This window comes from Allobosea sp. GW821-FHT03A12 (assembly GCF_058986765.1).
Window position 1 is genome coordinate 276322 of sequence record NZ_JBYSVZ010000005.1, and the last position, 111106, is coordinate 387427.

At 67.5% G+C, this 111106-nt stretch carries 108 protein-coding genes, 2 tRNA genes and 1 pseudogene (2 of these 111 running past the window's edge); 56 read left to right on the plus strand and 55 right to left on the minus strand.

Going from position 1 to position 111106, the window contains the following annotated elements:
* Together AC3WLC_RS19950 and AC3WLC_RS19955 are read right to left on the minus strand one after the other, a co-directional pair.
* Positions 1-780: the 5' portion of a Gfo/Idh/MocA family protein gene (locus tag AC3WLC_RS19950; RefSeq protein WP_493685651.1), read on the minus strand. It extends 243 nt beyond the left edge of the window; 780 of the gene's 1023 nt are visible here — the first part of the coding sequence; the start codon lies at positions 778-780; its stop codon lies off the left edge, out of view.
* A 1-nt stretch (position 781) separates the two neighbouring features.
* Complete coding sequence (locus AC3WLC_RS19955; RefSeq protein ID WP_493685652.1) at positions 782-1963, minus strand: ABC transporter substrate-binding protein; 1182 nt, start codon at positions 1961-1963, stop codon at positions 782-784.
* 280 nt (positions 1964-2243) lie between these two features.
* Between AC3WLC_RS19955 and AC3WLC_RS19960 the strand changes: the two genes are divergently transcribed.
* Positions 2244-5270 carry an autotransporter outer membrane beta-barrel domain-containing protein gene (locus tag AC3WLC_RS19960; protein ID WP_493685653.1) on the plus strand — a complete coding sequence of 1009 codons (3027 nt, stop codon included), beginning with the start codon at positions 2244-2246 and terminating at the stop codon, positions 5268-5270.
* A 9-nt stretch (positions 5271-5279) separates the two neighbouring features.
* On the opposite strand, the gene AC3WLC_RS19965 is transcribed toward AC3WLC_RS19960, so the two are convergent.
* Positions 5280-5735, minus strand: a complete 456-nt coding sequence (locus AC3WLC_RS19965; protein ID WP_493685654.1) for a Crp/Fnr family transcriptional regulator — start codon at positions 5733-5735, stop codon at positions 5280-5282.
* A 172-nt stretch (positions 5736-5907) separates the two neighbouring features.
* Between AC3WLC_RS19965 and AC3WLC_RS19970 the strand changes: the two genes are divergently transcribed.
* From AC3WLC_RS19970 to AC3WLC_RS19990, 5 genes are all read left to right on the plus strand, one after another.
* On the plus strand, positions 5908-6546 hold the full coding sequence (locus AC3WLC_RS19970; protein ID WP_493685655.1) for a lysophospholipid acyltransferase family protein: 639 nt from the start codon (positions 5908-5910) through the stop codon (positions 6544-6546).
* Positions 6543-7493, plus strand: coding sequence for a phosphatidate cytidylyltransferase (locus AC3WLC_RS19975; protein WP_493685656.1), 951 nt, complete (start codon positions 6543-6545; stop codon positions 7491-7493). Before AC3WLC_RS19970 ends, AC3WLC_RS19975 begins: the two co-directional genes overlap by 4 nt.
* Before the next feature lie 20 nt (positions 7494-7513).
* The gene (locus AC3WLC_RS19980; protein ID WP_493686096.1) at positions 7514-7897 is read left to right on the plus strand and encodes a hypothetical protein; all 384 of its coding nucleotides are present in this window, start codon (positions 7514-7516) and stop codon (positions 7895-7897) included.
* Complete coding sequence (locus tag AC3WLC_RS19985) at positions 7884-8525, plus strand: CDP-alcohol phosphatidyltransferase family protein (RefSeq protein WP_493685657.1); 642 nt, start codon at positions 7884-7886, stop codon at positions 8523-8525. The genes AC3WLC_RS19980 and AC3WLC_RS19985 overlap by 14 nt, the downstream gene beginning before the upstream one ends.
* 113 nt (positions 8526-8638) lie before the next feature.
* A complete protein-coding gene (locus AC3WLC_RS19990; RefSeq protein ID WP_493685658.1) occupies positions 8639-9586 on the plus strand; it encodes a tetratricopeptide repeat protein in 948 nt (315 codons plus the stop codon).
* Here the strand turns inward: AC3WLC_RS19990 and moaA are convergent.
* Complete coding sequence (gene moaA / locus AC3WLC_RS19995) at positions 9583-10584, minus strand: GTP 3',8-cyclase MoaA (RefSeq protein ID WP_493686097.1); 1002 nt, start codon at positions 10582-10584, stop codon at positions 9583-9585. The genes AC3WLC_RS19990 and moaA overlap by 4 nt on opposite strands.
* A gap of 168 nt (positions 10585-10752) precedes the next feature.
* Between moaA and AC3WLC_RS20000 the strand changes: the two genes are divergently transcribed.
* On the plus strand, positions 10753-11121 hold the full coding sequence (locus AC3WLC_RS20000; RefSeq protein WP_493685659.1) for a gamma-butyrobetaine hydroxylase family protein: 369 nt from the start codon (positions 10753-10755) through the stop codon (positions 11119-11121).
* A gap of 92 nt (positions 11122-11213) precedes the next feature.
* Positions 11214-11771, plus strand: coding sequence for a lipocalin family protein (locus AC3WLC_RS20005; RefSeq protein ID WP_493685660.1), 558 nt, complete (start codon positions 11214-11216; stop codon positions 11769-11771).
* Between the two features lie 110 nt (positions 11772-11881).
* Here the strand turns inward: AC3WLC_RS20005 and AC3WLC_RS20010 are convergent, their stop codons facing one another.
* On the minus strand, positions 11882-12460 hold the full coding sequence (locus AC3WLC_RS20010; protein WP_493685661.1) for a L,D-transpeptidase: 579 nt from the start codon (positions 12458-12460) through the stop codon (positions 11882-11884).
* 427 nt (positions 12461-12887) lie between these two features.
* On the opposite strand from AC3WLC_RS20010, the gene AC3WLC_RS20015 reads away from it, so the two are divergent.
* The 3 genes from AC3WLC_RS20015 (at position 12888) to AC3WLC_RS20025 (ending at position 14878) form a co-directional block, all read left to right on the plus strand.
* Entirely contained in the window at positions 12888-13166 is a 279-nt protein-coding gene (locus AC3WLC_RS20015) for a hypothetical protein (RefSeq protein WP_493685662.1), read from the plus strand.
* A gap of 243 nt (positions 13167-13409) precedes the next feature.
* Positions 13410-14048, plus strand: coding sequence for an outer membrane protein (locus AC3WLC_RS20020; protein ID WP_493685663.1), 639 nt, complete (start codon positions 13410-13412; stop codon positions 14046-14048).
* Between the two features lie 146 nt (positions 14049-14194).
* Positions 14195-14878, plus strand: a complete 684-nt coding sequence (locus AC3WLC_RS20025; protein ID WP_493685664.1) for a response regulator transcription factor — start codon at positions 14195-14197, stop codon at positions 14876-14878.
* Between the two features lie 75 nt (positions 14879-14953).
* On the opposite strand, the gene AC3WLC_RS20030 is transcribed toward AC3WLC_RS20025, so the two are convergent.
* Positions 14954-16297 carry an ATP-binding protein gene (locus tag AC3WLC_RS20030; protein ID WP_493685665.1) on the minus strand — a complete coding sequence of 448 codons (1344 nt, stop codon included), beginning with the start codon at positions 16295-16297 and terminating at the stop codon, positions 14954-14956.
* A 219-nt stretch (positions 16298-16516) separates the two neighbouring features.
* Here AC3WLC_RS20030 and AC3WLC_RS20035 point away from each other — a divergent pair, with 219 nt between their 5' ends.
* Complete coding sequence (locus AC3WLC_RS20035; protein WP_493685666.1) at positions 16517-17167, plus strand: EipA family protein; 651 nt, start codon at positions 16517-16519, stop codon at positions 17165-17167.
* Between the two features lie 25 nt (positions 17168-17192).
* On the opposite strand, the gene AC3WLC_RS20040 is transcribed toward AC3WLC_RS20035, so the two are convergent.
* The 7 genes from AC3WLC_RS20040 to AC3WLC_RS20070 all read right to left on the minus strand — a co-directional run bounded on the left by AC3WLC_RS20040 (position 17193) and on the right by AC3WLC_RS20070 (position 23776).
* Positions 17193-17876, minus strand: a complete 684-nt coding sequence (locus AC3WLC_RS20040) for a lysophospholipid acyltransferase family protein (RefSeq protein ID WP_493685667.1) — start codon at positions 17874-17876, stop codon at positions 17193-17195.
* 130 nt (positions 17877-18006) lie between these two features.
* Positions 18007-18756, minus strand: a complete 750-nt coding sequence (locus AC3WLC_RS20045) for an alpha/beta hydrolase (RefSeq protein WP_493685668.1) — start codon at positions 18754-18756, stop codon at positions 18007-18009.
* Between the two features lie 135 nt (positions 18757-18891).
* Positions 18892-20286, minus strand: a complete 1395-nt coding sequence (locus AC3WLC_RS20050; protein WP_493685669.1) for a patatin-like phospholipase family protein — start codon at positions 20284-20286, stop codon at positions 18892-18894.
* A gap of 133 nt (positions 20287-20419) precedes the next feature.
* A complete protein-coding gene (locus AC3WLC_RS20055) occupies positions 20420-21430 on the minus strand; it encodes a Bug family tripartite tricarboxylate transporter substrate binding protein (protein WP_493685670.1) in 1011 nt (336 codons plus the stop codon).
* 330 nt (positions 21431-21760) lie between these two features.
* On the minus strand, positions 21761-22807 hold the full coding sequence (locus AC3WLC_RS20060) for a LacI family DNA-binding transcriptional regulator (protein ID WP_493685671.1): 1047 nt from the start codon (positions 22805-22807) through the stop codon (positions 21761-21763).
* Between the two features lie 159 nt (positions 22808-22966).
* A tRNA-Val gene (locus tag AC3WLC_RS20065) sits at positions 22967-23041 on the minus strand.
* A gap of 36 nt (positions 23042-23077) precedes the next feature.
* Entirely contained in the window at positions 23078-23776 is a 699-nt protein-coding gene (locus tag AC3WLC_RS20070) for an HAD family hydrolase (RefSeq protein WP_493685672.1), read from the minus strand.
* A 209-nt stretch (positions 23777-23985) separates the two neighbouring features.
* On the opposite strand from AC3WLC_RS20070, the gene AC3WLC_RS20075 reads away from it, so the two are divergent.
* From AC3WLC_RS20075 to AC3WLC_RS20090, 4 genes are all read left to right on the plus strand, one after another.
* A complete protein-coding gene (locus AC3WLC_RS20075; RefSeq protein WP_377009723.1) occupies positions 23986-24330 on the plus strand; it encodes a hypothetical protein in 345 nt (114 codons plus the stop codon).
* 126 nt (positions 24331-24456) lie between these two features.
* Positions 24457-25908, plus strand: coding sequence for an NAD-dependent succinate-semialdehyde dehydrogenase (locus AC3WLC_RS20080; protein ID WP_493685673.1), 1452 nt, complete (start codon positions 24457-24459; stop codon positions 25906-25908).
* Complete coding sequence (gene rpiA / locus AC3WLC_RS20085) at positions 25905-26615, plus strand: ribose-5-phosphate isomerase RpiA (protein WP_493685674.1); 711 nt, start codon at positions 25905-25907, stop codon at positions 26613-26615. Before AC3WLC_RS20080 ends, rpiA begins: the two co-directional genes overlap by 4 nt.
* Before the next feature lie 157 nt (positions 26616-26772).
* A complete protein-coding gene (locus AC3WLC_RS20090) occupies positions 26773-27264 on the plus strand; it encodes a DUF2059 domain-containing protein (RefSeq protein WP_493685675.1) in 492 nt (163 codons plus the stop codon).
* 64 nt (positions 27265-27328) lie between these two features.
* Here the strand turns inward: AC3WLC_RS20090 and AC3WLC_RS20095 are convergent, their stop codons facing one another.
* The 4 genes from AC3WLC_RS20095 to AC3WLC_RS20110 all read right to left on the minus strand — a co-directional run bounded on the left by AC3WLC_RS20095 (position 27329) and on the right by AC3WLC_RS20110 (position 31923).
* Entirely contained in the window at positions 27329-28756 is a 1428-nt protein-coding gene (locus AC3WLC_RS20095; RefSeq protein ID WP_493685676.1) for an APC family permease, read from the minus strand.
* Positions 28757-28864: 108 nt separating this feature from the next.
* Complete coding sequence (locus AC3WLC_RS20100; RefSeq protein ID WP_493685677.1) at positions 28865-30364, minus strand: tripartite tricarboxylate transporter permease; 1500 nt, start codon at positions 30362-30364, stop codon at positions 28865-28867.
* A gap of 19 nt (positions 30365-30383) precedes the next feature.
* Complete coding sequence (locus tag AC3WLC_RS20105; protein ID WP_493685678.1) at positions 30384-30863, minus strand: tripartite tricarboxylate transporter TctB family protein; 480 nt, start codon at positions 30861-30863, stop codon at positions 30384-30386.
* 97 nt (positions 30864-30960) lie between these two features.
* The gene (locus AC3WLC_RS20110; protein WP_493685679.1) at positions 30961-31923 is read right to left on the minus strand and encodes a Bug family tripartite tricarboxylate transporter substrate binding protein; all 963 of its coding nucleotides are present in this window, start codon (positions 31921-31923) and stop codon (positions 30961-30963) included.
* 296 nt (positions 31924-32219) lie between these two features.
* Between AC3WLC_RS20110 and AC3WLC_RS20115 the strand changes: the two genes are divergently transcribed.
* Together AC3WLC_RS20115 and gor are read left to right on the plus strand one after the other, a co-directional pair.
* Complete coding sequence (locus AC3WLC_RS20115) at positions 32220-33500, plus strand: O-antigen ligase family protein (protein WP_493685680.1); 1281 nt, start codon at positions 32220-32222, stop codon at positions 33498-33500.
* On the plus strand, positions 33493-34866 hold the full coding sequence (gene gor, locus AC3WLC_RS20120; RefSeq protein ID WP_493685682.1) for a glutathione-disulfide reductase: 1374 nt from the start codon (positions 33493-33495) through the stop codon (positions 34864-34866). Before AC3WLC_RS20115 ends, gor begins: the two co-directional genes overlap by 8 nt.
* Positions 34867-34884: 18 nt before the next feature.
* Here gor and AC3WLC_RS20125 read toward each other — a convergent pair whose 3' ends face one another.
* On the minus strand, positions 34885-35613 hold the full coding sequence (locus tag AC3WLC_RS20125) for a methyltransferase domain-containing protein (protein ID WP_493685683.1): 729 nt from the start codon (positions 35611-35613) through the stop codon (positions 34885-34887).
* A gap of 153 nt (positions 35614-35766) precedes the next feature.
* On the minus strand, positions 35767-35982 hold the full coding sequence (locus AC3WLC_RS20130) for a hypothetical protein (RefSeq protein ID WP_493685684.1): 216 nt from the start codon (positions 35980-35982) through the stop codon (positions 35767-35769).
* A gap of 99 nt (positions 35983-36081) precedes the next feature.
* On the opposite strand from AC3WLC_RS20130, the gene AC3WLC_RS20135 reads away from it, so the two are divergent.
* Positions 36082-37053 carry a LysR family transcriptional regulator gene (locus AC3WLC_RS20135; protein ID WP_493685685.1) on the plus strand — a complete coding sequence of 324 codons (972 nt, stop codon included), beginning with the start codon at positions 36082-36084 and terminating at the stop codon, positions 37051-37053.
* Here the strand turns inward: AC3WLC_RS20135 and AC3WLC_RS20140 are convergent.
* Together AC3WLC_RS20140 and AC3WLC_RS20145 are read right to left on the minus strand one after the other, a co-directional pair.
* Positions 36977-38014, minus strand: coding sequence for an alpha/beta hydrolase (locus AC3WLC_RS20140; protein ID WP_493685686.1), 1038 nt, complete (start codon positions 38012-38014; stop codon positions 36977-36979). The genes AC3WLC_RS20135 and AC3WLC_RS20140 overlap by 77 nt on opposite strands.
* Positions 38015-38162: 148 nt before the next feature.
* Entirely contained in the window at positions 38163-38552 is a 390-nt protein-coding gene (locus AC3WLC_RS20145) for a RidA family protein (RefSeq protein ID WP_493685687.1), read from the minus strand.
* Positions 38553-38812: 260 nt separating this feature from the next.
* On the opposite strand from AC3WLC_RS20145, the gene AC3WLC_RS20150 reads away from it, so the two are divergent.
* Positions 38813-40198 (plus strand): class II 3-deoxy-7-phosphoheptulonate synthase, encoded by a 1386-nt coding sequence (locus tag AC3WLC_RS20150; protein WP_493685688.1) that lies wholly within the window; start codon positions 38813-38815, stop codon positions 40196-40198.
* Between the two features lie 75 nt (positions 40199-40273).
* Here AC3WLC_RS20150 and AC3WLC_RS20155 read toward each other — a convergent pair whose 3' ends face one another.
* Positions 40274-41146, minus strand: coding sequence for an outer membrane protein (locus AC3WLC_RS20155; protein WP_493685689.1), 873 nt, complete (start codon positions 41144-41146; stop codon positions 40274-40276).
* Positions 41147-41315: 169 nt separating this feature from the next.
* Here AC3WLC_RS20155 and AC3WLC_RS20160 point away from each other — a divergent pair, with 169 nt between their 5' ends.
* Both AC3WLC_RS20160 and AC3WLC_RS20165 read left to right on the plus strand, forming a co-directional pair.
* Positions 41316-41609, plus strand: a complete 294-nt coding sequence (locus AC3WLC_RS20160) for a Dabb family protein (protein ID WP_493685690.1) — start codon at positions 41316-41318, stop codon at positions 41607-41609.
* Between the two features lie 77 nt (positions 41610-41686).
* Entirely contained in the window at positions 41687-43426 is a 1740-nt protein-coding gene (locus tag AC3WLC_RS20165; protein ID WP_493685691.1) for an NAD+ synthase, read from the plus strand.
* A 240-nt stretch (positions 43427-43666) separates the two neighbouring features.
* Here AC3WLC_RS20165 and AC3WLC_RS20170 read toward each other — a convergent pair whose 3' ends face one another.
* Positions 43667-44446 (minus strand): hypothetical protein, encoded by a 780-nt coding sequence (locus tag AC3WLC_RS20170; RefSeq protein WP_493685692.1) that lies wholly within the window; start codon positions 44444-44446, stop codon positions 43667-43669.
* A 137-nt stretch (positions 44447-44583) separates the two neighbouring features.
* Here AC3WLC_RS20170 and gltX point away from each other — a divergent pair, with 137 nt between their 5' ends.
* Positions 44584-45924, plus strand: coding sequence for a glutamate--tRNA ligase (gltX, locus tag AC3WLC_RS20175; RefSeq protein WP_493685693.1), 1341 nt, complete (start codon positions 44584-44586; stop codon positions 45922-45924).
* Positions 45925-46042: 118 nt separating this feature from the next.
* On the opposite strand, the gene AC3WLC_RS20180 is transcribed toward gltX, so the two are convergent.
* A complete protein-coding gene (locus tag AC3WLC_RS20180; RefSeq protein ID WP_493685694.1) occupies positions 46043-46405 on the minus strand; it encodes an EthD domain-containing protein in 363 nt (120 codons plus the stop codon).
* 113 nt (positions 46406-46518) lie between these two features.
* Here AC3WLC_RS20180 and AC3WLC_RS20185 point away from each other — a divergent pair.
* Positions 46519-46647 (plus strand): annotated as a pseudogene (locus tag AC3WLC_RS20185) (LysR family transcriptional regulator); the annotation flags it as partial.
* A gap of 39 nt (positions 46648-46686) precedes the next feature.
* Positions 46687-47376, plus strand: a complete 690-nt coding sequence (locus tag AC3WLC_RS20190) for a LysR family transcriptional regulator substrate-binding protein (RefSeq protein WP_493686098.1) — start codon at positions 46687-46689, stop codon at positions 47374-47376.
* Between the two features lie 105 nt (positions 47377-47481).
* Here AC3WLC_RS20190 and AC3WLC_RS20195 read toward each other — a convergent pair whose 3' ends face one another.
* The 6 genes from AC3WLC_RS20195 to AC3WLC_RS20220 all read right to left on the minus strand — a co-directional run bounded on the left by AC3WLC_RS20195 (position 47482) and on the right by AC3WLC_RS20220 (position 55110).
* Positions 47482-48915 (minus strand): aldehyde dehydrogenase family protein, encoded by a 1434-nt coding sequence (locus AC3WLC_RS20195; protein WP_493685695.1) that lies wholly within the window; start codon positions 48913-48915, stop codon positions 47482-47484.
* Positions 48916-49097: 182 nt separating this feature from the next.
* The gene (locus AC3WLC_RS20200; RefSeq protein WP_493685696.1) at positions 49098-50321 is read right to left on the minus strand and encodes a sensor domain-containing diguanylate cyclase; all 1224 of its coding nucleotides are present in this window, start codon (positions 50319-50321) and stop codon (positions 49098-49100) included.
* An 80-nt stretch (positions 50322-50401) separates the two neighbouring features.
* Complete coding sequence (locus tag AC3WLC_RS20205; protein WP_493685697.1) at positions 50402-51727, minus strand: MFS transporter; 1326 nt, start codon at positions 51725-51727, stop codon at positions 50402-50404.
* A 148-nt stretch (positions 51728-51875) separates the two neighbouring features.
* Positions 51876-53009, minus strand: a complete 1134-nt coding sequence (locus AC3WLC_RS20210) for a DUF2865 domain-containing protein (RefSeq protein ID WP_493685698.1) — start codon at positions 53007-53009, stop codon at positions 51876-51878.
* A gap of 274 nt (positions 53010-53283) precedes the next feature.
* The gene (locus tag AC3WLC_RS20215) at positions 53284-53772 is read right to left on the minus strand and encodes a MarR family winged helix-turn-helix transcriptional regulator (RefSeq protein WP_493685699.1); all 489 of its coding nucleotides are present in this window, start codon (positions 53770-53772) and stop codon (positions 53284-53286) included.
* Between the two features lie 252 nt (positions 53773-54024).
* Positions 54025-55110: a TRAP transporter substrate-binding protein gene (locus AC3WLC_RS20220; RefSeq protein ID WP_493685700.1), complete on the minus strand. Its 1086-nt coding sequence runs from the start codon at positions 55108-55110 to the stop codon at positions 54025-54027.
* Between the two features lie 62 nt (positions 55111-55172).
* Between AC3WLC_RS20220 and AC3WLC_RS20225 the strand changes: the two genes are divergently transcribed.
* From AC3WLC_RS20225 to AC3WLC_RS20250, 6 genes are all read left to right on the plus strand, one after another.
* Positions 55173-56186, plus strand: a complete 1014-nt coding sequence (locus tag AC3WLC_RS20225; RefSeq protein WP_493685701.1) for a fumarylacetoacetate hydrolase family protein — start codon at positions 55173-55175, stop codon at positions 56184-56186.
* A gap of 145 nt (positions 56187-56331) precedes the next feature.
* Positions 56332-57288 (plus strand): MBL fold metallo-hydrolase, encoded by a 957-nt coding sequence (locus tag AC3WLC_RS20230; RefSeq protein WP_493685702.1) that lies wholly within the window; start codon positions 56332-56334, stop codon positions 57286-57288.
* A 12-nt stretch (positions 57289-57300) separates the two neighbouring features.
* On the plus strand, positions 57301-58869 hold the full coding sequence (locus AC3WLC_RS20235) for an FAD-dependent oxidoreductase (RefSeq protein WP_493685703.1): 1569 nt from the start codon (positions 57301-57303) through the stop codon (positions 58867-58869).
* Complete coding sequence (locus AC3WLC_RS20240; protein WP_493685704.1) at positions 58866-59087, plus strand: DUF2783 domain-containing protein; 222 nt, start codon at positions 58866-58868, stop codon at positions 59085-59087. Before AC3WLC_RS20235 ends, AC3WLC_RS20240 begins: the two co-directional genes overlap by 4 nt.
* A 35-nt stretch (positions 59088-59122) precedes the next feature.
* Entirely contained in the window at positions 59123-59656 is a 534-nt protein-coding gene (locus tag AC3WLC_RS20245; RefSeq protein WP_493685705.1) for a hypothetical protein, read from the plus strand.
* Positions 59657-59682: 26 nt separating this feature from the next.
* Complete coding sequence (locus AC3WLC_RS20250; protein ID WP_493685706.1) at positions 59683-60051, plus strand: lysozyme inhibitor LprI family protein; 369 nt, start codon at positions 59683-59685, stop codon at positions 60049-60051.
* A 6-nt stretch (positions 60052-60057) separates the two neighbouring features.
* On the opposite strand, the gene AC3WLC_RS20255 is transcribed toward AC3WLC_RS20250, so the two are convergent.
* Positions 60058-60657: a GNAT family N-acetyltransferase gene (locus tag AC3WLC_RS20255; RefSeq protein ID WP_493685707.1), complete on the minus strand. Its 600-nt coding sequence runs from the start codon at positions 60655-60657 to the stop codon at positions 60058-60060.
* A 47-nt stretch (positions 60658-60704) separates the two neighbouring features.
* Between AC3WLC_RS20255 and AC3WLC_RS20260 the strand changes: the two genes are divergently transcribed.
* Complete coding sequence (locus AC3WLC_RS20260; RefSeq protein ID WP_493685708.1) at positions 60705-61220, plus strand: CreA family protein; 516 nt, start codon at positions 60705-60707, stop codon at positions 61218-61220.
* Between the two features lie 21 nt (positions 61221-61241).
* On the opposite strand, the gene AC3WLC_RS20265 is transcribed toward AC3WLC_RS20260, so the two are convergent.
* Both AC3WLC_RS20265 and AC3WLC_RS20270 read right to left on the minus strand, forming a co-directional pair.
* On the minus strand, positions 61242-61589 hold the full coding sequence (locus tag AC3WLC_RS20265; protein ID WP_493685709.1) for a hypothetical protein: 348 nt from the start codon (positions 61587-61589) through the stop codon (positions 61242-61244).
* A gap of 89 nt (positions 61590-61678) precedes the next feature.
* The gene (locus tag AC3WLC_RS20270) at positions 61679-62008 is read right to left on the minus strand and encodes a hypothetical protein (RefSeq protein ID WP_493685710.1); all 330 of its coding nucleotides are present in this window, start codon (positions 62006-62008) and stop codon (positions 61679-61681) included.
* Between the two features lie 386 nt (positions 62009-62394).
* Between AC3WLC_RS20270 and cysS the strand changes: the two genes are divergently transcribed.
* Both cysS and cimA read left to right on the plus strand, forming a co-directional pair.
* A complete protein-coding gene (gene cysS, locus AC3WLC_RS20275) occupies positions 62395-63864 on the plus strand; it encodes a cysteine--tRNA ligase (protein WP_493685711.1) in 1470 nt (489 codons plus the stop codon).
* Between the two features lie 197 nt (positions 63865-64061).
* A complete protein-coding gene (gene cimA / locus AC3WLC_RS20280) occupies positions 64062-65717 on the plus strand; it encodes a citramalate synthase (protein ID WP_493685712.1) in 1656 nt (551 codons plus the stop codon).
* Between the two features lie 126 nt (positions 65718-65843).
* On the opposite strand, the gene AC3WLC_RS20285 is transcribed toward cimA, so the two are convergent.
* Positions 65844-66176: a hypothetical protein gene (locus tag AC3WLC_RS20285; protein WP_493685713.1), complete on the minus strand. Its 333-nt coding sequence runs from the start codon at positions 66174-66176 to the stop codon at positions 65844-65846.
* A gap of 159 nt (positions 66177-66335) precedes the next feature.
* On the opposite strand from AC3WLC_RS20285, the gene AC3WLC_RS20290 reads away from it, so the two are divergent.
* From AC3WLC_RS20290 to AC3WLC_RS20320, 7 genes are all read left to right on the plus strand, one after another.
* A complete protein-coding gene (locus AC3WLC_RS20290) occupies positions 66336-66965 on the plus strand; it encodes a nucleoside triphosphate hydrolase (protein ID WP_493685714.1) in 630 nt (209 codons plus the stop codon).
* Between the two features lie 289 nt (positions 66966-67254).
* Positions 67255-69165 (plus strand): ABCB family ABC transporter ATP-binding protein/permease, encoded by a 1911-nt coding sequence (locus AC3WLC_RS20295; protein ID WP_493685715.1) that lies wholly within the window; start codon positions 67255-67257, stop codon positions 69163-69165.
* Between the two features lie 105 nt (positions 69166-69270).
* Positions 69271-69492, plus strand: coding sequence for a hypothetical protein (locus AC3WLC_RS20300; protein ID WP_493685716.1), 222 nt, complete (start codon positions 69271-69273; stop codon positions 69490-69492).
* Between the two features lie 131 nt (positions 69493-69623).
* Entirely contained in the window at positions 69624-70478 is an 855-nt protein-coding gene (locus tag AC3WLC_RS20305; protein WP_493685717.1) for an AraC family transcriptional regulator, read from the plus strand.
* Entirely contained in the window at positions 70475-71119 is a 645-nt protein-coding gene (locus AC3WLC_RS20310) for a class I SAM-dependent methyltransferase (RefSeq protein WP_493685718.1), read from the plus strand. The genes AC3WLC_RS20305 and AC3WLC_RS20310 overlap by 4 nt, the downstream gene beginning before the upstream one ends.
* Positions 71116-72012 (plus strand): DMT family transporter, encoded by an 897-nt coding sequence (locus AC3WLC_RS20315; RefSeq protein ID WP_493685719.1) that lies wholly within the window; start codon positions 71116-71118, stop codon positions 72010-72012. Before AC3WLC_RS20310 ends, AC3WLC_RS20315 begins: the two co-directional genes overlap by 4 nt.
* A 101-nt stretch (positions 72013-72113) precedes the next feature.
* Positions 72114-72617: a hypothetical protein gene (locus AC3WLC_RS20320; RefSeq protein WP_493685720.1), complete on the plus strand. Its 504-nt coding sequence runs from the start codon at positions 72114-72116 to the stop codon at positions 72615-72617.
* A gap of 53 nt (positions 72618-72670) precedes the next feature.
* Here the strand turns inward: AC3WLC_RS20320 and AC3WLC_RS20325 are convergent, their stop codons facing one another.
* The gene (locus AC3WLC_RS20325) at positions 72671-73063 is read right to left on the minus strand and encodes a hypothetical protein (protein WP_493685721.1); all 393 of its coding nucleotides are present in this window, start codon (positions 73061-73063) and stop codon (positions 72671-72673) included.
* A gap of 240 nt (positions 73064-73303) precedes the next feature.
* Here AC3WLC_RS20325 and AC3WLC_RS20330 point away from each other — a divergent pair, with 240 nt between their 5' ends.
* From AC3WLC_RS20330 to AC3WLC_RS20355, 6 genes are all read left to right on the plus strand, one after another.
* Complete coding sequence (locus AC3WLC_RS20330; RefSeq protein ID WP_493685722.1) at positions 73304-74959, plus strand: FAD-binding dehydrogenase; 1656 nt, start codon at positions 73304-73306, stop codon at positions 74957-74959.
* A gap of 147 nt (positions 74960-75106) precedes the next feature.
* Positions 75107-75805, plus strand: a complete 699-nt coding sequence (locus tag AC3WLC_RS20335; RefSeq protein ID WP_493685723.1) for a phosphatidylserine decarboxylase — start codon at positions 75107-75109, stop codon at positions 75803-75805.
* 114 nt (positions 75806-75919) lie between these two features.
* Complete coding sequence (locus AC3WLC_RS20340) at positions 75920-76228, plus strand: putative quinol monooxygenase (RefSeq protein WP_493685724.1); 309 nt, start codon at positions 75920-75922, stop codon at positions 76226-76228.
* Positions 76229-76261: 33 nt separating this feature from the next.
* Positions 76262-77125: a CDP-alcohol phosphatidyltransferase family protein gene (locus AC3WLC_RS20345; RefSeq protein ID WP_493685725.1), complete on the plus strand. Its 864-nt coding sequence runs from the start codon at positions 76262-76264 to the stop codon at positions 77123-77125.
* Positions 77126-77197: 72 nt separating this feature from the next.
* Positions 77198-77458 (plus strand): type II toxin-antitoxin system ParD family antitoxin, encoded by a 261-nt coding sequence (locus AC3WLC_RS20350; protein WP_493685726.1) that lies wholly within the window; start codon positions 77198-77200, stop codon positions 77456-77458.
* A 6-nt stretch (positions 77459-77464) separates the two neighbouring features.
* Positions 77465-77755, plus strand: coding sequence for a type II toxin-antitoxin system RelE/ParE family toxin (locus tag AC3WLC_RS20355; RefSeq protein ID WP_493685727.1), 291 nt, complete (start codon positions 77465-77467; stop codon positions 77753-77755).
* 15 nt (positions 77756-77770) lie between these two features.
* On the opposite strand, the gene AC3WLC_RS20360 is transcribed toward AC3WLC_RS20355, so the two are convergent.
* Complete coding sequence (locus AC3WLC_RS20360; RefSeq protein ID WP_493685729.1) at positions 77771-78151, minus strand: hypothetical protein; 381 nt, start codon at positions 78149-78151, stop codon at positions 77771-77773.
* Between the two features lie 276 nt (positions 78152-78427).
* Between AC3WLC_RS20360 and AC3WLC_RS20365 the strand changes: the two genes are divergently transcribed.
* From AC3WLC_RS20365 to AC3WLC_RS20390, 6 genes are all read left to right on the plus strand, one after another.
* The gene (locus AC3WLC_RS20365; RefSeq protein ID WP_493685730.1) at positions 78428-79078 is read left to right on the plus strand and encodes a Maf-like protein; all 651 of its coding nucleotides are present in this window, start codon (positions 78428-78430) and stop codon (positions 79076-79078) included.
* A gap of 21 nt (positions 79079-79099) precedes the next feature.
* Positions 79100-80527 (plus strand): L-lactate permease, encoded by a 1428-nt coding sequence (locus AC3WLC_RS20370; protein ID WP_493685731.1) that lies wholly within the window; start codon positions 79100-79102, stop codon positions 80525-80527.
* A 108-nt stretch (positions 80528-80635) separates the two neighbouring features.
* Complete coding sequence (locus tag AC3WLC_RS20375) at positions 80636-81460, plus strand: SDR family NAD(P)-dependent oxidoreductase (protein ID WP_493685732.1); 825 nt, start codon at positions 80636-80638, stop codon at positions 81458-81460.
* Complete coding sequence (yacG, locus tag AC3WLC_RS20380; protein WP_493685733.1) at positions 81450-81659, plus strand: DNA gyrase inhibitor YacG; 210 nt, start codon at positions 81450-81452, stop codon at positions 81657-81659. The genes AC3WLC_RS20375 and yacG overlap by 11 nt, the downstream gene beginning before the upstream one ends.
* 436 nt (positions 81660-82095) lie before the next feature.
* Positions 82096-82171: transfer RNA gene (locus tag AC3WLC_RS20385), tRNA-Phe, on the plus strand.
* 86 nt (positions 82172-82257) lie between these two features.
* Positions 82258-83061, plus strand: a complete 804-nt coding sequence (locus AC3WLC_RS20390) for a hypothetical protein (RefSeq protein WP_493685734.1) — start codon at positions 82258-82260, stop codon at positions 83059-83061.
* A gap of 45 nt (positions 83062-83106) precedes the next feature.
* Here the strand turns inward: AC3WLC_RS20390 and AC3WLC_RS20395 are convergent, their stop codons facing one another.
* The 7 genes from AC3WLC_RS20395 to AC3WLC_RS20425 are packed head-to-tail and all read right to left on the minus strand — an operon-like array spanning position 83107 to position 89806.
* Positions 83107-84408: an NAD(P)/FAD-dependent oxidoreductase gene (locus AC3WLC_RS20395; protein ID WP_493685735.1), complete on the minus strand. Its 1302-nt coding sequence runs from the start codon at positions 84406-84408 to the stop codon at positions 83107-83109.
* A gap of 2 nt (positions 84409-84410) precedes the next feature.
* Positions 84411-84755 (minus strand): cupin domain-containing protein, encoded by a 345-nt coding sequence (locus tag AC3WLC_RS20400; RefSeq protein WP_493685736.1) that lies wholly within the window; start codon positions 84753-84755, stop codon positions 84411-84413.
* A gap of 27 nt (positions 84756-84782) precedes the next feature.
* Complete coding sequence (locus tag AC3WLC_RS20405) at positions 84783-85874, minus strand: ABC transporter ATP-binding protein (protein ID WP_493685737.1); 1092 nt, start codon at positions 85872-85874, stop codon at positions 84783-84785.
* 16 nt (positions 85875-85890) lie between these two features.
* Positions 85891-87090, minus strand: coding sequence for a M24 family metallopeptidase (locus AC3WLC_RS20410; RefSeq protein ID WP_493685738.1), 1200 nt, complete (start codon positions 87088-87090; stop codon positions 85891-85893).
* Between the two features lie 4 nt (positions 87091-87094).
* On the minus strand, positions 87095-87871 hold the full coding sequence (locus tag AC3WLC_RS20415; protein ID WP_493685739.1) for an ABC transporter permease: 777 nt from the start codon (positions 87869-87871) through the stop codon (positions 87095-87097).
* Positions 87868-88707 carry an ABC transporter permease gene (locus tag AC3WLC_RS20420; RefSeq protein WP_493685740.1) on the minus strand — a complete coding sequence of 280 codons (840 nt, stop codon included), beginning with the start codon at positions 88705-88707 and terminating at the stop codon, positions 87868-87870. Before AC3WLC_RS20420 ends, AC3WLC_RS20415 begins: the two co-directional genes overlap by 4 nt.
* 25 nt (positions 88708-88732) lie before the next feature.
* A complete protein-coding gene (locus AC3WLC_RS20425; protein WP_493685741.1) occupies positions 88733-89806 on the minus strand; it encodes an ABC transporter substrate-binding protein in 1074 nt (357 codons plus the stop codon).
* A gap of 180 nt (positions 89807-89986) precedes the next feature.
* On the opposite strand from AC3WLC_RS20425, the gene AC3WLC_RS20430 reads away from it, so the two are divergent.
* Complete coding sequence (locus AC3WLC_RS20430; protein WP_493685742.1) at positions 89987-90694, plus strand: FadR/GntR family transcriptional regulator; 708 nt, start codon at positions 89987-89989, stop codon at positions 90692-90694.
* A gap of 15 nt (positions 90695-90709) precedes the next feature.
* Here AC3WLC_RS20430 and AC3WLC_RS20435 read toward each other — a convergent pair whose 3' ends face one another.
* From AC3WLC_RS20435 to AC3WLC_RS20445, 3 genes are read right to left on the minus strand one after another with little or no spacing between them, the layout of a single operon-like run.
* Positions 90710-92539, minus strand: a complete 1830-nt coding sequence (locus AC3WLC_RS20435; protein ID WP_493685743.1) for an SLC13 family permease — start codon at positions 92537-92539, stop codon at positions 90710-90712.
* 49 nt (positions 92540-92588) lie between these two features.
* Complete coding sequence (locus AC3WLC_RS20440; RefSeq protein ID WP_493685744.1) at positions 92589-93794, minus strand: M20/M25/M40 family metallo-hydrolase; 1206 nt, start codon at positions 93792-93794, stop codon at positions 92589-92591.
* A gap of 46 nt (positions 93795-93840) precedes the next feature.
* A complete protein-coding gene (locus tag AC3WLC_RS20445) occupies positions 93841-95391 on the minus strand; it encodes an AbgT family transporter (protein ID WP_493685745.1) in 1551 nt (516 codons plus the stop codon).
* Positions 95392-95936: 545 nt separating this feature from the next.
* On the opposite strand from AC3WLC_RS20445, the gene AC3WLC_RS20450 reads away from it, so the two are divergent.
* Complete coding sequence (locus AC3WLC_RS20450; RefSeq protein WP_493685746.1) at positions 95937-97667, plus strand: hypothetical protein; 1731 nt, start codon at positions 95937-95939, stop codon at positions 97665-97667.
* A 27-nt stretch (positions 97668-97694) separates the two neighbouring features.
* Here AC3WLC_RS20450 and AC3WLC_RS20455 read toward each other — a convergent pair whose 3' ends face one another.
* The 7 genes from AC3WLC_RS20455 to AC3WLC_RS20485 form a co-directional block, all read right to left on the minus strand.
* Positions 97695-98984, minus strand: a complete 1290-nt coding sequence (locus tag AC3WLC_RS20455) for an NAD(P)/FAD-dependent oxidoreductase (protein ID WP_493685747.1) — start codon at positions 98982-98984, stop codon at positions 97695-97697.
* Positions 98985-99003: 19 nt separating this feature from the next.
* Positions 99004-99810 (minus strand): ABC transporter permease, encoded by an 807-nt coding sequence (locus AC3WLC_RS20460; protein ID WP_493685748.1) that lies wholly within the window; start codon positions 99808-99810, stop codon positions 99004-99006.
* Between the two features lie 3 nt (positions 99811-99813).
* Entirely contained in the window at positions 99814-100623 is an 810-nt protein-coding gene (locus AC3WLC_RS20465) for an ABC transporter permease (protein ID WP_493685749.1), read from the minus strand.
* Positions 100624-100732: 109 nt separating this feature from the next.
* Positions 100733-101782: an extracellular solute-binding protein gene (locus AC3WLC_RS20470; protein ID WP_493685750.1), complete on the minus strand. Its 1050-nt coding sequence runs from the start codon at positions 101780-101782 to the stop codon at positions 100733-100735.
* Between the two features lie 42 nt (positions 101783-101824).
* Positions 101825-103795: a hydantoinase B/oxoprolinase family protein gene (locus AC3WLC_RS20475; RefSeq protein ID WP_493685751.1), complete on the minus strand. Its 1971-nt coding sequence runs from the start codon at positions 103793-103795 to the stop codon at positions 101825-101827.
* Positions 103792-105858, minus strand: a complete 2067-nt coding sequence (locus AC3WLC_RS20480; protein WP_493685752.1) for a hydantoinase/oxoprolinase family protein — start codon at positions 105856-105858, stop codon at positions 103792-103794. The genes AC3WLC_RS20475 and AC3WLC_RS20480 overlap by 4 nt, the downstream gene beginning before the upstream one ends.
* Positions 105859-105864: 6 nt before the next feature.
* Positions 105865-106965, minus strand: a complete 1101-nt coding sequence (locus AC3WLC_RS20485) for an ABC transporter ATP-binding protein (protein ID WP_493685753.1) — start codon at positions 106963-106965, stop codon at positions 105865-105867.
* Positions 106966-107147: 182 nt separating this feature from the next.
* Here AC3WLC_RS20485 and AC3WLC_RS20490 point away from each other — a divergent pair, with 182 nt between their 5' ends.
* On the plus strand, positions 107148-108176 hold the full coding sequence (locus tag AC3WLC_RS20490; protein WP_493685754.1) for a LacI family DNA-binding transcriptional regulator: 1029 nt from the start codon (positions 107148-107150) through the stop codon (positions 108174-108176).
* A 42-nt stretch (positions 108177-108218) separates the two neighbouring features.
* Here the strand turns inward: AC3WLC_RS20490 and AC3WLC_RS20495 are convergent, their stop codons facing one another.
* Both AC3WLC_RS20495 and AC3WLC_RS20500 read right to left on the minus strand, forming a co-directional pair.
* On the minus strand, positions 108219-109913 hold the full coding sequence (locus AC3WLC_RS20495; RefSeq protein ID WP_493685755.1) for a dihydroxyacetone kinase family protein: 1695 nt from the start codon (positions 109911-109913) through the stop codon (positions 108219-108221).
* A 150-nt stretch (positions 109914-110063) separates the two neighbouring features.
* On the minus strand, positions 110064-111106 hold the 3' portion of the coding sequence (locus tag AC3WLC_RS20500; RefSeq protein WP_493685756.1) for a caspase family protein. It continues 694 nt past the right edge of the window; the window shows 1043 of its 1737 coding nt (coding positions 695-1737); its start codon lies beyond the right edge, outside the window — the gene reads right to left on this strand; its stop codon occupies positions 110064-110066.

Consider the following 111106-nt stretch of genomic DNA (forward strand, 5'->3'; position numbering starts at 1 on the left):
GCGCAGCTCGATCGTGCCTTCGGTGCCGAGGATGGTGAGCCGCCCGTCGCCCCAGGTCGGCAGGCCGTCGGCGGTGAACCAGTCGACGCGGATGAAGCCGTTCGCCCGGTCGCTGCGAAGCAGGATCTCGCCGAAATCCTCGAAATCGGGCAGGTCGGCCAGGCCGAAATGGCCGGTGCCGGAGGCGGCGATCTCGGCGTCGGGCGAGCCGGTGAAATGCAGGAACTGGTCGATCTGGTGCGAGGCGATGTCGGTGAGGATGCCGCCGAAACAGCTTTTGTCGAAGAACCAGTCCGGCCGGATCGCTCGGTTGAGTCGGTGCGGGCCGAGGCCGACCGTCTGCACCACGCGACCGATCGCCCCGTCCGCGATCAGCTTGCCGGCGACGATGGTCGCGGGGACGATGAAACGCTCGGAGAAGCAGACCGAGAAGATGCGGCCCGTCTCCGCGACGACCCGCTCGACCTCGGCGAGCTGCTCGAAGGTCGTGACGCCGGGCTTGTCGACCATCACGTCCTTGCCGGCGCGCATCGCCTTGACGGCGAGCGCAGCCCGCTCCGAGGGGATGCCGGCGCAGACGACAAGTTCGATCGTGGGGTCGTCGAGCAACGCGTCGGCTTGCGCCTCCTGCAATTGCGGGAAGCGCTCGCGGAAGCCGGCGAGGACGCGTGGGTCACTGGTCGCAGGATCGAAGCCGGCGCAGTCCGCGCCGGCTTCCAGCAGGCCACCGACCATATGGTAGATATGGCGGTGGTCGAGTCCTATAGCCGCGAAGCGCATCTTACTTCGGCGCGTGGCCGACGCCGATCTCCTGGTCCCAGCGCCGGAAGGCGGCGACCAGGCGCGCGGGCGTCAGTGGCGGGCGGGTCGGCAAGCTCGAGATCAGCCCGTCATATTCGGGTCGGCCGAACTCCTTGAGCACGTCCTGGCTCTCCTGCGGCGCCATTGCGAGCGTGACGCCCTTGATCGCCGGGCCGGGATAGAAATAGCCCTTGTCATAGGTCGCCGCCTGCGATTCCGGCTTCAGCAGATGCGATATCAGCGCCAGGATCACCGGAATCTTGTCCGCCGCCACCCCCTTCGGGATGCACATGAACTGGGTGTCGGGGATCCAGTGCGTGTTGGCGATGGTGAAGACCTTCGCCTCCTTCGGCACGATGCCGAGCGCGCGCGGATTGATGTCCCAGCCCAGCGTCGAGACGATGCAGTCGCGCGTGCCGTCGCCGAGCTCCTTCATCGTCGCGGCGGTGCCGGTCGGATAGTAGTCGATCGCGGTGCCGAGCTCCTTGAGATAGGCCCAGGTCTTGGCCCAGCCGTTCATCGGGTCGGTCGGATCGCTGTCGCCGAGGATGTAGGGCATGCCTTGCAGGAAGGTCCAGCCGGGGCCGGAATTGAGCGGGCGGGCATAGGTGAAGCGGTTAGGGTTCTGCTTCACATAGGCGAGAAACTCCTCGGCCGTTTTCGGCACGGTCTTGAGCTTGTCGGGCATGTATTCGAACAGCGGCCCCGACGGCGAGTAGACGACGGCGACGCCTTCGTTCTGGCCGAAATTGCGCTGCATCATCAGCGCCTGCTCGTGATAGATCTCCTCGGCCTTGGGCAGGCTCGCCGTGTGCGACTTCCAGACGTCGACCCACAGCCCCTGCTGGATGCCGTCCGACATCGCGCCTGGGCCGGTCAGCACCATGTCGATGTCGACGCGATTGGCGTCCTGCTGGGCCTTGAGCTTGGCCGGCAGCTCCGGCGAGGGCGCCCGCGAGAAATTCAGGCGCGAGATCAGCTTCGGATTGTCCTTGGCGAACTTCTCGATCGAAGCCTGCGTCAGCTGCAGATTGCCGGCGACGTCGATGATGTTGAGCATCACCGGGCTCGCCGGTGCGGTCTGGGCGAGGGCTCCGCCGGCTGAAAGCGCGGCGAGGCTGGAAGCGCCGGCGATCACGCCGCGCCGTGTCGGATGGGTCATGCTACCTCCCTGTGCTGGCCTGCTTTGCTGCGGCCTTGCCGGTATACTAGTACACAAGACGCCGTGAGCAAGATGCGACGATGGCAGGGGGAGACTGCGTGAGGGCCGGGCGGAGCCTGCCGCTCTGAAGTTGGCCCGCGCGGTTGCCTCGCCTGCGCCGGACGCAGCCCCCCGATGCGGTTCCTGCCTCAGGTCTTAACATTCCCTTAGCGAGCCGACTCTAGTCATGGTTGCACGCTGCTCGAATCGTTTCGGGCGGCGCTGGCTACCGGAGTGGCATATGCGGGCTGGCTCGAAGGGTTTGACCACCGAAAAGCTTCTTCGAACCGTCAGCGCAGCCGCACTGGCGCTTGGCTGCGGCGCTGCACCGGCACTCGCCGAGACTTACTACGTCAGCACCTTCGGTCAGCTCTCGTCCGCCTTCTCGGCTGCCAGCGCGGACGCGAACTCGACGATCATCCTGACCCAGAACATCACCATGACGACGAATTTGTCGTCGCTGAACAAGAACCTGACGATCGATACCAACGGCTTCACGATCACAGGAAGCACAAACATCACCAATACCGGCGCAAGCCATCTGACGCTTCAAGGCACGTTCAATGGAGCGACACAGGCCGGCTTGGGTGGGACTGCGTTCCTCCAGGGATTAACGAGCCGCCCGAGCAACATTACGAACAACGGGTCCATCACCGGCGGCACGTCGACAGGCGCGACTGGCGGGCTGGGTGTCAGTCTGGCCGGCGGCGGCGCCGAATTCACCAACAGCGGTACGGTCAGCGGCGGCAATGGCCTGACAGTCGGCGGGAACGGCTTGCAGGTCCGGGCGGTAACGACGGTCGTCAACTCCGGCACGATACAGGGCGGCAATGGCACTACCGGCGGCGGCGTAGGGGTCGATATGGGCGGCCCCAGCTCGGCGGCGGCTTCATCCTTGACTAATACCGGAACCATTAGGGGCGGCTCCGGCTCCGCTAATGGCACCGGAACGTCGATTGGTGGCGTGGGTGTCCTGGTTCGGATCGGCAACAATCCGATCGTCAACTCGGGACTGATCGAAGGGACCAATGCCGCAGCGATCTGGACCAATAGTGCGACATCCTCACTCAGTATCGTGAACTCCGGCACGATCCGGGCCGGTGCCGGGCATGACGCGATCGGGTGGCAGACCGGCGTCACGCCGACGACAGGCTCCCTCACCCTGGAACTGCAGGCCGGGTCCGTCATCGAAGGCAATGTCGTTGCGAACGCGACGGCCACCAACGACATTTTGCGCCTCGGCGGCGGCGGCAGTAGCACCTTCGACGCCTCGACGATCGGCAACAGCGCACAGTACCAGAACTTCGATCGCTTCGAGAAGACCGGCAACAGCACCTGGACCCTGACCGGGACGAACACGGAGAATACGACCTGGCAGTTGCTTGCCGGCACCTTGTCGATCTCCAGCGAAGGCGCACTCGGCGCCACTGCGAGCGGCCTTGTCTTCAATGGTGGCACGCTGCAGACCACGTCGAGCTTCGACATGACCCGCACCGCGACGGTCAATGCCGGCGGCGGCACCATCCAGACCAATGCCAATCTGACCTGGTCGGGCGCCTTCACCGGCACGGGCAAGCTGACCAAGACCGGCAACGCCACGCTGACCCTGACCGGCGAAACCAGGGGCTATACCGGTCAAGCGACGATCGCCGAGGGCGCGCTGGTGGTGAACGGCTCGTTTCTGACGGCGGTGGAGGTCGGCTCGGGTGCCCGGCTCGGCGGGTCGGGCACGGTCGGGCAGACGGTTGTCGCTTCGGGTGGGCGGATCACCCCGGGCAACTCGATCGGCACGCTCACCGTTCTCGGCGTCTATCTCCAGAACGCCGGGGCGGTCTACGAGGTCGAGATCGATCCCACGACCCAGACCTCCGACCGAATCGACGTGAAGAGCCAAGCGACGCTGGCCAGCGGCGCGACGATCGCGGTCACGAACACCACCGGCGGAGCCTATGTCGCCGGCCAGCGCTACACCATCCTGACCGCACCCGTGGTGATAGGTAGCTATAGCGGCGATGTGGTGGTTTCGCCGTTCCTGAGTCTGCGCAACGGCACGACTGCGACCAGCGCCTATCTGACGGTGGTCCAGACCGCCACGGCGGGGAGCATCGGCCGGACTGGCAATGAGCAGGCGGTCGGCAATGCCGTCGACAGCATGCTGGCCGGCAATCCCGTGCAGACCAGCATCTATAATCAGCCGACGGTCGAGGCCGCCCGCAACGCGCTCGGCCAGCTCGCCGGCGAGATCCATGCCTCGGCCCGCACAGTGCTGATCGACGAGAGTTGGCTGCTGCGCTTGGCGATGAACGACCGCCTGCGCTCGGCCTTCGGCGCGGTCGGCTCGGCCCCGATGGCGACACTGAGCTACGGCTTCACCGCCGATCTCACCCCCGCCGTGAAGGGGCCGCTGCCGAAACCGCCCTCGGCCGAGCGCTTCGCCGTCTGGGGCCAGGGCTATGGCTCCTGGGGCCGCACCAGCGGCGACGGCAATGCTGCCAGCCTCTCTCGCTCGACCGGCGGCCTGCTGGTCGGCGCCGATGCCGCCGTCTTCGAGGCCCTGCGCCTCGGCGTCGTCGCTGGCTTCAGCCACAGCAAGTTCGACGTTAACGGCCGGCTCTCCTCGGGCGAGAGCGACAATTACCATCTCGGTCTCTACGGCGGCGGGCAATGGGGCGCCCTGAACCTGCGCGCCGGCCTGAGCTACACTTGGCACGATCTCTCGACCCGCCGCAGCATCGTCTCGGCCGGGCTCGGCGATACCTTGCGGGCCGATTACGATGCCGGCACGGCGCAGGCCTTCGGCGAGCTCGGCTATCGCATCGATCTCGGCCAGACCGCCCTGGGCCAGGTCGCGCTCGAGCCCTTCGCCGGCCTGGCCTATGTCGCGCTGCGCAGCGACCGCTTCACTGAGCGCGGCACCGGCGCCGCCGCGCTCTCGGGCGTGAGCGACAACACCAGCCTTGGCTACACCACGCTCGGCCTGCGCGCCGCGACGGCGACCCGTCTTTCCGGGATAAACGTCACGCTGCGCGGCGGGCTCGGCTGGCGCCATGCCTTCGGCGATGTCGATCCCAAGCTGACGCTGGCCTTCTCCGAGGGCAACCGGTTCACCATTGGCGGCCTGCCGATCGCTCGCGACGCTGCCCTCGTCGAGGCCGGGCTCGACCTCGGGCTCGGCCCGAACATCACCCTCGGCGCCTCCTACACCGCCCAGCTCGCAAACGACGCCCAGGACCACGCCTTCAAGGCGAACCTCGCGGTCAGGTTCTGAGGGAAGCGATCACAAGGCCGAATTCGTCGCCCGCAGCCGGTCCACGACTTCCGAGAGCACATACCAGACGAAATTCGGCGTCGTTTCGACCATGAACCGGAATTGCTTCGAGGTCAGCAGGGCGATTTCGGATGGTTCCATCGCCTTGGCCGTAGCGGATCGCTTCTTCTGGTCGACGAGCGAGATGATTCCGAAGGCTCGCCCTTCGCTGACCTGCTCGATGAGCTTTCCGTGGCTGCTGACTTCGATTCTGCCGGTCAGGACGATGTAGCCATGGGCGGGTTCGTCGCCCTCGCGAAAGATGACGTCCCCGGCGGCATAGGTGATCACCGTTCCCAGTCCGCGCGCGAGCTGGCGAAAATCCATGGGGGCAGGGGTAGGCCTAGCCGTGGCGGAATGCTCGTTCATCGCTCGAACTCGCTCTCTGATCGGTGGCGGCTCACTGTAGCGCAGGAGCCTGAGCACTCCAATTGATCCCGCAGTCCGCAGCCGGCGAAGAGAGGGTCTTTGGAGGCTCCCCAAAAGGTGGCGCGTGCAAACCTGCGACCGCCTGTCGAATGCGCCCCAGACCCCCGCAATGTCGACAGCGTTCGCGATGAACGATACGCATCGTCAGGCTGGCAATCGGGTGGGGGGAATGCGCGAGATCGGAGCCGGCCTGGCCGGAGCGCTCATCCTGTTCTTCGCTCGCTTCATCACGGCGGTGCGCGGGCGCTGGGACGGCGTCGCGCCGACCGAAGAGCAGCGCATCTACTTCGCCAACCATGCCAGCCACGGCGATTTCGTCCTGATCTGGACCGTTCTGCCCCGGCGCCTGCGCTTCGCGACCCGGCCGGTCGCCGGCAGCGACTACTGGCTGAAGAGCGGTCTGCGACGCTTCATCGGCCGCGATGTCTTCAACGCCGTCCTGATCGATCGCGACCCCGCGACGCGAATGGCTGATCCGATCGTCCAGATGACCGAAGTGCTCGATGCCGGCGCTTCCCTCATCGTGTTCCCGGAAGGGACGCGTAACACCACCGAGGCGCCGTTGCTGCCGTTCAAGAGCGGGCTGTTCCATCTGGCGCAGGCGCGCCCGAACGTGACGCTCGTGCCGGTCTGGATCGACAACCTCAACCGCGTCATGCCGAAGGGCGAGTTCGTGCCGGTGCCGCTGGTCTGCACCGTCACCTTCGGCGCCGCTCTCACCCTTGCCGAGACCGAGACGAAACAGGATTTCCTGGCGAGAGCGCAAGCGGCGCTGCTCGCTCTGTCACCGAAGGCGACCGCGCCATGACGATGCCGCATCCCGATCTCCTCGCCGTGCTGGCCGGCCTGCTCGGCGTCCTGATCGTGGCGTCCACGGTTGGCTATGTGCTGCAGCGCCGGCTGTCGCCCGATGGCTCGAATGCCGTGGTCGAGAACCTGAACGATCGCATCCGCGCCTGGTGGATCATGATCGTGCTGATGGGTTTGGCGCTGATCGGCGGCAAGGCCGGCGTGACGCTGCTCTTCGGCTTCTGCTCATTTGCTGCGCTTCGCGAATTCATCACGCTGACCGATACGCGCCGCGCCGATCATTGGGCGCTGGCGGCCGGCTTCTTCGTCGTGCTGCCGGTGCAGTACTACCTGGTCTGGATCGACTGGTACGGCCTCTACTCGATCTTCATTCCCGTCTACGCCTTCCTGCTGATGCCGATCATCGCGTCGCTGCGCGGCGACACCGAGCATTTCCTCGTGCGCATCGCCGAGGTGCAGTGGGCCCTGATGATCTGCGTCTTCTGCATCTCGCATGTGCCGGCGCTGCTCAGCCTCGACATCCCCGGGTTCCAGGGGCGCAACGTCCTGCTGATCGCCTTCCTGGTCATCGTCGTGCAGATGAGCGATGTCCTGCAATATGTCTGGGGCAAGCTCCTCGGCCGCACCAAGATCGCGCCCAGGCTGTCGCCGTCCAAGACGGTCGAGGGCTTCGTCGGCGGCGCGCTCAGCGCGACGGCGGTCGGTGCCGCCCTGTCCTGGATGACGCCGTTCACGCCGCTGCAGGCGGCGTTCCTGGCGCTGGTCATCGTGCTGATGGGCTTCTTCGGCGGTCTCGTCATGTCGGCGATCAAGCGCGATCGCGGCATCAAGGACTGGGGCCACCTGATCGCCGGCCATGGCGGCTTCCTCGACCGGCTCGATTCGGTGGTGTTCTCCGCCCCGATCTTCTTCCATCTCGTCCGCTATGGCTGGTCGGCGACGTGAGCCCGCCGCTCGCGCGCCTGATGCGAAGCAGCATCGTGCATGTCGGCTTCGCCTTCTTCGCCATGGGCAGCTGGGCGGCTTTCGCCAACCGCGCCCATTCGATGCCGGCACCGCTCCTCGCCGGGCTGATCCAGGGCGCGCTGTCCGCTCTCATCACCCTGCTGCTGAAACGGGGCATCGAGTATCTCGCTAGCCGCTTTTCCGGCCTGGCCGCGCTGCCGGCGCCGCCGGTGATCGCCGGTCTGGTTTCCGCCAGTCTGCTGACGCTCATCCACACGATCGGCGGCACGCCCGAGATCGCCAGGACCATCGCCGTCCCGCTCACGGTCGCGACCAGCTATGCGGCGCTCTACAATTTTTCGCTGTGGCGGATCAGGAAGGCGATGAACCATGGCGCAGAGTGACGACCGCCGACCGCTTTCAAGCCGCGACACCGGCTGGGCCCGGGCCATCGCGCGCCGTCTGAGCGCCAGCGGCCTCACGCCGAACCAGATCTCGATGGCGAGCATGGCGATGGCGGCCGTCGCCGGCGCCGCCTTCTGGCTCGCGGGCGGTGCGACCCCCGGGCCGCGCATCGCGCTGCTGCTTGCTGCGGCCCTGTTCTGCCAATTCCGGCTGCTCTGCAATCTCTTCGACGGCATGGTCGCGATCGAGGGCGGCAAACAGGCTTCTGACGGGCCGTTTTGGAACGAGTTCCCCGATCGGATCGCCGATATCCTGATCCTGATCGGCGTCGGCTACGGGATCGGCGCACCGGCCCCGGGCTGGGCGGCGGCCGCTTTTGCCGTGCTGACCGCCTATACCCGCGAACTCGGCCGCAATTGCGGATTGCCGGCCGACTTCTCCGGCCCGATGGCCAAGCAGCACCGCATGGCGACGATCACGGCGGCTGCGCTCGTTTCCCTGCTGGAGCCGCTCTGGCGAGGGCAGGGCGAGGTGCTGCTCATCGCGCTCTGGCTGGTTGCTGTGGGAGCGGCCGTGACCGCTCTCAGGCGGGCGGCCAACATCGTGCGGAGCTTGCGCGGGCGCTGATTACGCCGAGGGCCATGGGGCGCTTTTGTTCGCGCGCCAGGATAGAAAGCCGACGGCATTCAGCTACTAATCGGCGGTGGTGAGGCGCGGGCAGGCGAGAGAACGTCATCGAGATGGGTGAGGATGTCGGGGCTATCGAGACGCTGGATCTCGACAAACTTGCCTACGAAGCCGTCGACCAGGGCGAGCTCGACCGGGCTCTGCTGTATTTCGACGAGTTGAGCCGGCGATATCCAGAAGTCGCGAGCCTTCACTACATGCGCGGGCTCGCACAGAAATACCGTCGGCAATGGCCTGACTCTCTGCGCCACAACCTCATGTCCCAATCGCTGCAGGACGAGTTCGACGAAGCCTCCGCCTGGAATGCGGGGATCGCAGCAACTGCGATCAGGGACTGGAACGTGGCGCGCGACCAATGGGCCAGATGCGGTATCGCGTTGCCTGGCGAAGAGGGGCCGATCCAGGCGGATTTCGGTATCGTCAGCATCCGTCTGAACGCCTGGGGCGATGGCGAGACGCTGTTTGCGAGACGCATCGACCCGGTGCGCGCACGGCTTCTGAACATTCCCCTTCCGGAAAGCGGCTATTGTTTCGATGATATCGTGCTGCATGACGGAGCCGCAACGGGCCAGCGCAATCTTCGCGGCGAGGTCGTCCCCGTCTTCAACGCGCTGGAGCGCTGGGACCCTTCACTCTTTCAGACATTCACAGCCTTCGTCACCTGCCGCGACCAGGACAACCTCGCGCCGCTGCTGACATCCCGGGCGCCCGGTGTCGCCTACCTCGAAGACTGGACGGAATCGCTGGCCTATATCTGCCTGAAGTGCAGCTATGGCCTGCCTCATCGCCATGACCACGAGCAGGCACAGACAGATTGGAAAACGAGCAGATACGTCGGAATCGCAGCCCAGAGCCGCCATTCGGTCGAGAAGATTCTTGCCGAGTGGCAGGCGGGCGGTGAGCAGCGCTTCGTCGATGCGATCGAGACCCGCACCTTTCCGGTGCCAACCCCCGCCGACGGTCATGTCTGGTGGCGAGCGCCGGACGAAGAGAGCGACTAGCCCCCGGTCACGCTCATATGCCGGCCGACGGCAGCGCGGGGCTGGCGCCGGTCGATGACGAAGTCGTGGCCCTTGGGCTTGCGCGAGATCGCTTCTTCCATCGCCCGGTAGAGCAGGGCGTCGTCGCTCGAGGCGCGGATCGGCGCGCGCAGGTCGGCGGCATCCTCCTGACCGAGGCACATATAGAGCGTGCCGGTGCAGGTCAGGCGCACGCGGTTGCAGCTCTCGCAGAAATTATGGGTCATCGGCGTGATGAAGCCGACGAGCCCGCCGGTCTCGCGGACCCGGACATAGCGCGCCGGCCCGCCGGTCCGGTACGGATCGTCGTCGAGCGTATAGCGGTCCATCAGATTGGCCCGCACCATGGAGAGCGGCAGGAACTGGTCGAGCCTGGCGGGCTCAATGTCGCCGAGCGGCATCACCTCGATCAGGGTGAGGTCCATGCCGAGCCCGTGGGCCCAGTGCATCAGGCCCTCGATCTCGTCCTCGTTGACGCCCTTGAGCGCGACCGCATTGATCTTGACGCGCAGACCGGCCTTGCGCGCCGCCTCGATGCCGCCCAGCACCTTGGAGAGGTCGCCCCAGCGCGTGATCTTGCGGAACTTTTCGGGATCGAGCGTGTCCATCGACACGTTGACGCGACGCACGCCGCAATCGGCCAGCTCCTGAGCATAACGGGCGAGCTGCGAGCCGTTGGTGGTCACGGTGAGTTCATCGAGCGCGCCCGAGGCGAGATGGCGCGAGAGCGAGCGGAACAGGTTCATGATGTCGCGCCTGACCAGCGGCTCGCCGCCGGTGATGCGCAGTTTGCGGGTGCCGCGCGAGACGAAGGCGGTGGCGACGCGGTCGATCTCCTCCAGCGTCAGCAAATCGCGCTTCGGCAGGAAGGCCATGTCCTCGGACATGCAGTAGACGCAGCGGAAATCGCAGCGATCCGTCACCGAGATGCGCAAATAGGAAATGTCGCGGCCGAAGGGATCGGTCAGCGGCGCGCGCATCAAGGGCTTGATCGGGTCATGCAGCACGATGGCTGGAATCCTCGGGCGATGGCTGCCTTCCGGCGCAGTGCGCCGGCCGCCACTCTGATATAGGAAGCGAGCATTGTCGGCGGCAAGCCCGCGGTCAAGCAGGCTGATGGTCGCAAGCCGTTCTGGAGAAACACGAAGATGTCAGATTGGCCGAGCGAGATCCGTCTGTCGAAGGACCGCCGCACGCTCCATATCACCTTCGAAAGCGGCGAGAGCCATGCGCTCCCCGCCGAATTGCTGCGGGTCGAGAGCCCTTCGGCCGAGGTCCAGGGCCACAACCCGACGCAGAAGCAGACCGTGCCGGGCAAGCGCGATGTCGAGATCATCAAGGTCGAGCCGGTCGGCCATTACGCCGTCCGCCTGACCTTCGACGACATGCATGACACCGGCATCTATGGCTGGGACTATCTGCGTGAACTTGGTCGCGGCGGCGAGGCGAAGCTGCAAGCCTATCTCGATGAGCTTGCGGCGAAGGGGCTGTCGCGGGAGCGGGTCAGGCGAGGGTAGCCTAGACTGCCCTCCGCGAACGAACCGAAGCCGTTTCCTGCACGTAGATATTCCTGATGGACCGCGCCTCATGCGCATCAGGGAGGTTTTTCATGCGAGCCAGGGTCATCGGCACCAGCTTGGGTCTGGCAGTTCTTCTGTCGGGTTGCATGGCGATCAGTGGGTCGGCCAGCAGGGCGCCCGAACCGGCGAAGCAAATCGATGCCGGACGCTTCTACAGCGGTCTCTGGCACGAGATCGCCCGCCGGCCGATGGCGATCACCGACGGGTGCGTCGCGGGCGCGACCGAATACAAGCGCAGCGCCGGCGGTGATATCGATGTTCTCGACTCCTGTCGGATGGGCACGCCTCAAGGGGAGCTCAAGACGATTGGCGGCCCCGGCCGTATCCTCGATCCCGGCATGAACGCCAAGCTCAGGGTCGATTATCGGCTCTACGGTGTCATCCCAGTGACTCGCGATTACTGGGTGCTCGATCGCGCGAGCGACTACAGCTGGTTCATCTCGGCAGACCCCGAATTCCGTGATCTCTATATCTTCTCCCGTGACCCGCAGATGAGCGCGGCCCAGCGCCGTCGGCTCGTCGGCCGCGCCCGGGCGCTGGGCTACGACGTGACCAAGCTCGAATTTCCGGAGATGCCACGGCGCTGAGCCCGGCCCACGCGCCTGAGCTGACCGCGATCGCCTGCGTCATTTTCGGGGCGAAACAAAAAAAGGCCGGCGAAACGCCGGCCTTTGCAATCCTTGACGCGTTCTGTCGCTCAGCGGGCGACGACGACGCGGGTGCCGACCTTGGCGCGCTCGTAGAGGTCGATCACGTCCTCGTTCAGCATGCGGATGCAGCCCGAAGAGACCGCCTGGCCGATCGTCTCCGGCTCGTTCGAGCCGTGGATGCGGTAGAGGGTCGAGCCGAGATAGAGGGCGCGGGCGCCGAGCGGGTTCTCCGGGCCGCCGGGCATGAAGCGCGGCAGGTCGGGGCGACGCTTCAGCATCTGCGAGGGCGGGGTCCAGCCCGGCCACTCGGCCTTGCGGGTGATGGTCTGGGTGCCGCCCCAGTCGAAGCCCGGGCGGCCGACGCCGACGCCGTAGCGCACGGCCTTGCCGTCGGGCAGCACGTAATAGAGCCGGCGCTCGCTCGTGTTGATCACGATCGTGCCCGGACGCTGCTTGCCGTCATAGGAGACGATCTCGCGCGGGATCGCGGTCGCCTGCGCCTTGGCGGGGTCGACATAGGTGACGAGCGGCTGGCGGGTGAGCGGGTCGATTTCGGCGACGGCGGCGGTTGCGGTGGCCGCGAAGGCCGTGCCGGCGATCAGGGCCAATCGGAAGTAGCGGAGCATGGCGGCCTCGGGGGCGTTTCGGGATGGGCGGGCGCGAGGAAAGGTGACGGAAAAACGTCAACAATTCCCCAAATCTCTGGCAGAGCGGCGACTGCCGTTCAATCGATCGACGTTCACATCGACGCGACCTTTCGAGCTTTGAAGGCGCCCGTTGCGGGGCTGCAACAGGCGTAGGGGTCTGGATGCCGCTTGGCCCGATCTGGGCGCTTTTCGGGCGGGATCGTGGCGGGTCGCAGGACGGCTTCTCCGAATGAAGGACCAGGCGCGATTCGCGGGAGGTGCCCTCGCGGGATCGTGCGCCGCTCGCGACGATCTCTCCAATTGCCGTTAACCAGCCGTTCGCCTAGTCTTCAGATCGAGGGGCAACTTCCGATTGCAAAGCCGGGCCGGCTCTGGTCCGCTTCTGCGAAACGCCGGGAGGTTCGCCATGGCTGCCTGCCAGTTCAATGCGGGACCTGAAGAGCTCGCTGCCCTCGGGACAGCCTTTCACGAGGCGTGGCGGCATGTCGGCCCGATCTATGGGCCGTTCGAGAATCCCCACCGCGAATGGCTGGCCCGCCTGATCCTCGGCCTGCGCCGCTCCGGCCATTCCGGCGACATCGCCCTGCTCGCGATCGAGCAGTTCATGGCGACCGCGCCGCTGGCCGAATGGGCGAACGGGGCGAGGGACGTGCGATCGCGTCCAGAGCGCACCGCCCAGAACTGAAGGCTTCGCAGGGCTTCCGCTCCTCGGCCGCGGCGCTGTGGGCGATCACGCGCGCTCTGCCAGGCAGGCAACGTTGCCGTAATCTTCGCGCGCAATCTGCACGGTGCTGACCCGGTTCGATGCGCGGACATGGGGTCGCGAGAGCGGATCCGATCAGGTTGAATCAACCTGATCGGTGAATCCGTCTCTCACTTGTCTGGCCTGATGCGTCGGCGGCGACCTAGCCGCCGCAAGGAGTCCTTGATGAAGCGTTTCGTCCCGTTGGCAGGCCTCGGCCTGTCGGCCCTGCTCGCCGTCCCGGCCATGGCGGCCGATCGTCCGGTGCGTGGGCAGGAATGGCCGGCCTATTCCGCGCCGCGGCCCTATAACTGGAACGGCGTCTATGTCGGCGCCCATACCGGCGCTGGCTTCGATCGCTTTCAGGGAGCCGGCAAGAAGAGCCGCAGTGAAGTCCTGCTTGGCGGCCAGCTCGGCTACAATCTGCAGCTCGGTGGGCTCGTCACCGGTGTCGAGGCCGACATCTCGATGAATGGCCTCGGCAAGGGCGCCAAGCGCACCGGCGGCACCAGTGCCGATATGCGCTATGTCAGCACCTTCAAGGCCCGCGCCGGCATCGCCTTCGACCGCGTGCTGGTCTACGGCCTCGGCGGTGTCGCCTATGGCAGCCTGAAGGCCAGCGACGGCCTGGTCTCGAAGGAGAAGAGCAAGGTCGGCTATGTCGTCGGCGCCGGCGCCGAATACGGCATCACCGACAATCTCTCGGCCAAGCTCGAATACAACTACGTCTCGCTCGGCAAGCAGAACTTCCAGTTCGCCAGCGGCCGCGCTCGTGTCGGCGTCAACGAGCATCTCGTCAAGGCCGGCCTGAACTACCGCTTCTGACGTCGAACTTCCGGGCCGGGAAGCCGGCCCGGATCGCCTTGCGGCTTGATAGCCGTGCCCAGGCATGGATGGAGCGTGATGCGTCTGGATATTTCGCCCCTATTCCGGCATCACGTTCCATCCGTGCACCCTGAAACGACCTCTCTATGCGCGCCCTGATCGTCGAGGACGAGCCACAATTGATGGCGTTCCTGTCCTCGCTCCTCACCAATGCCGGATTGATCGCCGATCGCACGACGACGATCGACGCGGCGCTCGCCGCCCTGCGCTCGACGCCGTTCGACATCGCCATCGTCGACCGGCGCCTGCCCGATGGCGACGGCCTCTCGATCGTCAAGGCGCTGAGTTCCTCCGAGACGCGGCCCGCCTTCCTCGTCCTAACCGCCCGCGATGCCAAGGCCGATGTGATCGAAGGCCTGAACGGCGGCGCGGATGACTACCTCGTCAAGCCGTTCGAGCCGGAGGAGCTGCTGGCGCGGCTTCGGGTGATCATGCGCCGGCGCAATCCCAAGCGCTCTCTGGTGATCACCGCCGGCAATCTCTCGCTCGATCTCGAAGGCCGCAGCGCCTCCGTCGGCTCGGAGATGCTCGACCTGCGCCGGCGTGAGGCGCTGATCCTCGAAGCCCTGGTCCAGCGCGTCGGCCGCGTCGTCACCCGCGACGTCCTGATCGAGGCGGTCTACGGCTTCGACGATCTGATCGAATCCAACACGCTCGAGGCGCAGATTTCGCGACTGCGGCGCAAGCTCAAGGAAGCCGGCGCGGCGGTCGAGATCACGTCGCTGCGCGGCATAGGCTACATGCTGCGGGTGTCGGAAGCAGTGTGCTGAAACACGCCGCCCTTCCGGGCTCATCGCTGCGCGAAGGCTTGGAATGACGGGCAATCTCAACTGAAGCGCCGCACCTCAGGCGCCACCGCTCTCGCGCGGCGGGAAGACGAGGCGCACCATCGTGCCGCCGCCCGGCCGGCCGAGGATGGTGAGCGTGCCGCCATGGGCGGCCATGATGTCGCGCACGATGGTCAGGCCGAGCCCGGCGCCGGTCGAATTCGGCGACATCCGGTTGAACGCCTCGGTCACCTGCGGACGGTCGGACGGCGCGATGCCGACCCCGTCATCGGCAACCTCGACCACGGCGCCGTCGATCACCTTGACCAGGATCGTCGATCTCGCCTGCGCATGTCGCAGCGCATTGTCGACGAGGTTGGCGATGGCGGCCCGCACCGTCGGCTCGTTGGCCTCGATCAGCGCGCGGCGCTCGCCTTCCTCCTCCAGCGCGACATCGGCGCCGTTGTTCAGGATCAGCGGCGCGAGATCGGCCAGCACCGCGCGGGCGGTGGTGTTGAGTTGCAGCGGCTCGAACGGCAATTCGGTACTGTGCAGCCGGGCGAGCTGCAGCATCGACGAGACGATGGTGGTCAGCCGGCTGACATCGGTGGTGAGCGCGAGCCGCATCTGGTCGTTCGGCAGCGCATCGATCCGACCGCGCATCACGGTGAGCGGCGTACGCAATTCATGCGCGACATTGTTCATGAAGCGCCGCTGCACCTCCATGTTCCCCGCGATCTTGTCGAGCGCCGCGTTGAGCGCCGTGGTCAGCGGCATCAGCTCGATCGGGGTCTCCTCGGTGGGGAGCAGGCCGCGCGGCGCCTTCGGGTCGATCTTTGCCGCGGCCTCGGCCGCGCTGCGCAGGCGGGCGCTGATATAGGACACCGACATCGCGATCGCGCCGGCGATCAGGAGGCCGAAGACCACCGAGATCGCCAGCGCCGAGCCGGCGATCGCCCGCAGAAAATGGGCGAGGATCAGGTCCCAGCCCGGCAGGCCGCCGCGGGTGGCGACGATGATCCTGTTGCCATCCTTCTCGACCACGTCGAAGGCGAGCGGGTTCTCGCCGCCGACGCGCATCTGCGCCGCGATGGTCGGGCCGTCGAGCCGGATGTCGATCGGCAGGCCCGGCCGCAATTCTGGCGCATACTCGACGACGGAACGTCCGTCCGAGACCAGGTACCAGAGCGAGGGGCTGGTACGCTCGATCCGGCTGAGCCCGGCGGTCTTCTCGACCTGCAAGGTGGTGCCGGAGGGCTGGCGCACGGCTTGCTGGATGATCTGGGAGGTGACGTCATTGCGCAGGACAGCCGGATCCTCGGTGATCAGGGCAAAGGCGATGACGGCGCCGATGAAGGCGGTGAACAGGACGATGCCGAGCAGCGACAAGCGGATTGTGAGGGCGCGCGACAGCGAGGTCATGGCCGGGCCTCGCCGCCATGCCGCGCTGCGCGATGCGGCCGGCTTGCCGGTCGCATTCGACACGGGATTGCTGCAGCGTTGCGAGTCGTCACGGAACCTCGATGCGGGTATGGCTTGCGGAACCGGGCGCGCGCCCCTTCCTGTCTCTGCATGGACCGTATCGCCATTGCCGTTCAACTCTCTTCCGGAGCTGCCGGCCTGATGCTTGTGCGGCGCGCCATGTCGAGATGGCCCGGCTTGCGCCTCGTGCTTGCCGCGTTGCTGGCCTTTCTGCCCGGCTTCGCGCTCGGGCAGGGGGCCGTGACGAAGGGCGACGTCCGGGCCGGCCAATTGCCGACAACCTCGCGGCAGGACATCTCCAGGCTGGTCGAAAGCGTGTTCGACGCCGCCTCCAAGACCGTCAGCATCCCGATCGAGCGCTCGCTCGCGCTCTTCGGCGAGCCGAACGCCTATATCATCGGCGGCGAGCTCAGCGGCTCCTTCGTCCTCGGTGGGCGTCATGGCAGCGGCGAATTGCGCTTCTCCGATGGGGTTCCGACGCCGGTGACCTGGTCGGCCCTGTCGGTCGGCATCGGGCTCGGCGCCGATTACGGCCGGGTGATCATGCTGGTCTACGGTCTCGACCGGCGCGAGGACGTCTTCGGTACCTATGCCAGCCTCGGCGGCAGCGCCCATTTCCTCGCCGGCGCCAACGCCACCATCCTGGCGTCCTCGCGGGCCCGGATCGTGCTGATCTCGTCGGGCCTCGGCCTGCGCTTCTCCGGCGATCTCAGCCGCATCGTCATCGAGCCGGCCGGTCCGCCGGAGCAGTTGCGCCCGCCCGGCATGATCTGCGCCACGCCGGCCGATTGCGCCGCGCCCGGCCGCTGATGTCCAGATAAGCAGGATCGTCGCCCTAGCGGCGCCGGTCGAGCAGGCGATGCGCCGTGGCATGGAGCTCATCGAGCTGGTTCGAGATGTCGAGCGCGATCAGGCCCATCTCGCGCTCATCGGCGGCCCGGCGGACATAGAGCGGATCCGACCAGAGCACGCAGCCGCGGCCGAAGGGCAGGGCGATGCTGGCCCTGTCCCAGTTGCCGAGCTCCACCCGCGCGCTCGTCACTGCCGCGAAGAGGTAGATCGGCCGGCCGGTGGCGCGCGCGAGCTGGATCGCGCCCTTGCCGGCGACGCGTGCGATCTTCGGCACATCCGCGGTGAGGACGAGGCTGGTGCCCTCGCGCAGCGCCTCGCGCATCTCGAAAAAAGCGGGAATGGCGCGCTTGGTCTTGATCTTCCGGGGGCTCTGGGTGCCGGAGCCGCGGATGGCACGGTAACCCGCCCGCTCCACCACCGAGGCGACCACCGTCCCGTCGAAATGCAGCGAGGTCAGGATCGCGACCTCGGCCGCGCCGTCGAGCGCCGCGAGGCTCAGCATCTGCTGACCGTGCCAGGTCAGGGCGATGAATGGCTCGCCGCTGCGCTCCCACGGCCTGACGCCGGGGAGCGCCGGCTTGAAGCGGGTCGTCCGCTGCACGAAGGCGAGATAGGCGTGCAGGGCGCGGCCGGCGAACGCCGCAGATTGCCCATTGCCGAATCGCATGATCCGATCTCCACGGTGGCTCCGGTGGAGAGATCGGCGCGTCGGCTTGCTCCAACATTGCGCGGCCCTGCGGCCGCGGCGCGCGTTCCGTTCGATCGAACGAAAAGAACTCGCGCAGAAGCGAGAAATGTCAGCGCATCATGAACTTGACGATGCGGGCGACGAAGTCCTCGTCCTGCCCGGCGAAGCCGTGATGCGCGCTGAAGCGACAGGGATTGGCCTCGTCAGTCTGCCCGCCGCTCATCCACTCGACCTGGACGCGCCCGCCCGCCCAAGCCTGGAATGGGGCCACGCCCGCGGGCAGCGTCAAGCGACAGCGATCCTCGCGATGATGCAGCGCGAGCGTGCGCGGCAGCCGGTTCGGTGTCCCCAGGGTGCTCTGGACGGTGGTGTCGTTCGGCCCGGACGCCTTGCTCAGGAGGCCTGAGGTCAGGACGAGCCTGTCCGGCATGGCGCCCTCCGCAAGGCCCTGGGCCGCACGCATTGTGCCCATGCTGGTGGCGATCACGATGACCGGACGCTTGATCGCCGCCATATGGTCGACCGCCGCCGAGAGGTTCGTGCCGAGCTCGGCGAGCAGCACGTTGTAGCCATGCATGACGAAGGCGTCCCGGTTGCGGATCAGGACATTGTCGCCGGCCTTGCCGAAGCGCGCGCCGCTGCCGACCTCGAGGCGGCCGTCGCCGCCGGTCAGCAGGATCACGCTGCCCTTGGGATGCGGAGCGCGGATGAGGATGCTGCGGACGCCGGCGATCGTGACGGTCTCGCCGCCCTTGACCGCGATCGGCGTCTCCGCCCAGCCCGATGACGGGATGGCGAGCGACCATAGGATCGCGAGCGCGCCGAGGGCGCGCAGGATACGCTGCTGATATCCGATCATGTTGTTAAGTCACCCATTCACCTGGAAGCGGCGCAGATCAACGCGCGTCACCGTCACCGTGTCGCGCCTGCGCCTGCCGCCTAGGATTCGGTGGCTACATTGCACGAGATGTGCAGCCGAGTTCATCGCCATTCGTCAGGGGAGCGGAGATTTGACCGCCCGCCGATAATCGGGGTTGGCCGCCAGGAGCCGGCGGCCCAGATCTGCGAGGAAATCCACCTCCTCGGCTTTCAGTGTCAGCTTGTTGTGCAATTGCAGAATGCGGCTTCTCTCTTCGGAAGCCTGCACGTCGGAGAGGGAGAGGCGCACCAGCGTGACCTGCAGCTGTCTGCAACGCGACTCCGCTGCCGGGAGGCCGCAGCGCCAACGGACCAGCCGCTCCCGCCAACGTGCGGTCTCCCGCTCCACTGCATCGAGGCCTGCCCGGCTCGCATTGTCGACCATGGCGTCGATCGAGGCGGTGATCGCCTCAGGCGCGTCCGGGCCGTCGATCGCCCGGGAGATCTCGCCGCCGACCCGCATCGAGGCATCGGCGACGACGATGACGACGCGGCGCAGCCGCTGCGCAGCCTGCTGCGGGACGAGTGCCGGCGCAGGCCGGTTCATCGCCCGGATCAGGTTGCGCACAGCGAGATTGTCGACGAGGCCGCCGTCAAGCAGCTTGAGATAGTGCAGCTCCGGCTCGCTAGCGTAGCGCGTCTGAGATGCCTCGACATGGCGGGCGAAAGCCGAGCGCTCATGCGATGGCGTGCTGTCGCCGGCAGCCGGGCAGGCCGGCTTGAAGTTCTCCAGCACGATCGGTGCGAACAGCACTGGCACTGCCGACGAGGCCGCAACGGCATGGGCGAGCGGAAACGCGTCGTAGTCGCTGCAGATCGCCCGGAAACTGTCGCGGTCGAAGGGGAAGGGCGCGCGGTTGTAGAGTTCCGTTGCATGCAGGAGCAGCCTTGGGCGACCGGGCTGGTCGAGATCGCCGAGTCTCGCACCGTGATAGAGATGCGTGTCGAGCCAGTCGGCGAGGCCCGAGAGGTCGTTGACGCCGCCGCGATAGCCGCGCAGCAGATTTGCCGGCGTGAAGCTGGTGCGCAATGCGCCTTCGGGGTCCTGGTCGAGGAAGTCGCGCCGGAAGGCCGGCAGGCCCTGCGGACCATGCAGGGCGAAATGCGCGGCGAGGATGCCGCCGCCCGACACGCCCGCGATCGCGGTGACCTCGTCGGCGAGCGAGCGGCCGGAGCGGCCGGAAGCTCGCTGCTCTGCCAATGCCGACAAGATGCCGTATCCGAAGGCGGCCGACCGTGCTCCGCCACCGGAAAGGGCGACAATCACCGCAGTGGAGCCGCCTTCGCTGGCCGAGGTGAAGGAGCGGGCAGCGGGCACTGCCAGAGAGCGGCGCAGATTCGAAGGTCGGTTCGCCGGATTGGCGCAAGCCGCGAGGCAGGCTGCGAAGAGCATGAGCAGCAGGACGGTCGCAGCCGCCTGCCGGAAGGGCAGGCGGATCGGATCTGTCCTGTGCGTCCGGGCAACGGCCATGTCGCGCGCTCTCCGCCGCGCGACGCCGATTCGCTTGACGTCCTGCGAGCGCAGGACGTCTCGTCAATGCTCATTGTCCGAGCATTGCCGCTTGCCGGGCGAGATCCCCCGGGGACGCCGGCAATCAGCTTCCTCAATTGACGGGCGGGATACCGGCCGCCTTCACCAGCTTGCCGACATCGTCGATTTCCGCCCGCAGGCGCCGGTCGAATTGCTCGCGATCGAGCGGCATCGGCTCCATTCCGACCGTCCGCAGCTTCTCCTGGACCTCCGGCAGGCGCAAAGCCTTCTGCGCCTCCCCGTACAGGCGCTCGATCACGCCTGGCGGCGTCTTGCTCGGCACGAACAGCCCGATCCAGAACTCGTAGGCGGAATCAGGCAAGCCGGCTTCCAGCGTCGTCGGGACATCGGGCAAGGCGGCGACCCGCCGGGAGGTGCTGACCGCGAGCGCGGTCAGCGTCCCCTCCTTGAGATGGGGTAGCGCCGCCGAGAGCGGCAGGAAATAGATGTCGATCTCGCCGGCGAGCAGGCCGGTGATGGCGTCGATCGGGCCGCGATAGGGCACATGGTGCATCTGCAGCCCGGCGCCGGCCAGCATGCGCAGTGCCGCCAGATGCGAGGTGCTGCCGCTGCCGGCCGAAGCGTAGTTCAGCGCGCCGGGCTTGGCTTTCGCCGCCGCCACGAGGTCGGCGACCGTCTTGAATCCCTTCTTGGGTGTGCTGACCAGCACGCTCGGCTGGATGCCGAAGGGGATCACCGCCGCAAGGTCGCCCGTCGTGTCGTAGGGGAGCTTCGAATAGAGCGACGGCGCGATCGCGATCGACGAGGAATGCACCAGGATCGTGTAGCCGTCCGGCGTCGCTTTCGCCACGGTCGCGGCCCCGATCGTGCCGCCGGCCCCGACGCGGTTCTCGACCACGATCGGCCGGTCGAGCTGCCGCGACATCTGATCGAGCACGATCCGGCCGACCACGTCGATGGCGTTGCCCGCGGCGAGCGGGACGACGGCCGTGATCGGCCGCTCCGGCCAGGCCTGGGCAGCGGAAGGAGTGGGGACTGTGGCCGGCCACAGCGCGCAGACGGCCAAAGCGAGCAGCCGCCTTGCCGGGCGGGCGAGGGGCGTCCGAAATCCGTCGTCATTCATGGCGTTCTCCCGGTGGTGTCTCCGCTCTGGCCTCCGGCCGGCTGTTCTCATGCGTCCGATATCCGGGGCAGGGCGCGTCGCGATGTTCTGCAATCGATTGCTATCGTGCAAAATCGCTTCGGTCAATGCGACAGAAATAATAATGAAATAACAGGGCTGTTGCCGATTTTTGAGATAGGAAGGCCCGTTAACCGACAGCAATCGATTGCTTGTGAAGGCGGTTCTGTGCGGCGATGTATGCTGGGGCGGCTCCGTGGAGAATGCGGTTCCGGCGGCCAACCTTTTGCCATTCGCGCCTTTCGCGGCCAGTGCCGCGTGCGCGAGCCGCGTTTAGCGCCGCTCCTGCCGGGGAGCTGCGGTCGAGCCGCGCACGATGAGGCGAGGTGTCAGCATCACCATGCGCGTCGACGCGTCCTCCCGCCGCATGCGCTGGACCAGCAGCTCGGCCGCCTCGCGGCCCATCGCTCGGTGCTCGATCCTCACGGTGGTCAGCGCCGGCGCGACCAGGTCCATCAGCGGCATGTCGTTGTGCCCGACGACGGAGACCTCGTCCGGGCAGTGCAGTCCCCGCTCGCGCAGGGCATCATAGGCGCCGAGAGCCAGCAGGTCGTTTGCAGCGACGATGGCGGTAATCTGGGGCGCTGCCACCAGCAGCCTGCCGGCCGCCTCGGCGCCGGCTTCGCGGGAATAGGCCGTCGCGCTCTGGCTGAAGCTCTCCAGCGGCGTGCCTTGGTCGCGGGTCGCCGCCTCGAAGCCCCTCAGGCGCAGCAGGCCGGTCGACAGGGTCGGCGGCCCGGCGATGTGGCCGATCCTGCGGTGCCCGAGCCCGACCAGATGATCGACGGCGAGCTGCATCCCGCGCATGTCGTCGGACACTGCGGCGGAGACGCGCGCTTGCGCCTCCGCGCGGTTGACCAGCACGACCGGAACGTTGCGTTCCAGGCAGCGGCCGACGAGCGCATCGTCGCGCGTGGCCGTCGCCAGGACCAGCCCGTCGACGCGATGGGCGATCAGCCCGTCCAGCAATATCGTGGCAGAGGGCACGCCGGGCCCGGCATCGGCGACGATGGTGGAGTAGCCGTCCTCGATGAGGCGCTCGGTGATTCCGCTGAGGATGGGGGCGAAGACCGGATTGGCGATGTCGGGGAGCAGCACGCCGACGAGCTGCGAGCGGCCGGTGCGGAGGCTCGCGGCCAGATGGTCGGGCTGGTAGCCGAGCTCCTGCGCAGCCCGAAGAATGCTGACGGCGAGATCCTGCGCCACCATCGAGCGCGTTGCCGGGTTGAGGGCCCGCGAAACGGTCGAGGCGTGCACGCCAGCGAACTGGGCGACGTCCTTGATCGTGATCGGACGGGTCTTCGAGGGGGAGCGTGGCACCTGTCGGTCTCGCAGAGTCTCACGCTCAACCTAGATGACTGCGGAATCGCCAGCAATCGAGCAGGCGGCAATCGGTTGCGTGGCCGAAGCGATGGCAGAGCCGGATCGATTCGCCATCGACCGAAGCTACCAGGACCGGGACTGAATATCTGGAGAAGATGGTGGGCGGCACAGGGATCGAACCTGTGACCCCTCCCGTGTGAAGGGAGTGCTCTACCGCTGAGCTAGCCGCCCGGACCGCGCTGTTCCTAGTGGGGTGCTGCGCCGCCGTCAAGAATGAGTAGCGAGGGCCGGCTCGCCACCGGTCAATTGCCGCACCGCCTGGGGCAACTCGTCGAAGTGCTGGATCACCAGATCGGGCGCGAGCGCCTCGACCGGCACATCGGTATAGCCGAACGGCACGCAGATGACGGGGATGCCGGCGGCGCGTGCCGTGTCCACATCGGTGCGCGAATCGCCGATCATCACCGCGCGGGCCGGATCGGCGCCGGCCTGCGCGATCGTCTGCGTCAGATGGCGCGGGTCGGGCTTGAAGAAGGGGAAGCTGTCGCGCCCGGCGATCGCGGCGAAGCGCTCGGTCAGGCCGACCGCATCGAGGAAGAGCCTAGTGTGCAGGATCGGCTTGTTGGTGCAGACGGCGAAGACGAAGCCATCGCCTGCGAGCGCATCGAGCGCGGCGACGACGCCATCGTGGATATAGCTGTAATTGGCGATCCCGCCGGCATAGATCGTCAGGAACTGCTGGAACAGCTGCTCCAGCTTGTCCGCATCGAGCGGCCGGCCGCTGACCTTGAAGCCACGCTCGATCAGTGCCCTTGCGCCGGCGCCGACGAGTTCGCGCGCCCGCTCGATCGGCAGGGCCGCCAGCCCTTCCTGCTCGAGGATGACGTTGAGCGTGCGCATGATGTCGGGGGCGGTCTCGGCGAGCGTGCCGTCGAGATCGAAGACGACGATCGGGGGAAGCGACATGATCCATCCTGTGACGTGGCCATCCGCATAAAGGCCGGCAGGCGCGGCTTGGCAAGGCTCAGGACGGAAGAGGCGCCATGCCGTCGTCACCTTGCCGCAATCGCGATGATACGGCTTCGCCGCCATGATAGGGTGCGGACGAATCGTCAAAGGGGATCGTAGTGGTGCCGAAACTGTCGAGCTGCTCCAGGAGCTCCCTCGGCCGGGCGCTGGGCGCCGGCCTGTTCATCTTGCCGGTCTTCGGAGCGGCCGTTGCAGCGCCCTTCGAGTTTGCGCCGGCGCCACAGACCGATCTCAACCGCGTCTATCGCATTGACAAGGCGACCGGCGAGGTCGGGGCCTGTCAGTTCCAGCTCAAGGAGGGCGGCGTCGGCGTCACGGTCTGCTTCCCGGCGGGCGAGGGGGCCGGCCCGCAGGCGCCGAGCGACTATGTGCTGGTTCCGTCGCGCCATGAGCGCGAAGGCGGCATCTTCCGCGCCAATGTCCGCACCGGCGAGCTCAGCGTCTGCTACGTCTTCGACGACAAGGTCGTCTGTACGCCGATGGCGAAATAGCGCGGGGTCGGTGGCGGGGCGGTAACCGCTATCTTGTCACGGCGGGGATGCGGCTTTTGCGCTCGGCAAGCCGTCATTTGGCGTGCTAGACCCCCGGCGACCCGTTCATAAACGCCGGAGGCCCACATGCTCGCGCTCAAGGATCCCTCGCTGCTGCGCTCGCAGTGCCATGTCGATGGCGCCTGGATCGGCGAGGGCGTCGATGCCGTCGACAATCCCGCGACCGGCGAGGTCCTGGCCAAGGTGCCGCGCTTCGGTGCCGACGAGACCACCGCCGCTGTCGAAGCCGCTTCGCGCGCCTTCAAGCCCTGGGCGAAGAAGTCGGCCAAGGAGCGGTCCGTCATCCTGCGCAAATGGTTCGAGCTGATCATGGCGAACCAGGAGGACCTGGCGCAGATCATGACGGCCGAGCAGGGCAAGCCGCTGGCAGAGGCCCGCGGCGAGGTCGCCTATGCCGCCTCCTTCGTCGAGTTCTATGCCGAGGAAGCCAAGCGCATCTATGGCGAGACCATTCCCTCGCCCTTCCCGAATTCGCGCATCATCGTCGCCAAGCAGCCGGTCGGCGTCTGCGCCGCGATCACGCCCTGGAACTTCCCGGCGGCGATGATCACCCGCAAATGCGCGCCGGGCCTTGCCGCGGGCTGCACCTTCGTGGTCAAGCCGGCGCCGGACACGCCGCTGACGGCGCTGGCGCTGGTCGCGCTCGCCGAGCAGGCCGGCTTCCCCAAGGGCGTGCTTAACATCGTCACCGGCGATGCGCAGGCGATCGGCGGCGTGATGACCTCGCATCCGGCGGTGCGCTTCATCGGCTTCACCGGCTCGACCCCGGTCGGCAAGCTCTTGATGCAGCAGGCGGCCTCGACGGTGAAGAAGGTCGGGCTCGAGCTTGGCGGCAATGCGCCCTTCATCGTCTTCGACGACGCCGATCTCGACAAGGCGGTCGAGGGCGCGATAATCGCCAAGTTCCGCAACATGGGCCAGACCTGCGTCTGCACCAACCGCCTCTTCGTCCAGGACGGCATCCATGACGACTTCGTCGCCAAGTTCGCCGGCGAGGTTGCCAAGATGAAGGTCGGCAACGGCGTCGAGGTCGGGGTCGTGCAGGGCCCGCTGATCAACGAGCGCGCGATCGAGAAGGTCGAGCGCCATGTCGCCGACGCGGTCGCCAATGGCGCCAAAGTGATGGTCGGCGGCCACCGCCATGCGCTCGGCCGCACCTTCTACGAGCCGACCGTGCTCGCCGGCGTCACCACCAAGATGCTGGTGACGCGCGAGGAGACCTTCGGACCGATCGCACCGGTCTATCGCTTCAAGAGCGAGGACGAGGTCGTCGCCATGGCGAACGACACGCCCTTCGGCCTGGCAGCGTACTTCTACACGAAGGATCTCGGCCGGGCCTTCCGCGTCGCCGAGGAGCTCGAATACGGCATGGTCGGCATCAATTCGGCCATTCTCGGCACCGAGGTCGCGCCCTTCGGCGGCGTCAAGGAATCCGGCCTCGGCCGCGAGGGCTCCCTCCACGGCATCGAGGAGTTCGTCGAGATCAAGTACATGCTGATGGGCGGGCTCGGCGCGTGAGCGAGGACCTGAAGAAGGCTGCCGCGCTGGCGGCGCTGGAGCTGGTGCGCCCGGGCATGCGTCTCGGCCTCGGCACCGGCTCGACGGCCAAGCACTTCGTCGACGGCCTCGGCGCCAAGGTTGCGGCCGGGCTCGAGGTGATCTGCGTCGCCACCTCGGAGGTGACGCAGGCGCAGGCCGAGAGCCTGTCGATCCCCATGTCGACGCTCGACCAGACCCCGGAGCTCGACCTCACAATCGACGGCGCCGATGAACTCGACAGCGCCCTGCGGCTGATCAAGGGAGGCGGCGCTGCGCTGCTGCGCGAGAAGATCGTCGCCGCCGCCTCCAAGCGCATGATCGTGATCGCCGATACCGGCAAGCAGGTTGAGACGCTCGGCCGCTTCCCCCTGCCGATCGAGGTCGTGCCCTTCGGACTGGAGGCGACGCGCCGCGCGGTCGCGGCCGCGATCGCCTCGTCGGGCGCGCATGGTCAGCTCAAGCTGCGCAAGCGGCCTGATGGATCGACGCTGCTGACCGATGGCGGCCATTACATCCTCGACGCGCATCTCGGCCGGATCGAGCTGCCCGAGGTGCTGGCGCTGGCGCTGAACCAGGTGCCCGGCGTCGTCGAGCACGGCCTATTCCTCGGTCTGGCGACGGCGGCTTTCCTCGCTGGCGCCGACGGAGTGCGTGTCCTCGGCGATCCGGCTTCGGAGCGGGGCTGACAGCCTTTCAAACGGCATGTTCTCGTCGCAAAAGTGGTTTCCACTTTGGCTGGACATGTTCTAAGAGCGGCCGGCGGCTGCACCCGGTCAGGGAGGTTGCCGCCGCAGAACACATGGACATCGCCGCATGGCAGGCGAGCGACGAAGGGGTAACCGCATGATCCGTCACAGCCTGGCAGGCGCGTTCCTGTCGCTGGCATTGTTCGCCATGCCCGCGCTGGCGCAGCAAGTGCCGACGCCGGAGCACGTCAAGGTCGCCCGCGAGGTCGTGGTCGCCTCCGGCCTGTCGCAGTCGATCGAGGCGCTTTACGCCGAGTTCGTCGCCGGTGTCCGGCAGACCTATGCGACCCGCCCCGAGCTGAAGAAGGACATGGAAGAGGTCCTGACCGCGCTCAAGCCCGAGGCCGATCTGCGCCGCGACGAGATGGTCGACTCCTCGGCCCGGATCTTCGCCACCAAGATGTCGGAAGCCGACCTCAAGGAGGTCTCCGCCTTCTTCAATTCGCCGGTCGGCCAGCGCTACAATTCCTTCCGGGCGCAGGCGCTCGACGAGATCTTCGCGCTGCTGCAGCCCTGGAGCACCGCCACCAGCAACCGGCTCTTCGACCTGTTCAACGCCGAGATGCGCAAGCGCGGCCACCAGCTCTGAGCCTGGACGGTCCCTGAATGTGAAAAGGCCGCCGGTCGAACCGGCGGCCTTTTTTTGTTGAGGTTCAGTTCACCGGCCCGTGCCCGCCGATGTCCTCCATCGTCGGATCACTCAGCCGCACGCCGGCGGCGCGGTTGACCATCACGGTTACCAGCCAGAGGACGACGCCGACGCCGATCAGGATGCCGGCGATCTTGTACTGGACCGGATCGCGCCCTGTCCACGGGCCGGCGAAGAAGGCGCAGAAGAGCGCACCGGCGATCGGCAGGACGGTCGGCGTCCGGAAATGCGCGTGCTCGACCGTGTCCTTGCGCAGCATCAGCACGGCGATGTTGACGACGGTGAAGACGCAGAGCAGCAGCAGCGCGGTCGTGCCGCCCAGCGCCGGCACCTCGCCGACGAAGGTGATCAGCGCGAAGGCAAGCAGTGTGGTGAAGCCGATCGCGATGTAAGGCGTGCGCCGGGTCGCATGCACCTTGCCGAGCGCCGGCGGCAGCACATGCTCGCGGCTCATGCCATAGACCAGCCGGCTCGCCATCAGCATGTTGATCAGCGCGCTGTTGGCGACGGCGAACATGGTGATGAAGCCAAAGATCCAGATCGGGAAGTTCGGGGCTCCGGCCGCAACCACCTTGAGCAATGGTGTCTCGCCCTCGCCGAGCTCTTCCGGCGAGACCAGCGTGATCGCCGAGATCGAGACCAGCACATAGATCACGCCGGTGATGACGAGACCGGCGAGCAGGATCTTCGGGAAGATTCGCGTCGGGTCCTTGGTCTCCTCGGCCATGTTGACCGAGTCCTCGAAGCCGACCATGGCGAAGAAGGCGAGGGTGGTCGCCGCGATCACCGGCCAGAACATGCCGCCGTCGCCGGCTGGCTTGAACTGGGTGATGCGCGAGACGTCGCCCTGGCCAGCGGCGATCGCCCACAGGCCGACGAAGATCACGATCAGGAGGCCTGTCAGCTCGACGCAGGTCAGCACGACATTGGCCTTCACGCTTTCGCCGACCCCGCGGAAATTCACGGCCGCGACGATCGCCATGAAGGCGAGGCCGAGGAGGGTGATGCCGATGCCGCCGGTGAGGTTCAGGCCGAAGGCGTGCGACATGTTGGCGGCGAAGGCACGCGAGGCCGTCGAAGCCGAGGTGATGCCGGAGCACATCACCGCGAAGGCGACAATGAAGGTGATGAAGTGGACGCCGAAGGCCTTGTGCGCATAGAGCGCGGCGCCTGCGGCGCGCGGGTACTTGGTGACCAGTTCGAGATAGCTGAACGCCGTGATCATTGCGACGACGAAGGCGACCAGGAAGGGCAGCCAGACGACGCCGCCGACCTGCTTCGCCACTTGCCCGGTCAGCGCGTAGATGCCGGTGCCGAGGATGTCGCCGACGATGAAGAGCAGCAGAAGCCACGGCCCCATCACGCGATGGAGGCTGGGCTCGGCGGCTTCGGCTTGCGGTGCGGCGGAAGGGGATAGCGTAGCTTCGCTCATGGTCATCCTCGCTCGACGGGCCGCAGGCCCGGTAAGGAGGAGAACACAGTCACGCCATATTTGTTCAACCGCAGCCGGGGCGTGTCACCCCGGCTGCGTCTAGGGTGGTCAGTCCTCGGCCGCCTTGAACTTGTTCAGTCCCTTCATCACGAAGGGCGCGACGAGGGCGATGAAGGCGATGCCGAGCAGGGTGGCCGAGATCGGGTTTTCCAGCAGGATCATCGGATCGCCCAAGCTGATCTGCAGCGCGCGGCGCAGTTGCTGCTCCGCCATCGGCCCGAGGATCAGCCCGACCACCATGGGTGCGACCGGATAGTCGTAGCGGCGCATCAGGTAGCCGAGATAGCCGAACGCGAAGAGCATGGCGAGCTCGACCGGCGAGCCGTTGACCGCCAGCGTGCCCATGGTCGCGAAGACCAGGATGCCGGCATAGAGCCAGGGCTGCGGCACGGCGAGCAGCTTCACCCAGAGCCCGATCAGCGGCAGGTTGAGGATCACCAGCATGACGTTGGCGACGAACAGCGAGGCGATCAGGCCCCAGACCAGATCGGGCTTCTCGGCGAAGAGCAATGGGCCGGGGTTGAGCCCGTATTGCTGGAAGCCGGCGAGCATGATCGCAGCGGTCGCCGAGGTCGGCAGGCCGAGCGTCAGGAGCGGCACCAGCGTGCCGGCGGCCGAGGCGTTGTTGGCCGCTTCCGGCCCCGCGACGCCCTCGATCGCGCCCTTGCCGAACTCGTCCGGATATTTGCAGAGCTTCCGCTCGGTCGAATAGCTCAGGAAGGTCGGCACCTCGGCGCCGCCGGCCGGCAGGGCCCCGATCGGGAAGCCGAAGGCGGTGCCGCGCAGCCAGGGCGCCCAGGAGCGCTTCCAATCCTCCTTGCTCATCCAGAGCGAGCCCTTGATCGGGATGATCTCCTCCGGCTCGCGGAAGCGCTTGGAGGCGACGTAGAAGGCTTCGCCCACCGCGAACAGGCCGACGGCGAGCGTCGTCACCTCGATGCCATTGAGCAGTTCCGGCACGCCGAAGGTCAGGCGCGCCTGGCCGGTCAGCTTGTCGATGCCGATCAGGCCGAGCGTGATGCCGAGGAACAGGCTGGTCAGGCCACGCAAGGGCGAGTCGCCGAAGGTCGCCGACACCGTGACGAAGGCGACGATCATCAGCGCGAAATAGTCCCACGGACCGAACTTGACCGCGACCTCGACCAGCCAGGGCGCCAGGAAGGCGAGGCCGATCGTGGCGATCAGACCGGCGACGAAGGAGCCGATCGCCGACGTTGCGAGGGCCGGGCCGCCACGGCCGGCCTTGGCCATCTTCGAGCCTTCGAGCGCGGTTGCGAGCGAGGCGCTCTCGCCTGGCGCGTTGAGCAGGATCGCGGTGGTCGAGCCGCCATACATGCCGCCGTAGTAGATGCCGGCGAACATGATCAGCGAACCGGCCGGATCGAGCTTGAAGGTGACCGGCAGCAGCAGCGCGACGGTCAGCGCCGGGCCGATGCCGGGCAGCACGCCGACGGCGGTGCCGAGGAAGACGCCGACCAGGCAGAACAGCAGCTTCGTGGGCTCGAAGGCGACCGAGAAGCCGTTCAGCAGGGAAAGGAGAGTGTCCATGGTTTACCCGCCTTCACCTTCAGAGGAAGAGCTGCTCGAACGGCCCTGACGGCAGGATCAGCGTCAGGAGCTTGGCGAAGATCAGGAAGATGGCGAGCCCGAGCACGAAGCCGATGGCCGCATCGACGAGGAAGGCGCGGCGGCCGAAGCCGCGGGCTGTGCAGGCGAAGACCAGCGTGGTCGCCAGCACGAAGCCGCCGCCGAGGCCGATCGAGGCGATCAGCCCGGTGAGACCCGCCGCGATCCAGAGCAGCGCGCTCTTGTCGGCCGCTTCCGGCTTGGGCAGGCCGTCGCGGAAGGCGACGAACAGATGCGCCAGGCCGAGGAGGACGAGCCCGCCGCAGATCACATAGGGCATCGCCGTCGGTCCGAGACCGTAATTGGAGGTGATCGTCTGGGTCGAGGCGTCATGGCCGACGATCGCCGCGACGGCGAGCAAGAGCACGCCGACCAGGAGGGCCGGCTTGTCCGGTCGGTGCGCGAGAGGCTCCTGGCTCATCGGGGGATCCGTCGTTGCCCGGCGCGTCAGGAGCCGGAGGGAGAGGAAAAAAGGGGGCCGGTTTCCCGGCCCCGCAGTCAGCTATGCCGTGGCCGGCTCACTTGACCAGGCCGACCTCGGTCATGACCTTGGAGACGCGCTCGATCTCGGCCTTCAGGAAGGTGCCGAAGGCGTCGCCGGCGAGGAAGGCATCGTCCCAGCCGCGGGCCTTGAGGATCTCCTGCCACTCCTTCGACTTGACCATCTTCTCCATGGCGTCGACCAGCGTCTTGGTCTGCTCGGCCGACAGGCCCGGAGGCGCCACGACCGAGCGCCAGTTCAGCAGCTCGAGATCGATGCCCTGCTCCTTCAGCGTCGGCGCATCCGGCGCGTTCTCGAGGCGCTTGGCCGACGAGACGGCGAGCACGCGCAGCTTGCCGGCCTTGATCTGGCCTTCGAACTCGCCATAGCCGGAGACGCCGGCGGTAACGCGTCCGCCGAGCATCGCGGCCAGAGCCTCACCGCCGCCCGAGAACGGGATGTAGTTGATCTTCTTGGCGTCGGCGCCGACGGCCTGGGCGAACAGGGCCGCCAGGATGTGGTCGGTGCCGCCGGCCGAGCCGCCGGCCCAGGTCACCTTGGCCGGATCGGCCTTGAGCCGCTCGGCGAGGTCCTTGGCCGACTTCAGCGGCGACTCGGTCGGGACGACGATGACTTCGGCCTCGGCGGTCAGCCGCGCGATCGGCGTCACCTGGGTCAGGTTGACCGGCGACTTGTTGAGCAGGATGGCGCCGACCATGACGAAGCCGTTGACCATCAACTGGTGGCCGTCGCCCTTGGCGCCGATCAGCTGGGCGAGGCCGATCGTGCCGCCGGCGCCGGTGACGTTGTTGACCTGGACGCTCTTGGCGATGCCCGCCGCCATCAGCACCTGCTGCATCGAGCGCGCCGTGCCGTCCCAGCCGCCGCCGGGCGCGGCGGGAGCCATGATCTTCAGTTCCAATTGGGCGAAGGCGGCCGTGGTGAGGCCCATGAGGGCCACGGCGGCCACGGCCCCGCGCTTGAAGAAGGACGTGAGCATAGTTACCTCCCGAGTGGCGCGCTTGGCGCACCGATTGTCGACGCTCGCCTGTGGCACCGCATCAGACCGCGGATCAATTGCGCCTGATTGCATAATCACAAGTCAAGATGTTTCGCTTCAGCGGCCTGTGCACGCAGGAAAATTCGACGAGGGGCGGCCGGTGACATCGCCGAAGGTCGTAGGTCCTCAGGGCGCAGGGGAGGCCGCGGGACGGGCAGGAATGGCCTCGCCCAGGTCATATCAAGGTACCCGCCAGCCTCTAGGCGACACTTCCCGCATCGCGTAAGCCGCAGCGTATGAGTCAGATCTCTTCACCAGCCGCCGCAGATGCACGCTCCGCAGGCGCGGGCGAGCCAGCGGCGGTTCGGACCCTTCGGATCACCGGCGCGGTCTGCCTGGTGCTGATGCCGCTCGTCATGTGGCTGGCGAACCGTTCGGCCCCGCTCATGCTGGGTCTTGCCGCGGCGGCCTTCCTGGGCGCTGGGCTGCTGGCGCAGCCGGCTTCGGCGGTTCTCGCGCGCTTGCGTGCCTTGCTCGCCACGCCCCTGGCCCTGGCCGTCGCCGCATTCCTCGCCTGGGCGCTGGTCTCGATCGGCTGGAGCCACAAGGTGGTTCCGTCCCTTGAGTTCTGGGCGGAGCTGGTGCTGCCTATGGCCTTCGCGCTCGCGATCGCCGTATCCGGCCAATGGCGGCCGACGCCGGCGCTTTTGCGCGCGCTGGCGGCCACGATCATTGTCGCGGCGGCCTTGCTGGTGTTCGAGCTCGCCTCCGGCCTGTCCCAGCGCACGGCGCTCGGCACCGGCAAGATGATGGCCTTCATCTTCAACCGTCCGACCATCGTGCTGTTCCTGCTCGCCGTGCCCGTGGTCCATGGGCTCTGGTCGAGGCCGTCCTCGCGGACGCTGGACCGGCTGCTGGCGGTGGTCCTGACCCTCGCGGTCGCGGTCCTGGTGATCCGGGCCGAGAGCGGCGCAGCGCGGCTGGGCTTCGCCGTCCTGACGCTCTGCTGGCTCCTGGCCAGCGTCGCGCCGCGGCTCGCCTCGGCGCTGGTCGCGAGCGTCTTCGTCCTGACGATGGCGATCGCGCCCGTGCTCGGGCCGAGTGCCGAGCGCTTTCTGCCTTCCATGATCCTCAATCGCTTCAACGCGATGACTGGCCAGGCCCGTATCGACATCTGGCAGAGCTTCGGCGAGGTGGCGCGTGCCCGGCCGCTCGCCGGCGCCGGCTTCGGCACCTCGGCGACGATGCATGAACACCCGGTCGCGGCGCAGGTTTCGCCGGAACACCGGAGCTTGCTGGCGGCGAGCCATCCGCATGACATGCCGCTGCAGGCCTGGGCCGAGACGGGCGTCGTCGGTGCTGGCTTGCTGACGCTGGCGGGCCTGCTGCTGCTGGCTAGGTTGCAGCGCCTGCCGGCAACAGAGCAGGCGCCGCGGCTGGCCTTGTTCGCGGCCGCCTTCTCGATCGCCACTGTCGGGCACGGTGCCTGGCAGGGCTGGTGGATCGCCGGGCTCGGCGCCGCCATTCTCTTGTTCTGCAGGGATGCCGCAGCGCGGCAGGGGGACAGCCATGGCTGAGTTCGACGTCGATCTCTTCGTCATCGGCGCGGGATCGGGTGGCACGCGCGCCGCCCGCATCGCCGCCGGCCATGGCGCCCGGGTGATGATCGCCGAGGAGGACCGCATCGGTGGCACCTGCGTCATCCGCGGCTGCGTCCCGAAGAAGCTCTTCGTCTATGCCAGCCGCTTCGCTGACGAGTTCGAGGATGCCGCCGGCTTCGGCTGGAACGTCGGCAAGCCGGAGTTCGACTGGCCGACCTTGCGCGACGCCGTCGCCAAGGAGGTGACACGCCTCTCGGGTCTCTATCGCAAGGGGCTGGACGGCGCCGGCGTCGCGATCCGCGAGGAGCGCGCCGTCGTCACCGGTCCGCATGAGGTCAAGCTGCAGAAGAGCGGGCAGACCATCCGCGCCCGCCACATCCTGGTCGCGACCGGCGGTCACCCGGCCTTCGACCCGCCGATCCCCGGCGGCGAGCTCGGCATCTCCTCGAACGAAGTCTTCCATCTGCCGAGCCTGCCGAAGCGCATGCTGGTGATCGGCGGGGGCTATATCGCGCTCGAATTCGCCAGCGTCTTCGCCCGGCTCGGTGTCGCCGTCACGCTGTTGCATCGCGGCGACAATGTCCTGCGCGGCTTCGACGAGGACCTGCGCACCCGCCTGCGCGACGCGCTCGGCCATGCCGGGATCAGCTTGCGCCTCGGCTGCACGGTGAATCGCATCGAATTGCTGCCGGACGGCACTCGCAGGGCGCACTGCGCCCATGGTGCGCCGATCGACGCGGATGTCGTGCTGGTCGCGACCGGCCGCCGCCCGAACACGGCCGGGCTCGGCCTGGAAGCCGCCGGCGTCAAGCTCGGCCCGGCCGGCCAGGTGCTGGTCGATGCCGCCTCGCTCTCCAATGTCCCGTCGATCGCCGCGGTCGGCGACGTCACCGACCGCGTCAACCTGACCCCAGTTGCGATCCGCGAGGGCCACGCATTCGCCGACTCCACCTTCGGCGGCAAGCCGTGGACCATGGACCACACCCTCGTCGCCTCCGCCGTCTTCACCACGCCGGAGCTCGGCACCGTCGGCCTTACCGAGCAGCAGGCGCTGGCGACAGGCCGCGAGCTGCGCATCTTCGAGACCGGCTTCCGGCCGATGAAGGCGACGATCTCCGGCCGGGACGAGCGCATCTACATGAAGCTGATCGTCGATGCGCAGAGCGACAAGGTGATCGGCGTGCACATCCTCGGCCACGATGCCGGCGAGATCATCCAGTCGGTCGCCATCGCCGTCACCATGGGCGCGACCAAGGCCGATTTCGACCGCACCATCGCCCTGCATCCGAGCGCGGCGGAGGAACTCGTCACGATGCGCACGCCGCGCAAGAGCGCGCTGTAGTCGCGCGCGGCGCCAGCGCTACTTCTTGCAGACGAAGATGCGGTCGAGGCCTTGCAGGTCGAGGCCGTGCTTCTCGGTGAGCCGGTGGCGCTCGCCTTCCTCCGGCGTGAAGCGGATCTCGTCGACGCTGAAGCCGACGGAAGCGAGCTTGTCGGGGAAGTCGCGGCCATAGAGCCGCACATGGTCCCAGCCGCAGATGCGCTCGATCTCGGCCGCCGGCATGCCTGGCGGCGGCTCCCAGGTCTCGGCTCTGTTCTGGTCGAGCGGCACCGAGAAGAAGGCGGTGCCGCCCGGCTTCAGCACGCGGAAGCACTCCTGCATGCCCTTGGCGTCGGCCGGGACGTGCTCGAGGATGTGGTGGCAGATCAGATAGTCGAAATGCCCGTCGGCGAACTGGATGTTGGTGATGTCGACGACGGCATTGGCAACCCGGCTGAGCTTGACGTCGCCGGCGACGTAGTTCGGGTTGTCCTTCCAGAGCCGGAAGAACGGCCGCTCCGGCGAGAAGTGCAGCAGCGCCTTGCCGTTCATCTCGACGCCGTTGCGGCGCAGATAGAGCCCCATGATCCGGTCGCGCTCCTTCGAGGAGCAATTGGGGCAGCGCGCCTCCGGGCGAGGGCCGACGTCGAGGAAGCGGCCCTCATAGCCGCAGATCGTGCATTGCCGCGCTGGCCGGGCCTGCAGGAACTGCCCGGGCTTGCGCATGGCGGCGCGCGCATATTCCTGGGCGAAGACGCTGAGATTCATGGCAACCAGCTGGAGAGACGGGAAAGATCGGCTCCGGCTAGTGGGGCAGGGCAGTGCTGTCAACGGCTCCGGCCGATCCCGTATCGTCTCCTGTCGTGGCCGAAGACATTCCCAACGCTCGTGGTCATGACGCCGAGAGCGCAGGCAGGCGCGTCATTCTCCACGATCCGAGCGCCGGCTGTCATAAATCAGGCTTGCATCGTTCAGCCCGACATCGCGCGCCATATGAGGGCTCAGCCCCTCCTGGTCGAGGCGATCGTCGAGCGCGACCATGCGGTTGTGCCGGAACCGGCGGATAGAAGCGATCAGCACCTGTAGCGCAGGCGGCAGGCTGACATATCCGTTGCTTCCGCTGACTTCGGCCGACATGATGCGGCTCCCTGGGATGGCTGTCTATTGCGCCCAGGGATGGCTCCGATCGGTCCCGCGGACAAACCGGATTTCACGCTCGATACATAAGGCCAGCTGATGAACGATCTGGTGACGGGCATGCCGCCGCTCAGCGCGGTCCGGGCCTTCGAGGCGGCAGCGCGCCATGGCAGCTTCACTCGCGCCGCCGCCGAGCTCGGCATGACGCAGGCGGCGGTGAGCTATCAGATCAAGCTGCTGGAGGAGCGGCTCGGCCTGCCGCTGTTCCAGCGCCAGGCTCGCCGCGTCGTCCTGACCGAGGCCGGCGAGCGCCTCGCGTCGTCGGTGATGGACTCCTTCGACGGGTTGCGCGCGGCCTTCGCCGCGGTCACGCAGACGGCCGAGGGCGTGCTTTCGATCCAGGCGCTGCCGACCATCGCCTCGAACTGGCTGGTGCCGCGCCTCGGGCTGTTCCAGTGCGAGAACCCCGGGCTGGCGGTGCGGATGACCACGCAGGTCGGGTCCAGCGACCCGCAGGCTGACGATTGCGACGTCGCTATCCGGCGCGGCAGCGGCCAATGGCCGGGGCTGGAGGCGCATTGGCTGATGAAGAGCGAGTTCACCCCGCTCTGCGGGCCGAACCTGTTCCGCGATCTCGGCCGCCCGCCACTGCCGTCCGACATGCTCGGCGTGAAACGCATCGGCAAGACCGACGCTTGGGACCAATGGTTCGCTGCCGCCGGGGTCAACTCGGAGGCCACGCCGGCGGAGGCAGGCTTCGATCTCGCGGTCCAGCAGCTGGAAGTAACCGCCGCGCTCGCCAGCAACGGTGCGGCCATGTGCTCGCCGATCTTCTTCCGGCGCGAGCTCTGCGAAGGGCTGTTGATCCAGCCCTTCGAATTGATGCTGGCCGGCGGCTACGACTACTGGCTGACCTACCCGGCGCGCCGCCGGACAGCGCGCAAGATCAGCCTGTTCCGCGACTGGCTGCTGGAGCAGGCGCGCGAGCCCGAGCCTATTTCGTCAGCCCCTTCTTCGCCAGCCAATCCTGGATCAGCTGAGCGACAGCCAGATTATTCTTGTCCATCATGAGCATGTGCGAGTTGCCGGTGATGCCGACGGCGGGCAGGTTGACGACCTCGACCGAGCCGCCGGCCGTGGTGATTTTGTCGCCGAAATCGGTGGCGGTCTTGCGGATCGTCGGCCAGCGCGCGTCCTGCTCGATATGGTCGCCGAAGACCATCAGCACGGGTACGTCCTTCAGAGCTGCCGCCTTGGCCGGATCGCCGATGCCGGCCGGCTCGACCGCGATCAGCGCCTTGACCTTGTCCGGCCGCGCCTGCGCCACCTTGAAGCCGAACTGGCCCGACTGGCTGTGGAACGAGATCACGCAAGGGCAGACCTTGTCGACCTCGGCGATATAGGCGTCGATGATCATCTGATCGGTCGAGGTCCAGCGCGGCACGATCTGCTTGACGAAATTGTCGTAGCCCTCGGCCGGGAACTGGCTGCCCGGCAGGTATTTGCGCTTGGCCGGATCGGCGTCGTAGCCGCCGCTCGCACCGATGCGGAAGCGTTCGAACGGGTTCGCCGTGGTCAGGAACAGCGGCTCGCCGGGGATCACGTCGGGATACATCGCCCAGCTCGAGCGACCGCGCTCGACCGCGTCGGAATTGTAGACCGACCAGCCCTTGCGCAGGAAGAATTCGAGCCAGCCCTGGCGGCCGTCCGGCGTGGTCTCGTAGTTGACGCCGGTCATGCCGCCGCCATGCCAGAGCAGCAGTGGCAGCGAGCCTTTCTCGTTCTGCGGCAGGAAATACTGCACATACATCTGCCCGGTCTGGTAGGTGCCGTTCGGGTCGACGCGGGCGGGCGTGCCGCCGGGCGTGAACACCACGTCCTTGACCGGTCGGCCCGAGATCTCGACCAGCTTGCCGCCGACATGGAAGGAGCCCATGCCGCGCAGCGTGATCGGCTCCTGAGCCTGCTGGGCCTGTGCCACACCGAAGCTGCAGGCCAGGCCGACAGCGGCCGCCAGAACGTGACGTCTCATGATTCCTCCCGTCGCCGCGACCGGCGTTGTTGGTTGCGCGGCCATCTTCGGCCGCGCCGCGGGAGGGAGACAATGGTGTTTGCGGGCAGGTGTGAAATGCAAATGCCGAGGAGATTGATGCAGGCAGCGCATCAAAGCGTGCTGCGCCTCAGTCTTCCTTGCCGAGATAGGCGGTGGCGTCGATCTCGACGAGGCAATCGGGCGAGCCCAGCCCGTTGACGATGCAGGAGACGCGGTGCGGCGGCTCTTCGGCGAAATTGGCGAAGTAGACCTCGTTCATCGGCTCCCAATAGGCTCGGTCGGTGACGTAGACCGTGCACTTCACCACATCCTTCAGGCCCGCTCCGGCCTCTTCGAGCAGCGCCTTGATGTTGTCGATGCATTGCTGCGTTTGCGCCCTGGCGTCGCCGATCGCGTATTTGCCCTGCAGGTCCGCGCCGACGCAGCAGACGAACATGAAGTCGCCGGCGATCGTCGCCTGGGCGAAGGGCAGGCGGCTATTGTAGACGCGGTCGGAGGAAACGCTGCGCTTGGGCATGGGCTCGTCCTGTCTTGCTGCGGACCCGGTTGAATCAGGATCAGAACCTGTTGAATCGGTCTCTCAGGCGCCTGAATCGGAGAGGCAGAAGAGCACGCCAACCGCCTGATTTGGTTCACGCTTTCCTGTCGTGGCGGGAGGCGCGGCATGCTGCCCTTGCCGTAACGGTGGCCAGCGGCCATCTGCGGGTGTATAGGCCCCCATTCGCGCCAAGATGAGGTTAACGCAGGCGCGATGCGTGAAATCAGGAGCAAAGACCCATGTCCGAGCGGTGGACGCCCGAGAGCTGGAGGGCAAAGCCCGTCCAGCAGATGCCGGAATATCCGGATCAGGCAGCCTTGAAGGCGGTTGAGCAGCAGCTCGCCGGCTTTCCGCCGCTGGTTTTTGCGGGCGAGGCGCGCAAGCTCAAACGGGCGTTGAGCAAGGTCGCGGCCGGCGAGGCCTTCCTGCTCCAGGGCGGCGATTGCGCCGAGAGCTTCGCCGAGCATTCGGCCGACAACATCCGCGATTTCTTCCGGCTGTTCCTGCAGATGGCGGTGGTGCTTACCTTCGCCGGCGGCTCGCCGGTGGTGAAAGTCGGCCGTATCGCCGGCCAGTTCGCCAAGCCGCGCTCGGCGCCGAACGAGAAGATCGGCGATGTCGAACTGCCCAGCTACAAGGGCGACATCATCAACGACAACGAGTTCACGGCGGAGTCGCGGATTCCCGACCCGCGCCGGCAGCTCGAGGCTTACCGGCAGTCGGCGGCGACGCTCAACCTGATCCGCGCCTTCGCGACCGGCGGCTATGCCAACCTCGACAACGCGCATCGCTGGATGCTCGGGTTCGTCAAGGATAGCCCGCAGTCGCATCGCTACCAGGAGCTGGGCGACCGCATCACCGAGTCGCTCGACTTCATGCGCGCCATCGGCGTCGATCCCGAGACGCATCCCGAGATGCGGACGACGGATTTCTACACCAGCCACGAGGCGCTGCTGCTCGGCTACGAGCAGGCGATGACGCGCACGGATTCGACGACCGGCGACTGGTACGCCACCTCCGGCCATATGGTCTGGATCGGTGACCGCACCCGCCAGCTCGACCACGCCCATGTCGAGTACTTCCGCGGCATCAAGAACCCGATCGGCCTGAAGTGCGGCCCGTCCCTCAAGCCGGACGATCTGCTCAGGCTGATCGACGCGCTCGATCCGCAGAACCAGGCCGGCCGCCTCGTCCTGATCGGCCGCTTCGGTGCCGACAAGGTCTTCGACCACCTGCCGGCTTTGGTGCGCGCCACCAAGCGGGAAGGGCGCAATGTCGTCTGGTCCTGCGATCCGATGCACGGCAACACGGTCAAGGCGGCGAGCGGCTACAAGACCCGTCCGTTCGACCTGATCCTGACCGAGGTGAAGAACTTCTTCGCCGTGCATCAGGCCGAAGGGACGCATGCCGGTGGCTTGCATCTGGAGATGACCGGCAAGAACGTTACCGAGTGCACCGGTGGCGCGCGCGGCATGACCGACGCCGATCTCAACGACCGCTACCACACGGTTTGCGATCCGCGCCTCAATGCCGAGCAGGCGCTGGAGCTCGCCTTCCTCGTTGCCGAGCTGGTCAAGCGCGAGCGCTCGGGCCGGGCCCGGCCTGAGGTCGAAGCGGCCGAGTGAGCCGCGAAGGCTTCGCCAAACAATGAGGGCCGCGGCATTGCCGCGGCCCTTTTCGTTATCCGGCGATTTGAGCCGTCAGAATTTCAGCGCGGCGGCGACGCGGCCGGTGTTGACCGTCGTCGTCGTGCCCTCGACCTCCGCGAAGCGGACTAACTGGTATTCCGCACGCAGGAATAGGTTGTCGGTCAACGCCCAGTCGACGCCGACGCCGGCGCTGAGGCCAAACGCGTAGGTGTTCTTGCGGATGGTGCCGACCTGGAGCGGGTAGCCGCTCGCCTGCCTGCGGGTTTCGCTGGCCTGGCCGGCATTGGTGACAATGTAGGCGTCGGCGTCGATCGTCGAGGTCGTGTTGAAGCGTCCGAGCGCGGCACCGATCGTCGCGAAAGGCATGATCCGGCCATAGGCCCAACCCATGCGCAGGCGTAGCGTCGCATAGTCGTCGAGCTTGGCCGCCTGATTGGTGGTCATCGACCAATCATAGACATTGCCGTTCGATAGAGGGCTGCGGCGGGCGATGTAATCGGTGATGCGGTAATTGTGGCCGGACCGGGTATAATCGGCTTCCAGGCCGAGCACGACATCGTCGAACAGATAATTGTAGCCGACGATTCCGAAGAATTGTGACCCGCTGTCGCGCTTGTCCGGCAGGTCGTTGATGAACGAGCCCATGTCACGCTCGGCGGCGAGGTCGGTGTTGCGGAAGGCGGAATACGCCAAGGCGCGCAGGCCTTCGCCCGGCTTGAACTTGGTCTCGTTGATGCCCGCGCCGCCGCCGAAATAGAAGCCGGACCAGTCGAAGCGGCCGCCTCCGAACATCGATGGCGCCTCTACCGGCTGCTCGATCTGCGAGCCCCTGAGATAGTCGGCGCCCTGCGCCGCCTGCGGCAGCGCCAGCGCACAGGCCGTCGCGACGACGGGGGCGAGGGCGGCGATTGATGCAGCACGCATCGCGTGTCTCTCCGAGCAGCGGCCGAAGCAGCGGTTGCAGCGGCCCGGAGACGATTCATGCGCGGTTAACCCTAATACGCGGTTAATGCGGTTGCCGATCGGGCATGTCTCTGAAAAGGGTGCCTTGCGACGGACCTGCCGATTCCGGCTCGGGCCCGGAGGAGGGCGGATGATCCGGCACATCGTGTTCTTCACGGCCAAGCGGGCTGGCGAGGTCGAAACGATCCGGCGCCTGCTCGGCCGGCTCGGCGAGATCCCGCACGCGCTCGCCTTCGAGGTCGCGGCCAATGCCAGGATCGATCCGATCGGCGAAGCCGCCGACATCGTCGTCTACGGCGAGTTCGCCGACGAGGCCGCGCTCGCCGCCTGGAAGGCGCATCCGATCTATGACGCGACGACGCAGATCGTGCGGCCCTTGCGCGAATTGCGCTGGTCGGCCGATTTCCGCTCGGCGCTTGCCTGAGCGCCCTTGCGAAAACGCAGAGGCGGGCCGGACGCCGCACCGTTGCTGGCGCGAGGGCCGCAAGCTACATCCAAGGCATGACCAAGACGTCCCTCCGCCTGGCGCTCGCCCAGCTCAACCCGATCGTCGGCGACGTCGCCGGCAATGCGCAGAAGGTGCGCGCCGCCCGTAGCGAGGCGGCTGCCGGCGGCGCCGAGCTCGTGATGTTCCCCGAACTCTTCCTCTCGGCCTATCCGCCGGAAGATCTGGTGCTGAAGCCGGCCTTCCAGGACGCCTGCCGCAAGGCCTGCGAGGAGCTCGCCCGCGAGACCGCCGACGGCGGCCCGGCCGTGCTTGTCGGACTGCCCTGGCTGGAAGACGGCAAGCTCTACAACGCCTATGCGCTGCTCGATGGTGGCCTGATCCAGTCGGTGCGCTTCAAGGTCGACCTGCCCAATTACGGCGTCTTCGACGAGAAGCGGGTGTTCGAGCCCGGCCCGCTGCCCGGCCCGGTCGTCTTCCGCAACCATGTCCGCCTGGGCATTCCGATCTGCGAGGACATCTGGGGCGAGGAGGTCGTCGAGTGCATCGCCGAGACCGGCGGCGAGATCCTGCTGGTCCCGAACGGCTCGCCCTTCCGCCGCGGCGTGATCGAGGAGCGGCTGAACGTCGCCGTCGCCCGCGTCGTCGAGAGCGGCTTGCCTCTGGTCTATCTCAACCAGCTCGGCGGCCAGGACGAGCTCGTCTTCGAGGGGGCCTCGTTCGTCCTCAATGCCGACCGCAGCTTCGCCCATCAATTGCCGGCTTTCCGCGAGGCGGTTCGCATCACGGATTGGGAGCGCGGGCCCGATGGCTGGCGCTGCCTGCCGGGCGAGGTCGCGCCGGTCGAGAGCGGCGACGAGGCCGATTATGCCGCCTGCGTGCTCGGCCTGCGCGACTATGTCGAGAAGAACCGCTTTCCCGGCGTCGTGCTCGGCCTTTCCGGCGGCGTCGATTCCGCCATCTGCGCCGCCATGGCCGTGGATGCACTGGGCGCGGAGCGCGTCCGCTGCGTGATGATGCCCTATCGCTTCACCTCGCAGGAGAGCCTCGACGACGCCAAGAAATGCGCCGACGCGCTCGGCGTGCGCTATGAGATCGTGCCGATCGCCGATCCGGTCGAGGGCTTCGAAGCTGCGCTGGCCGAACTCTTCGCCGGCACCAACCGCGGCATCACCGAGGAGAATCTGCAGAGCCGGGTGCGCGGCACGCTGCTGATGTCGATCTCGAACAAGTTCGGGCCGATGGTGGTGACGACCGGCAACAAGTCGGAGATGTCCTGCGGCTACGCCACGCTCTATGGCGACATGAACGGCGGCTACAACCCGATCAAGGACCTCTACAAGACCGAGGTCTTTAGGCTTTCGGCCCTGCGCAACCGCTGGAAGCCGACCGGCGCGCTCGGGCCGGACGGCGAGGTGATCCCTGAGAACATCATCGTCAAGCCGCCGTCAGCGGAGCTGCGCGAGAACCAGAAGGACCAGGACTCGCTGCCGCCCTATGACGTGCTCGACGACATCCTCGCCTGCCTGATCGAGCACGAGATGCGTCTTGCCGACATCGTCGCCCGCGGCCATGACCTCGAGACCGTGCAGAAGGTCGAGCGGCTGCTCTATCTCGCCGAATACAAGCGCCGGCAGGCGGCGCCGGGCGTCAAGGTCACCCGCAAGAACTTCGGCCGCGACCGGCGCTATCCGATCGTCAACCGCTTCCGCGATTCCGGCGAGCCGGCGCATGAGCCCGACCGGTCACTGGTCAGGGGCGTCGGCAAGGCCGGCGGCGAGAGCTTCGATTTCTAGAGCGAGAACCTCGCGCCGTCATTCCGGGGCGCCGCGCAGCGGCGAGCCCGGAACCCATGAACACCGCCTTTTCCGTCATGGTCGGGCTTGTCCCGACCATCTACGTCTTCGTTCTTCGAGAGCGGTGTTCAAGACATGGATGCTCGCCACAAGAGCGAGCATGAAGAACTGGAGCGGCGTCGTGTTCATGGGTTCCGGGCTCAGGCCTGCGGCCTGCCCCGGAATGACGGCGGAGTGCCGCTAGAGCCAGAATCCGCCGATCTGGTTCGCTGTCGGATTGGCGATGCAGGCCGTCATCCGGTCGAGCCAGATGCGCTGGTATTTGGCATTGGCACCATGCTGGGTGTCGATGTCGTAGCGGCGCTGGATCAGCTTGACCCGGCGCTTGATGTGCAGGTCGACGAGGCTGGTGAGCTGTGTCACCAGCCCGCCGATCGTGGGTGCGCGGGCAATGGTGAGCTGGTGCGCCAGCGCCCGGCAGACGACGAAGCCGACATCGTAGTGGAACTGCTCATGCGCCAGCAGGCCCGCGTCCAAGGTCACGCCGATCCGGACCTGCGCATTCGGCCAGACCTCGATATCGTTGGGCACGCCGAAGGCATAGTCGGTGCCGACCATGCGGGCACCCTTGTCGAAAATCTCGTACTCGAAGGCGGTGTAGGCGTCCTGGACGGTGCCGTCGGCCGGGTCGATCACCACCGGAACCTGCAGGAAGTCGCCGGCTTTGAGCTTGATCGGCAGGCGCGAGGCGCTGACCACGACGCCGGCTGGCGCCGGATTGTTGGCCATGTGCAGGAAGGTCTTGCCGCCTGGATCGACCTTGGAATCCGGGCTGGTCATCTTCAGGAAGACCTGCTGGTAGCGCTTGATCCCGCCTCGGGTCAGCGGCCCGCAATCGCCGTCGACATCGAGCAGATCGATGCCCAGTGCGGCGGTATGCGGGTTGATCATCGCCTGGACCAGGCGCGTGTCCGGAACCGTGTTCTTGCCGCCGAGCCCAACTGAACCCGTGATGCTCATCCTCGCCTCCCAGCGCAGATATCGGTCGTCCCGTCATCTCTAACCTTGCGTCAATCTGGGCGCTTGTCGATCCGCTTCCGCCAGTGCCGCGAGATGCCCTTGCCCTCGGGCGCGTCCCGCGCGACAAGCGGCCGGTCATGACCACTCCCTTCGTCCGCACCGCCCCGTCGCCGACCGGCTATCTCCACATCGGCAACGCCCGCTCGCTGATGTTCAATTGGCTCTTCGCCAAGCGGCATGTCGGGCGCTTCCTGCTGCGCTATGACGACACCGACCAGGCGCGCTCCAAGCCCGAATTCGCCGAGGCCATCGCCGAGGATCTCGCCTGGCTCGGCGTCATCCCCGATGCCAGCATCAAGCAGTCGGAGCGGATCGCGCTCTATGACGCGGCGGCCGAGAAGCTGCGCGCCGCAGGCCGGCTTTACCCCTGCTATGAGAGCGCCGACGAACTCGACCGCAAGCGCAAGCGCCAGCTAGCCCGCGGCCTGCCGCCGGTCTATGACCGCGCCGGCCTGAAGCTGACCGCCGAGGAGCGCGCCAAGCTGGAGGCCGAAGGCCGCAAGCCGCATTGGCGCTTCCTACTCGACTGGGAGGAGATTGGCTGGGACGACCTCGTGCGCGGCCCATCGCATGTCGATTGCGCCTCGCTCTCCGATACGGTGCTGGTGCGCGAGGACGGCACCTATCCCTATACGCTGCCCTCGGTCGTCGACGATCTCGACATGGGCATCACCCATGTCATCCGCGGCGAGGATCACGTCACCAACACCGCCGTGCAGATCCAGATCATGCAGGCGCTGGGCGGGACGTTGCCGGCCTTCGGCCACCACAACCTGCTGACGACCGCGAGCGGCGAGGGGCTGTCGAAGCGCCTCGGCCATCTCTCGCTGCGGGGCCTGCGCGAAGCCGGCATCGAATCGCTGGCGGTGGCGGCGCTCGCCGTGCTCACGGGCTCCTCCGATGCGGTCCGGCCGGTGTCGAGCCTCGACGAGCTCGCCGGGCTGGTCGATCTCGCCCATGTCTCGCGCGCCCCGGCCAAATTCGACGAGCACGAGCTGGAGACGCTCTCCGCCCGTACCCTGCACCAGCTCGACTTCGCCACGGTCGAAGAGCGGCTGAGAGAGCTCGGGATTCCAGCGAGCGAACCGTTCTGGCTCGCCGTGCGCGGCAATCTCGCCCGGCTCTCGGGAGCCAAGGATTGGTGGAAGATCGTCGAGGGGCCGATCGAGACCCACATCGCCGACACGGCGTTCGCGGCTGCCGCTGCCGCGCTGCTGCCGGCCGAGCCGTTCGATCAGACGACCTGGAAGAGCTGGACGCAGGCCGTCGCCGCGCAGACCGGCGCCAAGGGCAAGGCGCTGTTCATGCCGCTTCGCCAGGCGCTGACCGGTCTCGACCATGGGCCGGAACTCGCGGCCCTGTTGCCGCTGATCGGACGCGAGAAGGCGCTGAAGCGGCTCGCTGGCGAAGCGGCGTAAGGTCGGAGGCGATCGGTGGGCCGCCGCTCGGGAGCCCCAGTATTGCCGAGCGACGTGAGCGTTAGCTAGCGCGATGACAATGCGCTTCACCGAACTCGGAGAGGAAGCGCGTCCCGCTTCAGATGACGCCGTGCTCTTGGCCGATCCAGATCGGCGAACGGGCTGAATCGACGAAGCGCTGCTCGTCTTCGTAGAGCAATCGGCTCGCGGCGCGCCCAGCAGGATCTTGACCGAGCGTTTCGAGCGCCTCTCTGCTGTCGTACCAGATCTCCGCGACCCCATCATACGGCTCGGCCGAGCCACGGAAGGCGCGGATTTTCTCTTGGAATGGTCCGTATTCGGTGTGGACCTGAACGTAGCGCGCGATCCTGAGCTGGCGCTGATGGCTGCGTACCAGCGGGCCATGGACCTCGAACCAATAGCGCAGGAATTCCTTGTGGCTGAGCGACGAAAGCCGCCTCAAGCAATAGATGACCTTCATTCTCGCCTCTCCGGTTGTCGCGCCAGCGCAGCCAGCTGGTAGAGAGACTCGATAGGATGATAGGCTGAATAAGCATAATCGATTGATTGGATGCCGCCATATAGGTTTATTCTATGAAGGTCCGCCATCTGCGCTTCTTCGTCGCTGTCGTTGAAACCGGCAGTGTCAGCGGTGCGGCACAGCAGCTCCACATATCGCAGCCCGCTGTCTCCGCCGGCCTGAAGGCGCTTGAGGATGAGCTCGGGGCTGCGCTGTTCGACCGCTCCGGCGGGCGTCAGCGCATGCGGCCGACTGCAAAGGCGCATCGCTTCCTGCACGATGCGATCGATATCCTGCAGCGCTGCGATGCGGCGTTCGTCGCTTTTCGAGGCGGCGAGACGTCACTCGCGACCTGGCGGATCGGCGTTCTGCCGACGATTTCCGCCGCAACGGTTGCAGCCGTGCATCGGCAGCTCCAGCCTACGGCCGCGCCGCTTTGGAAATGGCGGGAGGGCAGCGCGCCGCAGCTTCTGCGCTGGCTGCGCCAGGGGCGCATCGACATCGCCTGGACGGTGCTCGACGCGGATTTCGCCGAATCCCTCGTGCTTTGGCGCGAGCCCATCGTAGTCCTTGCGGGGCGCGATCATCGCTTGGCGAAGCGCGAGCATATGACAGTCCGCGATCTCCATGGCGAGCGTCTTGTCCTGCGCAGTAGCTGCGAGTTGCGGGCGAGTGAACTTCAGGCAGCCGGTATCCGGCTGCCGATCGCGGCGCGGGCTGAACGCGATGCCCTTGCGCTCCAACTCGCGGCTGCCGGTTGCGGGCTCGCGGTGGCGCCGCGAAGCCTCGCCATCGCCGAAACGGTGCCTCTGCCGATCTCCGATCTGCGCCTTGAGCGCACGATCGGACTGCGTTGGCGGCCGCACACCGATCCGGATGCGCTGGCAATGTTGCGGAATGCGATCCAGCAGGCCGCGAGCTTGCCGACTTGACCTGAATCGGTTCGTCCCCCTTCCGCCGGCATGCCGGCGCAGGAGCATAGCGCTCAAGAAAAACGCGCCGCCGGAATGACCGGCGGCGCGCTTTAAGCGGCGGGCTCAGGCGGCGGCGTAGCCGACCGTGCCCTTGATCTCAAGGAACTCCTCCAGGCCGAAATCGGCGTATTCACGGCCATTACCGGACTGCTTGTAGCCGCCGAAGGGCGCGCCGGCGTCCCAGGCCGGGTAGTTGATGTAGACATTGCCCGAGCGCATCTGCGCCGCGACCTTGCGCGCCCGCTCCAGCGAGCCGGACTGGATATAGGACGCCAGGCCGTAAGGCGTGTCGTTCGCCCGCGCGATCACATCCGCCTCGCTGTCATAAGGCAGGATCGAGAGCACGGGGCCGAAGATCTCCTCCCGGGCGATCGTCATCTCGTCGGTTACGCCGCCGAAGATGGTCGGGCGGACATAGTAGCCGCGGTTAAGGTCTTCCGGCCGGCCGGGGCCGCCAGTGACCAGCGTCGCGCCTTCCTTGATGCCGCTCTCGATCAGGCGCTGGATCTTGTCGTATTGCGTCTCGCTGACCACCGGGCCGAGGAAGACGCTTTCCGCCGACGGCGCGCCGACCTTGAGCGGCTCGGCCGTCGCCTTGGCGATGGCGAGCGCGTCCTCGTGCAGCTGGGCCGGCACGAACATCCGGGTCGGCGCGTTGCAGGACTGGCCGGAGTTGCGCATCACGCTCTCGACGCCGAGCTTCACCGCCCGCTTCAGGTCGACATCATCGAGCAGGATGTTGGCCGACTTGCCGCCGAGCTCCTGATGGACGCGTTTGACCGTATCGGCCGCCGCCTTGGCGACGAGGATGCCGGCGCGGGTCGAGCCGGTGAAGGAGACCATGTCGACGCCGGGATGCCGGGCGATCGCCTCGCCGACCGTCGGCCCGTCGCCATTGACGAGGTTGAACACGCCCTTGGGCACGCCGGCCTCGTGCATCGCCTCGGCGAAGATGATGGCGTTGAGCGGCGCGATCTCGGAGGGCTTCAGCACCATGGTGCAGCCGGCGGCGAGCGCGGGCGCGACCTTGCACATGATCTGGTTGATCGGCCAGTTCCAAGGCGTGATCATGCCGACGACGCCGATCGCCTCCTTCGAGATCAGGGTCGAGCCGCGCAGCTCCTCGAATTCGAAATTCTCCAGCGTCTCGATCATCTTGGAGAGATGGGCCGTGCCCATCCCGGCTTGCGCCCGGTGGGCCAGCTCCTTCGGCGCGCCCATCTCGCGCGACAGCGTGTCGGCGACCTCGGCGTAGCGGGCCTTGTAGGCTTCGAGCAGGCGGCGCATCAGCGCCAGACGCTCTTCCTTGGAGGTCGCGGCGAAAGCGGGAAAGGCGGCGCGCGCCGCGGCGACTGCCCGGTCGACATCCGCCTGGCTGCCGAGCGCGATCTGCGCGAACGCCTCCTCGGTCGAGGGATCGATCACGTCGAGCGTCTTCAGCCCGCCGGCGGGATCGACCCAGGCTCCATCGATGTAGAATTGAAGGGCATGGGACATCGGCTTCTCCTCGCAGGCTGCGAACGACCGCGCTGCATGCGGCCGGTATTCGACCTGTCATGCCGCGATCGCTATGTTGAGGTAGATATAGCGTAGCAGCGCCGATCATCGGCTGTCACTGCGCGGCCGGCGAATAGGGGGAATGCCGGGCGCGGGGAGGTCCCGAGATAAATGCTTGCGGATCAGGCGGCGAACTGCACGTCGATCTCCGTCCCGGCCTTGCGCGCGATCTGGCAAGTACGGGAGAAGGCGTCGGCCTCGATCGCAAGCTTGAAGCGCTCCGGCACGCCGGCCGTGCTGGTCACCGCGAGGCTCGCGCCCTGTTCGGAAAGCCGCCGCACTGTGCAATCGATCACCGACTTGCCGCCGTTGAAGACGATGCTGCCGGCCTTCAGCACGCGCCGCCCCAGCGAAGCGCCGGCGGAAGGGCCGGTCTGGTTGACGACGCAACGATTGCGGCCGGTCTCCTTCGCGGCATAGAGGGCTTCGTCCGCGGCGCGCAGCAGAGCGTTGATATCGCCGCTGGGAGCCGCCGCCGCGACCCCGAAGCTGGCCGTGGCCGTGAACGGTCCCTCGGAGCCGTCGAAGCGCTGCGCGGCGATGGCTTCCCGCAGCTTCTCGGCGACGCCGAGCGCCGCATCGCGGCCGGTATGCGGCAGCAGTACCACGAATTCCTCGCCGCCGACGCGGCCGAACAGATCGCTCTGGCGCAGCAGGCTCCGGCAGGTCGCGGCGGTGCCAGAGAGGACCGCGTCGCCAGCGGCGTGGCCATGCGTGTCGTTGATCGTCTTGAAGTGATCGAGATCGAAGGCGATGCAGCTGACCTCGTGGCGATGGCGCTGGGCCAGCGCGAGGGCCCGGGCTGCCTCCTCGCGGAAGGCGCGGCGGGCAAGGGCGCCGGTCAGCCCGTCCGTCGAGGCGAGAAGCCTCAGTTCTAGCTCGTTCATCACGATCGAGGCGAGATCGGAGAGGATTGCGATCTCGCTGGGGTCGATCGCGCGTGGCGTGGTGCCCAAGGCGCAAAGCGTGCCGATATTCTGGCCTTCGGAGCTGCGCAGCGGGATGCCGGCATAGAAGCGCAAATGCGGTGCGCCGGTCACCAGCGGGTTGCTGGCGAAGCGCGGGTCGGTACTTGCGTCCGTCACGATCAGCGGGGCGTTCTCGCGGATGGTCATGGCGCAGAATGCGATGCGACGGGAGTCCCCGTTGTTCGCGACGCCATCATAGGCCTTGAACCATTGCCGATGGCCGTCGAGGAAGGTCACCGTCGCCATCGGCACCTTCAGGATCCGGCAGACCAGCCGCGTGATCCGGTCGAAGGCCTCCTCGCGCGGCGTGTCGAGGATGTCGTAGCGTGCGAGCGCGTCGAGGCGCTTCTGCTCGCACTGCGCGTTGGATGCGGACATCTCCATCGGCCGGCCTCGCGAGAACTGGCGGGCCAGATCAGCAAATGCCGGGTAAAGGGAGTGTTAACGCGCCGGCGCCGTCACTCGTGCCGGTGCATCGCGGACTCGTGCTTGGTGTCCCGCATGGTCGAATAGACCAGCAGCGAGATGAAGATCACCGCGGAGAGGTAGTAGTAGAACCACTGCTCGTGGCCCTGCTGCTTGAAGAACAGGGCGATCGCCGGCGCCGTGCCGCCGAAGATCGAGACGGTCAGCGCATAGGGCACGGCGACGCCGGTGGCGCGGATCGAGGTCGGGAACAGCTCCGCCTTCACCACCGCGTTGATCGAGGTGTAGCCGGCGACGAAGATCCAGGCGCCGGAGATCAGCAGGAAGGCGACCCAGGGCGACTTGGTCTGCGCGAGCGTCGTCAGGATCGGCACGGTCAGCAGCGTTCCGGCGAGGCCGAAGAAGATCAGCAGCGGCTTGCGGCCGATCCGGTCGGAGATCAGGCCGTAGATCGGCTGCAGGATCGAGGCGAAGATCAGCGACCCGGCGATGACATAGGTGGTGACGATGTCGGTGAGGCCGACGGTCTGCTTCACGAAGGTCTGCATATAGGTGGTGAAGGTGTAGAAGGCGGCGGTGCCACCCGCGGTCAAGCCGACCACGATCGCGACCTCGCGCGGGTATTTCAGCAGCTCGCGCAGCGAGCTCTTCTGCTTCTTGACCTTGCTCGCTTCGACGAAGGCGTCCGTCTCGTGCATGTTCCGGCGCATGAACATGGCGGTGACAGCCAGCATCGCGCCGATCACGAAGGGGATGCGCCAGCCCCATTCCACCAGCTGCTCATGTGTCAGGATCACATTCTGCAGCAGGAGCAGCACCAGGATCGCGGTGAGCTGCCCGCCGATCAGCGTCACGTACTGGAAGCTCGAATAGAAGCCGCGATGGTCGGGATGGGCGATCTCGGTGAGATAGGTCGCGCTCGCCCCGTATTCGCCGCCGAGGCTGAGACCCTCGATGATCCGTGCCAGCGCCAGCAGCACCGGCGCGGCGAAGCCGATCGTCTCATAGGTCGGCGTCAGCGCGATGATCAGCGAGCCGAAGCACATCATCAGCACCGAGACGGTCAGTGACAGCCGCCGCCCATAGCGGTCGGCGATATGGCCGAACAGCCAGCCGCCGATCGGACGGACGATGAAGCCGGCGGCGAACAGCGTCGCCGCATTGAGCTGCTGCACCACCGGATCATGCGAGGGGAAGAACTTCGGCGCGAAATAGAGCGCGAAGGCGGTGTAGGCGTAGAAATCGTACCATTCGACAAGATTGCCGACCGAGCCGATGAAGATCGCCTTCAGGCGTCGCGCCGTATCGGCGACATCCATGCCATGAGGGGCGGGGGGGGCGATTGCTGGGTCCGACATGGCTCGCTCCGCATTCGAAAGGCGGCGCGAGCAGCAGCGGGCGCCGGCAGCAGAACCATGATCTAACTCCTGCGTTTCGCGCCTGTCACCAGCGGGGCATTCGGTCGGAGTTGCTTTCGGTGCATGACGGCGCGCGGAAGCGCCGCTCTCACGGCCGCGCCGTCGCCCCGACGCCGAGATTGGGCGCGAGATTCGGCGCGACGATCCGCACGGTGCGGCGTTCGCCGGTGACGCTCTTGCTTTCGCGCTTCAGCCCGTCGCCCTGCTGCAGGGTCTTCTCGCCGTCGATCCGTTGCGGGCCGACGCCGGCCGATTCCGTGCTGGCGGTCGGGACATTGACGTCCGCTGCCGGCTCGTCGCCCGGGGCGGCCTGGAGCGCGGTCGGCGCCGGAGCCGGCGGCGCATTCGGCTTGGCCTCGGCTGCGGCGGGCGTAGCGCCCTTCTTGCCGCGCTGCGGCTGCTCGGGCTTCGGCCGCGACATCTCCTGCGAGCGCTGCTCGGTGACGATGATGTCGCCCTTGCGCTGGTCGAGCATCTGCTCGGCATTCGCCAGCGCCTGGGCCCAGCTCTGGCCGGGCGCGCGGCAGGTGCAGGCGGCGTCGAAGCTGCGGGTATATTTCAGCGCGTTCGGCAGGGAGGAGTAGGGCTGCCCGCTGCCGCGCGCCACGGCGTTCTGGATGTCGCCGCCGCTGCTCATGCCATAGGCCAGCGTCTCGGTGCCCGGGCAGAGCGACTGGCACATCTCGTCCTGGCCCTCGCGCCCGCTCGGGCTGTTGGCGAGCGGGAAGAAAAAGCCGTCGCAGCTGCGCACGCAGACCGTGTAGGGGCCGCCCTGGCGTCCGCCGCCCTCCGTCGGCTCGCGCGGCTCGTCGGGATCGAGCTCGGGCAGGGTGGAATCGATCTCGCCGCGGCGCGGCTCGATGCCGAAGATCGTCTCGAAGAAGCCGCGTGGCTGTGCCCGGCAGTTGTTGTTGATCAGGGCGGCGAGCTGGGCGCGGCGCTGCTCGATGCCGCCGCCCTGGGCCTGCTGCTGGAGCTGGGCATATTGCTGCTGCAGTGCTCCGAGCTGGGCCCGGATACCGCCGCATTGCGGCGGCGGCTGCTCGCCGAAGAACAGGAAGCCGCCGCGATCGCAGCCCATGGACCGATACTGGCTGGAGAGCTGCGCCAGCTGGCCGGCGACGCGCTGCGCCGCCTGGGCGGAGCGGGCATCGCCGCCGCGCTGGCCCTGCAGGCTGGAGAGTTCGGCGCGCCAGTTGTCGCAGGCGGGGGACTGCGCCACGGCTGCGCTCGTCAGCGCGGCGAAAGCCAGCGCCGGAGCGAGCGCGCGTCGGAGCGAAGCGAAAATCATCGAAGGCAGAGTGCTATCCCTGTGACTCGTCCGGTGCCGGCAAGGACCGCCCGCACCGGCGAAGCACATGCCAGAAACGCGACGGAACTAAGGAGGCGCGCTGCAGCCGGGTCGAAACGGCGATTCGACGCACCGTCTATTCGCCTCAGCGCATCGCATATCGCGTCCGCTGCGGCAAATCGGTGGCCGGATCACGGTTTCGAGATCAGGCTTCCTCGGTCTGGTAGGCGCCGGCGAGATGGCGTCCGCGCTCGGTCAGCACCGCCAGCACGCGCTCGAAGACGCGCAGCTCCTCCGGTGCGATTCCCTCGATCCAGCGTTCCTCGAAGGCCAGTGCCAGCGGCACGATCTGGGCATAGATGCGCTGACCGGCGGCGCTGAGGGCGATGAAGGCCTCGCGCCGGTCGGCCCTGTTCTCATTGCGCGTCACCAGCCCGCGCTTGTCGAGCTCGGAGACGGCGCGCGAGACCTTGGTCTTGTGCATCTGCGAAAGCTCGCCGATGTCGCGCGACGTCAGCTGCCCGAACTCGCCGAGCTGCGCGATCACCCGCCATTCCGGGATGCCGATGCCGAAGCGCGTGCCGTAGACCCGGCCGAGCGCGCGGCTGGCGAAAAAGCCGACGACGTTGAGCCGGTAGGGCAGGAACTGCTCGAGATGCAGGGCGCGGTCTTCGGGTTTTTGCTTCGTTGACATTAGTTGCACATGTAACTAACTGGAGTGAAAGAAGGCCGCGGGGGCCGCGGCGCGATCATTACCGAACGGCAGCGCCTGTCAAAGCCGCCGCCATGGGAGGAGCAACGATGAGCGTGCGGGCCGCGATTGGCTCAGGCTTCGGCGAGCGGATCGGGACGGCGCTCGTCCATGCGTGACGCGGGCTCGCCATGGCGCCGCCGCCGCTCACCCCGGAAACGCGCCGTCGGCGCGCCCCGGAGCGATGGCTGGCGGTCAGCGCGACCGCAGCCGGTTCATGAAGGCGTCGTAGGACAGTTCCGCCACCTGCCACCAGAGCAGGTTCTCGCCACGGAAGGCGACCATCGAGTCGTAGCCCTTCTTGAAGGCCTCGCTCTTGGCCGAGGTCTCGGCATAGTACTCTTCGGCCGCCTTGAGCGAGGCTTCCATGATCGGCTGCGGGAAGGCCTTGAGCTGTGCTCCCTGGGCGATCAGCTTGCGCAGGCCGCCGGGGTTCACGAAGTCGTACTTCGCCAGCATCCAGTTGTTGGCCGCCTCGCAGGCGTTCTGCACGATCGCCTGGTAGTGCTTGGGCAGCTTGTTCCACTGCTCCTGGTTGATGACGAGGTGCAGCATGGCGCCGCCTTCCCACCAGCCGGGATAGTAGTAATAGGGCGCGACCTTCACGAAGCCGAGCTTCTCGTCGTCATAGGGGCCGACGAACTCGGCCGCGTCGATCGTGCCGCGCTCCAGGGCGGGATAGACGTCGCCGGGCGCGATCTGCGTCGGCACCACGCCGAGCTTGGCCAGCACCGAGCCGCCCATGCCGCCGATGCGGAACTTCAGGCCCTTGAGGTCGTCGACGGTCTTCAACTCCTTGCGGAAGAAGCCGCCCATCTGGCAGCCGGAATTGCCGCAGGGGATCGAGTAGGCGTTGAACTTGGCGAGGACGCCGTTGATGATCTGCTCGCCGCCGCCGAAATACCACCAGCTGTGCTGCTGGCGGGCGTTGAGGCCGAAGGGGATGCCCGTGCCGAGTCCGAGCGCCGGCTCCTTGCCGATGTAGAAATAGGTCGGCGTATGCGCGCACTCGACCGTGCCGGAGGTGACGGCGTCGAGCGCCTGCAGGCCGGGCACGATCTCGCCGGCCGAGAAGGTCTGGATCTGGAACTTGCCGTCGGTCGCTTCGCCCATGAACTTCGCGAACTGCTGGGCGGTGCCGTAGATCGTGTCGAGCTGCTTGGGGAAGCTCGAGGTCAACCGCCATTTCACCTCGGGCATCGATTGCGCGATCGCCGGCATCGCGATCGGCGCGGCGGCCGCGGCGAGCGCGCCCGTCTTCAAAAACATACGGCGTTGCATGGACTTTCCTCCCGGGGACAGATTTGCTGCCATCATCACTGTTCGGCGAGGATTGAAAAGAGATGAAACTAGCATCCCTCATGCATGGCCGGGATGGCCGCCTCGTCGTCGTCGCGAACGACCTGACTCGCGCGACCGACGCCTTCCCGGTCGTCGCGACGCTGCAGGGCGCGCTCGACGACTGGGATCGCTGCGCGCCGCGCCTGGCCGATCTCGCCGAGAGCCTGGAGCACGGCTCGGTGCCGTCCTTCCGTTTCCACGAGCAGCACTGCGCCTCGCCTCTGCCGCGTGCCTATCAGTGGGTCGACGGCTCGGCCTATGTGAACCATGTCGAGCTGGTCCGGAAGGCGCGCGGCGCCGAGATGCCCGAGAGCTTCTGGACCGACCCGCTGATGTACCAGGGTGGCTCCGATTCCTTCCTCGGCCCGCGCGAGGCGGTGAAGCTCGCCAGCGAGGATTACGGCATCGACCTGGAGGCCGAGATCGCGGTCGTGACCGGCGACGTGCCGATGGGCGTCACGCCGGAGGAGGCGAGGGGGCTGATCCGCCTCGTCATGCTCGTCAATGACGTGAGCTTGCGGAATCTGATTCCGAACGAATTGGCGAAAGGCTTTGGTTTCCTTCAGTCGAAGCCGTCCTCGGCCTTCTCGCCGGCGGCAGTGACGCCGGACGAGCTCGGCGCGGCCTGGAAGGATGGCAAGCTCAGCCTGCCGCTGCTCGCCCAGGTCAACGGCAAGCCCTTCGGCAAACCGCAGGCCGGCGTCGACATGACCTTCGATTTCGGCGTGCTGATCGCCCATGCAGCCAAGACCCGCCCGCTCGTTGCCGGCACCATCGTCGGCTCCGGCACGGTCTCGAACCGCGACGCCGATGGCGGGCCGGGCCGGCCGGTTTCGGAGGGCGGGCTGGGTTACGCCTGCATCGCAGAGCAGCGCATGGTCGAGACCATCCGGACCGGTGCGCCGAAGACGCCGTTCCTGCGCTTTGGCGACAGCGTCCGCATCGAGATGAAGGACGCCGCGGGCCATTCGATCTTCGGCGCGATCGAGCAAGAGATCCTGCCGCATGCGCAGTAATCGGCGCCGTCATTCTCGGGCGAAGCGAAGCACAGACCCGAGGACCTCCTGACGAGGAGGCGCTTCTCAGCGCCTCTTCCGGCCTGAGATGCTCGGGTCAAGCCCGAGCATGACGTCAAGATCAACGAGTTTACGAGGTTGCTCCATGTCCTCCCCCGCTTTCGCCTCCACCGCCGATCTCGGCGAGAAGACCGTCTCCTTCGACGAGATCGGCAAGGGCGTCTACGCCTATACCGCCGAGGGCGACCCCAATAGCGGCATCGTCGTCGGCGACGACAGCGTACTCGTCTTCGACGCGCAGGCGACGCCGACCATGGCCGAGCGCGTCATCGCCAGGGTGCGCGAGGTCACTGACAAGTCCGTCAGCCATGTCGTGCTCTCGCATTACCACGCCGTGCGCGTGCTCGGCGCGCCGGCTTACGGCGCGAAGGAGGTCGTCTGCTCGGATGCGGCGCGGGCGATGATTGTCGAGCGCGGCGAGGAAGACAAGGCGAGCGAGATCGGCCGTTTTCCGCGGCTCTTTCAAGGTGCCGACTCGATCCGCCCCGGCCTGACCTGGCCGACCACGACCTTCTCGCACAACGCTTCGATCTGGCTCGGCAAGCGCGAGGTCCGGCTGATGAAGCTCGGCCGCGGCCACACCGCCGGCGACATCGTCGCCTGGATGCCGGACACCAATGTGATCTTCGCCGGCGACCTCGTCGAATACGGCGCGACACCCTATTGCGGCGACGCCCATTTCACCGACTGGCCGACGACGCTGGACGCGCTCGCCGCCTTCGCTCCCGCCGCCATGGTGCCGGGCCGCGGTGCGGCGCTGACCAATCGCGGCATGGTCGCCGACGGCATCAAGGGCACGCGCGCCTTCCTCACCGACCTGTTCGAAGCGGTGAAGGGCCATGTCGCCGCCGGCCGCTCGCTGCGCGAGACCTTCGAGCGCGTCCACGAGACATTGAAGCCCGCCTATGGCGACTGGGTGATCTTCGAGCACTGCCTGCCCTTCAACGTCACCCGCGCCTATGACGAGGCCGGCGGTCTCGACCATCCGCGCATCTGGACCGACGAGCGCGACCGCCAGATGTGGCTGGACCTCAGGGGCTGAAGGCGCCACCGCATGCAGCCCTTCCGCCAGTTCGCCTATCGCCGCGGCCCGGACCAGGACGCTCCCGCGCCCGCCCGGCATCCCGTCGTCATCGTCGGCGCCGGCCCGGTCGGGCTGACGCTGGCGCTCGACCTGGCGCGCCGGCAGGTCCCGGTCGTGCTGATCGACGATGCCGACCGGATCGGCGAGGGCTCGCGCGCCATCTGCTTCGCCAAGCGCACGCTCGAGATCTTCGACCGGCTCGGGCTGGCCGAGCCGATGGTCGAGAAGGGCGTCACCTGGCAGAAGGGCCGGGTCTTCCGCGGGCAGGCCGAGCTCTACGAGTTCGATCTCCTGCCCGAGGGTGGCCACAAGCAGCCGGCCTTCATCAATCTCCAGCAGTTCTATGTCGAGGCGGCGCTGGTCGATGCGGTTTTGGCCGAGCCACACGTCGATCTGCGCTGGAGCAATCGCCTGACCGGTCTCGATAACCGCGAGGACGGGGCGAAGCTCACCATCGCCACGCCGGACGGCGACTATTCTATCGAAGCCGACTGGCTGATCGCTTGCGACGGCGCGCGTTCGCCGACGCGCGGCCTGCTTGGCCTGGAGTTCCGCGGCGAGGCCTTCGAAGACCGTTTCCTCATCGCCGATGTGAAGATGACCGCGCCGTTCCCGACCGAGCGCTGGTTCTGGTTCGATCCGCCTTTCCATTCCGGTCAGTCGGCCCTGCTGCACAAGCAGCCCGACGATGTCTGGCGCATCGACCTCCAGCTCGGCCCCGATGCCGATCCCGAGCATGAGAAGCAGCCTGAGATCGTGCGGCCCCGGATCGAGCGCATGCTTGGCCATGCCGATTTCGCGCTGGAATGGGTCTCGGTCTACCGCTTCCAGTGCCGCCGGCTCGACAGGTTCCTGCATGGCCGGGTGGTCTTCGCCGGCGATGCAGCCCATCAGGTCTCGCCCTTCGGAGCGCGCGGCGCCAATTCCGGCATTCAGGACGCCGACAATCTCGGCTGGAAGCTGGCGCTGGTCGCGCGGGGCCGCAGCCCAGCCTCGCTGCTCGACAGCTATGACAGCGAGCGCGTCGCGGCCGCCGACGAGAACATCCTGAACTCGACGCGGGCGACCGATTTCATCGCGCCGCGCTCGCCCGGCGAGCGCCTGCTGCGCGAGGCTGCGCTCTCGCTGGCACCCCTGACCGGCTTCGCCAAGCGCTTTGTCAATTCCGGAAGGCTGTCGCTGCCCTCGGCCTATGCCGGCTCGACATTGTCGAGCGACGACGAGAGCTGGGACGGGGGCTTGCAGCCGGGAGCGCCATTCCTCGATGCACCGCTCGCCGCTGCCGCCCATGCCTGGCTGAGCGAGGCCTTCTCGGTGGGGCAGGCGATCCTGCTCGGCGAAGATGCGACAAAGCTCGCACCCGTCGGCGTCCTCGCGATCGAGCCGGCGGCGGGCGATGGGACATTGCGCCAGCGTTATGCCTTGGAAGGCGGCGCAGCCGTGCTGCTGCGGCCGGACGGGCATGTCGCCGCCCGGTTCCGGCAGCCGAGGCGCGCTGCGGTGGAAGCCGCGATCGAGCGGATGGAGGGCAGGGGATGAATGCCGCGGCTGTCATGTCGCCTGCGGGCAAGCTCGCGCGCGAATCGCGCTTCGCCGATCCCGATGCCGCCTTCCGCCTGCTCGCCCAGGCGCATCGCGATCTGGATGAGCGCGAGAGCGCTGCGCTCAATGCCCGCCTCGTCCTGATCCTCGCCAATCACATTGGTGACGAGCAGGTCCTGCGCGAGGCCTTGGCGCTGGCGCGCGAGGCAGGCTAGGGTCGGGGCACGACGCCTCCGGAGCCCTTCGCCCGATGGAAGACCTTCCGACCTTCTACTCCACCCTGATCCCGCTCGGCTTCTTCTTCTGGGGGCCGGCGCTGGTGGTGCTGACGCTGCTGCTCTCCTGGCTCTGGGCCCGCAGCCTCAAGGTCGACCGAGCGCTGGAGAGCGATCTCGACGGCTTCACCAGGGAGGACGTCGAGAAGCTGTTCTCGCTTTATGGCCCTGAGCGCCGGGCGATTTACCGCAACAAGCTGCTGCCGGCCGATCTCGCCTTCGCGCTGGTCTATGCGGTCGTCGGCGCGTTGATCGTCACCGGTCTCTCCATGCGCGGCTATCCCTGGTGGGTGGCGGCGCTCTGCGGCGGCGGCTGGCTCATCGGCGGGCTCTGCGATGTCGTCGAGAATCTCGCCATCGCACGTCTTCTCGATCGTTTTCCAACTCTCGACGATGGCACCGTCGCGATCGCCAGCGGCTTCACCCGACTGAAGCTCGTCTTCACCGGGCTCGGCTTCATCGGCGCGATCGCTGCCTATTATCTCGCGTTCAAGCCGATCGCCGGCTGAGCATGCGGGGCGCGGCGCGCGCTGCCTTGGCCGCCGGCACCCTTGGCGCGCTGGCCTTGCCCGCAGCGGCCGACGAAGCCTGGCAGTGTTGCATCGACAATTCGGACGGCACCAATCCCGCCTGGGCTGCCTGCGGCGGGGCATGGGTCGCGCGTGAGGACGCCAAGCTCAACGCCGCCTGGAAGCGCCTCCTGGCGGCGAGCGGGTCGGCGACCATGAAGGATCTGCTCGAAGAGCAGCGCGCCTGGAACGCCTTCATGCAGAAGGCCTGCCGCTTCTACGACAATGGCGAGTTCGGCCGGGAAGGGCAGGTGCTGCATTTCCCGGCCTGCCGAGCCACACTCATCGCCCAGCGCACCGTGACGCTCGACAGCTATGGCGCCGACCGGCGCTAGCTGGCCTCAGGCCGTAACATAAGAGCGTCGAAGGCAGAAGCGAGCTGCGGGCACCGGCGTGGCACCGATCAGGATCTCGGTTTCGCCTGGCGCCGATTCAAAGCCTAGCCGTGCCGCGAGCTGCAGCGAAGCTGCGTTCTGCGGATGTGTGACGATCAGGGCCTCCCGCAGCTCGAGCGTCTCGAAGCCATGGCGAAGCAGTCGGTCCACTGCCTCCCGGGCGATGCCTTGACCCCAATGGCGGACGGCGAAGCGGTAACTGACCTGGGCCTGCTCCGGGCTTTCGCTATCCGGAATCAGACCGACATAGCCGAGCGGATCGCTCTCGTCGGCACGAGCGAAGACGGTCCAGTAGCCGAGCCCGCGCGCGACATGCAGGAAGCTGCGCGCTGCGACGCCCTCGCGGCCCATGGCGGGATCGCCGACCGCCGCGATGAAGCGCATGACCTCCGGATCGGCATTCAGCGCCGCGACGAAGTCGAGATCGGCCTCGGTTCGCGGCTTCAGCAGAAGGCGCTCGGTCTCCAGCACCGGAAGCATGGTCGTCGCCCTGTCGTGTCGTTCGAGGATTGCTGACGCCGGCACTGGTGCGGAAGCGCGCACCATCCCATATCCTGCCCGCTGTTCCTCGGGAACGCTTTGGGAGAATCTGAATGAGCTTTCGTCGCTGTCTTCTCGCTGCCTCGGCGGTGCTTGCCCTGGCCGGCGTCACTGTGCCGGCTGCGGCGCAGGAGGACCTGATCTTCAGGAAGTCGACGGTCTGGAAGATGTTGACCCCGGACGACAAGCTCGCCGTCTACGGCGTCGACGATCCCGTGGTCGAGGGCGTCGCCTGCCACTACACTGTGCCCGAGAAGGGCGGCGTCTCCGGCATGTTTGGTGTTGCCGAGGAGGTCTCGGACGTCTCGCTCTCCTGTCGCCAGATCGGTCCGATCCGCTTCAAGGAGAAATCCTCGCAAGGCGACGTCGTCTTCCGCGAACGCCGTTCGCTGATCTGGAAGAAGATGCAGATCGTGCGCGGCTGCGACGCCAAGCGCAACGTGCTGATCTACATGGTCTACACCGACAAGCTGATCGACGGCTCGCCGCAGAACTCGACCTCGAGCGTGCCGATCATGCCCTGGGGCGCGAGCGGCGACGTGCCGAAATGCTCGGAATGGGTGAGGTGAGGCGGGTTCGGCCCGTCTGATCTAACGAGGCGTGTAGCTGCCGGTATAGTTGCAGTTCGCGCCATGGAACGGTGTGCAGGCGCCGCTCTCCGCTACTGTGAGAGCGCGGCCTTTGCGGCGAATGTCGAGTCGGCAGATCTCGCCATATTCCGTGGCCTCGGCCACGAGCCGGTCGCCCTGGACCTTTCCGCGTGCCGAGATGACGCCGACGCAGCTCCGGCTGCTGATCTCGGCGTCGACCTTGAGCATGCCGGCGCCAGCCGGGCGGATCGTCATGCTGCCGCCCAGCGTGCGATAGCGGCCCTCGAAGGCCTCGGCCGGCAGCAACGTTGTCAAGGCGAAGGCGGCGACGAGTGCTGGGCGGTTCATGGGCCGACGATCCTCGATACGGCCGGGAGTGATCCCGGCGGCCCGAAGATAGGGTTTGCGTCAGCCTCCGGAAAACTCGCCCGTCGGGATTAGCCCCCGCAGGTGATCGTCAGCGGTTGCTCGGCCTGCGCCACATTGGCCGGGCGCGGAGTCGAGCCGGTGATGTCCTCGCGGGCGGCGACGCCATAGGCGGTGGCGGTGCGGTGGCCTTGCGACTCGCACCAGGCGTCGGCGACGATCTGGCCGCACTCCGACTTGCTGGCGATGCAATCGGCGACGCCGTAGCCGTCTCCGGCCGGGATCAGATAGGTGCGCTCGGCCTTGGGGGCGGCGACGGTTCCGGTTGCGGGCAGCAGCGCCAGCGACATTCCGGCACCGATGATTCCGAACAGCCCGACCAGAGCGACGGCGCGGCGCATGATGATGTCCCTGAGCTTCGACCGGTTTTGAACCTGCGACATCTCAAATTGGTTCCAATTGGTTAAGACGGCGTGAACCCACGGCAATCTTCGTTGCGCGCAAACCGTCTTCCGCTTGTGGCGGCATTGCGGCGAAGAGAGCGCAAATCGCGGGACGGGAGCGAGACGCCGGCGGACCGTTGCCAAGCTGCCACTTGACGTAAGCGCACATGACGGGCATCCATCACGACATGATGACGCGAGCCCTCGCCATTATTTGCATTATTTGCCGCTAGCTTTCGCTGGCCGGCTGCTCACGTCCTCGTCCCAACGAAAAGACAGACAGCGCCCCGGCCAGCGGCCAGGATATGCCGTTTTTGTCGCTTTCTCGTCAGGACACCGCTTCGATGCAGCCGACCCTCAGGCTCTACAACACGCTGACGCGGACGAAGGAGGTCTTCACCCCCGTCGATCCCCAGAACGTGCGCATGTATGTCTGCGGCCCGACGGTCTATGACTACGCCCATATCGGCAATGCCCGGCCGGTCATCGTCTTCGACGTGCTCTACCGGCTGCTGCGGCACGTCTATGGCGAGTCTCACGTCCGCTATGCCCGCAACCTCACCGACGTCGACGACAAGATCAATGCCCGCGCCGCGCGTGACTATCCCGACCTGCCGCTGAACGAGGCGATCGCGAAGGTCACGCAGACGACGACGGCGCAGTTCCACGCGGACGTCGATGCGCTCGGCAATCTGCGCCCCGACGACGAGCCGCGCGCCACCGGCCATATCGAGGAGATGAAGGCGATCATCGAGCGCCTGATCGCTCGCGGCATCGCCTATGTCGCCGAGGAGCATGTGCTGTTCCACGTGCCGGCCGTCGCCGGCCTGAAGGACGCGCCGAAATACGGCTCGCTCGCCCGCCGCTCGCTCGACGAGATGGTCGCCGGCGCCCGCGTCGACGTCGCGCCCTATAAGCGCGATCCGATGGATTTCGTGCTGTGGAAGCCGAGCCGAGAAGGCATCGATCCGGGCTGGCCGTCGCCGGCCGGCATCGCCACGCCCGGCCGCCCCGGCTGGCACATTGAATGCTCGGCCATGTCGATGGCCAAGCTCCTGACGCCGTTCGGTGGCGGCCTACAATGCGACGACCCGGCCCTGAACGTCTTTGACATCCATGGCGGCGGCATCGACCTCGTCTTCCCGCATCACGAGAACGAGCTGACGCAGAGCTGCTGCGCCTTCGGTGCGGCCGGCGGTGCGCCGCGCATGGCGAACTACTGGATGCACAACGGCTTCCTGCAGGTCGAAGGCGAGAAGATGTCGAAGTCGCTCGGCAACTTCGTCACCATCAACGAGCTGCTGGCGACCGACACTTTCGGCGGGCGGACATGGCCCGGCGAGGTACTGCGTCTCGCCATGCTCAAGACCCATTACCGCCAGCCGATTGACTGGACGGTGAAGGCGCTGGAGGAGGCGGAGAGGACGCTGGCGGATTGGGCTGCAGCTGCGGGAGATGCCGAGGCCGGGCAGGTCCCTGTCGGTGTGATCGAAGCGCTGGCTGACGATCTCAACACCTCGCAGGTGCTCGCCGAGCTGCATGCCCTGCGCAAGGCCGGCGATCATGCCAGCCTGAAGGCGAGCCTTGCCTTGCTTGGCATCGCTTTGCCGGAGGTGGCTGCGGCCGAGATCGACGATGCCTTGCGCACGAAGGTCGAGATCGCGATCGCCGCCCGCCTGGCCGCCCGCAAGGCGAAGAATTTCGCCGAATCCGATCGCCTTCGCGATGAGCTCGTCGCGATGGGCATCGTGCTCATGGACGGCAAGGACCCGGCCACCGGCGAGTTGATTACCAGCTGGGAGGTGAAGCGGTGATGCTTCACCTCCCAGCGAATGCCTTGAACCCGTTGCCACGCTGCGGCGTTGCCCCATTCCGTTGAAAGAACACCAAGACCAATGACCACCGAAGCCCCCAAGATCCGCAAGCGTGGTTCGCTCTCGATCGCGATGAAGCTCGTCATGCTCGCCATGGTGATGCCCAAGGTGCTGCGTTACCGGTTGCGGGTGAGGCGATGAGCGCCTCAGCGCCCGCCACGCTGGCTGAAGCAGCGCCGCGCAAAGGTGGCGAAGCGACGCTCGCGCGCATCCATCTCTTCGACACGACGTTGCGCGACGGCGCCCAGACTACGGGCGTCGACTTCTCGCTCGACGACAAGCGCGCGGTCGCCGGCCTGCTCGACAAGCTCGGCATCGACTATGTCGAGGGCGGCTATCCCGGCGCCAACCCGCTCGACACCGCCTTCTTCGCGAACAAGCCGACACAGCGGGCGAAATTCGCCGCCTTCGGCATGACCAAGCGGGCAGGGCGTTCGGCCTCGAACGATCCCGGCATCGCCGCGCTGCTTGACGCCAAGGCCGACGCCATCGTCTTCGTCGCCAAGAGCTGGGACTATCACGTCCATGTCGCGCTCGAGATCTCCTTGGAGGACAATCTCGACGGCATCCGCGACAGCGTCGCCACCGCCAAGGCTGCCGGCCGTGAGGTGATGCTCGATTGCGAGCACTTCTTCGATGGCTACAAGGCCAATCCCGATTATGCGCTCGCCTGCGCCCGCACCGCCTATGAGGCCGGTGCCCGCTGGGTCGTGCTCTGCGACACCAATGGCGGCACGCTGCCGGACGAGGTCGGGAAGATTGTCGCCGAAGTCGCCAAGGTCGTTCCTGGCGACAATCTCGGCATCCATGCCCATGACGATTGCGGCTGCGCCGTCGCGAATTCGCTCGCCGCGGTCGAGGCGGGCGTGCGCCAGATCCAGGGCACGCTGAACGGCCTCGGCGAGCGCTGCGGCAATGCGAACCTCGTCACGCTAATCGGCGCGCTCAAGCTGAAGGAGCGCTACAATCGCCGCTTCGCGCTTGGCGTCGACGAGGCCGAGCTCGGCGAGCTCACCCATGTCTCGCGCGCGCTCGACGAGATGCTGAACCGGGCGCCCAACCGCCATGCGCCCTTCGTCGGCGCCTCCGCCTTCGCCACCAAGGCCGGCATCCATGCCTCCGCCGTGCTGAAGGACCCGCGCACCTACGAGCATGTCGCGCCCGATCTGGTCGGCAATGTCCGCAAGGTGCTGGTCTCCGACCAGGGCGGCAAGTCGAACCTCGTCGCGGAGCTGGAGCGCATCGGCGTCACCATCGGTCGCGATGATCCAAGGCTCTCGCGCGTGCTGGAGGAGCTGAAGGAGAAGGAAGCGCAGGGCTACGCCTTCGAGGGCGCCGACGCCTCATTCTATCTGCTCGCCAAGCGCATCCTCGGCGAATTGCCTGATTATTTCGAGATCGAGCGCTTCACCGCCAATGTCGAGCGCCGCTACAATGCGCTCGGCGAGCTCGTCACCTTCTCGGAGGCGATCGTCAAGGTGAAGGTCGGCGAGGAATCGCTGATCTCGGTCGCCGAGAGCGCGCTCGGCCCGGTCAATGCGCTCGATCTCGCCCTGCGCAAGGATCTTGGCCGCTACCAGTCGCTGATCGGTGGCCTGAGGCTGGTCGACTACAAGGTCCGCGTCTTCCAGGGCGGCACCGACGCGGTCACCCGCGTGCTGATCGAATCCGCCGACGAGACCGGCGAGCGCTGGACCACCGTCGGCGTCAGCGCCAACATCATCGACGCCTCGTTCCAGGCGCTGGTCGACTCGATCACCTACAAGCTGATGCGCGAAGGCGCGACGGCGTAAGGCGCAACGTCATTCTCGGGCGGAGCGAAGCGCAGACCCGAGAATCTCATGACCAGCTGGCTGGATTTAGAGATGCTCGGGTCAAGCCCGAGCATGACATGCTTGCCGCCGCCGGCGGCTCGCATGTCACTCCGTCAGGCGCAGCGACTTCTCCTTGCAAAGATCGACGCCGTCATTGTCGCTCTCGCTCTCGTCGCTGAATTTGCCGAGCAGGTAGTAGCTGCAGCCGGCCGGCTTGTTGAGCTTGATCATGATGCTCTTGCCGGGCGCCAACGGCTTGGCGAGCTTGCCGACGAGACGGGCCTGCTCGCCCGTGGTGGTGATCTCCAGCGACTCCAGCGGCACGGTGCGGGCATTGGTGATCTTGATCTGCGCCGGCGGGCGCGACTGCGCGAGGGCCGGCACGACAGGCAGCAGCGCCAGGGCGCAAGCGGCGGGAAGAATGCGTCGAAGCATCATGGGCGTCTTCTCCTGGCCTCAGCCTTTAAAGGCTTTAGGCCAGTCTGACATTGCAGTTGCGACCAGAACAAGGCCTGATCGGCGCCGCTTGATGGCGAAAGCGTCCGGTTGCAGGCGTCGAGCTCGGGGCGGAACGTGGATGATGCCGAGTTTTTGACCATGCAGACTGTCGAAGACATCGCCGCCCGGATCGTCGAGCATGCGCGTGACAGGCGTCGCATCATGGTCGCTCTCGCGGGGCCGCCGGGAGCCGGCAAGTCGACGTTGAGCGAGCGGCTCCTTGCAGCGCTGCCGGAAGGCGAGGCGGCGCTGGTGCCGATGGACGGCTTTCATTTCGACAATGCCGTGCTCGATGCGCTGGGGCTGCGCAACCGCAAGGGCGCGCCCGAGACCTTCGACTGCGCCGGGCTCGCGACGACGCTGCGGCGTGTCCGGTCGAACGAGGGCGATGTCGCGGTGCCGGTTTTCGATCGCGAAGCCGATCTCGCTCGCGCCGGCGCGGCGATCATTCCCGCCGATACCCGGTTCGTGCTGGTCGAGGGCAACTACCTGCTGCTCGACCGGGCGCCCTGGTCCGAACTCGCGACACTTTTCGACCTGACCGTCTTTATCGACGTGGCGGTGGCGGAATTGGAGCGCCGGCTGCTGGCGCGCTGGACCGATCTCGGCCGTAGCGAGGACGCCGCGCGCGCCTGGGTCGATGGCAACGACCTGCCCAATGCACGGCTGGTGATCGAAGGCAGCCGGCGGGCGGATATTCTCTGGGAGAATGGAATGGCGTTGGCCTGAGCGTGGAATGAAGTGCTCCCCTTCTCCCCTTGCGGGAGAAGGGGGCCCGAAGGGCCGGATGAGGGGGCGCGCGACATCTCCACGTCAAGGTTGGGACCGTTTCTGGTCTGAATAGCAAGGAAGGGGCGGCGCGACCCCTCATCCGTCAGCGCTTCGCGCTGCCACCTTCTCCCGCAAGGGGAGAAGGGAAGTGTCGCGCTCGCATGCCACCCTCAGTAATTTCTCCTCTCGCCCCCTGCATTCCCCGGAGAATCCGCCTATATCGGCGGTTCCATTTGGAAGCATTTCAATGTCCTCGCCTGCCACGCCGGTCCCGGCGCCCCTAGCGCGCGCCGCCGTGCTCCAGCCCGGCTCCGGCTTCATCGCCACTTTCAAGGCGCTTTGGCCCTATCTCTGGCCGCCGGAGCGGGCCGATCTGCGCCAGCGCGTCGTCGCCGCCTTCGTGCTGCTGGTGATCGGCCGGCTCGTGCTGATGGGCGTGCCCTTCACCTTCAAATGGGCGACGGACGCACTCGCCAACAATCCGACCTCGCTGTCGAACTGGCTGCCCTTCCTGGTCGGGGCGCCCTTGGCGCTGACGGTGATCTACGGCTTCGCCCGCGTCGGCTCGGCCGCTTTCGTGCAGTTGCGCGATGCGATCTTCGCGCCGGTCTTCATGCATGCGGTCCGCACGCTGGCGCTGCAGACCTTCGGCCATCTCCACCATCTCTCGCTGCGCTTTCATCTCGAGCGCAAGACCGGTGGCTTGACCCGCGTGCTCGAGCGCGGCCGCAACGGCATCGAGGAGATGGTCCGCCTCGGCCTCAATCAGCTCGTGCCGGTGATCATCGAGGTCACGCTGATCATCACAGTGCTGCTCTATCTGTTCGACTGGCGCTATGTCGTCGTGCTGGTGACGATGGTGGTCGGCTACATGGCCTACACCATCAAGGCCACCGAATGGCGCATCGCCATCCGCGCCCAGATGAACGAGTCCGACACCGACGCCAACGCCAAGGCGATCGACTCGCTGCTCAACTACGAGACGGTGAAGTATTTCGGCGCCGAGGCGCGCGAGACTGCGCGCTACGACCTCTCGATGGCGCGCTATGAGCGCAACTCGATCAAGGCCTACACCTCGCTCGCCTGGTTGAACTTCGGCCAGGCCGCGATCTTCGCGATCGGCCTCACCATCTCGATGGTGATGTGCGTGCGCGGCTTCCAGGCCGGCGCCAACACGGTCGGCGATTTCGTGCTGATCAACGCCATGCTGATCCAGCTCTACATCCCCCTCAACTTCATGGGCACCGTCTACCGCGAGATCAAGCAGGCGACGCTCGACATCGAGCAGATGTTCTCGCTGATCGGCCGCGATCCCGAGATCCAGGACGAGCCGGGGGCGCCGCCGCTCGATGTCCGCGCCGGCACAGTCACCTTCGAGGACGTGCACTTCGCCTATGTGCCGGAGCGGCCGATCCTGCGCGGCATCTCCTTCGAGGTGCCGGCCGGCCGGACGGTCGCGATCGTCGGCCCGTCGGGCGCCGGCAAGTCGACGATCTCGCGCCTGCTCTTCCGCTTCTACGAGCCGCAGAGCGGCCGCATCCTGATCGACGGCCAGGATATCGCCGAGGTCCAGCAAGTCTCGTTGCGCTCGGCGATCGGCATGGTCCCGCAGGATACGGTGCTGTTCAACGACACCATCGAATACAATCTGCGCTATGGCCGGCCCGAAGCCACGCAAGCCGAGATCGAGGACGCCGCGCGGCTCGCCCAGATCGACCGCTTCATCAAGTCGCTGCCGGAGGGCTACCAGACCTCGGTCGGCGAGCGCGGCCTCAAGCTCTCCGGCGGCGAGAAGCAGCGCGTCGCCATCGCCCGCACCATCCTGAAGGGACCGCCGGTGCTGGTGCTCGACGAGGCGACCTCGGCGCTGGATTCCTTCACCGAGAAGGAGATCCAGGATGCGCTCGACCGGGTCAGCGAAGGCCGCACCACCCTGGTGATCGCCCACCGGCTCTCGACCGTGGTCAACGCCGACGAGATCATCGTCCTCGACAAGGGGCTGATCGTCGAGCGCGGCCATCATCGCGAGCTGCTCGCCGCCGACGGCGTCTACGCCGCGCTCTGGAACCGCCAGCGCCAGGTCGACGAGGCCAAAGCGACGCTGCAGCGCGCGACCCAGGAAGAGGGCGAGAGCGTCAGGGTCAGCCTGACGCAGTGAGTTTTCTGCAGGCGTCGGGAAAATTTCGCGGCGCCGTTGATTCCTGCCCAAAATCACGCATATCGAATTTACGACGCTAGCACAGGCGGGGGCGCCCCGGCCGAGGTGGCCTTCGGGTCGTCGTTTGCTTCTTTCTGGTGTGCACGCCGCTACGGCGTCGCAGCTTCTTTCTCCGTCCCATTCCGCAATCCAGGCGCTCGCCGCGCCCGACAAGACGAGGCGCGCGGCCCCAACCGGAGCCCGACCATGATCATCGCCGGCTACGCCCTTCTGGCGCTCGGCTATACGCTTCTGGCCATCGCCGCCCTGACCGGCATCGGCCACTGAATAAGACCCCGCCCCGGAGCAAGTCTCCGGGGCGGCGGCTCCGGAAGAAGCGCTGGAGGTTGTGGACGATCGATCAAGCGACCGCCTGAAGCGGATGATATGCACGGGGCTCTCGCGGGAGGAGCCGGAGCATGTCGCTTGCCGACAAGGCACTTTGGGTGATGGAGCGCAATTCCAGCCGGGAACTGACGCTGAGCTCGATCGCGGCAGCCTGCAGCGTCTCGCGCTCGCATCTCGCCAATGCCTTCGGAACCGCGAGCGGCTGGCCGGTGATGGCCTATCTCAGGGCACGGCGATTGAGCGAGGCGGCCAAGCGCCTGGCTGCCGGTGCTCCCGACATCCTCTCCGTCGCGCTCGAATTCGGCTACGGCTCGCATGAGGCCTTCACCCGCGCCTTCCGCGATCAGTTCGGGGCCACGCCGGAGGAGGTCCGCAACAGCGGCAGCACCGACAAGCTCGGCCTCGTCGCGCCACTGCGATTGACGAACGGGCGCGCCCGGACCCCTGTCCCGACCGTGCGGGAGCTCGGTCGGCTGCGCCTCGTCGGCCTGTCCGCTCCGTGCTCCTATGAATCGGCGATCGGGATACCGGCGCAATGGCAGGCCTTCATGTGCGACCATTATGCCGACGTCGCCGACAAGGCGCCGGGCATACCGATCGGCGTCTGCCGCGCGCCTGATGAGGATGGCTGCTTCGAGTATATGTGCGCCACCGAGGTGATATCGGCCGCTCCGCCGCGAAAGCCGCTGGCCTATCTGGAGACCGAACCTCGGACTTATGCCGTCTTCGAGCATCGCGACCATATCTCGACGATCTTCGATACCTACACGGCGATCTGGAACGAGGCGCTGCCTGCCGCTGGGCTCAATGCGGCAAACGGCCCCGTGCTCGAATTTCACAACGACGCTTTCGATCCGGGCACCGGGCTTGGCGGCCTGCAGATCTGGATTCCGCTGGAGCACAACGGCAACGGGAGTGGGGCATGACTGCGCCGGACACGCCCAATCGGGATAGGAAGACGGGCCGCTCGGCCTCCAACATCTCGACCCTCGCCGGCTATGAGGGCTGCGCCGACGACTACGCGGAAACGACGGCCCCCAAGCCGGAGGCGGGTGACCAGCCGGCACTGGTCGAGTTGCTTAAGCTCGTCCCGCCGGGCAGCCGCCTGCTCGAAATCGGCTCCGGGCCGGGCTGGGACGCCGACTGGCTCGAAGAGAGGGGGCTCGCCGTCAGGCGCACCGATGGGGCGGACTCTTTCGTGCAGTTCCAGGCGGGACGCGGCCGCCGGGCCGAGCGCCTCGACGTCATCCGCGATCCACTCGGCGGCCCCTATGATGGCGTTGTCGCTCTTCACGTGCTCCAGCATGTCGAGCGCGAAGCCCTGCCCTCCGTCTTCGCCAGGATCGCGGAGGCGATCTGCGATGGCGGCGTCTTCCTGCTCGCGCTCCGGGAAGGGCAGGGCGAGACCGCCGAAATCGGCTCGAAGGGCAACGCGTACTACGTCGCCCTATGGCCGCGCTCCGAGATCATCGCGATTCTGGCCGCGCTCGGCCTCGCTCTGCGCTGGTCGCATTCGTTCGAGGGCCGCTGGCTGACCGCCCTGTTCCGGAAAGGCACGCTGGCATGAGCCGGAAAGCCTGGCTGCTGTTCCTCGCCCTCGGCGTGATCTGGGGCGTGCCCTATCTGCTGATCCGGGTCGCCGTCACCGACTATCACCCGATCGTCGTCGCCTTCGGCCGCGCCGCCATCGGCGCGCTGGTGCTGGCGCCTTTCGTCTTGCGCGGCAAGGGCATCATGGCGGGTTTCCGCCGACCCGTCTGGCTGATCCTCTACACGCTCGTCGAGATCAGCGGGCCGTGGTTCCTGATCGGATTCGCCGAAACGCGGGTGACGAGCTCGCTCGCCGGCCTGATCATCGCGCTGACGCCGATCATCGCCGCTATCCTGGGCGTCGCGCTGTCTCAGGAGCGGCTCGGGACCGGACGGCTCGTCGGGTTAGGCCTCGGCCTTGCCGGCGTCGTCGCGCTGCTCGGCTTCGACGAGCAGCCGGTCGAGCTCTGGCCGGCGCTGGCGCTGGGGCTGAGCGCGCTCGGCTATGCCATCGGCCCGATCATCGTTGTGCGCAAGCTCGCCGATGCCGAGGCGAGTGCAGTGGTCGTCGCGTCGCTGATCGTCGCCTCGGTTCTCTACCTGCCATTCGTCCCGGCCCATTGGCCCGCTCGGATCACGCTCGATGCCAGCCTCGCGGTGATCGCCCTGGCCGTCTTCTGCACGGCGCTGGCCTTCCAGCTGTTGTTCGCGCTCATCGCCGAGGTCGGCGCGGCGCGGGCGACGGTGATCGCCTACCTCAATCCCGCCGTGGCGGTGCTGCTCGGGGTGCTCGTGCTCGGCGAGCCGCTGTCTTTGGCCCTGCTGGTCGGTTTCGCGCTGATCGTGGCCGGCTCCTATTTCGCCACGGCCCGGCAGCAGCGCGCCGATGCGGCAGCCGCGCCGGCCGCGGCTGCCGAGCCGCTCAGTTGAGAACTTTTCCATAAGCCTCTCGCCAGCATGCCCCGAGATTGGCAGTATGGCTTGCAGAGCCTGGCTGTGGGCTCGCTGCGGTTGAAGCGGGGGGCTTTGCCATGTTCGTGCTCGATCCAACCACGCTGGTCGGTTTTCACACCTGGCTCAGCCTTGTTGCCATCGTCGCCGGCTTTCCGATGACGATGGCCTTGCTGAAGGGGCATCTCAGCCCGCGCTGGAACGGCATCTACCTCTCAACCGCCTTCGCGGCCAGCGCCACAGGCTATGCCTTCCCCTTCGACAGGGTGCTGCCCTCGCATATCGTCGGCGCGGTCTCGCTGGTGCTGATCGCACTCGCCGGGCTGGCGCTCTACGCCTTCGCCTTGCGCGATGTCTGGCGGCGAATCTACGCGATCACCGCGGTGCTCTCGTTCTACCTGCTGATCTTCGTGCTGATCGCCCAGCTCTTCCTCAAGGTGAACGTCCTGCACGATATGGCGCCGACCCAGAGCGAGCCGCCTTTCGCGATCGCCCAGGCTCTGGCCTTGATCGTCTTCCTGATCCTGACCCTGCTCGCGGCCCGGCGCTTCGGCGCCGGCGTGACGGTGGCGAGGGCGGCATAAAAAAGGGCGGCCCGGAGGCCGCCCAGTTCTCACCACGTCGGTCTTCTGATCGCTCAGCGGCGATCGACGTCGACGATCTCGCCGCGCCAGTTGATCTCGACGCGCAACTCGTCGCCGCGCCTGTCGCTGCCGTCGATCACCCAGGCATTGCCGCTCCAGCGCGCCTGATCGATCTCGGCGACGCCGTTGCGACGGGCGATCCTGATCGCCTCGCGCTGCGAGATGGTGTCGTAGCGAGCGCCGTCATACCCGCCGCGGTCGTAGCCTCGGCGATAGTCGTCGGGCTTGTAGGTGCCGCCGCGATAGGGCGCGTTGTCATTGCTGGTCGGCCCGCGCTCATATTTCGGAATGCTGTTCTCCGGCCGCAGGTCGACGCCTTGCGCCACCGCGGCGACCGATGACAGCGCGAGCGCGCCTGCGACCAAGCCAATCTTCAGCGGTTTCATCCTCATCCTCCAGGGGTTGATGATGTGTCCTGGAGAAAGAACTGCCGCGAGAGCCAGGCGTTCCAAGATCTTTCGAGACCATTCTGCGGCAAATATTAAATGAGCTGGTCGCCTGGGAGGTGCTCCTCAACAAGGCCACCGTTTCGTAGGCGCCCATATCACCGCCGGACCGCGCCCTTGCGGTCCGGCAATTTCTCGGCAAGCTCAACCGCAACGGGAATCCGGCAGCGGGGAGGGTGCATGGCGCTCGATGCGGATGTGGTCATCGTCGGAGCTGGCCTTGCCGGCCTCGTCGCCGCGGCCGAGCTGGCCGACGCCGGTCGCAAGGTGATCATCGTCGAGCAGGAGCCGCGGGCCTCGCTGGGCGGCCAGGCGTACTGGTCCTTTGGCGGGCTCTTCCTGACCGATTCGCCTGAGCAGCGGCGGCTGCGGATCAGGGATTCGCTCGACCTTGCCCGCCAGGACTGGTTCGGCTCGGCCGGCTTCGACCGGCAGGAGGACCATTGGCCCAGAGCGTGGGCCGAGGCCTATCTCGACTTTGCCGCAGGCGAGAAGCGCAGCTGGCTGCACCAGCAGGGCATGCGCTGGTTCCCGGTCGTCGGCTGGGCCGAGCGCGGCGGCTATCTCGCCACCGGCCACGGCAATTCCGTGCCGCGCTTCCATGTCACCTGGGGCACGGGCCCGGGCGTGCTCGAACCGTTTCTGCGCCGCGTCGCGGAAGCTGAAACGAAGGGGCTCATCGAGCTGCGCTTTCGCCACCGCGTCACCGGCCTGACGCGCAGCGGCGGCGCTGTCGACGGCGTCGAGGGCGAGGTTCTTGAGGAGAGTACGGTCGGGCGCGGGCAGGCGAGTTCGCGCACCGTGACCGGCAATTTCGCGATTCGGGCCCAGGCTGTGATCGTCGCCTCCGGCGGCATCGGCGGCAATCACGAGCTCGTCCGCCGCAACTGGCCGCAGCGCCTCGGCGAGCCGCCGCAGCGGATGCTCTCCGGCGTGCCGGCCCATGTCGATGGCGCCATGCTCGCTGTCGCCGAGGCGGCCGGCGGCCGGCTGATCAATGGCGACCGGATGTGGCACTATGTCGAGGGCATCGCCAACTGGGCGCCGATCTGGCCGGCGCATGCGATCCGCATTCTGCCCGGCCCGTCTTCGCTCTGGTTCGATGCGCGCGGCAACCGCCTTCCGGTGCCGCTCTTTCCCGGCTTCGACACGCTCGGCACCCTGGAACATCTGCGCAGGACCGGCTTCGACCATTCCTGGTTCGTCACCAGCCGCAGCATCGTCGCCAAGGAGTTCGCACTCTCCGGTTCCGAGCAGAACCCCGACCTCACCGGCAAGAGTTGGCGCCAGGTGATCCAGCGCGCCAGGGCCGGCATGCCGGCGCCGGTCCAGGCCTTCCTGGACAAGGGCGAGGATTTTATCGTCGAGACCGATTTCTCGCGGCTGGTCTCCCGGATGAACGAGCTCGGTGGTGTCGGGCTGATCGACGAGGCGCATCTGCGCACGCAGATCGAGGCGCGCGATCGCGACGCCGACAATCCCTATGGCAAGGACCTGCAGGTGACGGCGCTGCGCGGCGCGCGCGCCTATCTCGGCGACCGGCTGATCCGCACGGCAAAACCGCATCGCATCCTCGACCCGGCCCATGGCCCGCTGGTCGCGGTCCGCCTCAACATCCTGACGCGCAAATCGCTGGGCGGGCTGGTGACCGATCTCTCGGCCCAGGTGCTGGGAGGGGATGGCGAGCCGGTACCGGGACTCTATGCGGCCGGCGAGGCTGCCGGCTTCGGCGGCGGCGGGCTGCACGGCTATCGCGCGCTGGAAGGCACCTTCCTCGGCGGCTGCATCTTCTCGGGGCGCGTGGCGGGGAGGGCGGCGGCGGGGGCGGTGGGATAAGCGATTGATTGTCGCGCCGTCCGCGCGCCTCTTTCGCAAAAGCCCGTAAAAGCCTAAACAGCTTGCCCATCTTGCGGTCTCAACCCCGCCGCGAAGACGCTGCCAGATGCGCGCACCGCGCCAACAAGAGCAACAGGACTACCGCCCATGTCTCTCGTCGACTCCGTCCGCCGGACGATCGTGCCGATCCACAAGGAAGGCTATGTCTTCATCGCCATCGGCGTGGTGGCGACGCTGGTGCTCGGCCAGCTCTGGGGACCCTTCGGCTGGATCGGCACGCTGATCACGCTGTGGATCTGCTATTTCTTCCGCGATCCCGTCCGCATCGTGCCGCAGCGCGAGGGGCTGGTGATCTCGCCCGCCGATGGCCGCATCAGCCAGATCGCCACTGCCGTGCCGCCGCCGGAGCTGGAGCTGCCGGCCGAGCCGATGACGCGCATCTCGGTCTTCATGAACGTCTTCGACTGCCATGTGAACCGCAGCCCGGTCGCCGGCCGCCTGATCAAGATGGCCTATACGCCCGGCCTCTTCCTCAATGCCGAGATCGACAAGGCGAGCGAGGACAATGAGCGCAATGCGCTGGCGATCGAGACGCCGGCCGGTACCATCGCCGTCGTTCAGATCGCCGGCTTGATCGCGCGCCGCATCGTGCCCTTCGTCAAGGAGGGCGATCTGCTCGGCCAGGGCGAGCGCTTCGGCCTGATCCGCTTCGGCTCGCGCGTCGACGTCTACCTGCCGCAGGGTGTCGTCCCGCTGGTCGGCGAAGGCCAGACCGCGATCGCCGGCGAGACCGTGCTGGCGGATTTCTCGGGTAACGACATCGCCCGGGCTTTCAGGGCGCAATAAAGTCAGAGGTAGTTGCGCTCAGCCTCGGTTGCGTTAGACGCCGCCCCGCGATGGACCGCCGTCGAATTGACAAGTCCATCCGCCGACTCAGTTCCAAACCGGGAGGAGGAAGCGGTGAGCGTCACCTATCTGATCGAATTCCAAGTTGTTCCGGCGGAAAGGGAGCGTTTTCTCGGTTTGCTGAACGACGTCCTCGACGCCATGCGTGCCGAGGAGACGTTCCAGGATGCGACGCTGCACGTCGATCCTGAGAATGAGAACCGCTTCCTGCTACATGAGACTTGGGCCGATCACCGCGAGGTGCTCGACGTTCAGATCAAGCGACCCTACCGCGACGCTTGGCACGCTGCTTTGCCTGAGCTGCTGCTGCGGCCACGCGGTATCTCAGTCTGGACGCCGCTCCGTTCCGACCGAGCGCGCTAGCCTCCCATCTGAAAACCGCGTATTCCGGCTGATATGAGCGACCTCTTTCCGCCTTTCGAGCCCGAGCGCGTCGAGACCAAGCGCGCGCGCTTCAAGCCGATCCCGTTCCGGTTGATCGCGCCCAACGTCATCACCTTGCTGGCGCTCTGCCTCGGCCTGACGGCAATGCGCCTCGTCGTCGAGGGCAAGCTCGAGACCGCGACGATCTGCATCCTGATCGCCGCGGCGCTCGACGGTGTCGACGGCCGGCTCGCGCGCCTGCTCAAGGGCACTTCGCGCTTTGGCGCCGAGCTCGATTCGCTCTCGGACTTCGTCAATTTCGGTGTCGCCACCGGCTATGTGCTCTGGGTCTTCGTCCTGCACGACCTGAAGTCGTTCGGCTGGATCATCGTGCTGACGCTGGCCTGCGCCATGGCGCTCCGGCTCGCGCGCTTCAACGTGATGATCGACGATCCGAACCGGCCGGAATGGCAGAAGAACTTCTTCGTCGGCATGCCGGCGCCGGCAGGCGCGATCACGGCGATGCTGCCGCTGTATCTCCAGTTCATCGGCGTTCCCGTGCAGGACTATGGCGCGCCCTTCGTCGGCCTCTACATCCTGTTCATCGCCTTCCTGACGATCTCGCGCATCCCCTGCTATGCCGGCAAGACGCTCGGCACCCGCATCCCGCGCGACCAGGTGCTGCCGATCTTCGTCGCGGTCGTCGTCGTGGCCGGGCTGCTCTTCGCCTATCCCTTCGAGATGCTGACGCTGATCGTCGTCGCCTATCTCGCGCTGATCCCGGTCAGCGTCGCGCGCTACCGCAAGCTGGAGCGCGAGCATGCAGCGGCGGTTCCGGCCGGCAACCCGGTTGTCGAGCCGATCCCAGCTGGCGAAGAAGCTCCGCCGCAGGCGTGATGACCGGGCGTCTTATGCGTTCTTGTGAGGAATTGTGAGGCGCGTTATCCTGCCGGCATGAAATCCGACACCATGCGCCCCCTCACCATTTCTCTCTCCCCGCAGCAGCTCGCGCGCCTGAGCAAGGCCGTCGAGAGTGGCGCCTATGCCTCCAACAGCGAGGTCGTGCGGGATGCGCTCAGGCTCTGGGAGCAGCGCGAGGAATTGCGCGAGCTGGAGATCGCCCGGCTGAAGCAGGCCTATGAGGAGGGGCTGGCGAGTGGGGAGCCGGTCGATGGCGAGGTCGTCTTTGCCCGCATCCGCAATCGCCTCTTTGGTCAAGAGGCGGGCTGAGATCAGATGAGCTTCCGCGTCCTGCCTCGTGCCGAAGCGGATATCGAAGCCATCGCAAATTACATCAATGCCGATAGTCCGTTTGCAGCTCGCAAATGGCTCGATGATCTCTACGAGCACTTTCACAGGCTGGGCGATATGCCTGGAACCGGAGTGCTCAGGCCGGAAATCAGTCTGCGCCTACGCTTCTTTCCGTTCGGCAGCTATCTCGTCCTCTATCATGAAGAGGGGCACGGCATCGACGTGATCCGTGTTGTGCATGGCCGGCGCGATCCGGAAACGTGGCTGAGTAGTTGAAACGCGGTGGCGGCCCTACCGCGAGCGCCCCGCCAGCCGGCTGGCATTGGCGCGGGTGCGGCGCGAGAACGGCTCCAGCGTGTTGTGGACCGCCTTCGCCGTCGCTTCGCCGAGTCCGTTCGGTGTCAGCGGATTGAGCGCCATGCTCCACCAGAACAGCGCCGCGGCATGGCCGAGGGCGAAGCTGCTCTCCGCCATCGCGGCGGCCTTCTCGACCACGGCCTTGCTCGCCTCGCGCTGGCCCCTGGCGTCGCCGAGCGCGCCCTTGGCCAGGATCGGCAGCCGCATCGCGATGGTGAGCGCGGCGTCGACCTGCATCGCCGTCATCTTGGCGAGAACGCTTTGCGCGTCCGCCGCCAGTGCGACAGTCGAGCCTGATCGAGTCCGTGACGCCATGGCGAAAGCTCTCCGGTGACGAGAAGGGGCCGCATGGGCCAAACCTTGCGGGTCGCCGCCACGCCCGCTTGCCGACTGTGGCAAGCTGAACAGCTTAGCACAATCCAAAGCAGCGCATGCCGGCTTTCGAATTGTGTACAGTGCACAGGAGATGCGGGGCTCGCCGCCGGCTCCGCCGGGACTGGCTCCGATCGCGAAAGTGGTTCCCAGATCGGCGGGACATGCTCTAAAGCCTAGCGGACCATTCGCCCTCGACGCGCAGCGAGCCGATACGCCTTGAATCTCTTCAGCTCCCAGAAGCCGCCCGGCTGGCGGCCCAAGCTGGTCCTGGCCTCGGCCTCGCCGCGGCGCCTTGCCCTGCTCGAACAGGCCGGCCTCAAGCCCGACGCGCTGCTGCCCTCCGATCTCGATGAGAGCCCGCTCAAGGGCGAGCGCCCACGCGATCTCGCCCGCCGGCTCGCCCGCGCCAAGGCTGAAGCCGGATTCGCCGGGCTGAAGGGGCGGACCGATCTCGAAGGTGCCTATATCCTCGCCGCCGACACCGTGGTCGCGGTCGGCCGGCGGATCCTGCCCAAGGCCGAGATCGTCGACGAGGCCGCCGCCTGCCTGCGCCTGCTCTCCGGCCGGGCACACCGGGTCTATACCGGCGTCGCGCTGGCGACGCCCTCGGGCGGCATTCGCGAGCGCATCGTCGAGACGCGGCTGCGCTTCAAACGGCTCTCCAGCGACGATCTCGAAAACTACCTCGCCTCGGGCGAATGGCGCGGCAAGGCTGGCGCCTATGCCATCCAGGGCATCGCCGGCTCGTTCGTCGTCAAGCTCGTGGGCTCCTATACCGGTGTGGTCGGCCTGCCGCTCTACGAGACGGTCAACCTGCTCGGCGGCGAGGGCTTTCCGGTCCGTCTCGGCTGGCTGAATGTCGGCTGACCGAGGGCAGGCCGCGCGGCCATGATCCTGGTCTGGCTCTCGCCGCTGATCCTCTTCCTCGGTCTGATTCTCTCGGGCCGCTCGGCGCTGACCGCAGGTCTCGTCGGCACGCTCTGCGCCGCGCTCGTCGCCTACGCGGCTGGTCCCAACCATCCGGACGCGGCTGCAATCGCTCGGCACTTCGCCGCCGGCGCCTGGATCGGCCTGCCGGCGACGCTGGTCATTGTCGCCGGCCTCGCCTTCTCGCTCAGCCTGGAGAAGGCGAGCGGCGATGCTGACCAGGCTCGTCCCGAGCACGACTCGCTCGCCGAGGCCTGCCTGCTGCGTGGCCCCTTCTTGGAAACCTCGACCGGTTTCGGCGTCGGCTATGTCGTCGCCGTCTCCGGCGCTCGTCGGCTCGGCGTCGACAAGGCGCCGGCACTGGCGCTCGCCACCTTCAGCCAGATCCTGGTGCCCTGGGGCGCGCTCGGCATCGGCACTCGGATCAGCGCCGATATTGCTGGCGTGTCGCTCGCGGCATTGATCTGGCGGATTGCGCTGGCGACGGCGCTGCTCGGTGTGGTGCTGCTGCCGCTGTTCTGGCGCCTGTCGCGACAGGCCGGATTGCCGCCGGCGCTTGCCGATCGCCTCGAATGGGCTGGCCTGATCACGCTGCTGATGGCCCTGCTCGTCGCTGCCAACCTCACGCTGCCGCTGGAGCTCGCCGCCATCGCGGCTCTGGCCCCGGTGATGCTGCTGCGCTTCCTGCGGGTAAAGGGCCTTGCGGGGCTCGACCGTGCGCTGCTGGAGCGGCTCGCGCCCTACATCGCCCTCGTCGTCGCGCTGGCGCTGATGCGGCTGGTGCCGGCGATCCATGACCGGCTGGAAAACCCGTCCTTCAAGCCTTTCGCTGACGCCTCCGCCTTCGCGCCGCTGCTCTCGCCGGCCCTGCCATTGATCGTGATTGCGCTTGTCGTCGCCGTCCGCCGGGGCGGGGCCAAGCAGGCCGCAGTCCTGATGAAGCTGACGCTGCAGCGCGCCGGGCGCGCGGCGCTGCTGACCTTCCTGCTCGTCGGCATGGCCTGGATCATGGTGGGCTCCGGCCTTGCCGGCGGCATCGGCCTTGCCGTCAGTGGCGTGCTCGGCTCCTGGTCGGCTGGGATCGTGCCGGTCGCGGGCGCGCTCGGCGGCTATCTCACCGGCTCGAATACCGGCGCCGGCGCCGTCTCGATGCCGCTCGCCACCGCGCTCGTCCCGGCTGGCGAGGCAAGGCTCGCAGTGATCGCCGCCGCGGTCGTCGCCGGCAGCCTGCTCACGGCGGTCAGCCCGGTCCGCGTCACCATGGGCCAGGTCCTGATCAAGGCGACGACCGCCGAGACTGGGCAGGCGCTGCGCGCGCTCTGGCCCTGGTTCGCGCTGGTCGTCGGTCTCACCACGGCGATCGCGCTTGCGGCCGCGCAGCTCGCCTGAGAACGCTGGAGCGCATGCCGGCGTGCATGCCACGCGCTTGCCCAGGCCGATGCGAGTGCCGATGGTGGCGCCCATACCAAGTAAACGTGTAGGGCAGGGAACACCGCCATGACGAAACGTCTCGAGGGCAAGGTCACGATCGTCGCGGGGGCAGGCTCGATCGGCCCGGGCTGGGGCAATGGCAAGGCGACCGCCACCGTGTTCGCCCGCGAAGGCGCCAAGGTCGTCTGCGCCGACCGAAATCTCGAAGCCGCCGAGGAGACCGCGAGCATCATCAAGGGCGAGGGCGGCGAGGCCTTCGCGATCCGCACCGACGTCACCAGCGAGGATGATCTGCGCGTGCTGGTCGAGGCGACACTCAAGGCCTATGGCCGCATCGACGTGCTCGACAACAATGTCGGCATCGCCGAGGTCGGCAGCGTCGTCGACCTGCCGCTGGAGACCTGGGAGCGCGTCTTCAGGGTCAACCTGACCGGCTGCTTCCTGGCGATGAAGCACGTCATCCCGGTGATGCAGCGCCAGTTCGCTGAGAGCGGGCAGGGCGGCTCGATCATCAACATCTCCTCGATCGCCTCGATCCGCCACACCGGCGTGCCTTATGCCAGCTATGGCGCCAGCAAGGCGGCGATGAACCAGCTCACCCGCACCACGGCTGCCCAATACGCGCCGCAGAAGATCCGGGTGAACGCGGTGCTGCCCGGGCTGATGAAGACGCCGATGGTCGAGCATTCGGCCGGGCTCGCCCAGACCTATGGCAAGGGCGACGTCGCGGCGATGTGGGCCAAACGCGACTCGCAGGTTCCGATGGGCCATATGGGTGAGGCCTGGGACGTCGCCTGGGCGGCGCTCTTCCTCGCCAGCGACGAAGCGCGCTATGTCACCGGCATCGAGCTTCCAGTCGATGGCGGAGTGACCTTGCAATATGGCGCCTGAGCAACCCGAGAATCCTGTCCCGCCCGCGCGGCCTTGCCCGATCTGTGGCAAGCCCGCCGCGCAGCGCTTCAAGCCGTTCTGCTCGTCGCGCTGCGCCGATATCGACCTCGGCCGCTGGCTCAAGGGTAGTTACGTGATTCCGGGCGAGCCGCTGGACGAGACCGAGGAAGCGCCGATGCGGCGCGACGAGGATGTCTGACATGGAAAGGCCCGGCGCTTCCCTTGTAGGAAGACGCCGGGCCATTCGCTGACCGGCCGCGCGACGGGTCAGGACTATCCGGAGGGCGCATCGCCCGAATTCCGCCTCCCGCGCGATCAAGCTGCCGGTACATCCGCGGCTTGCTCGAGATCGGCGGTAGGCACGGCGCTGTGATCAGCGCCGCCGCATCAACCCGGCCGCGGCGCTTTGGTTCCAGGATTATTGGGCACTGGCGCTGCGAGCCGCTCCCGCGGCCTGCCGGACCGGTGCTTCGTTCACGTCAGCCTGGAAAAAGGGCCGTACAGACCGCGGTTTTCATGCCTTTGCGAGTCACGGCGAAATTTTCCCACCGGCAGGATCGTTTGTCGGCTGGACAGCCCGGGCCCAGCCCTCTATATCGCCTCGACCAACCGAAGCGCAGCGCGCTTCGCGGAATGCCCAGGTAGCTCAGTTGGTAGAGCATGCGACTGAAAATCGCAGTGTCGGTGGTTCGATTCCGCCCCTGGGCACCATTTTTCTTGAGCCTTGTTTAGCTTCAAGAACTTAAGCCTTCCCAGAGCCTTGCGCCCATGCGACCGTGTCACAACGGTGTGCATCAATGCTCTACAGGCTGGTCTGCTCAGTGACGCGCCGCGACTCCTCCCACAGTCAGGTCACCCAGCGCATTCCCGCCGATGTGCTGCCTCGTGCCGCCGGCCTCAAGATCTCCATCCCGCTCGGCAGCGGGGAGTTTCACCGCCTCACCATCTCGCTCGCAATGAAGGCCCTCCGGTCGCGGTCGACGGTAACATTGGCCCAAGACGAGAGAGAAGCGCCCCTGTCTGGAACTGGGCTCCAACAACCGTGTTTGTCTTCCAGACCTTGGGAGAATTCGATGGCGATGAGGCTCGCGGCTGCCGCCTTGGCGATGTCGCCGTTGTGCGCGATGGCAGATGACGTTGCTCCGCAATGGACGCGGATGTCGGAATTCTACGTGCGCAACGATGCTGCGGTCTCCCGCGGCGACATCTTCGTCAATACCCATACCGGCGAGCATCTTCCTGAAGCCTGTTCGGCTGGCAAATGGTGCACGGTCGAGGTCGGTAAGCTCGGCATTCCGGGCGATGCCAAGGCCGTCTTTCTTGTCGGCATCATGATCATAACCCACGGCGAGGCGGCTGAGACCGCGGATTTGAACATCGCCTTTCGGGCTTACCCCGCCGACGATCAGCCTGCCGATGCTGGGTATATCGGCCAGGCGACTGAAACATCGCCTGGTGGCGGCGTGCGCTCAAACCTGGCGACCTGGGCGCCGGTTCGCGAGGGCAAGTTCCAGTTCAAATACGGCAAGTCGACCAAGGGCGATTGGCCCACGAACTCCAGCTATGGCCTCAATCTGACCATCCAGGCTTGGGCTCGGTGATTAGATAGGCGCCGGTCCCGCTCTGCCGCTGAACCCTGGCCAACATCATCGGCCGAACCGGTCGAGCAGGCGGTTCCATTTCATGCCGAGGTCGAGCACGGCGCTTCGGGCGAAGTGGAAGGGGAAGGGCTTGACCGGCGTGTTCGGCAGGCCGATCGCCTCCGGCTTGCTGGCAAGCTTGCGGCCGAGCCAGGCGCCGCATCGGTTGGCCAGCGCGACGCCCCGGCCATTATAGCCGACCATGACATGCAACTCGTCTTCGAGCGCGTGATAATGCGGCAAATAGTCGAAGGTGATGCCGACCAGTCCCGTCCAGCGATGAGTGATCGGCACGTCGCGCAGTGTCGGGAAGATGCCGTGCAGCACCTCTTCCAGCACCGAATAATCGGCGACGTCGCGCGCGGTCTCGCGCGACGAGAGGAACGAGGCGCGCCCGCCCAGCATCAGCCGCCCGTCGGGGCTGCGGCGGAAATAGAGCACCAGCCGGCGGCTGTCATAGACCGTTTCGCCGCCGGGCAGGATGCCGGCATGCGCGGGGCCGAGCGGCGCGGTCGCGATCTGAAAACTGTTCACCGGCAGGAGAGACTGCGCGAGGCCGGGCACCAGCGCGTCGCTATAGGCATTGGTCGCGACCAGGACCTTGCGGGCGAAGAGCGCGCCGTTGGACGTTGCGATGCGCCAGCGGCCGGCCTCGCGCCGCAGCGAGAGGGCGGGCGAGTGCGGGAACAGCTCCGCGCCGGCATTGCGGGCCACGCGGGCCAGCTCCCGGGCGAGGTCCAGCGGCTGGACGCTGGCGCCGCGCGGATCGTAGAGGCCGCCGAGATAGCGTGTCGTGCCGACGCGCCGTTCGACATCGGCCGCGTCGAGATCCAGGGCGGCGATGCCGGCCTTGCGCAGCCCGGCGGCGGCCTGCCGTACGGTAGCGAGGGCGGCGGGATGATGCGCCAGGCGCAGCAGCCCCGGCCGGGCGAAGCGGCAGGAGAGGCCCTGGCGCTCGACCAGTTCGGCGAGGAAATCGGGCGCCTCCTGCCCGAGGCGATAGAGCCCGCGCCCGGCCTCGCCATGGCGGGCCGACAGTGCCGCCTCGTCGAGCTTGACGCCGGGGTTGACCTGCCCGCCATTGCGGCCGCTCGCGCCATAGCCGATCGGCCCGGCCTCCAGAAGTGCGACGGAGGCGCCGATCTCGGCGGCATGCAGCGCTGCGGACAGGCCGGTGAAGCCGCCGCCGACGATCGCGATCTCGACGCTGCGTTCGCCGGCGAGCGGCGAGGCCTCGAAGGGCTCCGCCGAGGCGGTGGCGAGCCACAGGCTGTCGGGCTGGGCGAGTGTCGCGGCGCCGTCGCTCATGGTTAGCGCAGGCGCACGAAGAAGTGCTTCGCCATCGGCTCCAGCACCTCCCATGTCCCCTTGAAGCCGGGATTGATCACGAGGGTCGCGCCGGGCACGAGCTCGGTCCGGGAGCCGTCCTCGCCGCGCACCACGCCGCGGCCGGAGAGGATCGTCATGAACTCCCATTTGTCATAGGCGATCGTCCAGCAGCCGGGGGTCGATTCCCAGCGCCCGCTCGTCATGCCGTTCTCCGAGAGATAGAGCCAGCTGCGCCAGGTCGGCTGGCCGTGCAGGATGCGCTCGGGCGCCGGTGCGCTGTCGCGCGGCTCGGCGCTCGCCTCGTTGAAGTCGATGATCGTCGGCATGGAGAGGGCTCGCTTGTTGGCTTCTAGTCAGCGCGGCGGGAAGAGCAGGGCGTCCCGCTCGTTCCAGCTGAGGCGGACGGTGTCGCCCGCCTTGAAGCGTGCGGCCTCGCTGACGCGCCCGTCGCGGACGATCATCGGGCCGAGCTCGGTATCGATGGTCAGGCGCACGGTCGCTCCCATGAATTCGCGCAGGGCGACGCGGCCGGGAAGGACGTTGCAGGGCGGCGTATCCTGCAGGGCAGAAAGCCGCAGCGCCTCGGGGCGGATCGCCATCACGGCCTGTGCCTGCGTGGGCTGTGCCGCAGGCGAGGGGGTCGCGGTGAACAGCGCACCGGAGATGCCTTTCGGGGCGACGGTGGCGAGCGGGCCGTCTTGCCCCTGCATCGTCACGTCGATGAAGTTCGATTCGCCGACGAAGCCGGCGACGAAGGCCGAGGCCGGGTTCTCGTAGATCTCGTCGGGCGTCGCGAGCTGGCAGATCTTGCCCTCCGCCATCACGGCGATCCGGTCGGACAGCGCCAGCGCCTCCTCCTGGTCATGCGTGACGTAGAGCACCGTCACGCCGAGATCGCGCTGGATGCGCTTGATCTCGGTCTGGAGCTGGTCGCGGAGACTCCGGTCGAGCGCGCCCAGCGGCTCGTCCATCAGCAGCACGGGCGGCTCGAAGACGAGGGCCCGGGCGAGCGCGACGCGCTGCTGCTGGCCGCCCGACAGCTCGGCGATCCGGCGCGTGGCGAGATGGCCGAGCGAGACGATCTCGAGCACACGGCCGATGGCCTTCTCGATCGCCGGCTGGGCCCATTTGCGCATGCGCAGGGGAAAGGCGACGTTCTCGAAGACGTTGAGATGCGGGAACAGCGCATAGTTCTGGAAGACGACGCCGAGATCGCGCTTCTCGGGCGGGAGGCTTGCGATGTCACGGCCGTCGATCGCGATGCGCCCGGCGTCGAGGTCGACGAAGCCGGCGACGGCCATCAGCGTCGTCGTCTTGCCCGAGCCGCTGAGGCCGAGCAGGGTGACGAATTCGCCGGGTGCGACATCGAGCGAGACATCGTCGACCGCGACGAAATCGCTGTAGCGCTTGCTGAGATGGCTGATCTGGACGGCGGCGCCGGTCATGCTCGTGTCCCGCCGCTCACCAGAAGCGCGTCGTCGCGTCGGTCAGGCGCTCATAGCCGTCCGGCGTGATCAGCACGGATTCTTCGTAATCCCCGAGATAGCCGTCCTGCATGATCGTGCGCTCGACCGAGAGCACCATGTTCGGGACGATCGGCGTCGTGACGCCGCGCGCCAGCCAGGGATCGTCCCAGCCCAGCCCGATGCCATGGCCCATCGCCGAGAACACGCCGTCGACGGCAAAGCCCATGGATTTCTGCTTGTCGAGACCGGCTGCGCCGAGATCACCGGCGGTGGCGCCCGGCCGGATCGCGGCCAGCGTCGCCTCGATGCTGGCGATGGCCGATTCGAACAGCTCGACCTGCCGGTTGGTGACCGGTCCCACGGCCTTGGAGCGCGCGAGGTCGAAGACATAGCCGTCGACCGCGCCCGAGATGCCGAGCCGGATCCAGTCGCCGTCGGCGAGGCGCTTGTCGGAGCCCCAGGTCGGGAAGTTGCTCTTGGCGAAGCGCGAGGGATCGCCGCCGCGGCCCGAGGCCATGAAGGAATTGTAGAGCATGCCGCCGGCGGGAACGAGGTAGTTCAGGCCGGCCGCGACGACGTCGCCATGCGAGGCGCCCGTAACTGCAGCGTCCATCATCGCCTCGATCATGCGCGAGCCGATCATGGAGGCGCGGCGCAGCAGGGCGATCTCGGCCGGCGACTTGATCGAGCGTAGGCCCATCAGCACGTCGTCGGCGGGCTCGATGACGAGCTCGGGCAGGGCGGCTTGCAGCTTGTTCAGCATGGTGAAGGTCAGCACGTCGCCGCCGACGAGGCCGATGCGTGCATTGCCCAGCCCGGCCGTCTTCAGCGCCTTGATGGCGTCGTCCAGCACGAAATCGGAATAGGTCACGCGGCCGTCGGCGAGCCGGATGCGTCCGTCGTCGGGCACGTCGATGACGAGCTCGGGGACCTCGTCTACGGGCAGGATCAGGAAGGTGTGGGCGCGCGCCGACCAGTTCCCCTCGAAATCCGGGATGAAGGGGAAGTGCGTGTAGAAATTCGTGAGGTAGAGCACGTCGGCATAGCGGTCGAGCGTGCCGCCGCCGCGCGAGCAGACCAAGAGCCCGGCGAGCCCGCGCGCCCTGGCGGCCGCGACAGCCCGCCGGCGGCGCTCGGCGAATTCCTCTGCCGGGACGGTCGGCTTAGCGACCGGTGCGGTTGCGTCTGCAGTCATCGGATCATTTCCGCTTGAGGGACCAGAACAAGGCGAGCAGCAGGCAGGACACCAGCAGCAGCAGGCAGGAGGCGGCCGCGACGATCGGGCTGATCTCGAAGCGGATGCCGCTCCACATCTGCACCGGCAGGGTGGTCGCGCCCGAGCCGCTGACGAAGAGCGCGACCACGACCTCGTCGAAGCTGGTCAGGAAGGCGAAGATGGCGCCGGCCGCAATGCCCGGAGCCAGCACCGGCAGCGTCACGCGCAGGAAGGCGACGAGCGGCGTCGCGCCGAGGCTGCGGGCGGCGTTGACCATGCGCCAATCCATCGACTGCGCGACGGCCGAGACGTTGATGACGACGAAGGGCAGCGCCAGGATGGTGTGCGCGAGCACGAGGCCGGGAACCGTCGCGACCAGCCCGAGCTTGGCGAAGGGCGAATAGAGCGCGGCCGCCGTGATGATCGTCGGCACGATCATCGGCAGCAGGAAGAAGAAGCTGACCAGCCGGTTGGCCCGGCGCGACAGGCGCACCAGCCCGAGCGCGATCATGCTGCCCAGCAGGGTCGCGAGCAGGGTGGTGGTGACGGCGACGATCGTGCTCGTGATCAGCGAGCCATACCACTCCGGCCGCTCGAAGAAGGCCTCATACCAGCGCCCCGAGAAGCCGCGCGGCGGAAAGGTGATGAAATCCGTCTGCGTGAACGAGATCGGCGCGACGATCAGGGTCGGCATGATCAGGAACAGGCAGAGCAGGCCCGCCGCACTCGAAAGGACGCCGTTGCCGAGGCCCTTGGTCATCGCGCACCCCACAGGCGACCGAGGCCGAAGAAGCGGTCGCCGATCCAGTAGAGCGTCACCGTGGCGGCGAGCAGCACGGTCGAGAGCGCGGCGGCGAAGGGCCAGTTCAGCGTCTGGTTGACGTTGAATTCGATCAGCTGCGCGAGCAGCAGGTCGCGCGGGCCGCCCAGGATCGCCGGCACCACGAAGAAGCCGAGGCTGAGCATGAAGACGAGCAGGAAGCCGCCGAGCACGCCGGGCAGCGTCAGCGGCACATAGACCTTGAGGAAGGCCTGGGTGGGCGAGGCGCCGAGCGAGCGCGCCGCCCGCAGCACCGCCGGGTCGAGCCGGCTCATCACGGCCGCGAGCGGCAGGACCATGTAGGGCAGCATGATCTGCGTCATGCCGATCAGCACGCCGGTGGTGTTGTAGACCAGCGGTACCGCCCCCTCGATCAGGCCGAGCTGGCGCAGGAGCCCGTTGATGACGCCCTGCGGGTTGAGCAGGATGATCCAGCCATAGGTCCGCACCAGCAGATTGGTCCAGAACGGAATCAGGATGCAGACCAGGATCACCGCCTTGCCGATCCCTCCGGCGCGGTTGAGCTGATAGGCCAGCGGGTAGCCCAGCAGCACGCACAGCATCGCCGTCTGCGCGCTCAGCAGCAGCGTCCGCCCGACGACGCGCAGATAGGTCGGCTCGGTGAATATCTTCACATAGTGCACGAGCGCACCGGCGCGATCGCCGAAGCTGGTCGCGACCAGTTGCGCGACGGGCCAGACGAACAGGCCCGCGACGAGCAGGAAACCCGGCAGGATCAGGGCCGCCGGGACGGCGCTGCGCAATCTGGCTGGCATCGCCGCTCCCATCATCCTGGTCTGCTCAGGAAAGCTTCCAGGCGTTCACTTTTTCGGTCGCGGCGGCGAGGTTGGCGCCCCACCATTTCTCGCCCATCACGACGGCGTCCTTCATCTGCGGGCCGCCGGAGAGGATCGCGGCGCGCTCGGCCGGGATCATCTCGAAGGCCTTGGGCACGACGGGGCCATAGGTATAGGCCTTGGCGATCGCGGCCTGTGCGTCGGGCGTCAGCGCGAAGGCGAGGAACTGCATCGCCTGCTTGGCGCGGGGCGCGCCCTTCGGCACCACCATGGCCGACCAGGTCAGGAAGGCGAGGTTGTTGGCGATCTCGATCGGCGCGCCGTTCTTCTTGGCGCTCAGCGCCCGCCCGTCGGGGACGAGGCCGATCACGGCCTGGCCATCGGTGATGAACTGCTCGGCCTGGGCATTGGTCTCGTAGAACAGGATGTCGTCACGGATCGTCGACAGCTTCTTCAGCGCGCGCTCGACATCGAGCGGGTAGAGCGCCGAAGGAGCGACGCCGTCGGCGAGCAGGGCGGCTTCGAGGAACGCACCGTTCGCCTTGGCATAGAAGGCGCGCTTGCCGGGGAATTTCTTGGTGTCGAAGACATCGGCGAAGGTCGTCGGGCCGGGCGAGAACTTCTTGTTGTAGGCGATCAGTCGCGAGAACAGCACCTGCGGCACAGAATAGGGCGTCACCAGGTCGGCACCGGCCATGATCGGGCTCTTGTCGACGACGCCGAAATCGATCGGCTCGAGCAGCTTCTTCTCGGGGCCGATCCACTGGAAGTCCGGCAGTACCTCGACGATGTCCCATTCGGTCTTGCCGGCCTCGACCATCGCCTGGATGCGTCCATAGGCGTTGCCCGAGACGGTCCGGATGGTGATGCCGGTCTTCTGCGTGAACGGTTTGAACCAGGCCTCGCGCATCGCCGCCTCCCAGGAGCCGCCCCAGCTCGCGAAGACGAGCTCGCCGGATTGCGCCTTCAGGATCGACGGTGCCGCGACGGAGGCCAGCGCGGCCGTCGACAGCTTGAGGAGATCGCGGCGGCTGGCGCCGCGACGGGGCCGGGATGTCCAATCGCGAGGGGACGTCATGGGGCACTCCTTCGATCGCGTCCCGCAAGGCTCGCCTGCAAGCCGCATTGGTATGAACCAATCCATACCATGTCAGGTTACGCACGCGGTCAAATGCTGTAAAGGGGAATTTCGGATAATCAAATTCTGGCTTGCGATGCCTGAATTGGTATGATTGGTATGGATATGGGAGGCGCGAGCATGAGCGATCGCATCGGCAGGGATTGGCCTATCGGCGCCGCGTCCTCGCGCGACGACCTGTTGCAGCAATGCCTCGCCGCATTGGAGCGCGGCGAGTTGCGGGCGGGACAGCGGCTGCCGAACGAGCGCAGCCTGGCCGACATCACCGGGCTGTCGCGCTCGACTGTGCGGGTCGTCCTCGACACCCTGGAGCGCGACGGCCGGATCATCCGCCAGGTCGGGCGCGGGACCTATGTCGCCGATGGTGCCCGCGCCGAGGCGACGGATGCCCCGATGCTGCCGACGCCGGCCGAATTCATGGAATTTCGCCTCGCCATCGAGCCGTCGCTGGCGGAGCTCGTCGTGCTCGGCGCCACGGATGCGCGGCTGGAGGAGTTGAATGCCATCGTCGCCCAAGGCGGGAGGGTCGAGCGCTGGCAGGAGGCGGAGGCGGCCGACCGGGCGTTTCACCAGGCGCTGTTCGACGCGACGGGCAACCGCCTCTTCGCTGAGCTCGGGCAGCGCCTCAGCGGTGCGCGCGACAGCCGCAGCTGGCTACGCCTCAAGGAGGGCAGCTTCTCGCCGGATAAGTGGGCCGTCTATCATCGCGAGCACGAGGTCATCGTCGCCGCCTTGCTCGACCGTAATGGGGAGAACGCCAAGAATGCGCTGCGGCGCCATCTCGGCGGGGTGCGGGCGAATGCCCGCATGGCGGTCTGGGAGCTGTGAACGAGCTGCCGTCCTTCAGAAGCGCCAGATCAGCGGCACGATGAAGACGGCGACGACGAAGAACCAGATCAGCAGCGGCAGGCCGAGCTTCCAGTAATCGCTGAAGACGTAGCCGCCCGGTCCCATCACCATCAGGTTGGTCGGCGTCGCGATCGGCGTCAGGAAGGCGCCGGCGGCGGCGACGGCCGTGCTCATCAGCACCGGGCGCGGCGAGATGCCCATGCTGGCTGCTGCGGCGACGCCGATCGGAATGATGATCAGCGCCGTCGCCGTGTTGCTGATCAGCTGGCCGAGGATCGCGGTCAACACGAACAGCCCGGCGAGGAGCGCCGTCGGACCGGCATCGCCGACCAGCCTGACGAGGTGGTCGGCCAGCATCTTCGCCGCGCCGGTCTCGATCATCGCGGTGGAGAGCGGCATCATCGCTCCGACCAGGATCACGGTGGTCCAGCTGATCGCGCGATAGGACTGCTCGACGCTCATGATGCCGCAGAGGATGATGGCGCCGGCCGCCAGCAGGCCCGCCACGGCGGAGGGGACGACGCCGGTCGCCAGCATCACCACCATCGCCAGCAGGATGACGATCGCCTGCTTGGCGCCTGGACCCATCGGCACGGCCTGGCGCCGGACCAGCTCCGGCGAGCTGACGACGAGGACATCGGGATCGTCGAGATGGGTGTCGAGCGCCTTCCAGGTGCCTTGCAGCAGCATGGTGTCGCCGGCCTGCAGCGCAACGCCGGCCGGTTTTGTTCCTCCAGGGCTCTGGACCTCGCCTGCGCCGCGCTGGACGGCGAGGACGATCAGGTCGCCGCTCGGCGTGACCATGCCCGGGAATACGCTCTGGCCGATCAGGCCGGAGCGCGGCGGGATCACCACCTCGGCCAGGCCCGAGCGGCGGTTGAACAGGGTCTCCTCGCTGTCGCCGGCGCCTTCCTCGCGGAAGGCGAGATGCATCTGCGCGGCGAAGCTGGCGGCGGTTTCGGCATCGCCGCGGAGCAGAAGATGGTCGCCCTCGGTGATCGCGGTACGGCGCAGCGGCCCGGCGGTGTCGCCGTCCTGGATCGCGACGAGCTGGAGCCCCGGCCATTGCCCGAGGTCGAGCGCGCTGGAGGGCATGCCGACATAGGGGCAGGTCGCGCGGATGCGCAGTTGATGGACACCGCTCGCCAGGCCGTATTGCTCGACCAGCGTCCTGGCGTGGCGGCTGAAGTCGGCCGGCATGGTCGCGCCGTTGCGCTGCGGTAGCAGCTTCTCGCCGAACAGGATGATGATCGCCATCGTGCCGGCGAGCAACGGAATGCCGGCCAGCGCGAACTCGAAAAAGCCGAAGCCGCCGACGCCGGCATCGAGCGCCGCTTCCGAGACCAGCACATTCACCGGGGTTCCGGTCAAGGCGAGCATCGAGCCGGCATGGCCGGCGAAGACCAGCGGCATCAACAATTGCGAGGAATTGCGCTTGAGCCGAACCGCGATCACGACGACGACCGGCAGCAGCGCCGCGACCGCGCCGTTCAGGCTGATCAGCGCGACCAGGAGCGCGACCAGCCCCATCATCAGCAGCAGGAGGCGCGTCCGGCTTTCCTCGCCCGCGCCCTTGATCAGCAGTTGCCCGGCCCAGGCCGTCACGCCGGTGACTTCCAGTCCGGAACTGACCACGAAGAGCGAGGCGATGAAGATCACCGCGGGATCGCCGAGGCCGGCGAGCGCCTGGGGCAGGGTGAGCACGCCCGTCGCCCAGAGGCCGAGCGCCGTGCCCATGGCGACGAGCACGACCGGCACCTTGTTCGTGATGAACAGGACGACGGCAATCGCGATGATCAGGCCGGTATAGGCGATCGGGCTCACGCGGCGGTTCCTTGTGGGGCTTGCTCGGTCGCAGGGTCTGCTTGGAGTCTCAGTCTGCCATCGTCGCCATCAGGATGCCGAGGCGGCAGCCCTTCTCGTATTCGGTCAGGTTCACATATTCCTTGATCGTGTGGATCTCGGCCTGGCCGGCGCCGATCGTGATCGTCGGCACGCCATGCTTGTCGAGCCAGTTGGCGTCGAGACCGCCATTGGAGAACAGATAGACCGGCTCAATGCCGAGCATGCCGAGCGCCTTGGTGGCGCGTGCCACCACGGGCGAATCCTTGGCGAGCTCGAAGGGCGGATAGGCCGGCTTGTGGGTGAATGTCATCTTCGCCGTCTCGCCGGCATCGTCCTTGACCTCGCCTTGGGCCTTGGCGAAGGCGGCCTTGAAGGCTTCGGCGATCCTGCTGGCGAAGGCCGCCTCGGGGCTGCGCGCCTCGCCGCGGACATAGGCGTAGTCGGTGACGACATTGGTCGCGTCGCCGGCGGCGACCGTGCCGCCCTTGCCGCCGAAGATGCCGACATTGCTGGTGCCGCGCCCGTCGGGCTTGACGATCTTGCCGAACCAGCCCTCGCGGCGGGCTTCCGCAATCGCGATCGCGCCGACCAGCGTCGCCGAGATGCCCTTCTCGGGCGCGACGCCGGCATGGGAGGCCTTGCCGGTGATCTCGACCTCCCAGTTCTCCTGTCCGACCGCGCCGATCAGCAGCTCAGAGGCGAGCTGGCCATCGACATTGATGCACATCGCGGCGCCGCCGAGATCTTTGGGGTTCAGCTCGCGGGCGCCGTGCAGGCCGCTCTCTTCGCGCACGGTGAAGAGCAGGGTGATCGGCGGATGGGGCAGCTTGTGCTTGATCAGCGTCTCCGCCAGCACGACGAGCAGCGCGACGCCGGTGCGGGCATCGCCACCCAGCGCCGTGGTGCCGTCGGAGACGATGCGGTCACCCTCGCGCTTCGGCTTGGCGCCGGCGCAGAGCGGCACGGTGTCGAGATGGGTCGAGAACAGCAGGCGAGGGCCGGCCTTGGTGCCGGGCAGGTCGACGATGAGGTTGCCGGTCTCGGTCGGCAGCGGAATCCGCGTGTTGGCATCGTCGAACCGGATCGCCGAAGCTGGGACGCCGACAGCCTTGAGCGCCTCGACAACCGCTTTGCCGATGTTTGCCTCCTTGCCGGTCACGCCTTCGACCGAGAGGAAGCGCGTCAGGTGCGCGATGGCGGCTTCGACATCGAGCGGGATGGCGGGGGTGGTCATGATCTGCCTCCGAGGGCTGGATTGGCGAAAGGCTGGTGAGCGGGTTCTAAAGGCCCCAGGGCAGGCCGAGCATCTTCCAGACGGCGAAGAGCGCGGTCCACAGCACGAACATCCAGACGACATAGGGCAGCATCAGCGAGACGACCGTGCCGACGCCGGCATTGCGGTCGTATCTCTGGATGAAGCCGACTACGAGGGCGAAATAGGCGTTGAGCGGCGTGATCGCGTTCATCGGCGAATCGCCGATGCGATAGGCGGCGAGCACCGCTTCCGGCTCGACGCCGAGCTTCATCAGCAGCGGCACGAAGACGGGAGCGAAGATCGCCCATTTCGCGATCGCGCCGGTGAGCAGCAGATCGATGAGCGCGACCACCACGATGAAGCCGAGCAGCAGCGGCAGCGCGCCGATATTGGCGGCCTGTAGGGCGCCCGACAGGCTTAGCGCCATCACCGTGCCCATATTGGTGTAGGTGAAATAGGCGACGAACTGGCTGAGCACGAAGAACAGGAAGATCGTGCCGCCCATGTTCTTGATCGATTTCTCGATCGCGGCGATCACCTCGGGCAGCGTCTTCAGGGTGCCGGCGCCGATGCCGTAGGCCCAGCCGGTGACCAGGAACATCAGCATGATCAGCGCGATCAGGCCGTTCATGAAGGGCGAGTTGCCGATCAGCTCGCCGGTCGTCGGGTTGCGCAGCGGCGCGCCTGACGGCAGCGTCAGCAGGCAGAACACCGCGATCAGCGCCAAGAGGCCGAGCCCGGCGTAGCGAAGCCCGCGCGATTCCGCCTCGGAGAGCACGGCGCCCTGCTCGGTGACGGTGCCTTCGGCCGCCAGCTTCGGATCGTAGGGGCCGAGGCGTGGGGCGATCATCCGGTCGGTGATGAAGGCGATGATGACGGTCAGGAACAGCACCGAGGCGATCGAGAACCAGAGATTGGAGGCAAGGCCGATCGTGCGGTTAGGATCGACGAGGCGCGCGGCATCGTTGGTGAACTCGACCAGGACCGCGTCGAGCGGCTTGATCAGCATGTTGACGGTGAAGGCGCTGGCGACCGCCGCGAAGCCCAGCGCCAGGCCGGCTACCGGGTGGCGGCCGACGGCGAGATAGGCGATGCCTGCCAGCGGAATCAGGACGAGGTAGCCGGCATCGGCCGCGATGCTGGCGATGATGCCGACGAAGGAGAGGATGTAAGTCAGCGCCCAGCTTGGCGAGACGATCACCAGCTTGCGGATCAGCGCGGTGACGAGGCCGGATTCCTCGGCGACGCCGGCGCCGATCATCGCGACGATCATCAGGCCGACGGCCGTGAAGCTCATGAAGTTCGGGATCAGCGACGAATACATGAAGCGGATGCCGTCAATGGTCAGCAGGCTCCGGATCGCGGTGCTCGCCGTCTCGACCTTGTGCGTGTCGGGGTTGATCCGCTCGAAGGTGACGGCGGCGCCGAACAGCCCCAGCACGGCGGACAGCGCGATGACGATGCCGATCAGGATCAGGAAGATGACGACGGGGTGCGGAACCATGTTCCCGACCCGCTCGACCGTGTCGAGGAACCTCTGCATGGTCGTCTTCGGTGCAGCGCTGGCGCTCGTCATGGTATTCCCCCTGGAGCCGGAGCTTTCAGCGATAGGATTGCGGCCGGCGGGTGGTAACCTGCTGTCCGGTGAAGGCGCCGACTGAGCTCCGAATTCCGACCGCGAATATTGAACCCGGCTGCCGGGAACGCATCGGCAGGGAATCCCAGAGTTTGGTTGTCTGTCTCAAAGTTGGCCGATCGAGCCTGTCGGAGGCATGCCGCCTGGCTGCTGCGCAGGTCGAGGTCGCTGGGATGGGAGCTCTTGCAGCCGCAGGTGCGGCATGGCTCGGGCGAGCCAGCGCCTACAAATGAGATGAGCAGCCCAGAGTTGGGATTCTGGACTGATCCGTGTTCCCGCCGGTGTTGCTAGCGTCCGCATGGTTTCGCGGCCGCCAGGCGCTCGCGGGCTCGTGACGTCATGGCCATCGAGGGAGGGAGCGCGATGCATGAGCAAGACTTTCGGCACCCGGTCCTGCGTCGCTGCCTGTCTTCGGGGGCGTCCGCAGTATCCGGAATCGCTTCTCTCCGTGGACTGGCTGCGGCGAACGCAGGGCTGGCGACGGCGTGAGCCTGGACTGGAGCCTTGGTGTCGAAGCCGCCGCCTGGGCGGTGTCGGCCGCGCGCCTCGATGATTTCCGGCCGCTGCTTCCGGCGGAGGAGGAGATCGTCGCCAAGCTCCAGTCCGGCGAATTCGACGGGCTGGGAGACGGCGCCCGGCCGACGCAGCCGGACCCGGCACGCACGGTGCGCGCCGCCTTCCTGCGCTTCCTGATCCTGGGCGGCGAGGCGGGCTGCCGGCCACATGAGAAGGGCGTCCTCATTCGCGGCGCCTGGGTGTCGGGCGTCCTCGACCTCGAGGCCTGCCGCGTCTTCCGCGACATCGGCCTGAACGACTGTCATTTCGAGGCGCCGCCGATCCTGCGCGCCGCCATCATCAACCGCCTCTTCCTCGACGGCTCGCGCCTCCCCGGCCTGCAGGCGGAGCGGCTTGAGGCCCGCGGCGGCGTCTATCTGCGGGCAGCCGAGATCGACGGCGTGGTCAATCTCGACCAGGCCCGCCTGGGGGGCAATCTCGAATGCGCCGGGGCGACGATGCGCGGACGCAACGGCTATGTCCTGCTGGGCCGGAGCCTGGAGGCCCGCAACGTGCTGCTCCATGGCGCGACGCTGCGAGGCGGCATCAACCTGTCGGGCGCGGTGCTGGCCGCTGATCTGGATGCGGCGGGGGCGACCGTCACGGCCTTCGAGCGCGTGGCGCTGGAGGCGAGCGAACTCTCCTGCCAGGGCAGCGTCGTCCTGCGCAGCGCCCGCACGGTCGGCGAGGTGCGCCTGACCGGCTCGGTCGTCGCCGGCGATCTCGATTGTTCCGGCACCATCGTCGAGAATCCTGGCGCAGCCGCGATCGAGGCGAGCCGGGCTGTCGTCAAGGGCGCCTTCTTCCTGCGCCGCGAGGCCCGTTTGGACGGTATGCTCGCGCTCACCGGCGCCTCGATCGGCACGATCCATGACGAGGCGGCCTGCTGGCCAAAGCGCGGCGACCTCCTGCTCAACCGCTGCCGCTATGGCGCCTTCATCGACGGCCCGGTCGATTCCGAGAGCCGCCTGGACTGGCTGGCGCGCCAGGCGCCCGAACGCTGGGGCGAGGATTTCTGGCCGCAGCCCTATGAGCAGCTCGCGGCGGTCTTCCGCGAGATGGGACATGGCGAGGAGGCCAGCTCCGTGCTCGTCATCAAGGAGCGGCTGCAGCGGCGGGCGCGCCGGGCGCGGGCGGAGAACCCGCTCTGGCGGGCGCTCCTCTTCGTGTCCGACGGCATTCTCGGCATCACGCTCGGCTATGGCCGCCGGCCGCTGTTCGCCCTCGTCTGGCTCGTCTTCTTCTGGCTCCTGGGCGTGGCCGTCTTCGCCTACGCCGAACGCCAGGGCGCGGTGATGCCCAACAGCGCCGTCGTGCTGCGCGCGCCGGAATGGACCTTGTGCGGCATCGAGCGGGGCGAGCAGCGGCAGCTTGTCGCCGGCGGCGCGTCACAGGGGCTGGCGGCGCCGGGCCAGACCCAGCTCGCCTGCTTCCGGCAGCGTTGGGAAGCCTCGAGCTACCCCGCCTTCAGCCCCTGGATGTATTCGCTCGACACGCTCCTGCCGGTGCTGGACATGGGCCAGCGCTCATTCTGGCGGCCGAACCCGACGAAGCCCGGCGGGCGGATCGCCATCAGCTATTTCTACCTTCAGTCCATCGTGGGCTGGGCGCTGAGCCTGCTCGCGGTCGCAGGGTTCTCCGGGCTGGTGAAGTCGTCGTGACGCCGGAGCCTGTCGCGGCCCGGCGCTTCAGATCTCCCGGCCGTCCTTGATGCGGTACCAGACCAGGATGAGGCGCGCGAAACGCGCCACGATCGCATGGAAGGGAACCGGCTTAGGTTCCGTCGGCCGGACGGCAAGCTGCTCGTCCGGCACGCCTTCGATGGCGTCGGCCAGGACAGGCCCCATCGCGCAGGCCAGCGCCAAGCCACGCCCATTGCAGCCGATCCAGGCGCACAGGCCGTCCTCGCGGCGGTGGAGATGTGGCAGCCGGTCGGTCGTCATCGCGATGCGGCCGCCCCAGAAATATTGCATCGGAGCTGCCGGCAGCCTCGGGAACAGCTCCCCGAGACGCTTGGCGACCAGGGCTGGCAGGCGCCTGGCCGCGCCGGTCTGGATCGCGAGCGCGCCGCCCGAGACCAGCCGCCCCTCACGGTCCTTGCGGAAATAGCGCAGATCCATCCGCGTATCGGAGGAGGCCTCGTCGCCGGGCAGGATCGCCTCGGCGAGCAGGCCGAGCGGCTGGGTCGCGGCCTGATAGGAGGTCACGGGCACTATGGAGCGACGCAGGGCCGGCCAGAGCGTCCCGGTATGGGCGGCAGTGGCGAGCGCGACCTTGCCGGCGGCGATCCGGCCCGACGGCGTCTCGACGACCCAGCCGGTCCCTTGCCGCTCCAGCCGCAGCGCCGGCGTGGTCTCGAAGATGCGCACGCCGTCCGCCGCGGCCCCGCGCGCGAGGCCGACTGTGAAGGCGTAAGGGTTGATATGGCCGCCGCCGCGATGCTCCCAGCCGCCGGCGTAGGCATCCGTGCCGAGCTTGCGGGCCATCTCGGCGGCGTCGACCGGCGCGGCGGGTGCGCCGGCCTGCGCCCATTGCCGAGCGAGGCTTGCGACACGCTGGGCGCGGCCCGGCGTATGGGCGGGCTGCAGCCAGCCGGCGCGGCGCGCGTCGCAGTCGATGCCGTAGCGTTCGATCAGGGCGTAGAGCTGGTCCGCCGAGCCTCGGACGAGCTCGACGAAGCGTTCGCCGCGCGCACCCGGCCAAGCCTTGAAGATCGCATCCGGGCCGTGGCGCGTCAGCGCCGAGATCACCTGTCCGTTGGCTCGCCCGGAAGCGCCAGAGCCGACGCGGGCGGCTTCGAGCAGCACGACATCGTGCCCGCGCCCCCGCAGCGCGATCGCCGTGGCGAGGCCGGCGATGCCGCCGCCGACCACCACCACATCGGCGGTGATCTCTCCAGCCAGGGCCGGCGCCGCGAAGTGCTCGCGCGACAGGCTCGTCCAGAGCGGCGAGGGGGCATCGACGGGCCGGCCGCTCACGCCGTCACGATCTCCAGCGTCATGCCGCCACCGTCATCTTGTCGATGCCGTAGAGCCGGTCGACGATCAGCAGGGCGACCACCGCCATCAGCAATTGCAGCGAGCTCAGCGCCGCGATCGTCGGGTCGAACTGGTTCTCCAGATAGCTCAGCATCACCACCGGCAACGTCCCCGTGCTGGCGCTGGCGAAGAAATAGCTGATCGGCAGGTTGTCGAAGGAGGTCAGGAAGGAGAACAGCGCGCCCGCCATGATCCCAGGCCGGATCAGCGGCAGCGTGACGTGCCAGAAGACCCGGGCCGGATCGGCACCGAGGATCGCCGCCGCTTCCTCATAGGCGGAGGGCAGGCCGGCATAGACGCCCGCGACGGTCCGGATGACATAGGGCAGGCAGACGACCGTATGGGTGATCAGCAGCGCAGTGAAGGAGATCCCGATCCCGAGCCAGGACAGGAAGAACAGCGAGGCGAAGCCGATGACGATCATCGGCATGGAGAGCGGCGAGAGCAGGAAGGTCATCACCGCGCTGGCCCAGGCCCTCCGCGAGCGCGCCAGGTAGAGGCAGGCCGGCACGCCGATCAGGCAGGAGAGCAGCGTCGCGGCGATCGCGACGCCGATGCTGACCTTCAGCGCGCTGACGAAGGGCTGGTAGGCGAAGATGTTGGCGAACCACTTCAGCGACCAGCCGGGAATCGGGAAGGCGACATAGCCGGCCGAGGTGAAGGAGACGACGACGACCACGATGATCGGCGCCAGCATGAAGACGAAGAACAGCACCGTGAAGGCGACGAGGCCGATATCGATCCAGTCCCGCTTGCGCGCGCTCATCGCTCAGGCTCCGCGACGGCGCACGAGGCGCAATTGCAGGAAGAGGCAGGACAGCGCGACCACGAGCAGAAGCGAGCTCATCGCGCTCGCCATGCCGAAATCGCGGGTGGTGTTGAACTGCTGGTAGATCAGCAGCGGCAAGGTCTGGAGGCCGCCGCCGAGCAGGACCAGTGTGACGAAGCTGCCATTGGCGATCATGAAGACCAGGATCGCGCCGGTGCCGATGCCGTCGAGCGAGAGCGGCAGCGTGATCTCGCGGAAGGCGCGCAGCCGTCCGGCGCCGAGGATCTTGGCCGATTCCTCCAGCCGCCTGTCGACCGATTGCAGCACGGTCGCGATCGAGAGGACCATATAAGGCACGAGCACGTGCACGAGCGCGGCGATGGCGATGCCGGGCGAATTGGTCAGGCGCAAGGGTGCCTCGATCAACCCGAGCTGGTCGAGCAGCAGGTTGTTGACGAGGCCGCGGCGCGCGAACAGCACCTGCCAGCCGAAGGTGCGCATGATGATCGAGGTCAGCAGCGGCGCGATCAGCAGGAAGATGATCAGCCCCGCCCAGCGGCCGGACTTGCGCACCAGCACATAGGCGACGGGGTAGCCGATCACGATGCAGATCGCCGTGACGCCGGCCGAGAGCAGGATCGTCTCCGCCGTGACACGCAGATAGAAGCTGTCGGTCAGCAATGCCGAATAGCGCGTCAGCGTCAGCTGGCCCTCGGCGCCGACGAGGCTGCGCATGCCGTTGTCGAGCAAGGGCAGCACGAAGAAGACGAGCAGGAAGAGCGCGGCCGGAAGCGCCAGGAGCCACGACATTCCTCGCGGCTTCCTGCGTCCATCGATTGCTGGCGCGGGAGCTTGCATCGTCACGACCTTCGTCCGGAAGAGGCCGCTGCCGCCTGCATAGGCGGCAGCGGCCCGCCGATCAGCGTCCGATCTCGCGGTTCCAACGGTTGACCCAGTCGTTGCGCACCTTCGCGATCTCCTCGTAGGGCGGGAACTGGGTCTGCTGCCAGGGCGTGATGCGCGGCTTGAGCTTGTCGCTGTAGACCACGTCGGTATTGGTCACGCCGTAGTTCATGATGTCGGCGAAGAGGGTCTGGTTCTTGGCGTCCAGCACCTCGTTGATGTAGTCCCAGGCCAGCGGGTCGGCATTGACCGGCTTCTGCACGGCAACGCCGTTGAGCGAGCCGCCCTCCGACGGGTTGATGAAGTCGATCCAGGTCGCGCCGGAATCGTAATGGTTCCAGGTCCGTCCGTCGAAATAGATGCCGAGCTCGGCCTCGCCCGACGAGAGGTGGTTGAAGAAGTCGTTCGGCCCCGCCCAGAAGACGAGGTTCTTCTTCATCTTCTCCATTGCCTTGAAGAACGGATCGACGTTCTCGGTGCCGCCGCCGAAGGCCTTGGCCATGGCCCAGATCAGCATGATCGGCGTCACCGCATAGCTGATCGACGGAACCGAGGCGACGAACTCGCCCTTGGCGACGCGATCGACGAATTCGGCGAAGGATTTCGGCGGGTTCTTCACCCGGTTCTTGTTGAAGGTGATCCCGCCGACGCCGTAGTCGAACAGCGTGCCCTTGCCCATGACGGAGTCGGTCAGCTCCTTCGGGGTCTTCGCCAGATTGGGCAGCTTCTCGACCGTGAAGTCGTCGACGAGGCCGGCCTTCGCCGCGGTCAGCGCAAGGTCGGGCGTCATGATCAGCACGTCGACCGGCGGCTTCTTCGGATTGGCCTCGACCTGCGCCAGCCACTGCGGCGGCCCTCCGAGCGAGACATTGGCCTTCGCCTTGGTCTTGGCCTCGAAGGGAGCGACGAAGCATTTGCGCACCGCCTCCTCCCAGACGCCGCCGAAGGCGGTGACGGTGATCGACCGGCCTTGCGCCTGCGCCAGGCGCGGCATGCTGCCGGCACCGAGACCGGCGGCGAGCGCGGCGCTGCTGCCGATAAATCTACGCCTGTCCAGCTTCGTCATCGCAGGGCTCCATGGTTCGAGGGCGTTTGCATCGGGCTGGTGTCAAAGCTCCGCGGCGGCGGCCGCAAGTCGGTCTCGCGCTGTGCGCAGGGCATCGTCGTCGGCGCCCGCGCGCGGGAAGCCGTCCGGCAAGGCGGAGAGGGCCTGCGCAAAGATATCACGGCGGCGACGCTGCCGCGCCGAGCCGGGCAGGGCGACCAGACCAGCATTCAGCCGGTCCATCAGCTCGGGCATGAAGACCGCGTCCCAGCGCTCGCGCTCCGGCCCGTGGCCGCCGCCACGCCGCATGGCGGCGCGGCGCACCCCGGTCTCTGCCTCGTCGACCGCACCGCCATGGATCACCACGCCATAGTTGCGGGCTGCCGCCTCCGTGGTGACGAAGCCGTTGCGCACATCGTGCAGCACGGCCTGCGTGTCGCGCTCGGCCGGATCGCCCCAGCCGCCTGCACCGGGTGTCAGGAAGGTGACGGTGTCGCCGGCATTGATGGTCAGGACGTCGATCTTGCCGAGCCGGCGCTCGTCGGGCCGGCTGCGATTGACGATCAACTCGCCCGGAGCGCCGGCCTGTCCACCGTTCGAACCCCAGGGCCTGAACAGCAGGCGCTCCATGCCGCGGCCGAGCACATTGGTGTCGTCGGTAAGGGCGCGGAAGGTGAGTTCCATGCCGCAGCCGCCGCGCCAGCGCCCGGCGCCGCCGGAATCGGGCCGCAGCGCATAGCTCATGATCTCGACGCCGAGCTCGGCTTCGACGGTCTCGACCGGATTGTTGGCGAGGTTCGAGATGCCGCTGTCGCGGCCGTCGACGCCGTCCCGGCCGGAGCGGGCGCCGGTGCCGCCGATCATCGGCTCGATCACCTGGACGCGTCGGCCGCCGCGACCGTCGGGCTCGGCCATCACCACCGGGATCACGGTGCCGGAGGAGGCCGCCGGCATCACCAGAGGCAACGCCTGGCCGAAGGCGCCGTTCAGCACGTCGTTGACGCGGATCGCAGCCGCATGGCGCACGCCGGTCGCCGCCGGCTCCTGCGGGTTGACGAGGCTGCCTTCGGGCGCGGTGATCCTGACCGGCTCGAGCAGGCCGGCATTGAGCGGCGTCGTCGGGTCGAGCGTGTTGACCAGCGCCAGCACGCGCAGGGTCAGCCAGGCATGCGGGCGCCCGCGCGAGGGGATGTTCATCGCGGTCGCGACCTGCGGGTCGGTGCCGGTGAAGTCGAGATGGACCGTCCCGTCGGTGAAGGTCGCGGCGAGCGCGATACGCACCGGCAGCTGCGTCGCGGCATCGTCGTCGAGATAGTCGCTGAAGCGATAGGTGCCGTCAGGAACGCGCTTCAGCACGGCGCGTGCCTTCTGCGCGGCATAGCTCATCAGATCGGTCGCGGCGACGCAGACCGCGTCCGCCCCGTGCTGGGCGATGGTCTGCTCCAGGCGGCGCCGGCCGGCCGCGAGCGCCGCCAGCATGGCGCGGATGTCGCCCATGTTCGCCTCGGGCGTGCGGCTGTTGGCGTCGAGGAAGAGGCGGACCTCCGGCACCATCTCGCCGCGCCGGATCAGCTTGACCGGCGGGATGCGCAGGCCTTCCTGGAAGATCTCCGTATTGACCGGCGAGATGCTCGACGGCACGCGCCCGCCCACATCCGAGCAGTGCACGAAGCACCAGCCATAGGCGACGATCCGGCCCTCGTGGAAATAGGGCTCGATCATGTGCAAATCGGGCAGGTGGGTGGAGAGGCCTTCCGAGCGATAGGGATCGTTGGTCAGGATGACGTCGCCCGGCTCCAGCGGCCCGACGGCCGCTATCGTCGGCAGACATTCGAGCCCGACGAAGCCGGAGACGCCGATCGAGCGCGGATAGGCGAAGAAGCGCCCGTCCAGCCCGGCCAGCGCACAGGCGAAATCGGCAGTTTCCTTGACATAGAGCGTGCGGCCGGTGCGCTGCAGCGTCAGGCACATCTCCTCACTGACCGCCGCGAGCTTGTTGCCGAGGATGGCGAGCGTGACCGAATCGAGCTTCATGACGGCTGTCTTTCGAGATGCAGATTGCCGACCTCGTCGGCTCGCGCGCCCCAGTCCGGCAACAGGATCGTGGTGGTATCCTCCTGCTCGATGATCGCCGGCCCGCTCACCTTGTCGCCGGCGCCGAAGGCGGCACGGCCGTAGACCGCGGCCTCCAGCCAGGCGCCGCGGCGAAACAGGGGCCGCCGGCCGCTGGCCTGCGGCTGGCCGTCGCCCGCCGGAATCCGGGGCTGGGTCAGCTTCGGGGTCTCGCCGACCATCGCGAGCCTTGCTGTGCCGAGTTCTACCAGGCTGTCGCCGTCGCGAAAGCCGTAGATGCGCTCATGCTCGCGGTGGAAGGCCTCGGCCACGGCATCCTGGGTGCGGCAATCCTCGTCCAGCCGCACGCGCAGCTCATAGGCCTGGCCGGCATAGCGCATGTCGACCCCTCGCTCGATCCGCCGGCCGGTCGCCTGCTCGCCCTCGCGGTCGAGCCAGGCGGTGCCTTCTGCCGTGAGCTCGGCGAAGACGGTTTGCAGCAGGGCGGCGCTTGCCGCATCGAGAGGACGGCGCAGGCTGCGCACGAAGTCGCGGCGCAGATCGGCCGCGACCGCGCCGAGCGCGCAGAAGGTTCCGGCGGCGGGCGGGATGACGACGCTGCCGATCCCGACCTCCTCGGCCAGGAGGTTGGCATGGGTCGGCCCGGCGCCGCCGAAGGGCACGAGCGCGAAGCCCGCCGGATCGAGCCCGCGCGCGGCAAGCGTCTTGTAGAGCTCCGTCGCCATGCCGGCCGTCGTGACGGCGAGCGCCCCTTCGGCCGCACGCGCCGCGCCATCCGACCCGGCGAGGCCGATGCGATCGGCGATCTCAGCCAGGGCCTGCTCGGCCGCGCCCTTGTCGAGCCGCATGCGCCCGCCGAGGAAGCCGTCGGGGTCGATATAGCCGAGCGCCAGATAGCAGTCGGTGACCGCGGGCTCCTGGCCGCCGCGTCCGTAAGACACCGGGCCGGGCATGGCGCCGGCGCTCCGCGGCCCGACCTTGAGGACGCCGTGGCCGTCGACCCAGACGATCGAGCCGCCGCCCGCGCCGATCGCCGAGACATCGACGACCGGCAGGACGAGCGGCAGCCCGCCGATGTCGGTGCGCGTCGCCAGCTCCGCCGAGCCGGCATGGGCGACGGCGATGTCGGAGGAGGTGCCGCCCATGTCGAAGGAGATGATCGAGCTGACGCCGGCCGCGCTCGCCAGCCGCGCCGCCGCCATCACGCCCGAGGCCGGCCCGGACAGGATGGTCTCGACCGGCCGGTCGATGGCGGACGCCAGGCTGAGCGAGCCGCCATTGGAGGCCGTCACCAGGATCGGCGCCTCGATGCCGTCGCGCGCGAGTCCCTGCTTCAGCCCGGCGAAATAACGCTGCATCAGCGGCTGGATATAGGCGTTGAGGCAGGCGACCAGGGTTCGTTCGTATTCGCGGATCTCCGGCCAGATCGCCGCGGCCGAGGTGATGGCGAGACCGCCCGCACCGGCCGAGAGCTTGTCGGCCAGCGCGATCTCGACCTCCGGCCTGGCATAGCCGTTGATCAGCACGAGGGCGGCGGCATCGGCGCCGAGCGCCTTGAGCTCGGCTGCGACGCGCGCGAGCTCCGCCTCGTCCGGCGCATGCGTGACCTCGCCGGCGGCCGAGAGGCGCGCGTCGATCTCGACGACGGCGCAGCGCGGGACCAGCGGTTCCTCCTTGCTCGAGTGGAAATCGAAGGAGGAGGGCATGCGGCTGCGCGCGATCTCCAGGATGTCGCGGAAGCCCTTGCTGACCACGAGCGCGATCGTGGCGCCGCGCCGCTGGATGATCGCGTTGAGGCCGATCGTGGTGCCGTGCATCAGCAGCGAGACGTCGGCCGCGGTCAGGCCGGCCTTGCCGAGCAGCGACTTGAGCCCCTCGATCAGGGCGCGGGACGGCTCGTCCGGCGTCGACGGCTCCTTGTAGTAGACCAGGTTGCCGCCGCGCGGGTCGGCCAGCACGAAATCCGTGAAGGTGCCGCCGACATCGATGCCGATCCGCGCGCCCTGTCCCTGTGAACTCGTCATGCAACCTCACTCCGCATCGATCGGCACCGCATCCTGCGGCACCCAACCGAGCGTCAAACCATCGCCGAGCCGGAAGGAGACGGTGCCGAGCGGCCCGTCCGCCTGCCGGTAGACGATCAGCTCGCGCCCGAGCTGCGCGGCCTCGACCTGATAGGCGGCGTAGTTGCCGCGGAACACGGCGCCGATGACCCGCCCGCTGAAGTTGGCGCCGTCTCCCGATTCCGCTGCGAGCCGCATCCGCTCCGGCCTGACCGAAAGCGTCAGCGCGGCGCCCGGCGTCGCCGGCTCGGCCAGCGGCACCGGCACCTCGCCGCCCGGCCCGGGCAGGAGCAGGTTGCGGCCATCCGGCGCGACCTTGCCTGCGAAGATGTTCGAGGCCCCCAGGAACTCGGCGACGAAGCGGCTCTGCGGCCTGTCGTAGATGTCCGTCGGCGTGCCGATCTGGAGGATGCGGCCGCCCTGCATCACCGCGACCCTGTCCGACATCGACAGGGCCTCTTCCTGGTCGTGCGTGACCAGCAGCGTCGTGATGCCGAGGCGCTGCTGCATGGTCCGGATCTCGAACTGCATGCTCTCGCGCAGCGACTTGTCGAGCGCGCCCAGCGGCTCGTCGAGCAGCAGCACCTTCGGATTGACGACGAGCGAGCGGGCGAGCGCGACGCGCTGCTGCTGGCCGCCAGAGAGCTGCGACGGGTACATGTCGGCGCGATCCGGCAACCGGATCAGGTCCAGCATCTCCGTCACGCGCCGGTCGCGCTCGGCTCGGCCGACATCGGCCATGCGCAGGCCGAAGCTGATGTTCTCGGCGACGGTGCGATGCGGGAACAGGCTGTAGTTCTGGAAGACCATCCCGAGCTTGCGGCGATGCGGCGGCAGGCGCGACACATCCGATCCGCCGATCAGGATGGCGCCGGAATCCGGATATTCGAAGCCGGCGACCATGCGCAGCGTCGTCGTCTTGCCGCAGCCGGAGGGGCCGAGCAGCGCAACGAGCTCGCCCGCCGCAACATCGAGATCGAGATCGCGGACCGCCAGGACGGAATTATAGGATTTGCAGACGCCGGCGAGCGTCAACGTCTCCGCCGAGCCCCGTCCGGCAGTGGTCATCGAAGCGCTCCGGCGCAGGGCGGTGTCGTCGCTGGTGACGGCATGGGAAACCCGTTCCCTTTTAATTTTGTAGCGCTACAATGGCAGAGCGATCAGGCGAGTCAAGCGCTGGCCCATGCTCTTGCGAGGTATGGAGCGGCGGTCCGAATGCAGGTGCAGGCCGTGCCGGCCGGGGAGGCGCGATGACGAAATGCGGGGAGGCGACTGGACCGGTCACCATGCAGTCCGTCGCCAGGGCTGCCGGCGTCTCGCCGATGACGGTCTCCAACACGTTCAAATACCCGGAGCGGGTCCAGGAGGAGACGCGTCGGCGCGTTCGTGAGGTCGCTGCCGAGTTGGGCTATATTCCCAATCACGCCGCCGGAAACCTCGCCTCGGGCCAGAGCCGCGTCATTGGCGCGGTCATCCCCTCGATCAAGAACTCTAGCTTCTACAAATATGTCCGCGGCATGCAGGATGCGGCCGCCGAGGACGGTTATGAACTGGTCCTCAAGCTCGCAGACACGAAGCGGCACGAGACGGCGGCGATCCGAACCTTCATCGGCCTGCGGGTGGCGGGCCTGACGCTCGTCGGCAAGGAGCACGAGGACCAGGCCGTCGACCTGCTGCGGAAGACCGGCATGCCGGTGGTGGAGACCTGGGTGCATCGCGACCCGCTCGACATGGCCGTCGGCTATTCGTCGGCGGCGGCGACGCAGGCCATGGTCGATCATCTCGTCGCCGCCGGCCGCCGGCGCATGGGCTTCGTCGGATACGCCGGCGATGTCGCCGGTCGCTACACCGAGCGCCTACCGGCCTTCGAGGAGCGCATGCGCCAGCACGGGCTCGATCCGGACCTGTGCCATCTGGCCGACGAGGCCGACGGCTTCGGCGCCGGCCCGAAGGCGCTCGATGCCCTCCATCGCATGGACGGGTCGATCGACGCCCTGCTGTGCCCGACGGACATCGTCGCGGCCGGGGTGCTGTTCGAATGCGGGCGGCGCGGCTGGAGCGTGCCGGAGCGCCTCGCCGTCGCCGGTTGGGGCGACTATGAGATCGCCTCCGAGATCTCGCCGCAGATCACGACGGTCCAGCCCAACGCCTATGAGATGGGCCGCACCGCGATCGACATGGTCGTCGCGCGCGCATCCGGCCTGGAATCCGGGACGCGCCTGACGGATACCGGTTTCGAGATCATCGCGCGGGCGAGCACGGCTCCCGGGGCGGAGTAGGCCGAGCCGTCCACATCATGCGAGGCCGGGGCGCGACGGTTTCTAGCGGCGAGCAACCGCATCGAGCCAGATCGACACCGCGACGGCGCCGCCATCCGGCGAGCCGAGGGCGCGCTCGCCGAGATAGCTCGCCCGCCCAAGCCGCGGCTTCATCATGGCGGTTGCCTCCGCGCCGGCCTTCGCAGCTTCCGCCGTCAGGCTCCAGGCTTGGGCCGGAGGGAGGCCGTATTGAGCCGCTTCGGCCAAGGCTCGTGCCGCGGGGAGAAGGGCGTCGAGCATCGTCCGGTCGCCAGCATGAGCGCCTCCGAGTTCGGAGACGGCGTCGGCGCCTGCTGCGAACGCATCGGCCCAATCGGCGAGCCCGGTGCTTGGCCCCTGGGCGAGGCGGCGGGCGGCGCGCAGCAGGCCGACCGCGTAGAACGGTCCCGAGCTGCCGCCGATGGCGCGCCGCAATTGTCCGGCGAGCGAAGCGAGGACGGCGGCGGCGCTGACTGACCTGTCCGCGCTGCATGAGGCCCGGATGGCCGCCGCGGCACGGCTCATGCTGAGCCCGAGATCGCCATCGCCCGCCTTGCTGTCGAGCTCGGTCAGATAGGGCTCGGCCGCTTCCAGTGCCGTCGCGCAGGCGAGGGCGGCGGTTCGCACCGCGGCGCCCAGCCTGTCGGCCGAGATCATGGTCTCGTCCGCGGCTTCGGCGCCGCTGACGCCGGCAAGGCTCGGCGCTTGCGGGACGACGCCGGCGCCGGGCCATGCCGGAGCTGCCGCAGCCCGGTCGAGAAGGGCGAGCCTGTCATCGTCGACTGTCATCAGCGACAGCGAGAAACCCGGCATTTCGAGCGCGCTCAGCAAGGTGCCGGCCCACGCGCGCTCGACGATCAAGCCTTGCTCGCGCAGGCGAGCGAGCGCGCGCCGGGCGATCACGGCGAGCTCCATCTGCGTCGTCCCGCCGAGATTGTTGACGAGCAGCGCGACGCGGGCACCGGCGCCATGGCCGCCTTCGCCGAGGATGATCTCCAGCATCCGGTCGGTGATCGCGTCGGCGGAGGCGATCTGCTGCCTGGAGACACCGGCCTCGCCGTGGATGCCGAGGCCGAACTCGATCTCGTCCTCGCCGAGCGTGAAGCCGGGGACACCGACCGCCGGGATGGTGCAGGCGCCAAGCGCCACGCCCATGGTGCCGGTCGCGGCTGCAGCGGCCCGTGCCGCCGCCGCGACCGCCGCCAGCGGCTGGCCCTGTTCCGCCAGAGCTCCGGCGATCTTGTGGACCAGGACGGTGCCGGCGATGCCGCGCCGCCGCTCCTTCGGCACCGTGTCGCGCAATGCGACGTCGTCCGCGACGACGACGATCTCGGTCGGGATGCCGCCGGCCTGCGCGATCTCTGCCGCCAGGCCGAAATTGAGCCGGTCGCCCGTGTAGTTCTTGACGATGAGGAGGGCGCCAGCCGGTCCTGCGGCGGCGCGGATGGCGGCGAGCACCGCGTCGACAGCGGGCGAGGTGAAGACGTCGCCCGAGACGGCGGCGTGCAGCATGCCTGCCCCAACATAGCCGGCATGGGCCGGCTCATGGCCGGCGCCGCCCCCGGAGATCACCGCGACCTGGCGGCTGGCAGGCGCGGGAAGGTCGCTGCGCAGCACGACGTCGTGGTTCGCCAGCAAGGTGAGCCCGGGATGCAGCGCAACGAGCCCTTCGAGCATCTCCCTGACGACCTTGCGGGGATCGTTGATCAGCTTCTTCACGATGTCCTCCCGGCGGCCGGCCCGGTCGTCAGCTGCCCTCGCGAGCAGCGATTCCGGAAGTCACGGCGATCCTGCCGCGACCGCTGCGCCGCGGGAAGCCGTCATGTCGAAAGACCCGTCGCGCGGACCGGACATGCGCTTGACCAAGCCTCAGCGGCCGCTGGCCGGTGTCGATGCCTGTGCAGGATCGGCGGCGAGCGGCGCGGTGTGGTGGCCAGGCAGCACCACGGTGTTGCCGGCGGCGTAGAGGAGGCAGGAGCCGGTCGCCCCATCGCGGGCCGGGTCGTCGTTGCAGATCTTCAAGGCCTCGGTCTCGGCCGCGAAGGCGCTGCTCGCCCCGGTCTTGACGAAGATGCGGCCGAGCGGATGGATCGCCATCGCCTTCGGTTCGCGCGCCCGGGCATAGCCCGCGATGTCCGCTTCCTTGCGTCGTTCCGCCGTGATCGCCGGCACCTTCTCGGGGCGATAGGCGCCCTGATAGTGCAACCGCTCCATGTCCCGGCGTGGCCACTCGCCACCGGACTGGGGCATGCGGATGGTCTCGTTCACGGCGAACAGGATGCAGGGCTCATCATTGCGAAGCTGGCAGCGCTCGAGGACCAGCTCCCCGGCGGCCGCGGCCGAGGGGCTGTCGGAGACACGAAAGCTTCGCTGCTGCTTCGGTGACACGGCGATGGCGCGGTGCTGCTTGCTGTCCTGATAGGCCTGAAAGGCGCGCCCTTGCGCTTCGAAGCGTCCGCGGGGGACCGGATGGTCCAGGCCCAGCACGCTGAGCAGCAGCGCCTCCCGCCCTTCCGGCGTCGCCGGATCGGGCGCCGCCGCGCTGTTCGTGTCGGGACGGCGCAGCTCGGGCGAGCGATTGCGCTCCAGCTCCTCCAGCCGGTTGCGCGCCAGCGAGGCGAAGACGCCGCTCGGGAAGCGCGCCAGATAGGCGCGCAGATCGGCCGGGTTGCGGCTGGCGCGCACGCTTTCCCAGAACACCGTCTCGGCGCCGGGAGCCGCTGTGCCCGCGGCAGGAGCGCTGGCCGCCGATGCCGTGGCGGTGGAAGGGGTTGCCGCCGCGGGAGCCGGCGCAGAGGTAGCCGCGGCGCGGAAATAGAAGCTGCCCTCCAGGGCGGAGTTCTCCCAGGGCACCTGGCGCCCTTGCGTCGCCTCCCGGACCTCGCGCCGCACCTCGGCCATGAGCTGGCGGA

Coding starts and splice junctions, on each gene's coding strand:
- AC3WLC_RS19955 (WP_493685652.1), bottom strand. CDS start 1,963: ATGACCCATCCGACACGGCGCGGCGTGATCGCCGGCGCTTCCAGCCTC.
- AC3WLC_RS19960 (WP_493685653.1), top strand. CDS start 2,244: ATGCGGGCTGGCTCGAAGGGTTTGACCACCGAAAAGCTTCTTCGAACC.
- AC3WLC_RS19970 (WP_493685655.1), top strand. CDS start 5,908: ATGCGCGAGATCGGAGCCGGCCTGGCCGGAGCGCTCATCCTGTTCTTC.
- AC3WLC_RS19975 (WP_493685656.1), top strand. CDS start 6,543: ATGACGATGCCGCATCCCGATCTCCTCGCCGTGCTGGCCGGCCTGCTC.
- AC3WLC_RS19980 (WP_493686096.1), top strand. CDS start 7,514: ATGCGAAGCAGCATCGTGCATGTCGGCTTCGCCTTCTTCGCCATGGGC.
- AC3WLC_RS19985 (WP_493685657.1), top strand. CDS start 7,884: ATGGCGCAGAGTGACGACCGCCGACCGCTTTCAAGCCGCGACACCGGC.
- AC3WLC_RS19990 (WP_493685658.1), top strand. CDS start 8,639: ATGGGTGAGGATGTCGGGGCTATCGAGACGCTGGATCTCGACAAACTT.
- moaA (WP_493686097.1), bottom strand. CDS start 10,584: ATGCGCGCGCCGCTGACCGATCCCTTCGGCCGCGACATTTCCTATTTG.
- AC3WLC_RS20000 (WP_493685659.1), top strand. CDS start 10,753: ATGTCAGATTGGCCGAGCGAGATCCGTCTGTCGAAGGACCGCCGCACG.
- AC3WLC_RS20005 (WP_493685660.1), top strand. CDS start 11,214: ATGCGAGCCAGGGTCATCGGCACCAGCTTGGGTCTGGCAGTTCTTCTG.
- AC3WLC_RS20010 (WP_493685661.1), bottom strand. CDS start 12,460: ATGCTCCGCTACTTCCGATTGGCCCTGATCGCCGGCACGGCCTTCGCG.
- AC3WLC_RS20015 (WP_493685662.1), top strand. CDS start 12,888: ATGGCTGCCTGCCAGTTCAATGCGGGACCTGAAGAGCTCGCTGCCCTC.
- AC3WLC_RS20020 (WP_493685663.1), top strand. CDS start 13,410: ATGAAGCGTTTCGTCCCGTTGGCAGGCCTCGGCCTGTCGGCCCTGCTC.
- AC3WLC_RS20025 (WP_493685664.1), top strand. CDS start 14,195: ATGCGCGCCCTGATCGTCGAGGACGAGCCACAATTGATGGCGTTCCTG.
- AC3WLC_RS20030 (WP_493685665.1), bottom strand. CDS start 16,297: ATGACCTCGCTGTCGCGCGCCCTCACAATCCGCTTGTCGCTGCTCGGC.
- AC3WLC_RS20035 (WP_493685666.1), top strand. CDS start 16,517: ATGTCGAGATGGCCCGGCTTGCGCCTCGTGCTTGCCGCGTTGCTGGCC.
- AC3WLC_RS20040 (WP_493685667.1), bottom strand. CDS start 17,876: ATGCGATTCGGCAATGGGCAATCTGCGGCGTTCGCCGGCCGCGCCCTG.
- AC3WLC_RS20045 (WP_493685668.1), bottom strand. CDS start 18,756: ATGATCGGATATCAGCAGCGTATCCTGCGCGCCCTCGGCGCGCTCGCG.
- AC3WLC_RS20050 (WP_493685669.1), bottom strand. CDS start 20,286: ATGGCCGTTGCCCGGACGCACAGGACAGATCCGATCCGCCTGCCCTTC.
- AC3WLC_RS20055 (WP_493685670.1), bottom strand. CDS start 21,430: ATGAATGACGACGGATTTCGGACGCCCCTCGCCCGCCCGGCAAGGCGG.
- AC3WLC_RS20070 (WP_493685672.1), bottom strand. CDS start 23,776: ATGTCGCTTCCCCCGATCGTCGTCTTCGATCTCGACGGCACGCTCGCC.
- AC3WLC_RS20080 (WP_493685673.1), top strand. CDS start 24,457: ATGCTCGCGCTCAAGGATCCCTCGCTGCTGCGCTCGCAGTGCCATGTC.
- AC3WLC_RS20090 (WP_493685675.1), top strand. CDS start 26,773: ATGATCCGTCACAGCCTGGCAGGCGCGTTCCTGTCGCTGGCATTGTTC.
- AC3WLC_RS20095 (WP_493685676.1), bottom strand. CDS start 28,756: ATGAGCGAAGCTACGCTATCCCCTTCCGCCGCACCGCAAGCCGAAGCC.
- AC3WLC_RS20100 (WP_493685677.1), bottom strand. CDS start 30,364: ATGGACACTCTCCTTTCCCTGCTGAACGGCTTCTCGGTCGCCTTCGAG.
- AC3WLC_RS20105 (WP_493685678.1), bottom strand. CDS start 30,863: ATGAGCCAGGAGCCTCTCGCGCACCGACCGGACAAGCCGGCCCTCCTG.
- AC3WLC_RS20110 (WP_493685679.1), bottom strand. CDS start 31,923: ATGCTCACGTCCTTCTTCAAGCGCGGGGCCGTGGCCGCCGTGGCCCTC.
- AC3WLC_RS20115 (WP_493685680.1), top strand. CDS start 32,220: ATGAGTCAGATCTCTTCACCAGCCGCCGCAGATGCACGCTCCGCAGGC.
- gor (WP_493685682.1), top strand. CDS start 33,493: ATGGCTGAGTTCGACGTCGATCTCTTCGTCATCGGCGCGGGATCGGGT.
- AC3WLC_RS20125 (WP_493685683.1), bottom strand. CDS start 35,613: ATGAATCTCAGCGTCTTCGCCCAGGAATATGCGCGCGCCGCCATGCGC.
- AC3WLC_RS20130 (WP_493685684.1), bottom strand. CDS start 35,982: ATGTCGGCCGAAGTCAGCGGAAGCAACGGATATGTCAGCCTGCCGCCT.
- AC3WLC_RS20135 (WP_493685685.1), top strand. CDS start 36,082: ATGAACGATCTGGTGACGGGCATGCCGCCGCTCAGCGCGGTCCGGGCC.
- AC3WLC_RS20140 (WP_493685686.1), bottom strand. CDS start 38,014: ATGAGACGTCACGTTCTGGCGGCCGCTGTCGGCCTGGCCTGCAGCTTC.
- AC3WLC_RS20145 (WP_493685687.1), bottom strand. CDS start 38,552: ATGCCCAAGCGCAGCGTTTCCTCCGACCGCGTCTACAATAGCCGCCTG.
- AC3WLC_RS20150 (WP_493685688.1), top strand. CDS start 38,813: ATGTCCGAGCGGTGGACGCCCGAGAGCTGGAGGGCAAAGCCCGTCCAG.
- AC3WLC_RS20155 (WP_493685689.1), bottom strand. CDS start 41,146: ATGCGTGCTGCATCAATCGCCGCCCTCGCCCCCGTCGTCGCGACGGCC.
- AC3WLC_RS20160 (WP_493685690.1), top strand. CDS start 41,316: ATGATCCGGCACATCGTGTTCTTCACGGCCAAGCGGGCTGGCGAGGTC.
- AC3WLC_RS20165 (WP_493685691.1), top strand. CDS start 41,687: ATGACCAAGACGTCCCTCCGCCTGGCGCTCGCCCAGCTCAACCCGATC.
- AC3WLC_RS20170 (WP_493685692.1), bottom strand. CDS start 44,446: ATGAGCATCACGGGTTCAGTTGGGCTCGGCGGCAAGAACACGGTTCCG.
- gltX (WP_493685693.1), top strand. CDS start 44,584: ATGACCACTCCCTTCGTCCGCACCGCCCCGTCGCCGACCGGCTATCTC.
- AC3WLC_RS20180 (WP_493685694.1), bottom strand. CDS start 46,405: ATGAAGGTCATCTATTGCTTGAGGCGGCTTTCGTCGCTCAGCCACAAG.
- AC3WLC_RS20190 (WP_493686098.1), top strand. CDS start 46,687: ATGCGGCCGACTGCAAAGGCGCATCGCTTCCTGCACGATGCGATCGAT.
- AC3WLC_RS20195 (WP_493685695.1), bottom strand. CDS start 48,915: ATGTCCCATGCCCTTCAATTCTACATCGATGGAGCCTGGGTCGATCCC.
- AC3WLC_RS20200 (WP_493685696.1), bottom strand. CDS start 50,321: ATGTCCGCATCCAACGCGCAGTGCGAGCAGAAGCGCCTCGACGCGCTC.
- AC3WLC_RS20205 (WP_493685697.1), bottom strand. CDS start 51,727: ATGTCGGACCCAGCAATCGCCCCCCCCGCCCCTCATGGCATGGATGTC.
- AC3WLC_RS20215 (WP_493685699.1), bottom strand. CDS start 53,772: ATGTCAACGAAGCAAAAACCCGAAGACCGCGCCCTGCATCTCGAGCAG.
- AC3WLC_RS20220 (WP_493685700.1), bottom strand. CDS start 55,110: ATGCAACGCCGTATGTTTTTGAAGACGGGCGCGCTCGCCGCGGCCGCC.
- AC3WLC_RS20225 (WP_493685701.1), top strand. CDS start 55,173: ATGAAACTAGCATCCCTCATGCATGGCCGGGATGGCCGCCTCGTCGTC.
- AC3WLC_RS20230 (WP_493685702.1), top strand. CDS start 56,332: ATGTCCTCCCCCGCTTTCGCCTCCACCGCCGATCTCGGCGAGAAGACC.
- AC3WLC_RS20235 (WP_493685703.1), top strand. CDS start 57,301: ATGCAGCCCTTCCGCCAGTTCGCCTATCGCCGCGGCCCGGACCAGGAC.
- AC3WLC_RS20240 (WP_493685704.1), top strand. CDS start 58,866: ATGAATGCCGCGGCTGTCATGTCGCCTGCGGGCAAGCTCGCGCGCGAA.
- AC3WLC_RS20245 (WP_493685705.1), top strand. CDS start 59,123: ATGGAAGACCTTCCGACCTTCTACTCCACCCTGATCCCGCTCGGCTTC.
- AC3WLC_RS20255 (WP_493685707.1), bottom strand. CDS start 60,657: ATGGTGCGCGCTTCCGCACCAGTGCCGGCGTCAGCAATCCTCGAACGA.
- AC3WLC_RS20260 (WP_493685708.1), top strand. CDS start 60,705: ATGAGCTTTCGTCGCTGTCTTCTCGCTGCCTCGGCGGTGCTTGCCCTG.
- AC3WLC_RS20265 (WP_493685709.1), bottom strand. CDS start 61,589: ATGAACCGCCCAGCACTCGTCGCCGCCTTCGCCTTGACAACGTTGCTG.
- AC3WLC_RS20270 (WP_493685710.1), bottom strand. CDS start 62,008: ATGCGCCGCGCCGTCGCTCTGGTCGGGCTGTTCGGAATCATCGGTGCC.
- cysS (WP_493685711.1), top strand. CDS start 62,395: ATGCAGCCGACCCTCAGGCTCTACAACACGCTGACGCGGACGAAGGAG.
- cimA (WP_493685712.1), top strand. CDS start 64,062: ATGAGCGCCTCAGCGCCCGCCACGCTGGCTGAAGCAGCGCCGCGCAAA.
- AC3WLC_RS20285 (WP_493685713.1), bottom strand. CDS start 66,176: ATGATGCTTCGACGCATTCTTCCCGCCGCTTGCGCCCTGGCGCTGCTG.
- AC3WLC_RS20290 (WP_493685714.1), top strand. CDS start 66,336: ATGCAGACTGTCGAAGACATCGCCGCCCGGATCGTCGAGCATGCGCGT.
- AC3WLC_RS20295 (WP_493685715.1), top strand. CDS start 67,255: ATGTCCTCGCCTGCCACGCCGGTCCCGGCGCCCCTAGCGCGCGCCGCC.
- AC3WLC_RS20305 (WP_493685717.1), top strand. CDS start 69,624: ATGTCGCTTGCCGACAAGGCACTTTGGGTGATGGAGCGCAATTCCAGC.
- AC3WLC_RS20310 (WP_493685718.1), top strand. CDS start 70,475: ATGACTGCGCCGGACACGCCCAATCGGGATAGGAAGACGGGCCGCTCG.
- AC3WLC_RS20315 (WP_493685719.1), top strand. CDS start 71,116: ATGAGCCGGAAAGCCTGGCTGCTGTTCCTCGCCCTCGGCGTGATCTGG.
- AC3WLC_RS20320 (WP_493685720.1), top strand. CDS start 72,114: ATGTTCGTGCTCGATCCAACCACGCTGGTCGGTTTTCACACCTGGCTC.
- AC3WLC_RS20325 (WP_493685721.1), bottom strand. CDS start 73,063: ATGAAACCGCTGAAGATTGGCTTGGTCGCAGGCGCGCTCGCGCTGTCA.
- AC3WLC_RS20330 (WP_493685722.1), top strand. CDS start 73,304: ATGGCGCTCGATGCGGATGTGGTCATCGTCGGAGCTGGCCTTGCCGGC.
- AC3WLC_RS20335 (WP_493685723.1), top strand. CDS start 75,107: ATGTCTCTCGTCGACTCCGTCCGCCGGACGATCGTGCCGATCCACAAG.
- AC3WLC_RS20345 (WP_493685725.1), top strand. CDS start 76,262: ATGAGCGACCTCTTTCCGCCTTTCGAGCCCGAGCGCGTCGAGACCAAG.
- AC3WLC_RS20350 (WP_493685726.1), top strand. CDS start 77,198: ATGCGCCCCCTCACCATTTCTCTCTCCCCGCAGCAGCTCGCGCGCCTG.
- AC3WLC_RS20355 (WP_493685727.1), top strand. CDS start 77,465: ATGAGCTTCCGCGTCCTGCCTCGTGCCGAAGCGGATATCGAAGCCATC.
- AC3WLC_RS20360 (WP_493685729.1), bottom strand. CDS start 78,151: ATGGCGTCACGGACTCGATCAGGCTCGACTGTCGCACTGGCGGCGGAC.
- AC3WLC_RS20370 (WP_493685731.1), top strand. CDS start 79,100: ATGATCCTGGTCTGGCTCTCGCCGCTGATCCTCTTCCTCGGTCTGATT.
- AC3WLC_RS20375 (WP_493685732.1), top strand. CDS start 80,636: ATGACGAAACGTCTCGAGGGCAAGGTCACGATCGTCGCGGGGGCAGGC.
- yacG (WP_493685733.1), top strand. CDS start 81,450: ATGGCGCCTGAGCAACCCGAGAATCCTGTCCCGCCCGCGCGGCCTTGC.
- AC3WLC_RS20390 (WP_493685734.1), top strand. CDS start 82,258: ATGCTCTACAGGCTGGTCTGCTCAGTGACGCGCCGCGACTCCTCCCAC.
- AC3WLC_RS20395 (WP_493685735.1), bottom strand. CDS start 84,408: ATGAGCGACGGCGCCGCGACACTCGCCCAGCCCGACAGCCTGTGGCTC.
- AC3WLC_RS20400 (WP_493685736.1), bottom strand. CDS start 84,755: ATGCCGACGATCATCGACTTCAACGAGGCGAGCGCCGAGCCGCGCGAC.
- AC3WLC_RS20405 (WP_493685737.1), bottom strand. CDS start 85,874: ATGACCGGCGCCGCCGTCCAGATCAGCCATCTCAGCAAGCGCTACAGC.
- AC3WLC_RS20410 (WP_493685738.1), bottom strand. CDS start 87,090: ATGACTGCAGACGCAACCGCACCGGTCGCTAAGCCGACCGTCCCGGCA.
- AC3WLC_RS20415 (WP_493685739.1), bottom strand. CDS start 87,871: ATGACCAAGGGCCTCGGCAACGGCGTCCTTTCGAGTGCGGCGGGCCTG.
- AC3WLC_RS20420 (WP_493685740.1), bottom strand. CDS start 88,707: ATGCCAGCCAGATTGCGCAGCGCCGTCCCGGCGGCCCTGATCCTGCCG.
- AC3WLC_RS20425 (WP_493685741.1), bottom strand. CDS start 89,806: ATGACGTCCCCTCGCGATTGGACATCCCGGCCCCGTCGCGGCGCCAGC.
- AC3WLC_RS20430 (WP_493685742.1), top strand. CDS start 89,987: ATGAGCGATCGCATCGGCAGGGATTGGCCTATCGGCGCCGCGTCCTCG.
- AC3WLC_RS20440 (WP_493685744.1), bottom strand. CDS start 93,794: ATGACCACCCCCGCCATCCCGCTCGATGTCGAAGCCGCCATCGCGCAC.
- AC3WLC_RS20445 (WP_493685745.1), bottom strand. CDS start 95,391: ATGACGAGCGCCAGCGCTGCACCGAAGACGACCATGCAGAGGTTCCTC.
- AC3WLC_RS20460 (WP_493685748.1), bottom strand. CDS start 99,810: ATGAGCGCGCGCAAGCGGGACTGGATCGATATCGGCCTCGTCGCCTTC.
- AC3WLC_RS20465 (WP_493685749.1), bottom strand. CDS start 100,623: ATGTCGTGGCTCCTGGCGCTTCCGGCCGCGCTCTTCCTGCTCGTCTTC.
- AC3WLC_RS20470 (WP_493685750.1), bottom strand. CDS start 101,782: ATGACGAAGCTGGACAGGCGTAGATTTATCGGCAGCAGCGCCGCGCTC.
- AC3WLC_RS20475 (WP_493685751.1), bottom strand. CDS start 103,795: ATGAAGCTCGATTCGGTCACGCTCGCCATCCTCGGCAACAAGCTCGCG.
- AC3WLC_RS20480 (WP_493685752.1), bottom strand. CDS start 105,858: ATGACGAGTTCACAGGGACAGGGCGCGCGGATCGGCATCGATGTCGGC.
- AC3WLC_RS20485 (WP_493685753.1), bottom strand. CDS start 106,965: ATGACCACTGCCGGACGGGGCTCGGCGGAGACGTTGACGCTCGCCGGC.
- AC3WLC_RS20490 (WP_493685754.1), top strand. CDS start 107,148: ATGACGAAATGCGGGGAGGCGACTGGACCGGTCACCATGCAGTCCGTC.